We start from the raw sequence: 100,247 nt of genomic DNA on the forward strand, positions 1-100,247 counted from the left end.
CTGAGCGCCGAAATCATCCTGGCAAGCCCTGACCTTCGCCACCGGCTCCAGTTCGACCCGCAGTCCCGCACCTCGGCGTGGTGGCGGCTACGAGCCGAGCCCACCGGCACCCAGCCCGGCTGGTACGCCGAGTTCGGCGAACTCGTGCCCGCGGAGGTCCTCACCGCCCTCACCGACGCCCTCATCGCCCTGCCGCCACAGCAGCAGGACCCGTGGCAGCAGGTGGCCTCGGCAGGATGGCACCACAAGCCAGACGGCGTGCGTTCGCCGGACTCCATGTGCCACATCGAACTGCGGCCGCTGAGCGAATCCCACGACCGGTCGTCCTGGCACGTCGAGACCCGCGAGCCCTGCCACGGAGGATTTTCCGGCCCGCGCATCTGGCACGCCTACCTCGACGAGCACACCCCCGCTCACCTGGTCAGCGCGTTCCTCACCGCGCTGACCGACCACAGCCCGCTCCAGCGAGGCATGTACGACCGCACCGGCCACTACAGCGCCGTGCAGGAGCCCAGCCCGCTGCGCCCGCAGCAGGTGGTCGACGCCCACACCGCGCGCATCAAGCACCTGCGCGCCCAGGCACGCTCAGCCCGCCGCCAGCAGACGAAACCCGCGACGACCCCGGCGCGCGCCACTACCGCGCACCCGGCCGCTCTCCGCTGACCTGACAGGACCCCTCCCCATCTCCCGAGACCACCACGCACACCGCGACTTTCTGCGCCACCTCGACCACTACGTGCGCGACAGCCAGAAGATCCTCGACGCCTGGGACGCCTACTCCGACGAATACACCGACCTCGACGGCTGGCCCTACGACGACCACGCCTACGGCATGCGCAAGAGCCAGCGCGACGCCGACACCGCCGAGGCGTTCGAACCGCTCCGCTACGGCGCCCGCCACCTGCTGGCGACGGCCGAGATGCAGCTGGTCCAACTGCCGGAGAACACGGTGCAGGGCCGCTGGGTCTACCAACTGGGCGTCCTGCACACAGCCCTGGACCGGCTCGACGAACTGCACGAGCAATGGCTGCTCACCCGCGACGCCCTCCCCGCCACAGCCAAGCCCGGCACGCCGGACTTCGACGACGCCCTCGCCGAACATCACGCCGAATCGTGGAGCTACCTCGACGACTGGGCCACCCACGGCAAGGCGCTCCGGGAAATCAACACCGCAGCCCGCAAGGCCCCTTCACCCTTGGCTCCCACACCGGCCCTCGCACCCGCCCGGCGAACCGCGGCACGGACGTGACCATACCCCCGGCTCCCGAGACCGTCGAGGTCGACTTCATCACCCCGCGCCACCTCGCCGGCGGGGGCGACCCCGCATGGATCACCGTCCCCCTCCACCGCGCCAGCAGCTGGAGCCACGGCGACGACCCCCTCATGCCGCGCGTCCTGCTCTCCAGCCCCGACCAGCAAGCCCTCCTGCGCCTGGAGCCCGACCCCGACGACCAGTGGTGGACCCTGCACCACGCCGCAGAGCCGAACCGACCTGCCTGGTACGCGAGCTTCGGTGCCCGTACCCCCGTCGAACTGATCGCCGCCTTCACCGACGCCCTCACCGACCCGGCTCCGGCCGCTGACGCGCCGTGCGACCCGTACGGAGCGCTCCATCAGGCTGGCTGGTCACCGTACGGCGACAACGGCCTCGCCTCCCCCGACAAGACGGCGTACGTCGAGCGGCTGGGAACACCAGCTGATCCGGGAGCCTGGTTCGTCACCGTCACCCTCGGCACGCACCAGAAGGTCTGGCAGGCCCGCTTCGGCGCCCACACCCCGCCACCCCTCGTCGCCGCGTTCACCACCGCGCTCACCGACCCGAAGCCCGTGCACCGCACCGACAGCGGGCGCAGCCTACCGACCCTCGACCCGGACGTCGTCACCCGCAAGACCACCGACGTGCTCGCGGTGTACGTCGCCGGCGCCCTGGAAGACCGCGTCCGCTCCCTCGCTGCCCGGCACACCACCACGCCACCGGTCCCGATCCCCTCACGGCAGGCGCCGCCCAGGCACAGTCGCAGCCGCTGACCCTCACCTCCCCGCCCGGAAGCACGTAGCCCTTGCCCCCTTCCTCCTCCAACAGCAACACCGACGGATACGACCTCGTCCTGCGCCTGATGATCGGTGTGCTCGCCATCGTCGTCCCCCTTTCCCACCTGGCCTGGCTGTCCGGCAACATCACCGCCTACCTCACCGGCACCAGCTGGGCCCCGTACCAGCCGACCAAGGCCCTGCTCCATCCCGAGCAGGTCTGGCCCGCCGCAGGCGCAACCTCCCTGCTGATCGGCGCCCGCATCGTCCCCGTTCTCCTGTTCCTCGCCCTCGGGGCAGGGGCGGGCGTCGTGTGGGCCCGGCACAAGAGCCGAAGCGGCGGCCGGAAGAAGATCACCGACATGGCCAAGGCCCGGGACATCGAGCCGCTGATGGTTAAGGCGATCACCGACAAAGCCCGCTCCCTGCGCCCCGGTCTGAAGGACACCAAGCACATCGCCGCGAAAGACACCGGCATCCTTCTCGGCAACCTTCAGGGCAGCCGCCACGAGGTACGCATGGGGTTCGAGGACGTCGCCGTCGCGATCATGGCGCCCCGGTCCGGCAAGACCACCTCACTCGCCATCCCCTCCATGCTCGGCGCACCCGGCCCGGTCCTGCTGACGTCGAACAAGGCCGCCGGCGACGCCTTCACCACCGCCTACGAGGCAAGGGCCCGGGCGGGGACGGTGTGGACCATGGACCCGCAGCAGATCGCGCACGCCGCCCGCGAGATGTGGTGGAACCCCCTCGCCAGCGCGAAAACCCTGGACGGGGCGAACCGGCTCGCCGGACACTTCCTCGCCGCCTCCGTGGACGCGTCCCAGCAGGGCGACTTCTGGTCGAAGGCTGGCAGCAACATCCTGTCTCAACTGCTGCTGGCCGCAGCGCTCGACGAGCGCCCGATCACCGACATCATGCAGTGGCTCGCCTTCCCCGCCGACCGCACACCGCTCGACATCCTGCGCGACCACAACTTCGCCGCCGTCGCCGCTCAGCTCAAAGGCACGGTGGAGGGACCGCCCGAGACCCGAGACGGCATCTACGAGACCGCCCGCCAGTACGCCTCCGCCCTCCTGAGCGCGGAGATCGCCGCATGGGTGACCCCACAGAAGGACGTCCGCGAATTCCGGCCGGAGCAGTTCGTCACGTCCACCGACACGCTGTTCCTGCTCAGCAAGGACGGCGGAGGCGGCGCCTCGGCGCTGATCGCCGCGTGCGCGGACTCGGTGATGCGGGCCGCGACCTCCCAGGCCGAACGCGCCGGCGGGCGCCTGGATCCGCCCATGCTGGCGATCCTCGACGAGGCAGCCAACGTGTGCAAGATCTCCGATCTCCCCGACCTTTACAGCCACTTGGGTTCACGCGGGATCATCCCGATCACGATCCTGCAGTCCTACCGGCAGGGACAGAAGGTGTGGTCGGACGCGGGCATGGACGCCCTGTGGTCCGCCTCCACCGTCAAGGTGATCGGCAGCGGCATCGACGACCCCGACTTCGCCGACAAACTCTCCCGCCTCATCGGCGACCACGACGTGGAGACCACGTCCACCTCGCACTCGGAGTCCGGCAAGAGCACGTCGGTGTCGATGCGACAGGAGCGGATCCTGCCCGCCGACGCGATCCGCGCCCTGCCCAAGGGCACCGCCCTCTGCTTCGCCACCGGCATGCGCGCTGCCATGCTCGATCTTCGGCCGTGGTACCGGGAGCCCGGCGCGGAGGAACTGTCGGCGGCGTCCGCCCGCGCGTCGCAGGCGATCACCGCCCGCGCCGTCGCGAAGCACACGCCAACGCAGTCCGACTTCGGGAAGGCCGTGTGAGCGACACCCCGCTGCACCTAGTGCCGGTCCGCTCACGCCAGGCGAAGGAGTTCGTGCAGACCTGGCACCGACACCACCCTCCGCCCGCGGGGCAGATCTTCGCAGTCGGCGCCGCCGACGACACCGGCATCCTGCGCGCGGTCGCGATCGTTGGCCGGCCCGTGGCCCGCCACCTCGACGACGGTGCCACCCTCGAAGTCACCCGGACCGCCAGCGACGGCACGCGCAACGCCAACTCCCTGCTCTACGGGGCATCGTGGCGCGCGGCTAAGGCCCTCGGATACCGGCGCCTCATCACGTTCACCCAGGAGGACGAGAGCGGTGCCTCCCTGCGCGGCGCGGGCTGGCACCTGATCGCCAGCCGCCCGCCCCGGGCCGGATGGCACACCCCCTCCCGGCCCCGGACCGGCCACGGAAACGACCACGTCGCCCGCTTCCTGTGGCAAGCCCCTGAGCAGATGTCGGCAGACAACCTGCCCAGCAACCGACAGCCCCCTTCACCGTGCTCGTAGCGCGACCGACCGGACCGGAGTAGCCCTGCACATGGTCGACTTGACCGAACACACTCGCCTGCTCGGCGAGGTTTCCCCCGCCCTGAAGGAGTTGTCTGCCGAGGCCAGACGCATCCAAAAGGGCGAGATCGCCAAGCCTGTCCGCGAGATTGCGCCCCTCAGCCTGCGGGTGCACGAGCTGGCCGTGCAGTGCACGCGCCAGGTCCACGACCTGTCGGTCAGCCAGTATCCCGCGATGGAGGGCGGCGCCGAATCCCTGGCGCACCTCGCCGGCGCCTGCGCACAGATCTCGCTCGCCGCCACACTGTGCAACCTCGCCATCCATCACCGCACCGAGATCTACCTGTTCGAGGACGCCGATCCCACTCCCGCGACCAGCGCCGATCGACTTCGCCGCGCCGGCGACGAGATGCAACGCGCCGCCACAACCTATCTGGCCGTGGCACAGCAGTTGTCCCGCCGCCTCGCTTCCTTTACGACGCGTCCTGAGGGCCCGCGACGCAGCTCACCCCAGACCCATGCGAAGCCGCCGGCTCCTGCTGCCCGACGCCGCGCCTGACAGCACCCCGAGCCGACCGGCCCGATACCACCACCCCGCCCGGGGCAAAGCGCCACGTTCCTTCCGCAGCGGAGTCGAGTCCCAGCTGGAGCAAGACGGTCTTGCCCCTCGGCAGACAAGCAGACGGCTCGTCCTACCGCCCGCGGGACGGGCTGAACGAGCGCGGAACCCCACGCCAGGAGAAGACCTGCACACCTACGAACCTCGCGACCTCGAAGACATGCCCGCACTCGATGCCGTGGACGCCGTGACCGCGGACATTCACGACCACCGCATCACCGTGGACGACACCGGCCTGTTCAACGCCATGCGGCACATCGACCTGCTGTGCCACCTCACCACGCGCGTGGCAGCCGACGCCGAGTACCAGCTCGCGCCGAACATCGCCGACCTCCCGCCCGCCAAGACCCTCGGTGTGAGTGCCGGCCATCTCGGACAGGCAGTCGCCCACTACACCCAGGCGCTCGCCCCGCTCGCCACCCTCACCACCACAGCGCAGGACACGCTCCAGCACAAGCTCGACGCACTCGGCCACCACAGCAGCCTGCGGATCCACCTCGACGACGCCGTCCGGGCCCTGGCCGCCGCCCGCACCGCACTGGAAGTGCAGCAGCCCCTCACTGCCGCGAGCACGCCCGCCCCAGTCCCGCGTCACGCCCCGGCGGTCCGGCGGTCCGGCGGCGAGCATGACGACACCGCCCGGTGAGGGCCTCCTGTTCGACGTAGCCGCCCCGCCGACGCCGGTCGAACGGCTGCTGCTGCACAACGACACGCTCGACCGGATCCTGCGGGCCGAGCCGTCCTCGGAGCCCGACGACCACGCCCCCTCCGCACAGCAACTCGCCGCCGCAACCAACGCCGCCATCAAAGCGGTCACCGACGAACGCCTCTTCCAAAGCCACGAACAGTCGGACGCAGTGGTCCGCCTCCAGCAGCTCGCCTTCCTGAGCAGCGCCTCCGCGGATCACGGACCCCACATGGCCCGCATACTGACCGCCCTGGCACCCGAGGCAACCATGGGGTGCGCCGACACCGTCGCCTACGAGATACGACACCGACGTGGGAGCACCAGCGATGCTCCGGACCACCCACTGACCGCCACGCACCGCACCGCCTTGTGGGAGATCGCCTGCGGGAACGTCGTGGCCACCAGCTCCCTCGGGCGGCAGTACGTCCACTACCGCGACGAGCGCGTGCTCATCGGCACACTGCGGGCACTGGAGGCGAACGGACTCGCGGAGCGCGTCCCGAAATCCGCGCCCTCCGCCTACGTGGGCGGCCCGCTCCAAGACCGAGTCCGTCTCACCGCGGCCGGCACCACCGCCCTGGCCAGCTCCATCAGCAGCCCGCCCGCCCGCAGAGCGCCCGACACGGCCCCCGCACCCGCACCCACCGCTGCGAAGGCGGCCACCCGCAGCCGCTAACTGATCCACCGGAGCCACACCCGCCCATGACCTCGCACAACCCCGCAGATCACGCGGAAATGACCAACCCGACCGCACCAGCCGAACATCTCCTGCTTCTGGCCGCCGACTTCACCCGGCACAACGACGCCCTGACCCGGATCCGGCTGACCGACTCCAGCCCCGCCACCGCCCTCACCCAGCAGATCGGCCTCACCCAGCACCTGGCCGACTCTGCGCTGCACACCGTGGACGTCCTCAACGCGCAGCCGATGTATCACAGTCACGCGATCTACACCGTGTACGCGCGAGTGAAGCAGCTCGCCCAGCTGACGACCGACGCCGCCGACCATCTCCTGAACGCCGTGGACATCCTCGACCACGCCCGCGACGGAATCCCGCTGCAGGACGAAGGCCCGCTCCTGACCCACCAGCAGGCCGTAGGGGAAGCCGCCAGCCGCCTCGCCCTCGCACGGAACCTGACAGCGCTCGGGGCCCACGACGCCGTCGCGACCGCCGAACTGTTCGTCACCGAACGGCGCCGCCGAGGCGTCCACCCCACGCACCAGCAACCGGCGCTTTCTCACACCCAGGACGCCGCCCTGCGCGCCGTCGCACAGGGAGAGGTGACGATCAGCGGCGGCAAACCGGACATCCACAGTGACTCCGTCCGCGTCTCCATCACCACCATCCGCTCCCTGGAATCCCGCGGCCTGGTCACCCGCGAACCATGTCTGCTCCGGCTGCGTGACGAGCGGGTCCACCTCACCACCGACGGGTACCGCGGTCTGGCCGCCGCCTTCGGTCGGCCACGGGCCCCCGCCCTCACCGCTGCCCGACCCACCACCAGCCTGAGCGCCAAGACAGCACGCACAGCAACCCGTTGACCTTCCCCCTCCGCCCGCTGTACTGCACGCCCTGCCGTCCCAGTCAGTCCCCGCGAGCCCACTGCCGTTCCTCTCGGCCTGCAGCCATCCGCCCCCTTGGACCACCATGTCAATTCTGGACGTCCCCGACGTATTCATCGGGTCCACCGACGACGGGCACACCTTCGTCATCCTCAACCGCCGCCTTCGCGACGCCGACCGGCTGCTCACCGAGGCCGGCTTCCTCCCCCGTGAACACCTCGGCCGCATGCTCTACCTGCTGCCACCGGGTACCACGCAGGACGTACACGAGCGCGCTGGCGTCGCGATGTACGGGCTCCTGGCCCACACTCACGACCTCGTCGACCTCTCCTGGACGACCCGATGGAATCCCGACCAGCCGGCAGGAGGACCAGACCTGCAGTTCCAGTTCGGTGACGGCACGGTTGCCGTGACCGCCTCAACCACCACCGCCCGTTCCCTGCTGGAGCAACACGACTTCGTCCCGACAGCAGACGGCGCCTCCTACCGCCCGCGGGACGGGCTGGACGAGCGCGGACTCCTCGGGACCGTCACCGCTGCCGAGGCGCACACATACGCCCACGGTCTCAACACCCGCGTCCGCCTGAGCATCCCCACACCAGCCGACATCCCCGCCAGTGCCCGCCGCCGCCCAACTGCCGCCACCGGTCCGCGGACCACGCCCTCGGCGCGGCGCCGCACCCTCTGACCAACCGCGCAGCATCCTTCACCGCCATCCGAGGTGCTTCCACGTCCTCCGACACCCCCACCGTGCATGATCTCGCCCGTGCTCTCGCCGACCAGCTCCACCCGGGTGCCGCTCCCCGGGACGTAACCGTCAGTTTCAGCGCCCGCCGGCAAGCCCCCGTCGAGTACCGCAGCCGCGGTCGAGGCGGGCCCGTGACGGTCTACGCCCAGGCACTGCACGCCGCCCTCTTCGGACTTCCCGCGTACGACGAGCCCCTGCCCACCGCTCTGGACGCGCTTCTGCAGGCCACAGACACCGTGGCCGCCCCGGACCATAAGACCGCGGTCCTGCGGCAGGTTGCCGAGCAGCTGCGCAACGCCGCCGAGATCATCCAGCGCTGCCAGTACCGAGCCCAGTGGGACCGGCTCCCCGCCGATGTCGCCGAACAGCTCGCTGACGCTCACGACCGCGCCCAGCACATCGCCCAGGCCCTCGACCGCGTGGCCCCTGCCTTCAGCCACCGGCCCACCACGGACACCACGCCCAGTGCCCAGGCCGCCCAAGGCCGGAGCGTCACCGCTCCCGTAGCCGCCCCGCCATCACCGGCCACACGCCACCGCTGACCTGCGGCGACAGTCTACCCGCCGAGAAGGACACCCCCTGGCCACCACCGACCCCCTCCGCACCCTCCTCGCCCAACCCCGATGCGCGCTCGGCGTGTTCGTTCCCGCCGGACTACATTCGCCCCGCGCCCAGCGCCGTCAACTCGACCAGATCGCACAGGCAGGTGCCGGCCTGTTCGAGATCGGCCTCGCCCACCATGACGCCCACCTCGACGGACCTGTCATCCAAGCGGCCTACCGCCGCGCCCTGAGTCGCGGAACCGTCCTCGCCCGCGCCCTCCGCGCGGTCGAACACGCCGCCAGCCTGCGGCCGACCGTCGTCATGACCTACTGGGCCCCCGTCAGCCGACACGGCCCCGAACACCTGGCCCGTCTGTTCGCTGACGCGGGTGCCGTCGGCGCGATGGTCGTCGACCTGCCCGACCACCAGGCAGAGCGCTGGCAAGCCGCAGCGAAAAACGCGAATCTTCACACCCCACGCCTCGTCCCGCGCCACATCGCTGACACCGACCTCGCCACCGTGGCCGCCAGCGCGTCGGGATGGCTCTACGCACCCGCCAGAACCGCCCCCACCGGCTACCGCGGCCCGCTCGACGTCCCGGCGCTCGCCGACTTCACAACACGCCTTCGCGCCGCAAGCCCCCTACCCGTCGTGTCAGGCGTAGGCATCTCCACCCCGGCCCTCGCGGCACGCGTCGCACCACTGGTGGACGCCGTCGTCATCGGCACCCCCGTCGTCCGCACCCTGATGACCGCCCCCGAGCAAGCCCCCGCTTCGACCGCCGCGTTCGCCCAAGCCCTGAACCCGCACGCCACCACGGAGACCCGTGCCTGACCCCACCAACCCGACCCCGGTCCTCGCCCAAATCGCGTCAGACGCGTCATCCCTGCACCAAACCCTGCGCGTCCGCCCCGCCGGCCGCAGCACGTCCACACTGACCACGCGGATCACCGACGCCCAGCAACTCGCCGACACCGCCCTGCGGCTATTCCTCGCCGTCAGACCGCAGACGTCGCGGCCCTCACCTCCGGACCTGCTACTCCTTCACCAAATCGCGCAGATCGCCAAGGCCGCCCAGGACGCCCAGGACGCCGCCGCCGAACTGACCGCTGCCCTTGCCCGCGGCGTGGAGAACCAGCGCCGCCAGGCCGACGCCACATCAGGACGGGTCGTCCTGATCGGGCCAACACCGCAGCAGCTCATCGCGTCGGCCGCCGACCTCCTCGACCACATCCCCGCCCTGTGCCACGCCCTAACCCGCGACCGGCCGGAATCCCCCTGCCACTGACGCGACAGCCGCGATACGGGCACAGGCCCCCCGTTTCCCTACTCCCAGGACAGCCCATTTCAGATCAGCCCCGATTCCGCGCCCTATCTCTCGGCGCGGGAGTTCAATCCAGCACCCTCCTCGCCCTGTCAGCCGAGGGCATTCTCCCCAGGGTCGACTACGCGATTTTCGCCAACACCGGATGGGAACCCAAAGCGGTCTATGCGCACCTTGATCGCCTGGAAAATGAGATAGCCGAACCCGCCGGGATACCCGTACTGCGCGTGTCGGCCGGAAACATCCGCAACGACGCCTTGAATCCCGGTCACCGGTTCGCATCCATGCCGCTCCACATCCTCAATCAGGACGGGCGGCCTGGAATGACCCGGCGGCAGTGCACCGGCGAATATAAGGTAAAGCCGATAAAGCAGAAGGTTCGCGAACTACTCGGATACCCCTACCCCGCCCGTATCCCGAAGACCGTCTTCGTCGAACAGTGGGTAGGAATCTCGACCGATGAATTCCATCGCGCGAAGGACGCAGACGTCAAGTACATGCGCAACCGGCATCCCCTCCTGGACATGTCCTGGAGCAGGGCCGACTGCGTGCGATACCTGACCTCACTCGGTCTCGCCGATACGCCGAAGTCGAGTTGCCTGGGATGCCCGTTCCACGGAAATGCGCAGTGGAGGCATATCAGGGACACCTCGCCGTCCGAGTGGGCGGACGTCGTCGAATTCGACGCGGCCATACGGCAGGGCAATGCCCGTGCCAATGCGTCGGGCAGCCGACTGCTCGGCGAGGCGTTCCTGCACCGCTCCCGCGTCCCGCTGAGCCAGGCGCCGATCGACCACGTCACCGCAGCCGAGCGAGCCGCCCTGCGGATCAGCGTGGACGAGGCCGACGTGCTGGAGAACGGTGTCGAGGACGGCTGCTCGCCCTGGGCGTGCCGCGGCGAAGCCGACGCGCTGACGCAGGACGACTTCGGGCTGGCCACGTGATACTCGACCTCTTCGCGGGGCCGGGCGGCTGGAGCAGGGCACTGTACGTCCTGGGCGTGCGCGACGTCGGGCTGGAATGGGACCAGTGGGCGTGCAAGACCCGTGCCGCAGCTGGGCAGTTGACCGTCCGGACCGACGTGGCGATGTATCCGACCTGGCCGTTCGTCGGCCGCACGCGCGGTGTGATCGCCTCTCCGCCGTGTCAGGCGTGGAGCATGGCCGGCAAGCGGCTCGGCCTGCTCGACCAGCCTCTGGTGCACGCGGCAGTCGAGGACCTGGCCGCCGGTCGGGACACCCGCGAACGCCTCCTCGCCGCGTGCCGCGACGAGCGCTCCCTGCTCGCCGCCGAGCCGATGCGCTATCTGTACGCGCTGAACACGGCCGGCGAACCCGACTGGGTCGCCATGGAGGAAGTACCCGACGTCCTACCCTTGTGGAAGCAGTACGCGGCCGTCCTGCGCGGGTGGGGCTTTTCGGTCTGGTACGGGATCCTCAACGCTGCGGATTTCGGCGTCCCGCAGACCAGGAAGCGGGCGATCCTCCTGGCCTCCCGCGTCCGTACGGCGCAGCCGCCCACGCCCACGCACGCCCAACTCGCCGAGCCCGACTCGCTGTTCGGCCCGGGCCGCGCCCGCTGGGTCAGCATGGCCGAAGCCCTGGGATGGGGAGCGACCGACCGGCCCGTCCCCACCGTCTGCGCGGGCGGCGGGCCCGGCGGCGGGCCCGAGCCGTTCCCGTCGGGCTCCCGCAAGACGCTGTCCGACGCCCGGGAGCGCGGCACCTGGATGCCCCGGCACGACGGGATGGTCCTCAAGTCCCGTAGTGAAGGCGCGGGATGGGCGGCACGGCACAGCACCCGCGAGAACCGTGCCGCCGACGCTCTCGCGCCGGCGTGCACCGCCGAGGCCCACCGCTGGTCCTGGTCCCTGCGCAGCAACAACCAGGCCAACGCCACCGTCCGTCCGCTGTCCGAGCCGGCCGGCACCCTGTTCTTCGGGCACCGCGCGAACGAGTGCACCTGGGTCGCCGAGCCTGCCTCACCGCCGGCCGAAGCATCCGACACGACGGCCGTTCCCGAGCCGATCCGGATCACCGCCCGCGAGGCCGGCCTCCTGCAGACCTTCCCGGCCAACTACCCCTGGGCCGGCAACAAGGGCCAGCAGTTCTCCCAGATCGGCAACGCCGTACCTCCACTGCTCGCCGGCCACCTCCTCGCCCCGCACCTCGGCGTCGCCCTCGACCCCGACGACTTCACTCTCGCCGCCTGATGCCCCACGCCCCCGAACCCGGCGAAGACGACCTCTACGCCAGCGCACCGCCGCAGCCGGTGTTCCACGTCGAGCAGGCCCTCCTCGGTGCCCTCCTCCTCGACCCGCACCGTCTGGACGACGTGAGCGGCATCGCCGCCGACTCGTTCTCCACCGCCGCGCACGCCGCCCTGTACGCCGCGATCACCACCCTGCCGCGGCCCGACCCGGCCGAGCACGCGAAGAACACCACGTGGCTCGACCGCGTCCTCGCCACTGGCCGGGAGCAGGCGCGCGGGCTGACCGCCTCCTACCTGCACACCCTCGTCCAGGTCTGCCCCTGGCCCAGCCACGCCCCCGCCTATGCCCGGATGGTCGAGGCCGAACACGCCTGCCGCCGCCTGCAGACGGCCGCCGAACGCCTCGTCCACACCGTCCACGACGCCACCCTCCCTCACCCCGTCCAGACGGTGCTCACCGAGGCCGACGCGCTCGCCGCGGTCGTGGACGACATCGCCAACCGCTTCCCGCCCCGCGCAGGCGTGCTGCCCCGCACCACGGCACCGCCGCCACCCACCGCACCCAACCCCGCAGAGGCCGTCGAGGAGGAGCAGATCCTCCTCGCCACCGCCACGGCGTACCCCTCCGACATCGACGCCGTCCGGTGGCTGCTCCCCGACGACCTCACCCTGCCGCTGCACGCCAGCCTGTGGCAGTGCCTGACCGCCCTGGCCCGCCGCCACGAGCCCGTCGACCCCGTCACGGTCCTGTGGGAAGCCCAGCAGCGCGGCCTGCTGGACGACGGCAGTGAACCGCGCGAGGTCCTCCGCATGCTGGCCGAACCCGCCGGATCCGTCGAGCACTGGGGCGAGCGCGCCCTGCAGCGCTCCCTCCTGGTCACGGCCGAGCACACCGGGCGGCGCATCGAGGCGTACGCCGCCGACCCGGCGAACACCCCGTTCCAGCTCGTCGTCGGCGCCCGCCGCGCCCTCGCCGACATCGGCGCCGTCCGCACCCGCTGGCAGCACGCCACCGCAGCCACCCCGCCACAGCGGCAACGGCCCGCTCCCACCACCCGCGCCGGCCCGCCGACCACCACAGTCGCGCACGCCGCCCGGTCCACACGAGCAACCCGATAGCCCCCGAGAACGCCGGTGGCCGGACCCGAAGACCCGGCCACCGGCAGAACAGACGAGACCCCCCACGTGACTCCCGCCATCGACGCCCACGTCCGCCTCGACACCCACCCCATTCACCCGAGCGCCGTGCAGGCCGTCCTGAGCGGCACGCAGGCCCACGTCGCCCTCATGGCTCTGGAGGCTGCCGACTGGAGCGTCGCCGCCACCAACGTCCTGATCCTGGCCCGCATCGATCACGAGGAGCCCTACTGGGCCGACGAGGCAGCAAAGCACCTGATCGCCGAAGGCATCACCGTCGAGATCACCCGCGGCTCCAGAAAGCCATCAACGAGGAATGGACCTGGGCGAACTATCCGATGCCATGGTGCACCCGCAGCGAAATCCGCGAGGTCTCCAATCAGGCCCAGAAGATCCACGACGACGTCCGCCACGGCCAGCTCCTCATCCACGCCCACGCCCACGACGGCCACCCCACCGTCGCCGTCGGCACCTACCTCCACCGAGGCGGCAAGTCCGTCTATCTGCATGGCGAGGACCACCTGCGCCAGGTCGCCGACACCTTCGACTCACCCGCGGAGGCACTGATGGCCTTCGAGAAGTTCCACGCGGCCGAGATGCGCCCCGGCCCGGCACCCCTGACCGACACCGAACGCGCCGCCATCGCAGCGCGCTCCGTCTTCGACGTCACCACGGCCAAGTCCGAACCTTCCCGCCCGGAGCGGGAGATCGTCCCCGTCTACCTGGCCGATGCCGGTGACCACGACGCGCTCCTCGACACCTTCCTCGACGCGCACGGCGAGTTCGAGAAGTGGCGCACCATCCCTATTGAATCGGCGTGTTGAAGCCGATCTGACAGGGTGGCGGGATGAGCAAGTGGCGTGTCTTCTGGGTTCCCAAGCCGGTGCCGATCGCCCCACCGCGGGCCCCTGTTCTCGCGGGGTGGACGGACCTTGCGGCGCGTGAAGCGTCAACCGGCATCCGGCCCGGCGACCCGATTCTGCTGGCGCCGGACTACCGCATCGATGAACTCCTCAGCCTGTACACGCGCAGTCACCCGTTCCGGGGACACACAAAGGAGACGAAGCGGAACTACATCACGGATCTCTGCCTGTTCCTCAACTTCTTATGGCAGCGCGGAAGGGTGTGGACGCAGGCGGTCGAGGCGGATATCGACGACTTCCAGTTCTGGCGGCAGACGTCGCCCGAGAACCCGGTACGGGTGGGCGGGAACAAGTGGAATCGTGACCTGGCTGCGCTGATGAACTTGTACAGGTGGGCGACGAAGCCGGGGAACGAGTTCCTACCGCGCAATCCGGTGCCGGTGCATCGCGTGATTGGCCGGCATGGTCAGATCGTGCAGGTGCCGGACGGGAAGGCGAAGGACGCCCGGGGCAGCAATGTTCACTGGCTGACGCCTCGGGCATTCCGGCTCTGGGTGGACATCGGGCTGCGCGGGTACGGCACTGATGGTCTTCCCACGCAGGGCTGGGTGGGCCGCCTGGAGGACCGCAACGTGGCGTTCGTGCGCTTGCTGACCTCGTCGGGGGTGCGGAGGCTGGAGGGCGCCTCGCTGCTGACGTTCGAGGTGCCGTCACTGCGTCTGGAGGGCGGCCGGTACTACACGGGGCGTCTCGCGGCAGCGGTCACGCGTTCCAAGAGGGCCCGTACCTACTACGTCGAGGCTCATGTGGTGGGCGATATCGAGAACTATGTCGACTCCTCGCGCGCCGCGGCCATTCGCACGGCGCAGGCTCGAGGCCGGTACGACGGCGTGCTGGGGATGCGGTTGGTCACCCGGGTGAGCCGGGGACCGAAGCCGACAGTGCACTGGTGCGACCGCCAGGGCGTCACGGGCCGCGTCGCGCTGACGGAGGCGACCGCGGAGGAACGGATGACGTGGTACACCGAAGGCCCGGAGGGACCGGAGCCGTTGTGGTTGTGGCTGAATGAGATGGGTCTGCCGTTCCAGCCGCATTCGTGGAACAACGTCTTCACGGCGGCGAACCGGCGGTGCCGGGCGGTGCTGGATCCGGAGCCGGAGCGTCGACTGGACCCGTATCGCAGCCGGGCGCCGTATGCGACGCCGCATTCCTGCCGGCACAGCTTCGCCCTCTACATGCTGGTGATCTTGCACCACTTGATGGACCGGCGGTTCGGTCTGAGCCCGGAGGAGCGGCGGGACTACCGGCTGCTTTACGGGGATCCGTGGCGGATGGTGCAGGACCTGTTGGGTCATACGTTCCTTGAGACGACCCGCGAGCGATATCTGGCCCCGGTCGCCGACCTTCAGTTGCGGTCGCTGCTGACCACCGCGCCCCCGTTCGGAGAAGGGGAGCAGCCGGTGCAGGGGATGGATGAGGTGTTCGCACGTCTGGCGCGGGAGGCCGAGGGCATCCAGGACATCGACGGCAAGCTACAGGTCACCCCGCGGGCCGCGGGATGAGCCGGCGCGGGCGTCCGGCGCCTTTACCGACAGCGCCGGTGCGCAGGCCACCGTTGCTGACGGGCGACGACCTCGTCGTCGAACACCGCGACCGAACGGGAGCCGTCGCGGTCTACGACTTCCGCACTCTGCCGGTCGAGGACGCTCTGCGCCGGTCACTGGCCCGCCTGTTCGCCGCGCGGTGCGTGCCCAGCCGGTGGACCTCGCATCACAGCAGCAGGTACTTCTGGCTCCCTTTGCAGGCGTTCACCGCGTACCTGGCCTCGTTGGACGCACCGGTTGCCGACCTCGACCAGCTGACCGCGGGGGTGTGGCAGCAGTGGAGGCTCAGCCGACAGAACACTCGGTTCGGCTACCGCCAGATCACCACGGTGCGAGGGCTGCTGCTGGACGATCCGCGGCTGTCCGCTGGGACGCGGGAGGCGCTCGCTCGCCGCGTCCTGCAGCCCGCGGTCAAGGAAGTGTCCTTCCATGAGGCCGAGTTCGACGCGATCGTCACCACGGCGCGGCGCATGTTCCGTGCCGCGCATCTGCGGATTACGGACAACGCCCGCCACCTCGCCGAATGGCGGTCGGGGGTGTTCTCTCACGGCAGCGAGGCAAGGCTGCTGGGTGAGGCGCTGGACTGTCTGGCCCGGACCGGTGAGGCGCCCCACGACACCCGGGTGCGTCATCAGCGTGGCCGAGTGCTCGCCCGCTATGCGCGGGTGCTGGGCGGGGAGCGGCCCGAGGACACGTGGCAGCGACTGTTCTTGACCCGGATGGAGACGGTCGCGCTGGGTGTGCTGCTGCTGGCCGAGCACGGCTGGAATTTGTCGGTGATCAACCGGTTGAAGGTGCCGCAAGCGTCCCCGGACGCCGGCAGCGACGGCCCGCGGATCTACCGAGTCGAGCTGGAGAAGCACAAGCGGGGCGCCGGACGGTACTTCGAGACCCGCAACCTCACCGACGACGGTGCCGCCTCCCCCGGACGGCTCATCACACAGGCGCTGGAGGCCACCGTGTTCGCCCGCGCGGCCGTGCACAGGCTGAGCCCCGGTACGGACCGCTTCTTGATCTGGCGCTCCGCCAGAGCCCCGCTGGAGCACCCGCACGACGAGAGCGGCAGGAAGTCGGGCATCGGGGTGTTCGGGTTCGGCATCTCCGGCCGTACGGCCAAGCAGTGGGCGACCCAACAGGGCTTCTCCTCGTCACCGTTCCGCCGGGGGCGACGGACGGTGAACACCCTGCACCGGCGCGCACCCGGACAGAACAGCCAGTCCACCCACGACCGCGTCTACACCCTGACCGATCCCCAGGTCCGCGAGAGAGCAATCCCGGTCATCGCCGAGGCAGTCGAAGCCGTCGTGACCCAAGCCCACGCGACCGTGCTCGCCGCCGAACTGCGCGAGAAAGCCGATTCGGCCGACCAGCCGACAGCCACCGCCGACTGCCATGACTACGACAACAGCCCCTATCCCGGACCCGGTGGCGGCTGCGGGGCCTCGTTCCTGATGTGCCTGGCCTGCCCCAACGCCCGGATCCACCCCGCCCACCACAGCCGCTTGGCCCACCTGCACCACGCACTCGACAACCTGCGCACCGCCCTGGACCCGGGCCAGTGGCACCGTCAGTGGGAGGACGGACACGCCCGCCTGGAACACCTCAAGGCCCAGCTCGGCACCGCGGTGTGGACCCGCGCCCTGGTCGACGTGACCGACACCGACCGCGACCTCATCGCCCTGCTGCTCAACGGAGACCTCGACCCGTGACGGCCACCCCAGCCCCTGTCCGTGTCCTTCCCGGACCCGACACCCCCGTCATCCCCGCCCACCGGATCGCCGGCAACTACACCGGCCCCATCGCGCACTACGCGGCGCCGGCCTGGCCGCTGCTCCCCATCAACGCCAACCCGGGCGTCACGCACAGCACCATCCACTGGCCGACGTTCCCCGCCCCGTTTCGGGAGGAGTTGCGGCTGGCCGCCTGGACCTTGATCAACGGTGAACTGCCCGCGGTGTTCCTGCGTGAGCGCCATCCCACCTGGCGCTCACGCCAGGCACCCAAGGCGCTCTGCCAGACGATCGGGACCTGGTGCCGGCTCGCCGTGTGGCTCACCGACCGGGGCATCACCACGCTGCGCGACTGCAACACCCAGGTACTGGATGAGTACGGCCGTCACCTGCGCGACAGTGGGGCGGCTCGCATCACGCTGCACAGCGTGCTGTCGTCGCTGACCCGGCTGTGGGTGTTCGACCAGCTCAGTGGCCGTCCCAGCGGCATCGGCCGCCCGCCGTGGGAGACCGAGGGGGTGGACGACTACCTGCCCGCGGCGACGCCGGGCGGCGAGAACGCCGCCGAGGCGATCGCCGAGCAGACCATGGGCCCCCTGCTCGTGTGGGCGATCCGCACGGTCGAGGAGTTCAGCGACGACATCCTGGCCGCCTGGACCGAACGCAACCTGCTGCATGCGCAGGCTGCCGCCAACAGCGCCACGCCCGCTTCACGAGCCGCTCTTCGGGCCTTCATGGACTGCACCGACGCCGATCAACTACCGATTCCGACCACACAGTGGCTGGGCAGAACCACGATCGCCGGCGCCTACATCGCCGCGCTCACCGGCGCCTCCCTGAGCCAGGTCTACAGCGCTACCCGTGATCACGGCTGGCGGCAGGCCGCCCGGGCCCGGCCCGGCCCCTGCCCGCTCCGTGTCCCGGTCACCGGCACACTCGGTGGCACCCCCTGGAGAGAGGCCGTCGACTACACCGAAGCAGGCTTCCTGATGCGCCAGTTGGGCACAGCGTGCTTCATCGTCATCGCCTACCTGACCGGGATGCGTCCCGGCGAGGCGGCCGGACTGCGCAGCGGCTGCTGCCCCGACCCGGAGCCGGACAACGCGGGGCGCACAGGGCGGCACTTGATCACGAGCACCGTGTATAAGACCGCCCGGGACGAAGACGGCAATCACTGCTCCGAGGGCGAAGTCCGCGATGCCCCCTGGGTGGCCATCGCCCCCGTCGTCAACGCCATCCGCGTCCTGGAAGCCATGGTTCCCCCAGGGCAGCTGCTGTTCGACCACCACGCCCACGACCTGCGCGGCACCCGGGCAGGCACCGGCTCCCTCACCGTGCACACCCTGGGCACCCGGGTGGAGGACTTTATCACCTGGGCCAACCACGAGGCCGCCGCCCGCGGGCTGGCCCACGAGGCCATCCCGCCGGATCCGCACGGCCTGATCGGTACCGAGCGGTTCCGCAGGAGCCTGGCCTGGCACATCGCCCGCCGCCCCGGGGGCCTGGTCGCGCTCGCGATTCAGTACGGCCATCTGCGGACTTCCGTAGCGGCCGGATATGCCGCGCGCAGCCGGGACGGCATCCACGACCTCCTTGACGTCGAGACGGCCCGCGCCACCATCGACACCGTCGCCGACCTCAACGCGGCCCTGGAGGACGGCCCCGGCATCTCCGGGCCCGCCGCCCGCCGCGCCATCAAGGCCGCCGCCACCGCGCCCCAGTACACCGGCACCGTCATCACCGCCCGCCAAGCCCGACAGATCCTCGCCAACCCCCACCTGGCCGTCTACGACAATCCCCGCGCGCTGCTGATGTGCGTCTACAAGCGCGACAAGGCCCTGTGCCACCGGGGCCTCAAGGACACCCCCAGTCTCGACCAGTGCGTCCCCGCCTGCGCGAACATCGCCCGCACCGACCAGCACGCCACCGGTCTCCGCCTCCGCGCCACCGCGCTTGACCGGCAGGCAAGTCACGCCCCCGGCCCGCTGGGCGAGCGTCTGCGCGACAACGCCGCCCGGCTGCGCGACCTCGCCGACGCCCACCACCGCACCCGCATCAGCCTCCAGGACGGCACCGCATGAGCCCCGCACCCGACGAACGCGACCGTATCCGCGCGGCCATGGACCGCATCCTGCGGGGAACCGCGCAGCACTCCAACGGCGCGCTGACGATCGTCGCCCTGGCCCAGGAAGCCGGCGTACCGCGCAACGCACTCACCCAGCGTCACCCGGACCTCAAGAACGACTTCTACACGCAGGTAAGGGCACGCGGACAGACACCGGACTCCGAGATCCGCCTGCGCCAGCAGATCGTCAAACTCAAGGAGCTCCGAGCCAAGGACACAGCGGAGCTCGCCCAATTGCGGACCGACGTCGCTCAGCTGGTCCGCGCTGTTAACCAACTGACCGTGGAGAACCGACAACTGCGCGGTGCCCTGTCGCAGCCCACCTCACCCGTTCGAGTGGTACCAGCCCAACCGCACCCGAACCGGACCCACTGAGAGGTCCCCGAGCGGGAGCGTTCAGCGTTCACCTGGCGGTCGTGTCCGGGCCAGGGGGCCGCGGCGGACGCTCGCTCCGTGGCAGACCGTCGATGACCAGGTCGTAGGAGTGCTCGACCGCCTCGCTGATCAGCTGCTTCGTGATGCCCCGCCCGGGCCCCAGCGAGATCCAGTGGCGTTTGTCGAGGTAGCGGCCCCGGTTCCTCACTCATCGAGTACGACCCCGCAGGGCTGCCGCCACGCTGGTGCCACAGCGAGGCGGTCGCCGCGGCACCTCTCGATGCTCTGTCGACATCCGGCGAATCGCTCAGTCGGCTGCGGACATCTGGTTGTCAATGGGGGACACCCGGTGAAGCCCCGCGATCGCTGGTTTCACCGGGCCCTCATCATCGGTGCAGAGCGTCGTCGTGGATGGGGCCGACCGGCTGTGGATCCTCGACACCGGAAGCCCGCTGTTCGCCGGGTCCACCTATGGCGGCCCGAAGCTCGTGGCGGTCGACCTGCGCACCGACCGGATCGTGCGGAAGATCCTCTTCCCGCCCGAGGTGGCGCCGCCGAACAGCTACATCAACGACGTGCGCTTCGACCTGCGGCGCGGCGCCGAGGGCATGGCGTTCATCACCGACGCGGACGGCCCCAAAGGCATCATCGTGGTCGACCTCGCCACGGGCCGCTCCTGGCGGCGGCTGGCCGGCCATCCCTCGGTGCTCGCGGACAAGCAGTTCCTTCCGGTCATCGAGGGCGAGCCGTTCATGTTCCGCCCCGCGGACGGCGAGCCCACGTACTACGCGGTCGGCTCCGACGGCATCACTCTCAGCGCCGACGGCACGCGCCTCTACTACGACCCGCTGTGCAGCCGCCGACTGCACAGCGTGTCCACCGACGCCCTCGCCGACCCGGACGCCACGGACGCCGAGGTGGCGGCGACGGTCGAGGACCACGGGTTCAAGCCCATGGCCGACGGCCTGGAGTGCGACGACAAGGGACGGCTCTACGGCGGCGACCTGGAACACAATTCCATCTGGCGCAGAAGCCCGAAGGGAACCTACCGCACCCTCGCCCAGGGCACCGACCTGATGTGGGTCGACACCCTGTCCGTCGCCTCGGACCGGCACCTGTACGCCATCGCCAACCAGGCCAACCGGCAGCCACCCTTCCACAAGGGCGAGGACCTGCGCAGCCAGCCCTATCTCCTGGTCCGCCTGCCGATCGACGCCGGGCCGGTCAGGCTCGCGTGACCTCTCCGGCCCGCGTCGGGCGGCCGCCCGGCCCCAGTCCGCCTCCTGGACCGGGCGGCCTCCCCGATTGGTCCGCAATCCAGGAGCTGTCCGCGTGCCCGGCGGATCCCACCCTCAGACCCGGTCGGTCGTTGACCGGCCGCGGCGGAACAGGGGCATAACGCGCGGCGGGGGCGTGCCCGGCATGGGCTCCGTGTCCAGGTAGAACCACTGAGCCGGGTTCGTTCCCCGGCCGGGGGTGGCGGCTCTGGCCGTCTCGCGTGTCGCCCCAGGTGACCTGGCATTACCCGAGGTTCGGGGTGACTCCATGACCAGCGCGTGACCAACGTCTCCAGAGACTCGGCCGATCTTCCCGACCTCAACCCGGCAGCAGCGCCACGAGCGGCACCTCGTGCCACGCCTCCAGGCAGCTCTCGCGCGTGACGATGCACCACGAGTCCGTCATCCTCCGTCCTTCTCCCCTGCTGTCGGCGGACATCGGCCTGAACCTGCGGACACCCGCTCAGGAGCAGGACCGAGTCCGGTCCTGCTCCTGAGCGTTCCGGGGTCCCGCCGGCAATGGTCCAGGATTGAACTCTAAGGAATGATCTTGACCCTCGCTGGTGGTGGAGGGCTGTCGGTCGCCTGCGACGCCGAAGGGGCGGTGGTCTGTTCGTCGTGTTCGCGCAGCATCCGCATCACAGTCGCCGGTGACGGATGCTGGCCCTTCTTCTTGCCGGTGGTGATGACGAGCCGCTTGGCGATGTCGCGCAGGCTCATCTCCTGGTCGCGCAGGTGGAGGGCCATGGAGAGCATGTGGTCGTCGGTGACGCCCGCGCCGCCGATGGTCTTGCCGCGCTTGCGGGCGGATTCGTGGCCTTCGAGGGTGCGGTCGCGGATGTACTCGCGTTCCACCCTTCAGTTCCCCGGTGAGGAACTCCAGGCCGACGTCGCTGGCCTTCAGTTCCTCGGCGAGCATGGCGAGTTCGATGCCACGGCCGAGCCGCTTGTGTTCGTGGACGACGAGGGTGACGCGCACGCCGGTGGAACGGACCTCTCCGGCGAGCCTGACGACGGCCTCCAACTCGGGGCGCTGGGTGGCGCGGTGGCGCCGCCCTCGCGTTGTGGACCGTGATCCGGTGTATCAGTTCGTGTCGGAGAGGGGGTCGATGATGGTGTCGGCGACCCGGCGTGCGGCCTCGGCCGGGTAGGGCCCGTCGAGTCCGAGGACGATGTGGCTGAACCCGCCGTCGAGCGCCGCGCGGACGACGTGGCGGGTGTCCTGGGGCCGGTCGTAGGAGGCGGGCAGGACGATGGATCGGGTGATCTCAGCCGGGTTGCGGCCGATCTCGGCGCACAGCCGGTCCAGCGTGGCGCTGCGGGCGATCGCCTGCTCGATGCTGCCCCCGGGCATGTTCCAGCGGTCGGCGTGCTCGGCCACCACGCGCAGCGTCGGGGTGGCCTGGCCGCCGATCAGGATCGGCGGGTGGGGTCGCTGGATGGGTTTGGGGCTGCAGAACGCGCCCGTCAGTTGGTGGTGGTCGCCCTGGAAGTCGAACGGTGCGGTTTCGGTCCATAGTCTGCGGATGATCGTGCACGCCTCGGCGAGGCTTCCGACCGCGTGGGCGGCATCGTGGAAGGGAAGGCCGTGAGCTGCGTACTCACGCCGGGCCAGTGGCACGTCGGGCCGAGAGCCCGCGCCGATGCCGAACTCCAGCCGGCCGCCGGAGATGACATCGACAGTGGCGGCGATCTTGGCCAGCATGGCCGGTGGGCGGAACCTGTTGCTGGTGACCATCACCCCGACCCGCAACCGCTCGGTTCGGGCTGCGAGAGCGGACAGCAGTGTCCAGCCCTCGAAGGTGGGCCCGTTCGGGTCGCCGCTGAGCGGCATGAGGTGGTCGAACAGCCAGGCGTGCTCGATCTGCGGGATGCCGTCCGCCTCACGCCAGACCCGCAGGACATCGTCGTAGGCGACCTGAGATGGGGCGGTCATGATCCCGAAACTGGGCCTGCGGGCCGGCGCGAAGGGGGTGGTCACTTCGAGTCGATCCTCCCCAGCGCGTCGACGGCCGCGGCCAGGGACCGGCGGGCGGTAGGCCACGCGTCGTTGTCGAGGCCCAGCGCGGTACGCAGATACGCCAGGGTGACGTGCTGGACGACCGCGACACGCTCGGGGCTTTCGTCGGTGGTCCGCGTGTCGTTGGAACCCAGGATGCCGCCGAGTACGTGTTCCGCGCCGAACAGGGTCAGCAGATCGGTGGCGCCCGAGCTGAGGCGATAGCCGTCGGTGAACCAGTCCGGACCGCGCACCGTCAGCGGGGACTGGTCATGGTCGCCGGCGACGATCAGGCTCGGCGTCTTCAGCTCGGCGAAATCAGGGCTCATGAACGGGAAGTACTGGACGGCGAGCGGGCTCAGGTCGGCGCCGCCGGTACCGGGCAGGCACAGCAGTACCGCCGCCTTCACGCGCGAGTCGCTCATGCTCCCACCGGGAGTGCCGTCGGCGTCGACGACCCGTGCGCCCGCGAGGGTGCTGGCGGTCTGTGCGCCCCACGAGTGTCCGGCGACCGCGATGCGGTCGTGGTCGATGCGGCCGGCCAGTCCGGGCACGCCGGCTTCGATGGTGCCGAGCTGGTCGAGGATCCCGGTCAGGTCGTCGGTCCGGATACGCCAGATGAGCGGGGTGCGCGGGTCGTCGGGGAGCAGGCCCAGCGAGTCGAGATGGGTGGGCTGGACGACGACGAACCCGCGGGCGGCCCAGAAGCCGACCAGCGGTGCGTAATCGTCCATGGTCGCGGCCATGCCGCCCGAGAAGACGACGACGGGCAGGTTGTGGCCGGTCGTCGGCGCTGTGACCCGTACCTGCAGGTCCTGGCCGCGGTCCGGGGCGGCCAGTGCGATCGGCCTGACAGAGATGACCGGGGTGGTGGAGTCGTTGCCGCCGTCGGCGGACGTGGTGTCGCTCATGAGGTGAATGTCTTTCTCGGAGGGGCCCAGTGGCCCGTGCTGCGAGGCGTCTGGCATGATTGGAATACGGAGCGCCGCTCCGCATTACGATACGGAACGTTGCTCCGCTTTGCAAGTGGGAGGTGCTCACGATGTCCACGCCCAACACGCCGCCACCCCCTGCCGGCCGCAAGCGATCCGACGTCCGCCGAAACGAGCAGATACTGCTGGACGCCGCGGCGGCCGTGTTCGTCCGTGCGGGAGTCGACGCTCCCGTGCGGGAGATCGCCGCCGAATCGGGCCTCGGCATGGGCACCATCTACCGCCACTTCCCCACCCGGGCGGAACTGGTGGTCGCCGTCTTCAGGCACCAGGTCGACGCGCTCTCCACCGCCGCGCACACGGCGCCCGCTGCCGATACGCCGTACGAGGTCCTGCGGCTGTGGGTACACCAATTCGCCGACTTCCTGGTCACCAAGCACGGCCTCGCCGAGGCACTGCACTCGGACCAAGCCGGATTCGAGAGCCTGCACAACGAGTTCGTCGAACGCCTGCTGCCCGTGCTCGACCAGCTGCTGAAAGCGTCCGCCGCCGCCGGCTCCACACACGCGGACATCCGCGCCTACGACTTCATGCTCGCCATCGGCAACCTGTGCATCGGAGTCGAAACCTTCCCCGACTACCAGGCCCGCCGCATGATCGACCTGCTGCTCGCCGGCCTGGCACAGACCGCCCCAGCACCGACAGACAGCGAACCGAAATAGCGCCAGCGCTCACGCACGCCCGTGCGAGAACCCTCTAAGCTTGACTCTGACGCGTAAATATCACCAGGTCAGGGTGGGTGTGAACATGACTGTGTGCCCGGTGGCCGCGGAGGACCGCCGGGTGTTCGGGCTGCCGGTTAGGCTGTGTCTTCCCTCGGGTTGAGGGTGACGGTGAAGCCGAGCTGGTTGAGCTGGTTGATCGCCCGGCGGGTGGCGCGTTCGGGGTCACGGCGGGTGAAGTAGTCGCCGCCGAGCTCGTGGTAGGGCACGTTGTCGTTGAGCATGTGCCAGACCGCGGTGATGATCGAGTGCTCGACGGCGACCAGTGCCTTGATCGGGCCGCGGCGGGCGGTCTGCCGCTTGTAGCGTGCCTGCAAAAACGAGTCCTTGGTCCGTGCCGCTCCGAACGCGGCCATCCCCAGTGCTCCTTTCAGGTAGGGGTTGCCGGGCCGGACCCGGGTACTGCGGATCCGGCCGGCCGATTCGTGGTGTCCCGGACACAGCCCGGCCCAGGAGGCCAGGTGCTTGTCCGAGGGGAACCGGTCCATGTCACCCCCGGTCTCGGCCACGATCACTTCCGCCATCGCCCGGTTCACTCCCGGGATCGTGTCCAGCAGGTCCAGCGCCGGACAGAAAGGGGTCATCGCCTCCTCGATGCGGGCCGTCAGCTGCCGGACGGCACCGGACAGGTGGTCGTACTGGTCGAGATAGACGCGGGTCAGGAAGGCGTGGTGTTCGCGGAAACGGCCGGTCAGCGCCTGGCTCAGCTCGGGAATCTTGCTGCGCATGCGGCGCTTGGCCAGGTCGGCGAGGACGCGCGAATCGCGCTGGCCGTCGATCAGGGCCTGGAGCATGGCGCGGCCGGAGACTCCCATGAGGTCGGAGACGACGGCGGAGAGTTTGATGCCGGCGTCCTCCAGCAGTTTCTCCAGGCGCTGTGCGACCTGGGCGCGTTCGCGGGTGAGCTGGCTTCGGGTCCGGGTGAGGTCCCTCAGCTCGCGTACGGGCTGTGGCGGCACGAAGGAGGCCCGCACCAGGCCGTGGGAGCCGAGTTGGGCCAGCCAGGCGGCGTCGGAGACGTCGGTCTTGCGGCCGGGCAGGTTCTTCACCTGACGGGCGTTGACCAGGATGACGTTCAGTTCCTCGGTCAGCAGGTAGTAGAAGGGCTTCCAGTAGTCGCCGGTCGCCTCCATCACCACCAGGGTGACGTCCGCGTCGAGGAGGTGTTCACGCAGGTCGACAATGGCGTTGGTGGTGGCGCCGAAGGTCGTGGTCTGCTGGGTGAACGTCCCTTTGCGTTTGGGGCTGGGGGTGCGTACGCACACCTTGGCGTCCCGCTTGCTGATGTCGATCCCGGCGCAGCGTTCGTGAAGGACATCCATGGCCAGGGCTCCGCTTCTGTTCGGTCCTCGCTTCGCGGTGCCGTTCCGGGAGGGCCAAGGCAGTTCGCAGAATCTGACGCGCGTGCTCATGGCAACACTCCACGGTTCCCGTGGACGGCCCTCAGTACCATGCTGTCGTGCGAGCTCGGAGGCATCACAGAGTCATCGGTCTCGTCCGGAACGGACAGTTCCACTGTCACGACGCAACTGGCCCTGGAACAGGGCGGTCAGGACCGCGCGCGGCGCACGCCGACCCATTTACTGTGCCCCCGGCGCACGGCGAAGCCGCGCTGAGTTGCTGTCGGGGATCTTGGGGATCAGGCTTAGAGCTCGCGCAGATAGGCGTGTGCTCATGGGCGATTCGGGCGATTGTCCCAGCGGGGGTCGTCCAGGCCCGGCGGATCAGGCTACGGATGGTGATGATCGTGTCCGCGAGGTCGAAGAAGGCGTCGATGATCGTGGCTCGGCGTTCGTAGCAGCGGGCGAGCCGATGGAAGGCGTTCTGCCAGGCGTGGGTGCGCTCGACGTGCCACCGCTGGCTGGCCTGTATCGGAGCCTTCTCGCCCCTGTGCGCGATGCGGCCGTGCAGGCGGCGGGCGGCGAGTTCGGTTCGGGTCCTGTCCGAGTCGTAGCCGGCGTCCAGGTGCACGGTGATGTCGTCGGGCAGTGGCCCCAGGTCCTCCAGGCGGTCCAGGGTCGGAGCGAGCAGCGGGGAGTCGTGGCGGTTGGCTCCGGCCAGGGCCCTGCCGAGCGGCATGCCGTAGCCATCCGTCATGCCCGAACGTTTCATGCCTTGTTTGCCGCGATCGACAGGTGAGCACCCGGCGACTTCCCCGCCGCCGGGGGCTTTGGTGATGGAGCCGTCGACGGCGATCTGGTTAAGCAGCAGCCCGACGATCCGGTCGTAGGACTCCAACGCGATCTGTTTCAGGCGGGCGAAGGCGCCAAGCTGGATCCACTCGTCGCGGCGGTTGCGGATGGTGGTGGCCGAGCAGGTGGTGTCGGCGATCGCCTGGTAGGAGCAGCCAAAGCGGAGGAGCTGGAGCAGCTTGTCGAAGATGATCCGGTCGCTGATGCGGCGGCGGTGGCAGCCCAGTGGATGGGTCGGATCGACCATCGGACGCTCGGGCAGCAGTGCCGCGAATTGGTCCCAGAGAGGGTCGGTCAGCCATGATGGCAGGACGGGCACAAATTTCCCCAGTGATCACGAAGCGTCTCAATTCCATGATCACCGAGACCTGTGCCCGGCCTTACTGTGAAAGCTCCCCACGCCGCCTATCTGTGCCGGCTGTTAGTCCCAGGGCTCGACCAGGTTGTTGCGATAGGCGTAGCCGACGGCCTGGGCACGGTCGGCTGCGCCGATCTTGGTGAAGATGCGGTTGATGTGCGTCTTCACCGTGGCCGGGCTGACGACGAGCCGGGCACAGATCTCCGCGTTGGACAGGCCCCGGGCGATGAGGGTGAGTACCTGGGTCTCGCGCGGGGTCAGAACGTCGGAAGGTGCGGGAGTCTGCGGCGTGTGGGCCTGTTCTCGCTGCGCGGCGGGCGGTGCGACCTCCCTGGTCTGCACGGCCGCGACCAGGCGGGCCTGTACCTCGGGATCGAGCCAGATACGGCCGTCGTGGACGCTGCGGATGGCGTCCTCGATCGCGTCGTCGTCGGCGTCCTTGGTGAGATAGCCCCGCGCTCCCGCCTGCAGTGCCGGGAAGACGGAGTCGTCGTCGGCGTAGGTGGTCAGCACGAGTACCTTGCAGCCGGGTACCTGCTCACGCAGTGCCGCAGTGGCCGCGACACCGTTGAGGACCGGCATGTTCAGGTCCATCAGTACTACGTCCGGGGCCAGTTGTCCGGCGAGCAGCACCGCTTCCGCACCGTCACGGGCTGCGCCGACCACCTCGATGCCGTCCAGCATGTCGATCAGCAGGACCAGGCCCTTGCGTACGATCTGCTGATCGTCCGCGACCAGTACTTTGATCTTCTCGCCGTCAGATGCCGTCTCGCCGGGCTCCGTCACGCGGGTATCTCCATCCGTACTTCCCATCCATGCGCTGTCGGCCCCGCGTGCAGGGTGCCGCCGACCCCGGTCACGCGTTCGCGCATGCCGGTCAGCCCCAGGCCGGAGCCTTCGGCCAGTGCCGCCCGGACCGGTCCCGGCCCGGTGCGGCGGTCTTCGACGGTCAGGATCGTGGCCCTGGGCTCATAGACGAGCGCCACCGTGGCCTGCGCGTCGCGTGCGTAGCGGACCGTATTGGTCAACGCCTCCTGCACACCGCGGTACAGGGCTTCACCGACGTCGGGCCGCAGCTCCCGGTGCGGCCCGATCACGGACAGCGTCACGTCGAGCTCCAGGTCCACCCGATAGCGTTCGACCAGTTCGGGCAGCCGCTCGAGAGAGGGCACCCGCTCGCCGCGCAGCGCCCGCACAGCCCGGCGCGCATCGGCCACCCCCTCCTTGACCAGCTCACCGGCCCGGTCCAGCAGCCCCCGCAGATCCCCGCTCGCCTGGTCGCGCCGGGCCATCCGCCGGGCGGCCTGTATCTGCACGGCCAGTCCGGACAGGGTATGGGCGAGCACGTCGTGCAGATCCTGGGCGATACGGGTGCGTTCGGCCAGCGCCGCCGCCTCGGTCTCCGCCTCCCGGGCGTCCTCGAGCTGGGCCAGCAGCACGGTGACGGCCACCTCGTTGATGATCGACTGCCGCACCACGATGCCCACCACGGCCAGGAGGACGCCGAACAGGACCTGGTGCAGGAAGTTGTCGGTACCGCCGTCCAACCCGGCGGCAGCCGCGCCGGTCAGAGCGCCCATGACGACGACCGCGAGCACGGTGGCCGCCCGTCGCTCCAGGATGAGGAAGGCCGTCAGGACCACGACGGACGGTGGCAGGGTGGACATCGAGCCGGGCTGCAGGATGCCCAGAGCAAACCCGAAGCCGGCCACCAGCACGCAGAACACCAGGCAGCGGGCAGGACGACCGGTGAGGGGCCACAGGTTCGACGCGGCCGCGGCCATGGGCAGCAGACAGCCGACGAGCACCAGGGTGACTGCCAGGTGCCTGCCTCTGACGCCGGGGGCGGGGGAGGCGTGCAGGGACTGGACGGCGATGGCGGCCATGACCCCCCACAACACGGGCTGCATACGCCGGCCCCTGCCTTCGCGTCGCTCCCGGGCACTGGCGAGAGCCACCGCCAGCCGTGGACTGACCGGGCCCGTCGGCTGAAGTATGTCCGTCACTTCTGAAGAATAGATCCACGCTGCACCGCTGATCGCAAAGCCCGGCCCGGGCCCGCGAACGCGGAACCGGGCCAGGGCGGAGTGTGTTGCCAGCGGTGATCCGCCGGGTGCCACGCTTCAGGCCACGGCGGGGGCGACAAGGGGGGAGGTAAGCCGGTAGGCCCGGACGCGCACCACCACCAGGCGGCACACCACCTGAGTGACGGACATCAGCAGCAGCGCGGCGGTCCAGGCGGCGGCGCCGGTGATCAGGTTGTCGCGGCTGAACTGCGCAATGGTGTGAGCGCCGCTGTGCTCGGCCCAGTACACGAAGGTCGAGCGCGCACCCATGCCCAGCACCCACAGAAGGGCGGCCAGCCACCCGGCTTTGGAGTACGCGGCGCCGTCCTCGGTCAGGCTGACGCGGGTGGCCAGTCCACTGGCCAGTCCGAGCACTATGCCCATCGTGACGCCGAAGAGGTCCAGCTGGACGTCGTGGCCCTCGGTCGGGAAGGAATGAAGATAGTGCGCGGCCGCGGCGCTGACGGACACCAGCGGCAGCAGGAGCGTGCGGGGCGTCAGACGGCCGCCGCGCATCTGCGGAATCACCAGGAGGATCAGGGCGGCGGAGATGAGGTAGTCAGTCGTCGTCATGGGGAAGAGCTTGCCGCCCTCGGCGCCGCACGGCCTCGGCCCGCGGGTTGACTCCTGGTTTGATACCTGGCGTCAACCCACGGGTTGACGCACCAGACCGCCCGGGTTACGTCAGCCCGTGGCCGAGCAAGTTGAGCCCGCGGGCCGGGCCGTCCGCCCGTGGCACCGGCACCGGGAGCCGTCCCCGTGGCCGTACCGTCCCCGCGATCACCCGTCCGGAGTCGCGCAGTTCGGCCTCTGGACCCTACGCGGAGTGGCGCGACAAGCTCGCCGCCGTCGCCAGTTACGGCACCCGCGGCGGCAACCGGGCCGTCGCCCAGCTGCGCGGTGTGCTCCAAGGGCTGCACATGCGCATCATCGACCAGAACCTCGAGCTGGTCGTCACCGACGCCGACGTCGACGAGGACGAGCAACTCACGGACGTCGCCGCCACCTTGCAGCCGTTCACCGGGCAGGTACGACCGGTGGACGCCCAGCTGACCGAGCTCCTCACCGACGACCAGCAGTAATCGGCGATCAGCAGCCGCCTGGCGCCAGTCGGGCAGAGCCCGGATGCGTCGGCCTCGATCCGGGCTCAGGGTGGCCGGTCCGATGCCGTCCATCAGGAGGTTCAGCAGGCGGCCGGCCTGAGCTTCGCGCTCGGGTCGGGGGGCCACGGTGAAGAAAGAACAGCCGAAGCGTAGTAACTGCAGCATCTTGTCGAAGATGATCCGGTCGCCAATGCGCGGCGGTGGCAGCCGAGCGGATGGTGCGGGTGGAACTCGGGCCGCTCGGGCAGCAGCGCCTGGAATTGGTCCCAGAGTGGTTCGGTCAGCCATGAGGGCAGCGTGGGCACGGGTCTCCCAGTGATCACAGAGCGCCGCCACTCCATGATCACCAGATCTTTAAGTCACGACTTGTGGGTGGATCAGTGGTCGGCTGGAGGGGTGGGCCGGTGGCGCCGGGCCATCGGGGCAGTGGCGGCTGAGGCCGTCCCACTCGATCCGAACGGGCACGGCGTACGGAAGAGGAGTCCCCAGACCAGGGCGCACGGCCACCGCGCGGCGGGAGGCCATGGGCCGGGCCGCGCACGTGACGGGGGAGTTCATCCTCTACCGCGGCCACTCAGGGCCCTTCAGCGGGCTCGTATCCAGTGCAGTCGGCCCGTGCGGGGTGTCGTCGAGGTAGCCGCCCAGATGGTCCGGCCACGACTTGGCACAGGTATCGCGTGCTGCGGGCGGCGGGGAACCGACGTGCTGGTGAAGACAGCCGTGGCGAGGCAGTTTCCGGGCGCCGGGCCGGGGCGTCATTTCAGTTCCATGAGGGTGTCGGCGCGGGCGTAATAGTCGGCCACCGGGAGACAGTTGCGGGTGATCCTGACAAACCCGGCTTCCTCGTAGAGGTGGATGGCGGGAGCCAGCTTGCTGTTCGTGCCGAGGAACAGCCGGGTCCCACCGAGTGCCTGGGCGCGGTCGATCGCTGCGGCTACGAGTTGGCGGCCGATGCCGCGTCCCTGCGCGGCGGGGGCCACGGCCATCTTCGCCAGTTCGAACACGGCGTCCGGGTAGGCCAGCAGTGCGACGCACCCGACGGCGGTGCCGCTGCCCGGCTCGCGCGCCAGGAGCACGTCGCCGCCTGGGCCCACGATGCGGCCGAACGGATCTCCGAGAACCGCCCGGTCCTCTTCCTGCAGCGTGAACAGGCGCGAGATCCACTCCTCATTCAACGCGCGGAACGCGTCGGCATCACACTGTGAGGCGATCGAGGAGACCACGGTCGGGGCAGAGGTGTGCGGCATGAGGCGGGTTTCCTTTCCGGTGCAGCTTCCCGTTAGCAGCCTCCGGTCCCACTCACTCATATGTCCAATACAAGCGATAGCCTCTATCGATAAGTTTGAACTATGGATCAGCGAATCGAGCTCCGCCATCTGCGGTACTTTCTGGCTGTGGCTGAGGAACTCCACTTCGGCCGTGCCGCCCAGCGGCTGAACATTGCCCAGCCAGCCCTGTCCCAGCAGATCAGGCAGCTCGAGAAGATTGTCGGTGTTGAGCTGTTCCGGCGTACCTCCCGAAGCGTCCGCCTCACAGAGGCAGGAGCGACGTTCCAGCCACGGGCGAGGGACCTTCTGGGCCGTCTGGCGGCAGACCTCGACGAGGCCGGCCGTGTCGGGCGCGGCGAGGCCGGCCGCCTGGATGTCGCCTTCATCACCTCCGCCACCGCGATCGTCAGCGAACAGCTCCGTGAATTCTCCCGCCGCCGCCCAGACGTCCAGATCAAGCTGCACGACGGCTTCACCTTCGACGTCCTGGCGGCCCTGGAGCGGGGCACAGCCGACATCGGGATCGTGCGGGATGCTGAGGAACGAGACGACATCGCCCTTTCCCTGCTGACGACGGAACGGTTTGTCGCCGTCATCCCCACAGAACACCCCGCCGCAAGCAGCGACCATGCGGAAGCAACGGCGCTGGCCACTGACCCGCTGATCCTGTTCCCACGTACAGCAGGAGCTCAAGCGTTCGACGTGAACACACAGCCATTGCGGGACGCCGGCATCGACGTCCAGGTCGCGCAAGAGTGCTCGAACTGGCACACCATCATCATGTTCGTCGCCGCCGGCCTTGGCGTCACCATCGCCCCATACAGCGTCACGACGCTGCTCCCCGCAGGCGCCCAACGTCTCGAACTCGACGGGCCTCCCACAGCGAGCCGGATCTTCATGGCCACCCGCCGAGGAGACAACCGTCCCCTCGTGCAAGCCTTCATCGCAGCATCTGAGTCCGTGACAGGTCGTGGCCACGACCGGACCACGAGAACACGTTGACCTGCTGAGCGAGCACCTCCAAGTGCAGGGCCATTGAAGGCGAACCGTGCGTAGCCTTATCCGCCGCACCTGGAGCACCCATGCTGGGATAACAGCCCAAGCCGACCACCGTGAACCGCCCCCATCCGCGCAACTTCTAAGCCGGTCGGGGGCAGGGCCGTCGGCACCGGAGTGGGAGCTGTTCGACGGACCGTGCGCGGCGACGGGCCCCGTAGGCACTGAAAACCGAACTACTCGGTGGTCCCGGCGGAGCCCTTCGGCAAGTCGGGCGGTCAGGCGGCCTGACCGAGGCCGGCAACCGGCCCGGACGCGGGGGTTGATACTGGTGGGCTCGCGACACCGAGCCGGGGCAGCCTCTCACCCAGCCGGGGCCGCGCCGACGGACGCCATGTCGTCCCCCGTGGGATGGCGCCGGGGCCGACGGTGCGGGATGCAGCCTGCGGTTGGCAGGTCGCGCGGAGCGCGTGCCGCCTGGCGGTGAGCGGAGCGAGCCGGTCGACCAATTCGTCGGTTCCCGCGCTGTGCGGCCCGGCTGCAGGAACCGGATCTCAGGCGGCGTCTGCGTACGGCGTCACCCGATCTCGAGTCCGGCACGGGCTGTCAGGGCTGGCGCTGGAGGTCGATAACGACCTTGCCGCGGACGTGTCGGGCTGCCTGGAGCTCGACGGCCGTGCGGATGTCCTCGACAGGGTAGGTCGCTGCAAGGGGTACACGCAGGCGGCCTGCCGCGACAAGGCGCGCGATGTTCTCAAGAGCGTCGGGCGCAACGTTGGCGCCGTTGGCAGCAGGAACGCCGTCGACCTGGCCCGCGATGGTGCAGATGCGGTCATCTGGGACTCCCAGCTCGCGCGCGACGTGCACCGTGTCCGTGCCGTGCAGGTCCAGGGCTGCGGTGACGGCGCCCGCACCGAGGTCGCGGACCCTGTCGGCCAGGCCCTCGCCGTACGCGATCGGTTCGGCCCCGAGACTTCGCAAGTACTCCGCTGACGACGGCGAGCCGGTCCCGATGACGCGCGCACCCGCGATCCGCGCCAGCTGGACTGCGAACACGCCGACCCCGCCGCCCGCGCCGCCGACCAGCACCGTGTCGCCTGGACCGAGGCCAAGGACGTCGAGTGCGGCGGACGCGGTGCTGCCCGCGATCGCAAGCGCGGCGGCGGTACGGTCGTCGACGCCGTCCGGGGTGTGGTGGGCGATGCCGCTGGCGATGTTCCCGTCCGCGTCGAGGACGACATGGTCGGCGACCGCCCGGGACAGGGCCGCCCCGAACACGCGGTCACCGATCACGTAGCCGCTCACGCCGGCACCGACCTGGTCCACGGCTCCGGCGTAGTCGGTCCCGAACCCGCAGGGCAGGCTCAGGCCGAACCGTGCCGCGGTCTCCGCGTCGGCGGTCATGAACCAGTCCATCGGGTTCAACCCGGCCGCCGTCACCCGCACGCGGATCTGTCCATCGCCCGCCTGGGGTTCAGGCACGTCCTTGAGGGCCAGGACCTCCGGGCCGCCGAACGAGTCGAGCAGAACGGCCCTGCTCGCGCCGTCTCGAAGGGCGTCGCCATATTGCTGCATGTCCTACTCGTTTCCTTGTGTTCGTGGAGCCACCCCAAACGGACTATGCTCCGCTTATGGAATCCAGCATAACCGGAGCGTGATCCGTTTGACGAGTTCGAAGCCGCGGGCGACGAGGGCCGACGCCGCCCGCAACCGCGATCAGCTGCTTGAGGTCGCGACACGCGTGCTCGCCTCGCCCGACGGCGAGACATCCCTGCGAGCTATCGCCCGCGAGGCCGGTGTGGGTATCGGAACGCTCTACCGCCACTTCCCTACGCGCGAGTCCCTTGTGGAGGCCGTCTACCGCGACCAAGTCGGCCGCCTCACGAACGGCGCTCGGGGCTTGCTCGCCAGCGAGGCTCCGGCCGTTGCGATGCGACGCTGGATGGACCTCTTCGGTGACTGGGTCGCGACGAAGAACGGCATGCTCGACACCCTGCCGGCCCTGATCGAGTCGGGCGCTGTCGGCCACGCCCAAACCAGGGACGAGCTCCTGAATGCGATATCGGCGATCCTCGACGCGGGCCGCGCAGCCGGAGACCTGCGGCCCGACGTCACTGCCGAAGAGATCGCAGCCGGCCTGATCGGGATCTTCACCGTCGCGCACCAGTCTGGCCACGTGGTCACAGCCGATCGCCTCCTGGACATCCTGCTGGATGGCCTTCGACCGCAGAGGCACCCGTGAGGACCAGCCGAACGACGGCGGCTGCCAGGGCTGAGCCATACGGGCTCTGTCTCTTGCCAGGCCCCTGTCCTGTCGGCACACCCCTCGACCACTTGGGTATTCCGCAAGTCTCAACAGCCGCACTTGCCAGTACACCTGACCAGCGAAGACCTGGAGAACGTCCTCCAGCACGTCTGGGTCACCGGCCCCGGCACCGCCCAACCCGGCGAACTCCTTGCCGGCGACACCACCCCGCTCACCCGCGAGCAGCAGGACTCGTCACGGGCGCCGGAAGCGGCATCGGCCGGGCGACGGCGATCGAACTGGCCCGGCAGGGCGCCGCCGTCACGGTCACGGACATCGACGAGGCCACCGCCGCCGAGACCACCGAATTGATCAGGAAGGACGGCGGACAGGCCCAGGCCCTCCCCGTCGACATCGCCGACGAGGACGCGGTACGCACAGCCGTCGAGCGTACGGTCGAGACATACGGCGGCCTCGACTTCGCCGTGAACAACGCCGGCCTGGACTCGCACCACCGCAGGCTCGACCAGATGACCGCGGAGTGCCGCTGCGGCGCCTACAACGGCATCGTCTCGGCGATCAAGGAGGTCGCGAAGTGAAAGTCGTTCTCCTACCTCAGCGCTCCCGACACGGCCACGGTGCTGCGCACGATCGCGGACAGGTCGGCGTGAAGGTACTGTCCGGCGCTCGTGCCGGTTGTGGACGACTGCCCGGGGTGTAGACCGTCTGTCAGCGTGCGACATCGAGGTGAGCGAAGACGAGCCGGGCCCGCAGGAGCGACCTGGCGTGCCGTGCGTGCGGGCGGAGCATGATGAGGATCCGCCACAACACACGCCACACTTCGCCGACTGCAGAACGGGCCTTCGATGTCTCCTGTGGTCCTGCGCAACCCTCGACGGGAGGACAAGGAACAGGGCATTGGGCCAGTGGCGCAGACCAACGGCACTTCAACACGCAGAACTTGACAGGGAACGCACCTGGTCCGACCACACCACCCACGCCATCCACGAGGACCAGACCCTTCGGATCGAGCGGGTGCACGAAGCCGGCCCCCGCGACACCGCCTGGACCGTGGCCGCCTACGAGACACCCGTCTCCGAGCGCATGTGGCAACTCACCGCGACCGGAACCACACCCGAACCCGTACTCCAGACCCTGCTCACCCATCTCGCCGACGGCGACGCCTCGGACACCGCCCTCGGCAGCCCCATCACCGACAAGACCGTCACCGCCGCCACCAAACCCCTCACGGACGCCGGCTGGACGCACACCGTCGACGGACGCTGGATCCGGTGGACGAATCCCTCCGAGGACGCCGGAGTACAGTTCGACGCCTTCGCCGCCCAGAACCCCAACAGCCCCCTCGACACCTGGACCATCTGGGCCGGCACCGACGTCAACAACACCACCTGGGCCATCCGGGCCTCCGTCTACACCCCGGCCGCTCTCCTCGCTGACCTCACCGAGGAACTCGCCCACGGAACCGGCACACGCCAGGTCCAGCCAGGCCGCGAGCCCAGGACCCGTCTCGCCACCAGTGCGCCGGCGACTCCGGCGGTCACGACCGGCCATCCCGCCAGCCGATCACGCTGATCATCGGCTCGCACGAGCGGGGCAACATAGCGCTGGATCGCCGGTTGGCCAAACCGGCGATCCCGCGGACCATAGATAGTCCACCGCCATCACCTGCCCGGACGTCGAAAGGCACCGCCCACGACCGACCCGACTCGAAGCGCAATCCACCAGGTGCCGTGCAGCGGCAGCCGTTCACGCCGCCGCGTAGCTCGCCCGGAACAGATCCTGGGCCCGCTCCACGTCCCTCGGCGTACGGAGCTGGACCTCCAGGTCGCCCGTCCCGTGGTGACCGAGACCGGACACGTCCCGGGTGAAACCCGGAACGAGGTCGACGTCCTTCGGGTCGACCTTCAGGTAGACCAGCAGCTTGCTCCGCTGCGGCGGGCACAGGCAGGCAAAATTCCGCAGCCGCTGATACGCCCGGTACTGCTTGCGCTCCACCCAGTTCACACCGTCCCCGAGCCCGAGCAGCACCTCGTCGACCGCACCCGCCAACTCCATCATCGCCGCGCCCTGGACACCGGCCGCTGCCTGGGCAACAGACCGGCGCCGCGCCCGGCGAGCCACCTGTATGCCGCCGCTCACGCAGGCCACGGTCTCAAGGCCGAGCAGGTCGCTGCCGAAGAGCCGGTAGCGGACCAGGTCGATCGAGCGCCGGTGCTCACGCACGGCGTGCACGTCGTAGCGGGTGAAGTCGCCGGCTATGCAGATCAGGCGCGGACCGCTCCACAGGACCTGGGACGCGGCCGTCACCCCGAGCCGGTCGCGGACCAGGTGCTCGAACTCAGCACAGTGGTCCATCAGCCAGGCCAGGTAGAACAGGCCCTGATTGATCACGCCGGCATCCGTGCCGCGCTTGTACTCGACGATGACCGGCGAGCCGTTCTCGTCCAGCCCGAGCGAGTCGATCCGGCCCCCGTGTACCGGCCCGGTGCCGTACTCGCTCGCCAGGAAGCGGACCCCCAGCAGCGTCTCCATGTGTGCTTCGACGAGACCCTGCACATCGGCCTCAATCTCAGCAAGACGCGGCATGACCTCGGTCATGCCTCTGCTCGTCGTGTCCGTGCGGAACAATTTCAGGCCCGACACCTTCCCCTCCTCGGCTCGGAGTTCATCAACGCCGAGGAGGTGCGGGATTGTTTCCGCACGTGGCTTCGGGGGAGTGAAGATAGTGTGAGCCTCCGTACGGCCCGACCGGAGAGCGCTCGCATCCCCCGATCACCAGGAGTCTGCGATTCCCCCATGCGTCCCCCGGGACCCGGGGGACAGCGCCCGGAAGCTGCGCTTACGCAGGTCAGCCCCCGTAGCTCAGTGGATAGAGCACGTGCCTTCTAAGCGCCTGCTCTGAATTCTTGCACCCGTAGCCCCGACTTCGACACCGCCCACATCGCCGAGTCCGGCACGCAGGACAAGGTTGCCCAAGCTAAGGGCGGGATCGCCGAAGCCCTACCCGCCAAGGGGCTCACCGTCCTCAACGCCCCCCATTTCACGGCCGTGACCAAACGCGCCGACGCCCGCGTCATCGCCTACGGCTTGGACGCACCGTCGGCATCCGTGTCACCGAGATCGCCCTCAAGGGCCAGGGCTGGCCCTTCCTACGCGGGCGTCTCCGAGGAAGCGGTCTCTTCCTGATCGCCGTCATCTGGTGAGGTGGCAGCCTTTACAACCGCCCCCAGGAGGTCGGTGATGGTGTTTCGATATGCCTCCGCAAGTTCGGCAAGCATTTCGATAACAGCGGCCGTGTCGGGTTCGTCGACATCGACATCGGCGTCCGCCGAGATCTCCATCTCGTCTCTCCGCTGGAGGGCTGCTGCTCTATTTGGCGAGTGGGCCGCATACCGCAAGATAGCCGACTCCTGCTCGGTGAGATCGCGGCCGAATCTGTTCAGCCACTCTGCCTCGTCTTCCGGTCCTTCGTCGGTCGTCAGGTCGACCAGGATGGCCAAGACGTTGTGGTGAATCTCGTGCAGCCGCGCTGGCACGGTAGGCGGCGACCAACTGTCGTTTCCCGGTTCAGGTAGCGCATCGAGGGTCGCAGCCAGTTTCGCCGCGTATGGGGGCGGCCATCCGGAGGGCCACGAGGACCGGGCCTGCCAGATTCGCAGGATCGCGTCCCGTGCCTCAGAAGCGCGGGCTGCGGCGTCCGGCGCGTTCCGCTCACGCGCCTGATCTGCTTCCGTCACGAGGCGAGCTGTGTGGTGTGCGAGCCACCGGACCAGAGTGCTGTTGGTGTGCTCGTCGCCGAACTCGGCCAGGATGCGTTCGCCCAGCTCAGCGACGGAGTCCACTGGCAGCGAGGTTTCCGGTGGCGTCGAGGACATAGATGCGGCTGACGGGGATCCGGTACCCGTCTCGTCGTTGTCCAGTTCGGCGCCGTGCAATCTGAACCTCCGTGATCAGGCTTTTTCCTGTGGCAGCGAGATACTGCAGCAATGTGTCCCGCCTGACGTGGACACGGTAGCCAGATGAGACGAGCGTAGATTCTGGGTCACGTCCCGGGTCAGGGTCAGCCCATTGCTGAGCCTGCGCCACGGTGCCTCCGGCGTGCGCTGTCAGCGTTAGATGGGCGGCGTCGACTACCGTGCGGCTCTGAATCCTGAATGCATTCCCTGGCAGGGGAATTTCACGACGCAGCTCGTAGGCATATACATCGTGCCGGTCAAGGTATTCCGCGGGCTCGTAAGGACGCAGGATCCATCCGCTGAGGTGAAAGACACCTTCGTCGACTTCGAATTCTTCCTCTTCTTCGTCGGGCAGCTTCCAGTCTGTCGGATTGGAGGCCGAGGCGAGGGCGCGCTGCAGGTCGGCGGAATGGTGAGGATCCACAAGGGCCGAAGCCACGCTCACCGTCTCGAGGGTGCCGGAATCCTGGAGTCGTACACTCGCCGCCACACGGATCATGTCCGATACACCTCCTACCCCGTCGTCGATGGTTAGCCCGAGGGCACGATCGAAGTCAGCGAGCGATGCAGTATCCCAGGTGACGGACCGCGCCCGGGGCAGAAGAAACTCCGGATCGGCCGGGACCGGTGTCCCGAGGTCTGCGAGCCAGCCGGTCGGGGCCGGGAGGTGTGGCAGCAGCCAGTCCTCCCAGGAGTCATCTTGTTCATGTGCCAGGGTTCCGGCACGGACCGGACGGCCTTCGTCAGCTAGGTGCCCGCCTGTGGCCATCATGGCGTGATACTCGATGTAGAGTTGGAGACTCTCCTCGCGAGGAATGCTTCCGTGCCTGTGACCGGTGCGTTCGTAGGAGCGCTCGTCGCGCAGCTCTCGGACATCGGTCCACCAATCGTCCGTGCTCAAACCCCATCGGTCGATGATGAATTCCTCGGCGGTCTCGGCGATGGCGTCCACCTCGACGTCGAAGACCTCGGCCAGTGGCCCGTACCAATAGGGGATGGTGTCCATGGAATCGAAGTCGTAGCGACCGTTGCGGGAGGTTCTGTCGCGTCGCGCGTAACTGCGTCCGTAGTCCACGAACCAACTGGAGGGCTGGTTGGCCAGGCGAAGCATCTCGACCTGCGTGGGATCGGCGTCGGCTGCTGCCGCAACCGCCAGGCCAATGCGACGCGCCAGTTCACGGATCTGTGCATGAGGGAACACTCGATCAGTAGCGACGCGCATGAACTCACGGAAGTACGCCGCAAGAATATTGGGACGTTCCACTGCCACCCGCTCAAGTGCCGCAAGAAGTGCGACGATCGCCGAGAAGCTGTAGAACTGCAGGCTCGCGTCCCGGAAGGTTCCCGGCTCATTGTCGTCCAAGCGTCGCATGAGGTCCGCTACAAGCGACTCGGCGTCAGCAGCGGAGGAGACGCCCAGTAGTTCGCGAGTGGAATGCGCCGCACGCCAGCGTAGTTCCCGCTGAGGGTGTCCGAAGGTGCTCCAGAGCAGCAGGGAAACGGCCGTCGCCGCGCTCTTCCGTTCGGCGGCTACGGTGTCGGGCGGAACACGGTCGTCGAGGAGCCCTAGAAGGGCCGATCCGGCATCGACGGTGGGGCACAGATGTCCAAGGAGGGCTGCGACGCTCCGCCATCCGTAGGCCCGCAGCCCCTGCCGTGCCTCCGGCAGGGCGGCCAGAGCGGCGTGCCGGATGGCCAAGTCGTCTCCGAAGACCCTTAGTTGTTCGATCGTGCTCTGAGTGTCATGCCCCCAGAGCACCTCGGTGAAGAGTCGACTAATTAGGTCGGGAAGCCTTGCAGCCGCCCATGTCGCTACCGCTGGTGTAGAACTCCAGCGGCGGACGTGGTCGGACAGGACCGCTAGCGCGTCGTTCGTGTCCAGGTTCGGCAGCGACGCGACAACTGTCAGAGCGTCCAGGCGCTGTCTGTAGGGGGTGTACTGGAGAACCGCCGTAATGAATCCACGCAGTTCTTCGCCGTAGACACGAGCGTCGGTCAGTGTTCGCACGTCCTCTGCCATCGACACCCAACTGCGAGACGTGGCCCCGGACAGCAAGGCTTGAACCTCGGGAGCGTGACGCTCACTACCGCCCCAGTCTCTGCTGGAAGCCTGGCCAATGACCGAACCTTCCTGTACATCTCCGAGCCGAATTACAGCTTCGAGCGCCTGCCGGATGCTGCTCCCGTGCCCCATCTGCTCGGCAGCGTCGACAAGGTGCCGCGCCCTTGCCGGCTGATCGCGTGCGGGAACACGACGCCGCACCCATTCCGCCGCTCTCAACAGGACACGGCGGCACTCCTGCCTTTCCGTAGCACCGCTCGCCGCCAGCCTTTTGGCGACGTTGATCTGCAGAAGCCAACGACCTCCGTCGTCGGCGATCAAGTGGTCCAGGAAGAGAAGCTGCTGCGAGGGGATCTCTCCGTTGTGAACTGCACCGGTCAGTGCGGCAGGCAAGGTGGACGAGAGCCCGATGCGGTCCTGGTCATCCCATCTGCTGGCAGCCGCAAGGCCGGTGAAGGGGTCCAGGCGAGCCGCCGCGCCGGCGATCTTCGCATAGGGAATCTCGGCGGCTTCACTCACGTGCGGGGCCATCAGTTCCGCGGCTCGAACGAGACGCGCGGCGGTATGAGTCGGATCAAGACCGGAGTTGTCGGCGCGGTGGGCGAGGTCTACGTGGACCTCCAGGAGACGGGCCGCGTCGTCGTTAACTCCGGTCGCTGCTTCCACAGCCTGGTCGAAGAGATGTCTTCCCAGATCTACATCCACTTTCGCTCCCAGCTCCGCCAAACGAGCAAGGAGGTCAAGGCGTTCCTGTGCTGGATAGTCGTTGCTGTTGACGTAGTCGGCCGCCCTCGTGCACAGGTCGGCTGCCATGCCCTTGAGATGCGAGTGTGGCAGGAGTAGGGCCGCCAGTTCCATCCAGAGTTCAGGCGCACCGTCACGACGGATGGCCTCGGCGGCCCCGGCCAGACGATCGACGGCCTCCTGTGCCACTTGGGTGTCCAGGGCGGCGGAGGCCACTAGGCTTGCCCAGGCCGGATAGGACCTGTCGTACGTGAACCACCGGCGCGTGGCGCGCTCCATACGTGCGGCGATTCCTCGATCACAAAACGTGAGGACCTCTTCGGCGTCCGCTTGCCCCAAGGACGCGCGTGCAGCCAGCACGGCGGCTGCGGCGATGGCCTTCACGAGTTGGAGCCATTCATCGCGTTCGCGCGCCCGGGGGTCGGTGGTGCGACCCGTTTCATCGGTGCGTGACTGCAGTGTGGCGGGAACGAGCGCGGCGACGTCCATGTCGTTGCCGCTGAGCACTGCGTCTGCGGCATGGCAGCGCAGAAGCACAGTGCCTGGCTCCGTGGATCCCGCGTAGTTCGAAATACCGCTGGGCAGCGCCGTGGACCAGCGTTTGGCCAGGTCGGCAGTCAGCTGACGGTCGCCGTGCCGGAGCGCCTCGTCGAGCACTCGTGACTGCACTGGCAGAGGCTCGGCAGGCAGGTCCAACAGCAACGCGGCAAGTACTTCGTCGACCCACTCCGCGTCCGGCTCATCGGAAGGCGATACGACAACGGTGAAGACGCGTGCCTGCGCCTCCGCCGGAACCCGGTACCTTTTCAACAACCGTCGTACGACGGCAGGATCGACATCATCCGCGAGGCGTTCTGCCAGTGCCACTGCGGCCTCCAGCACGAGGTCACCGGGGCGCCATCGCCGCAGTTCTCTCAGCGCGGCCCTGACTCCGTCAAGTCGGTAGCACGCCTCCGCTGCCGCGGCAACGTCGTCCGGCGTGACATCCCAGTGCTTGCCCTCCCCGTTCCGCTGAGCCATCCAGCGACGCAGCCAGCCCCCGGCGCTCTCAAGGTCAGCCCGGGCCACGTCGTGCCGTTCGGGAGTACGGGACAGCACCGCAGCCGTTTGGAGGAACACCGGGGCGAGCCAAGATCCGCTCGGTGTGCGCAGTACGTGGGCTCGCAGGAGGTCCGGGTCCGTATAGCGGGCGACCAGCTCCAGATGTGACTCGGTCAGGCGCGACAGCGTGTCGAAACGGGACGCCGTATCGCAGCCTCGAACGGCCAGTCGTACGGCGGCTGCCGCGTCGGCCGTTTGTGCTGCGGCTCGCACAGCCAGGTCCAGACGTCGGCCCTGGACCTCCTCTCGGCGAAAACCGTCCGTAATGCCGACAGGAGTGGCTTCTTCCAGGACAAGTTGCAGCAGTTCCTCCAGGCGGCCCGACGCTGCCAGATGGTCGGCCACGTGCGCTGCAGCGTCCACGTCGGTCGCCCGCGCAGCGAGACACAGATCCGCCAGTCGGCTGTGTGCCGCGATCACTTCGGAGGGATCCACGCAGTCCCTGACGTGCGTTTCGAAGTCTTCGTCCCGGAACTGGATTGAGTCGTCGACGACCTGGACTCCGGGGGTGAGTCCCGCTGCGAAGTTCCTGACGGCCGGCAGGTCGACGTCGAGAGCGGTGGCAAGTGTCTGAAGCGGCACTGGGCGGGAAAGCGCCAGCATCAACGCGAGCCACCGTAGACCACCGGCGTCCGCTCCGCCCACATGCAGAGCCGAGTCGATGAGATCGTCGAATACCGCCTTGGGGGTCCGCTCCGATTTCGCCAGTAGCGTGGACATGTCCCAGGCATGCTCGGCGGCTTGCTGAAGGACGTAGAACTGGGCTCTGGGATTCCCTTGAGTCCTGTCGTGGAAAGCGTGGGCGTCCTCCTCGGAGGCGTCCGGCCGGTGCCGACGCAAGTGCGCCGCAGACGTGGGAGCGTCGAACGCTGCGAGCGGAACCTCCTCGGCCGCCGTCGTCGCCCCCAGCGAACCGACACGATGGCTGCGGGCGGTGAGCACCACGGCGACTCGCTGGGGCAGTGCCAGGCGGACCAGCTCCGACAGAAAGGAGCGATTTCCGCATTCCCGAGCCGCTGTCGCGGCGTTGTCAGCAGCGTCGACGGCCAAGACCACCACGGCGTTCCGCGGGAGGCCGGCGACAGCTCCGTCAAGCGTGCGGCGGAGCCGCCGCCAAAGGTCCTCCTGCCGCTGCGAGACCGGAATAAGCAGCGGAGTTCCGCACAACTGCGCCAGTTCGTTAACCACTTGGGTGACGAACCGCTCCGGCGTGTGCCGCTCTTCACCTGCACTCAAATAGTCTCCGCCGCCGTAGCAGTCGAAGTGGACGACCTGGGATCCCACCGGCAGGTGGTCATTCATCTGACGGATCGCCGTGGTCTTCCCAGCCCCGGCATCTCCGTGAGCCACCACGAGTCGTCCCGGATGCCTCATGACGGCCTCTGCGATGGAACGGGCACCGGGCGCGGGGAGTGGATCGGCAACTTCCGTGAACCGAGCAGGTGCCGGGTACAGATCCAGCAGTTCGGGTGCCCCTAGTTCCGCAAGGACGTCGCTTGCCGCCACTCCCTTGCGGTTGCTGTCTGGCAGAGCCTGCGCACGGACGAGATGGAACAGCTTCAGGGCCGAGTCGTGGCCCTTGCCCGGTGTCAGCTCAGCCGCTCCGGACTGAACCGCGCGGGCCAGTGCGGCCCTGTCCATGGCGCCCGTCTGCGACAGATCAAGAGCGCCCATGAACGCGCAGAACTGCTGGCTGCTCAGCCGAGCACCTACCGCCTCAGACAGTGACCGGAGAGTCGCAGCCTGCTCGGCAGGGAGCGCAGCGAGAAGAGCCCGGGTCTGGACCGCCTGCCCTTGGTCTGCAACCCACGCCGCCGCAGCCACTACAGAGGAGACCACCTCGGGCGCGGCCGACTGGTTGCTGACCAACGCGATACGGGCTCTGGACGCGACATCAACCCCATGGTCGTCCACAAGCCGTCGATAGGCAGCCGCCAGATCCGCGATGACGGATCGTGCTGGCGTCGTAGTGCCGTTGGCGCGATACCGCACGCTCTTCTTGCAGAGCCTTGCCGTTGTCCATTCGGTGTCCGGGTGACGCGAGCTGTACTTCAGCTGCGACAGGACAAGGACGTCTGCCGAAGCGGCATCGTCGCCCCCCAGATACTCGGCAACGTCCACCGTCTCGTACTCGTCGTCTGGATCATCGACGTGGGCAAGACCTTCGAGTGTGACACGCCGGAGAATGGTGCCCGGCTCAACCAGTTTCAGCGCCCGGCTCGCCGCCCACCAGAAGTGGAAATCGTCTCCGGCATTCGACTCCGGCGCACCCACCCTGCCTCCCCCTTAGCGCTGCGCCAGTCGAGACGACCGACGCTGGGGACACAGAATATCCCCGAGATCCCGGGCCGATCCCCAACTGTTGAAGCACCGTTGCACGGTTCGACCGACTGGGGCGCTCCCAGCGCCTGTTCGGGCCGATGCGCGTGCCGCGCCTACGGAGAGATCATCGCGAGCCGAATGCCGGACGCCGAAGAGCATGATCGCTTGTACCACCTCGCGGGAGGCGATCCATCTACATGTAGAAGGCGTACCGGGCTTCAGGTTCGTAGGTATCCGGAAGATCTCGGAGGATGGTGCCGACTTCGCCAGCGAACCGAACCGTGACTGGTAGACGCTCGGCGAAGCGAGCGGAATTCCAGTTCATCTTCGTCAGCAGCAGGACCTCGCGGAGCAGGTCCCGCGCACTGGAGTCCCCTACGTGGTCAGTGATCTGGACGGGCGCCGGCACATGACCGTGCGGGTACCGGCCGAGCGATGGCACGTAGCCCGTGGTGTAAAGGTAGCGACGGTCACCGAGGCTGACGCACGTGCCGCGAGGCGGAGGATATTCGCCGTGGCGCATCATCCGTACGCCGGTGGAAGGCGCCAGGGCCACCAAGTCGTACTCGTAGCCGCTGAGTGCGTCCTCAAAGCCCGCGCGTTCCGCAGGGAAAAACCGCGACTGCTTGTGGATGACGATGCGCCGCGGAGTACGTCCCATGGTCTGTTTGTAGCGACCGATGACTTCGGAGATCAACCGCGACGCCTCATCCGCAGGCAGGTGGGGCCACTTACCCTTCCACTCAAACGGGCTGCCCCGCAGCACGAACGCCTCTCCGTTCTCAGCAAACGCTTGGGCAACGCTCGTACGCATCGTGGATCTCTCGCCATGAGGGCGATAGAACGTGACTCCCAGATGGCACGTCCCCTCGGCCAGGCCCACCGGGGTCCAGGGGAAACCGCCAGCCTTGAAGTAGATCGCAGTGAACAGGTTCCACGCGAGGTCGGCTGGGTGTTCGAGGTCGGAGGTATGCGCGTTCAGATCCGACTCGATCGTCTCCTGCTGGAGCAACTGCGTGCGTAGGCCCCGTTGCATCGCCCGGGCCTTGATTCCGGCACGCAGATTCCACACCGTCTCCACCCCACGGTTTCGCTGGTGTACCGCCCAGTACCGCCTGGTGATCTCGGACGGCAGCGTGATGAACACGACCGCGGGAGGGGCATCGAGGCCGGCAAGCTTGCCCAGCCGGTCGTCGATGATATCCAGGAGCTGGTTGAAACCTTCGAGCTTTCTGAGCCGGTCCGCGGTCACGGCGCGGATCTCAGCAGCGGTGATCTTTGCTTCCGGGCCGTCGGTACGCAGCCGAGAGGCGAACGGACCATCCGGTTGGAAGCCGCAGAAGGGGTGATGCTCGTTGTCGCCGTCGATCCCCTCGGCCGCCCGCGACAACCACGTCCGGGCCTTGGCGATGGATTCGGCGGTGCCGATGAATCCAGCGGTCACCGCAGCGGGATGGTTCGGCTGGTCGCGTGACCAAGGGCCTGCCGCGGGGATGCCGACCTTGGGGTCGATGTGTGTCAATCCGTCGGCGAAGGCGAGTGCCGGCTCGCCGATCCATTCAACGCCCAGATTGAGCGGCTTGAGCGCGAGGCTCATCGGTCGTCCTCCTTGTGCTCGGCACCCCAGTCCCACTCCGCGTCGTCGACTTCCCACGCACTGGCGAGAGCGTCGATGACGTCGTCTTCGTCCCCACTGTCGAGCATGGTGACGGGGTTGAAGCGGTTGTCGTCGATCAGCGGCCACTTGGCATCGATCTGTGGGAAGTCGCCGTCGATCGCGATCCGTTGACGGCCGACTTCGAAGACGACCCTCGCGCGGCCATCAAGCAGGAAGTAGCGGAAGAAGTGGACGGCGTCGAAGTAACCTTCGTTGTACATACGGGATTTACGCTTCGTAACCTTGCGGCCCACCCTGCGCGGGTCCAGCGGCTCTTTCCCGTCCTTTGTGAGATGGAACTCGGGCCGGATGGTCAGGCCCCACATTCCCGTGGCGAACTCCTCGAAGCGAAGCTGCGCCGCGAGATGCCACCACACATCGCGCGGGTTTCCGGCACGCTCGCCTTCCTGGCGTACGACCTTCTTGGCGGACTGGTTCCTGCCTGTCTTGGTCTTGGCCTCCACTCTCCGGGTGACCGTCTCATGGTCCGCCAGGAAGTAGTAGCGTCCGTGATCGCGGTCGTACTGTATGCCCCGCTTCCGCAGGGCCATACGAAGCGCCGAGTTCAGCAGCCACACGTAGAGGTTCCGGTCCTGCGACCCCAGCAGCTCCGCCGCATCCAGGCATTGAGCACTTTCGGGCTTAACGACCTGTTTGAACGGCCCACGTACATCAGCAAGGTCGTGAAACCCCCATACCTGACCATTGGCCAGAACGAACGGAAGAACCTGACCGCGTATTGGCCGGGGCAGCCGTTCGATGACTTCCATGGAAGTCCTGAACCGTGATTCTGCCCTCCAGACCGAGCCCGGAAGTTCCGAGACGGGCAGCAATGACACATCCACCGAGTCCGTCTCGAACGGTGCGGGCGGTACACGGAGATCCTTCGCCGCCATCCTCGCCTCGTGGTCCGCCTTGTACTTGGCGAGCACCTCGACCGAGTAGACCCTCGGGTTGCCGTCCACGATCGCATGGTGGTTCCCACAGAAGAGGGTGAGGTTCTCCACCGCATCCGGGTCCTCCGAGAGGGGCGCCTCCCTTGAGCGCGGCCCCTGCCTTCCGACACCGACGAGATGCGCACGCTGAGCCAGCGTTACAGGTCTCTCACCGGAAGCCTCCTGATACGTCACGGGGCTCGAACACCCCGGGAACGCACACTGGTTCCCGGACAGTGCGAACAGGCGGTTGGTAACCGGCGCCGGAATCTCCTTGCGGCTGCTTGATGCCATGGACCGACTCTATGCCGGGGCACTGACAGCGCCGGTTCCGAACCTGTGGCGGACAGCTCCCACCCCCGTTACCGCTCAGCTCGTCGCAACGGCCCAGAAGGGGTTCACCCGTTCAGATGCGGCTTGAGCTCCTCCGGCGTCGGCTCACGCGTATCCGGCATCCTCGCCAGCCGGGTCAAAGGGTCCGTCGTCCGCACATAACCGCGCGCCCACGTCAACCAGCGTCGGGCGGAGTCCAGAGCCGATTCGTCCGCGCCACCGCCCAGTTCGCCAAGGCGACGTTCCATGGCGTCGCAGTACTGGCTCAGCGCAGCGGCCGCCCGCCATCGTCCTGCTTCCTCCCGAAGCACCTCGGCCAGTTGATCCTGTACTGCTTGCTTCCTGGCCTCCTCCATGGCTGCCTGCCAACGGATCTGACGTTCCGCCTTTGCTCGCTCCTCACCTGCCCGACGCTGGGCGTCGTGCGCAGCCCGCACCTTGATCTCCCCGAGGATCACGCCCGGGGAGTCCTCCAACGTCCCGCTCTTCCGATCGCGCCAGCGGCCGGCACGACTGGTGCGGCCGTGATCAAGCTCTACGACGAGGCGTGCGGCACGCTCCGGGTTGGTGGACTGCGGGAACTCCTGCTTGACGCTGACTCTGCCGGCGAAGCCGTCGACGACCACGCTCCCACCGTCCTCCCTCGGCGAGTAGTAGGCCCGGCATTCCTGTACGCCGTACCCTCGCCGCACCGCCTCGGCTGCCAGCGCCTGCAGAAGCAGAAGCAGAAGTGCACGGCGCCGAAGCGCAGGAGGCATCACGAGCCGCTCCTCCGCGTCTCTGAGCTCGGCCACGACCGGCTGAGGAGAAGTCAGCCGCGTGGGAACCGGAACCACCGAGGTGTCGCCCGCCGGCTTCCGGCTCTGTGAGTTGGAATGTGGTCCCTCTGCGAGGTACAGCTCCCACCCACCCGCCCCGAGGCGAACCTTCTCGATCCGTTTGCCGGGAGGTTCCAGTCCGTGCCGCTTCGCATAGTCGATGACCTTCCGCCACTCGGCGAACAGGTCTTCATCCGCGACGCGGACACGCCCCTCAGTGAGCAGCCGCTCGACCAACTCCGTGGCCTGGGCTCGTCGCGCACGAGCGACGAGCCGTTCGGCGTAGGACACGGAGCTACGCCGACGCCCAGCAGGTCCGGCGGATGCCGCCTGGTCGCCCCCTTCAACCGACGTCGGCTCATCAGGACGATGACCGCGGCGAAGGTAGTAGCGACCATCCTCGGTGACCTCCACGAGCGCTTCCCCACCGCCCCGACTGATCTTTAACAACCCTCGATCACGCAATGCGTAAGCCGACCGCCAATCTCCCGGCGCCCAGGTTGCGGGATGCTCATCACCGGCCGCGAGCCGTTCGAGCAGTGAGCGTTGCCGTTCATTTGGGTCAGACCGTCGATCCACGATCACCAATCCACAGCGCACCCGCATGCCCTGTACAGAGCCGAAAGAGTGGCTCCTGCTCGTGGGAGTTCCCTGGGACTTTTCTGGGACTTCCGGCTGCATCAGCCAGCACGAGCGTGAAACAACCGAAAGGGCATTCATGCAGGTCAACGACCTACGAAGGCAAGACCCCGCAGGTCACCGCCTTCACTGATCTCTTCCGCGACATCTGATCGGCAAGACCCGCCGACTCCGCATTGAGCGTCACCAGCCCTCGGCGTCGCATCGCCACTCGCAGCCTGGACGCCACCTGACCTGACCAACACATGCCTGACACCCCATCAGAACGAGAGTCAAATGAGCGTCGAGATAGTCCTTCTCAAGCGGTTCAAGGACCGCCACGCACTCCACATGATGCGTCACCGGAACCAGGCCCGCCGAATCACCGAGGTATCAGCGCCCTCAGCACCAGCCGGAGAAATCCGTCGACCGGTACGTCCATGGCGAGGATCATGGCGGGATGGCTGCGTACTTGTATGACCGGCCGGTGACGGAACACGAGTACCGCCAGCGCATCCGGCGGCACCGTCCCAGCTCACTGCTGCCACTGATCGCCGCGGCGGCGGCCCGCTACAGCACGCCCGAGCGACCGCAGCCCTGGCTGGAAAGCCCCTCCCTGAAGTACACGCCCTGGGCACTGGCGGACGCGGCCCGCGTCTGCCTGGCCTACGGCACCGAGTACCACCGGTCGGACGCCACCGAGCGTGACCTGCTGGAGATCCTTGCGGCGTACTCCAGCCTGAAAGAGCCCACCCTGCACGGCACGGACGAACCCACCGTCCGTCTGCGGGACTTCATGATGCGCCTGGGCGGCGAACAGATGGCCTGGCAGGCCCCGGAGTTCGTCAGTCTCGCTCGTACCGCGGCGCTGTACCTGCACACCCCGTTCCCGGCCCATCGGCAGCCCCGCTGCATAGTCCCGGGCTGGGACACCGAGGTATTCGGCTGCCCGCTGCCCGACTACGTCGGCACCGCGCAACTACTTTGGGGCTGTGCGCTGTTCAACGCCGGACGGTTCGATCCTGAGATCTTCGACAGCCCGGACGGAGAGAAGTTCGACCGGGTGGTCAGCCGGGAGACGGTCCTGCGCGTCGTCCGACGGCACTTCGCCACCGACGTGGCTACCGTCAAAGCGACCGAGAACCTGACTGTGGAAAGCCTGGCGAGGGTGGCCGGCGGGAAAGCGGCCCAGCTGCGGCGCTTCACCTACAACCCGCTGCTCGGCCGACCTGCGGTCACCGGCTTCGGTCCCGGCCTGCTGTGCCCCTCGCCCCAACTGGTCTGGCGCAAGGCGACCCCGGCAGGCATCTACCACACGGGACGAGAGCACTTCGGAACCGGCTTCCTGCGGGAGACCGGCTACCTCTTCGAGGAGTACGTCGGCCGCCAGCTCCGCCTGATACCGGATGCCGAGGTCATCGGCGAGATCATCTACCGGGTCAAGCGCAACGAGCTGCTCAGCGTCGACTGGATCGTCATCCTCGACGACCTTGTGCTGCTCGTGGAGGTCAAGTCCATGATGCCGACCGAGAACGCCCGGCTCGGCCTGGAAGGCGGAGTGGCGGAGACCGACGCCAAACTGACCCGCGCGTACCGCCAGGTCAACACCACCTCCGCCCAGATCGACCAGCGCAATCCGGCATTCGCCGGCATTCCGGCAGACCGGCCGCGCCAAGCCCTGATCGTCACCCTCGAACCGTTCCCCATCGCCAACGCCAACCTGCCCCACGTGGACCTGCCCGCCCCCGATATCCCGACCACGGTCGTCGGCGCCCAAGAGATCGAACGCTTGGTGACCCTCACCGACATCACGCCCAGCTCGCTTCTCCTGGAACGGGCGGCCGACCCCCAACGCTCCACCTGGGCTCTCAACGAATGCCTCACCGGGCACGAAGGCGGCCGCAACCCGATCCTTGACCAGGGATGGGCGTCCTACCCATGGGCCAGCGGCCGACTGGAACAGGGGCCAGGGACCGCCCTCTGAGAGAGTCCGCCCCGCCCTGGACCGGCACTGGGGATCACTTGAGCTGCGATTGGCGGTGAGAAGGATCTTGGCTGTAGCTCTCGCAAATGCCCAGCCCGACGGCCGGCGGCTCTGCCCCTGCCGTGGGCCAGCGTCATCGGTAGATCACGGAGAGGCCGACACACAGGGGACTGCTTCAGTCTCAGCCCTCAGCAGCAACCGCCTGTGAGCACCGAACCCGCCGAACCGGCTTCTCCAACACGCCCAACCGACCGCGCCCGTGGCCGTTCCCCTGGGGAGAATCTGGGGAGTATGAACGGCACTGGGGAGCGCGTGGGGAGAATCGACCGCGTAACCGGGCACGAGCGCGAAAGGCCCAGAAAGACGGATCAGCCCAGGCCAGAGGCGCTCCCAGCAATATCACCGCAGGTCAGCGCCACCAGGTAGACGACTTCAAGAAGGTCCCTTCGTCCTCCCGGCTTCGAGCATCACACCCCGTCTTCGAGCGAGGCACTCTCCGGCTCCGGCTTCGCCCAGTTCACGGCCAAGATCCGGACCATACGCGGGCCAGAGCCCGCCGTCCCCGCTTCAAAGCTCGCATTCGTGCTGGTCAGATCCATGCACGGCGTGTATTACCAGCAGACGAAGAACCTGCAGGCAGGTCTCACGCGCAATGGATTGGACGCCGCAGGCGAGGGGCGAGGCTTGGATTGGCGACTGGGGTCAAACGCCATGCCTCACGCACGAGACGATCGACCGGTCCCCCGTCACCAGCCTTCCGGAGCCGATGCCCGTCATTCCGTGAAGCATAGAGCCTGCAGGCCGTTGACGCCTTCAGCGCCGCGGAATATAGCACCCCTTCGCCGGTTGGCCAAACCGGCGATCCACCGGATCATTGAACCCTCACAGCCCGGCGTCCAAAGAGAATCTCTGTGGCAACAATCCTGAGGGGACATGGCCATCCAATTCATGACCGCACAAGAAACGGCCACTTATCTAAATGTATCCATTTCATGGATATACAAGAAGGCGGCCCAAGCAGGACTCACTCCTTACAAGTTCGGAGCCGGCCGCAACGCCAAGATTCGATTCAAAATCTCAGAGGTGGAGGCGTGGACCAGGCAACAACGCATCCCATAGACAAGACCATAATTTCGAATGATTTCCCCCTCATGAATTACGCACCACGCGATCGGATATCCTCCATTTGCATCGTTCATTGATTCGCGGGATGGGATCCTTCTTTAAGAAGTGTGAGCACCCCCAGGCACAGTGGTCCAAGTGTCCTCACCTTTACACCATCCGGTACAGGTCTGCAGCCGGAAGCCAGACGGAAGAGTCTGGTTTCGCAACCCAAGGGAAAGCGGTCCTTCGCCTGACGGAGATCTATAACGTGAAGCAGGAAGCACATCGCTCTCAGCCGAAGTTCGAGCGTATCCAGAAGTACGGGATGATGCGCTTCGAGGAGTACGCTACCGAGTGGAAGGCCACTCAGCGAGACCTGGGCCCGGCTTCCGTACGTCACCTGGACTCCCTACTCCAGCATCACCTCTTTCCTTTGCTTGGCAGCCGGCGCATGAATTCCTTTGACCACAAAGTAGTTGAGGGTTTCATCCAGGAAATGGAGCGCAACGGTGTCGGCCTGGCCACCCAGTCCAACGCTTTCGATAAACTTCGCGCAATCCTCCTCGACGCTCACCGACTGGGTCTGTTCAGCGAAAGCCCCTTCAGCGGGGTCAAAGCTCCGCAGTACGACCCGACGCGGGCCGTCATCCCGTCGCCCCAGCAACTCCGAGGCATACGCTCTGCCGGCGATGAGACGTTCACGTTGTTCGTCGACCTGATGAGCGGCTGCGGTCTGCGGAACGGCGAGGCGGCCGCCGTCAACCTCGACAACATCGTGGCCAACGACGTCTACCGAATCAGGGAGCAAGTCAACCAGACCACCGCGGAGTATGGCCCCCTCAAGCACCGTCGCCCCAACGACTACCGCGACGTCCCCCTGCCAGCGAGAGTCAAGCAGACCATCGAGCGGTACGCCACCAAACACGGAACCGTCGACGGTTACCTACTACGCCATCCCAAGGACCCCGCTCGGGCGTTCCCCTACTACGGTCTCAGCAACCAATGGCGGCGTATCAAGGAGAGAAAACAGGACGATGTCCCCCAGGGGATGGTGCTTTACGGACTCCGTCACTTCTTTGCCTCGAACTGCCTCACACACGGAATCCCCATCACGGACGTGGCGGAGTGGATGGGTCACAAGAACATCGATGTCACCTTCAAGATCTATCGGCACCTGATGCCCGGCTCGATAAGTAAAGCCGCCAGGATCCTCGATCTCGACCTCGCCGCCTAAAAGTTGTTGGAGGGGCGCCGGTGGGGCGAACCAGGCAACGATATCTTTGGGGACACAGTTTCAGGCAGCAGCGCGAAGCAGACTGAAAGGTCGTTGACTTCAAGCCGTCGGCGAGCTAAAAGACCCACAGGCATTTCATCGCATCCTGCGCGTTTGCTGCGCACAGTCCAACGCCTCTACCCCAGGCCTAGTTGGCCGTCTCGATGGAGTAAAAGCTCAGCCCTTGCCGCTCAAGGGTCGGATCAGGCGTTGGTGATTCCCGCTACTGCGGGTGCATCTTCAGCGACACCGCGAATCAAATCTGAGTTCTACAGCACGACCGGACACAGCCTGATGCACCCATCCATTCACGCGACGAGGCCGACGTTAAGGATCTGGGCAGCGGAGCTGATCGAACCGGGCATGAGGTGCCGGTAGATCTTGAATGTGACGTCGATGCTCCTGTGCCCCATCCACTCAGCAACGTCTGTGATGGGAATGCCGTTGCTCAGGCAGTTCGACGCGAAGAAGTGGCGGTTCCCGTAGAGGACCATCCCCTCAGGGATGTCCACCGTGCCCGATGCCCTGATCCGGCGCCACTGGTTGTCCATCGCGTAGTGCGGGTACGGCCGACTGCGGTCAGTAGCCTGACGCAGCAAGTAACCGTCGACCGTTCCGTACGTCTCGGCGTACCACTCGATCGCCTTCTTGACCCGCGCCGGGAGGGGAACATCGCGGTACTCCCCCGGCTTCCGGTGCTTGAGCGGCCCATACTGCCGGGTGGACATGACGACTTGCTCACTGACCCGGTACACGTCATCCGCCACGATGTTCCTGAGGTTCACGGCGGCCGCCTCGCCGTTCCGCAGGCCGCAGCCGCTCATCAAGTCGACGATCAGCATGAATGCGTCGTCGCCGGCAGTACGTATGCCACGCAGTTGGCCCGGGGACGGGATCACCGCCTTCGCGGGGTCGTACTGCGGCGCCTTGACCCCAGCAACGGGGTTGTCCGGAAAGAGGCCCAGTCGGTGGGCGTCGAGAAGGATCGCCCGCACCTTGTCGAAGGCATTGGACTGAGTGGCCAAGCCGGCGCCGTTGCGTTCCATGGTGCGGATGAAACCGTCAACGACCTTGTGGTCGAAGGAGTTCATCCGTCGGCTACCGAGGGCCGGGTAGATGTGGTGCTCCAGGAGCGAGTCGAGGTGGCGCACCGACGGGACAGCCAGGTGCCGCTGCCCGGCCTTCCACTCCTCGGTGTAATCCGCGAAGCGCATCGACCCATACTTGCGGATGCGCTCCGCCTTGGTGTCAGACCGCCGTGCCGCCTTCTTCTCTTTGTAGACCTCTGTCAAACGCTCGATGGCGTCGTCCTGGCTCGCGAACCCGGACTCCTCTGTCTGACTCCCGGTCGCCGACTGGTACCGGATCTTGTATGGATGAGGGCACTTCGCCCACCGAGACTGCGGATGCCCGCACTCCTTGAAGAACGACCCCATGCCCCTGGGCAAGGAACTCTGCGCCATGCCGAACGACTCCCCACGACCGATGCTGACCTTTTGCTGACCAGCAGGGAGCTCGATCCCCGCTGACCAGCAGGAACAGCGATGGGGCTCGATATGTGGTGGAACTTCGTCGGACGCACCCAGGAGGACATCAAGCAGGCCCGCGAGGACTGGATGAGCGGGACGAGGTTTGGTGAAGTGAAGGGTTACGACGGAGCACCCCTGCCTGCCCCCGAGCTGCCGCCGGTGCCGCTGAAACCACGGGGTCGAGCGCGCTGAGCCGGCGATTTCCAAAGCGGTACCCGTGTTGCCGGGCGCGGTAAAACACACCCCGCCCGGTTCACTCAGACCGCGAGAGCAAACCGTCCTCACACCTCTCGTTCCACTCCGTCCTAAGTGCAGGTTTCACCAGCCTCAGTCAGCTTTGCTCAGACTGATGCTGACCCAATGCTGACTTCACTGACGAGTAGTCATGTCCCCGAGGCGACTCCACTCGCGCTTCCTGCTCCGGTCTCACCTCCGCGTTCTCGAAGTGACGCCGCAAGTCACCGGCGAATAGCCCACCCCCTCGGCGAGCGCGGATCCACCCCTTCGCCGGAACCATGCTGACCGCAGGCCCGGTCATGGGGTGTCTACAAACGCAGCGCTTCGGGACCATCCCCGCGGGCGCGGGGATCCGGCGGGTGCAGGCTCGTGCCGAAACCGCGCACGAACGGCGCCCGCTGCCGGTCCCTACGGGGTGGTGCCGGCGGTCATCTGCCTCACGTGCCGGGAGAAGCGTCAAAATCGGCCTCGCGGGCGGCCTGCTTCGCCCGGCGCTGAGCTCGCGTGCCCGTGCCTGGCTTGTCCAGTGCCTCCCAGTCAGGTTCCGGCCCGGGATCCTTCGTGGGAATCTTGGTCACCTCCAGGCCGGCTGCCCGTCCACGGGTGTGCTGACCGGTATCGCAGGTCAAAAGCCGTACATCGCGTGCGGCAAGCGACTGGATGGCCACGGCCCGGTCGATGATCTCGTCATCCTCGATCGGAAGGCGTACATGGCCGGGCGGATCCAGGGCGATCTCCATGTTCACCTCACCGCGTACCTCGCCCTCCCGTGAGGCGAGCTCCTGGCGGTGCAGGATCCCAAACGTGGAGCCGGAGAGGGTGCGGTCGAGGAGGCCGAGCGTGTAGGAGGCGCGCCAGCGAGCCTGTTGCTTGCCAGCCTCTTTGAGGGCATCGAGTTCGTCGACCACGACCATCGGGAACAGCAACCGAATGTGCTCGCCGCTGGGAAGCCCGAGCACCTTGTGCAGGTCGACGTCCACCAGCTTGTCGGGGTGATGGATGTAGAAGCTGGAGTCCGCGACGACGAACCACTCCCGGCCGTTCCAGCGGCCGATCTGCGCGTCGAGGACCTCCTGAGCATCCTCGAACGCCTGGACGCGTTCGGTGATGTCAAGGTCCACCAGGCCGTCGACGAGTCGTTCCTGGGCCGTACCGGCGAGTGTCCCGCAGCTGGCGAGAAGGACCTGGTAGCGGCTGGTGAAGACAAGGGTGTCGATGTCCTTGTCACTGACCTGGGAGCGCAGGACACGCGCCGTGTCCGTGGCCCAGTCGAGGTACCGAAGGAGGCGCTTGTAGGCGTTCGCCTCTGGAAGCCGGAGGTTGAGCGTGGCGGAGTGGACCTCAGTCTGAGGAGTCGTCGGCACGGTGCCGGGCCTCGCCCAGCAGGGTGAGGAACGGCAGCCAGGTGCAGGTCGCGCACCGTTGCAGGACCTGTCCGCGGCGACGGCCCGCCGACCGACGGGTTCAGCCAGGCGCGTGAGCCAGCCGAGGGCCGGATGCCTGAGCCGGCCGGGCGGGTGCCGGCGAGCACCTCGCGGAGCCCTGGCATCGCGTCCGAGGGCTGATGGCGGGAACCGGGTTGAGGTCACAGCAATCGGTCGACCAGCCCGTCGATGTAGTCCGGGGTGAGCTCCATGCCGAACAGGACGCGGATATACATCGGGGCCAGGATGTGGTCCAGCACGCCGAGCGCGTCGGGTGCGTGCTCGCCGCGTTCGCGGGCGCGATCGAGCATGGACTGCAGTTGCCGGGTGCGTTCGGCGCGGAGTTCGTCACGCGCCCGCAGACCTTGCTCACCGTTGCTGGACAGGGCGACAGCCAGGCGCACCAACAACAGGCCGTCGGGTCCGGTGATCTCGCGGGCGACTTGGGCCGCGTAAGTGTGCAGGTCGCCGGCCAGGCTCCCGGTGTCGGGCATCGGCGACTGCGCGTTGAGGCGGGTGAGCGCCACGTCGGTGAGCAGGGTTTCCAGGCCGCCCCACCGGCGGTAGATGCTGCTGTCGGCCACGCCCGCGCGGGCTGCTACCTCGCCGACGGTGAAGTTGCCGTAACCGCGCTCGTTGATCAGCTCGGTGACGGCCCGGTGCACCTCCGCGCCGACGCGGGCGCTGCGCCCGCCGGGCCGCCGGGTTCGCTGTCGCTCGTTCATGCTTCCACCTTAACGCAGTTGATACTTGCGTTTGCCAGGCGACCCTCTCTATAGTCGCCTAACACAGTCACTGACTGCTTTAGGGCGCTCGGGTGTATCGCCACCCGTGTCGACCGCGACCGGGCGCAATTGACGTTCGAGGGGGATCCCATGGCTGCATCGCATGAGGCCGTAGGCAGTCGATCAAACCGGGCCGTGCTGCTCACGGTGACCTGCCTGGGCCAATTCATGGTCCTGCTCGACAACACGATCGTTGGAGCGGCGCTGCCCGATATGCAGCACCGGCTGCACACTCAGCTGACCGGTCTGCAATGGATCGTCGACGCGTACGTACTGCTGGTCGCCATGCTGCTGCTGTCCGGCGGTGTCTTCGCCGACCGGTTCGGCCGCAAGCGGGTGTACCTGACCGGCGTGGCGGTGTTCACCGCCGCGTCGCTGCTGTGCAGCCTCGCGCCCTCGCTCGGCTGGCTGGTCGCCGGCCGGGTGCTGCAGGGCATCGGGGCCGCGGCGCTGAGCCCTGCCTCGCTCGCCCTGCTCGCCGCTGCCCATCCCGTGCCGCAGGAACGAATCAAGGCGATCGGGCTGTGGGCCGGACTCAGCGGAATCGGTCTGGCCGCAGGCCCCGTGGCCGGCGGCGTGCTGACGGATCTCTTCGGCTGGCCCGCCATCTTCCTGGTCAATCTGCCCATCGGCGTGGTCCTGCTGCTGGTCGGCCTGCGCCACCTCGGCGAGTCCCGCAACCCGAGCGCCCCCGCGATCGACATCCCGGGCACGGTGCTGTCCGTTCTGGCGGTGGGGGTACTGACCTACGGGCTGATCGAGGGGGGTGCCCGCGGCTGGACCTCACCGGTCATCCTGGGCAGCTTCGCCGCCGCGGTGATCCTCCTCGCCGCCTTCGTCGCCGTCGAAGCGCGCCGCTCCGCTCCGATGCTGCCGCTGCGGCTGTTTGGGCAGCGCCTGTTCACCGTGTCCAACACCGCCATGGTCGTGGTGGGGTTCGCGCTCATGGGTTCGTCGTTCTTCTTCTCCCAGTTCTTCGTGTACGTCCAGGGCAGCTCGATCCTGCGCGCCGGCCTGCAGACCCTGCCGGTGTCCCTCGCCATGGTGATCGTCAGCCCGTACGCGGGCCGGCTCGCCGCCCGGTACGGCTTCCGCATCGTGGTCACCACCGGCCTGGCCCTGGCCGGCCTGGGACTGCTGGCGCTCGGCATGGTGCACGCCGACACCGGCTACGCGAACGTGTGGTGGCGGCTGGGACTCGCCGGCATCGGCTTCGCCCTGGCCATGTCCCCACTGACAGGCGCCGCCATCCAGGCAGTCAGCCCACAGGAAGGCGGCCTCGCCTCAGGCATCAGCAGCACCACCCGGCAGATCGGCGCGGTGCTCGGCGTGGCGGTACTCGGAGCCATCGTCCGCACCCGGCAATCCGGCGGCGCCTCCTTCGAGACCGGCCTCAACAGCGCCTTCCTCGCTGCCGGCACCGTCACTTTGGCCACCGCCGTGTTCACCGGCCTCTGGCTGGCGAGGTCCAAGCCCGCGGAAGGCTCCGCGGGGCCGCAACGTTCCACCGATCCAGGTGCGGTCACCACCTCGAACGAGGCATCCGTGAACAGCCGTTGACAACAACAACCGCCTTGGCCGGGGAGAGGAGCGGCTGCACGCCGAATGCGTCGACATCACCATGCCGCTGCCGAGGCCCCCTGGGCGAACGCCACTTCCACGTCATGGGTCCCCGTTTGGGAGCGTGGCCGCTGCCGCGGGATCGCCGGCAGTGGGCGGTGGACGAACTCGGTGGCCGCGGTGAGGGCTTGTCGAGCCTCGTCCGTCGTCGTTGCGGGCTGATTGCGTTCCCGAGCCAGCTTGTGGATCTCTCGTACGAAGCTCTCCAGCAGATCCGTCAGGTTGGCCTTCTCCAGGTCGGTGATGCGGTTGTCGACGACTTCGGCGATGTCGTCGAGCCACCACTCCGCCATGCCGTCGACCACGAGACCGTCCCTGTTCTCAAGGAACTGGCGGCACAACCGATGCGTGATCGGGAAGCGTGGCAGGTTCCTGGCGACCCTGCCCAGCCGCTCTGCCGGTGCGCTCGCCCGGTTCGATCAGGATCGGTGGGCTGAAGTACGTCCAGTTGATGACGCTCGCGCGTAGGGCGGCGATCGGCGAGCGTGGCGAAGACCTGGAAGGCGAGCCGACCGCCGAGGTCGTGGTGTCCAGGTTCTCGTGCTGCGCGATGAAGCCGATGCCACGTGCTGGACAGACGATTTCGGGAGACCGAGCTAAACCCCCTTGCCTAATGGTCAAGAATCATTGACCATTACTCGCATGCCTACCGGTGATCTTCCCGAGACGTTTCACGTCACCACGGACGAGCAGCTGCGCGCCGTCTCCAATCTCACGCGCCACCGGATCATGGCCGTGCTCCGCTTCGAGCCGGCGACGATTACGCAGATCGCCGAGCGGGTGGGCCTTGCGAAGGGGAGTTCCAGCTATCACGTGCGGCTGCTGGAACGAGCTGGCCTGGTGAAGGTGGTACGGACGCGGAAGGTGCGGGGTGTCACCGAGCGGTACTACGCGATGGCCGCACGGTCGATCGAGCTGCCGGACCCCGGGGTGGGGCAGCCCGACATGCTGATGCGGCATGCGGTGGCGGACCTGGAGGCGTCGCCGGTGGATGCCGAGCGCCACGTGCGGATGGCGCATCTGCGGCTCACCGATGAGCAGTTCGCGGAGCTGGGGGCACGGCTTGAGGCACTGGCGGACGAGTACCGGGAGCTGTCCGATCCGTCGCTGCCGGACGCGTCACTCGTCTTCGCACTGTTCCACCCGGCATCGCGCGAACAGGCCGAAGGAAACGCCAAGTGACCTCAGACGTTCGAAAGCTGCCGACCGGGTTCGGACGGCTGTGGACCGCGCAGACGGTGTCCTCGCTCGGTGACGGGGTGACGCATGCCGCGCTGCCGCTGCTCGCGTTGACGTTGACGCGGGATCCGATGGCGCTCGCCGTCGTCACGGCCGCCGGAACGCTGCCATGGCTGCTCCTCGGGGTGCTCGGCGGTGCGCTGGTGGACCGCTGGGACCGTCGGCGCACGATGTGGGTCACGGACGCGGCGCGTGCGGTGCTGCTCGCGATACCGGCGGCAGCGGCCGCGCTCGACGTGCTGAGCATTCCAGTGCTCGCGGCCGTCGCCTTCCTCCTCGGCCTCGGCGGACTCTTCTTCGACACGGCCGCCACGGCCTACCTGCCGGATCTGCTCGGCCGCGACCCCGTGCTCCTGGAGCGCGCCAACTCCCGCCTGCGCGGCACCCAGACCGCCGCGTCCGGCTTCGCCGGGCCGCCCGCGGGCAGCGCCCTGCTCGCGCTCGGGCGGGCGGCTCCCCTGCTCGCCGACGCGGTCTCGTTCGCGCTCTCCGCACTGCTCGTACGGTCGCTGCCCGCCGCACCCCGGCCCGTACCGCAGGCCCGTGAGTCGCTGCTGCAGCAGGCGCGGGCCGGCGCCTCGTACGTATTCCGGGACCGGTTGCTGCTCGGGCTCGCGCTGCGTCCGGCGGTCGGGAACATCGCCTTCCTCGCCGTGGAGACCGTACTCGCCCTCTTCGCGCACGATCGTCTCGGCATCGACACCTTCGGCTTCGGCCTGCTCCTCACGGCGGAGGCCACCGGCGGTCTGCTCGGCGCGGGCATCGCCTCCTTCCTCGGCCGACGACTCGGCACCGGCACCGCGCTGACCTGCACGGCCGCAGTCGAGGGACTCGCCATCCTGGGCCTTGCCGCCGCCCCGAACCCGTACGTCGCCGGCCTCGCGCTCGCCGTCTGCGGCGCGGGCATGGGCGCCACGACGGTGCTCGGCCCCTCCCTCCGACAGGCGATCGTCCCCGCCCATCTGATGGGCCGGGTCGCCTCCACCTCCCGCATGCTCGCCATGTGCGCCGCCCCGTTCGGCGCCTTCCTCGGCGGCTGGCTGGCCACCGCCTACGACGTACGCACCCCGCTCTACACCGCCGCCGGCCTCCTCCTCACCATGACCACCATCACCGCGACCATGACCAGCAACCGCCGGGTCCAGGCGGCACTGCATGCCGCCGCACCGACCGATGACCCAGAACACCCGGCACCCTTGGATCCCGCTCAGGAAGGTGCCATTTAGGGGCTCCACGAGGCCGTTGAGCCAGTGCCAAGTGATCGGATCCGGATTGCGCCGACGGCGATGGGCGGTGCCGCTGCACTTGGAAGTCGCGATACCCCGGTCGCACGGCCGGCCCGGCTCCGACGTCCGCGGTCGCCCGATCCGCCACTGCCCGGGATCACCAGCGCCGCGGACCCCACAGCGACCCTCTCCGACCGTCACGTTGCCGAGAACACCTTACTGAGGTGAGCCCATGGCGATGCTCCACAGCATCGACCTCAGGAGCGCCTGCGAGGCCAGCCTCCTGGCACACCGGGTCGAAGACGTCACCGAGCGCGGCTGCAGCACGGTGCGTCAGCCAGGGGAGATCCGCGGTCGAGCGGTCATCAGTGAGCGCGCACGCCTCATCCGGCACTGTCCGCCGATCGGTGGGGGCCACGCATCACCATCCTGGATTCCCTGGGTTGTCCATCCCTGTGCCGACGAGATGGCGCGCGGGCCTCGCGGCGTCGACTTCATCACGATTGACGGGAGCGCGTCCGAACACCCCAACCGCTCCAAGGCATTGGCCCAGACAGGGCCAGGCCGCCGGGAATTGCCGTCCGTTGCGGTGACCGCCATCTGGCGTTCATACCTGTCTCACCGCTCCGGTCGACCGCGCTTCCTAGCGTCCGTGAGTGCGCGCACCGCTGACCTACCGCAGCCCGCTGTCGGGTTCGGAGCGCTGCTGTCCGGTCGGTGTGCGACTGCACCCGACGACGCGAAAGGCCCCTGGAATGTCCGAAGAACCCAAGCAAACCAGAATCTCTCGTCGCAACGCGCTCGGCGTGTTCGGCGCGACAGTGTCCGGCGCCGCCGCCGGGCCACTGGTCCTCGGCGCCGGAACCGCCGAGGCGATGCCGGCGAAGTCGGAGGTCACCGGTCTCACCACCGGCTCGGCCACCACCCCCGTCCAGGGCCTGCACCTGACCTTCGGCGCCGACCCGCGCAGCCAGATGGTCGTCTCGTGGGTCACCGACGCGGCCGTCAAGAACCCCCGGGTCGTTTACGGCACGCTGAGTGGCGGCTTCGGCTCCACAGTGCATGCGACGACGAAGACCTACGTGGACGGCACCTCCGGGCGGACCGTCTGGGTCCATCACGCGCTGATCAGCAAGCTCAAGGCCGACACCGACTACCTGTACGCGGCCCAGCACGACGGCGCCACCCCCGACGCCGGCACCTTCCACACGGCGCCGTCCGGCCGAGCTCCGTTCACCTTCACCAGCTTCGGCGACCAGGGTGCGCCCAGTGTGACGTGGAAGACCGGAGCGAACCCGGCCGACGCCTCGGGCCGGGACTTCGAGCCCAACGCCACGCCCGCCGCTGCCGACATCGTCACCGGCATCGAGAAGGTCGGCCCGCTGTTCCACCTCCTCAACGGTGACCTCTGCTACGCCAACACCGGGCCCGACCGCATCCGCGTCTGGCACGACTTCCTCGCCAACAACAGCCGCTCGGCGCGATTCCGTCCGTGGATGCCGGCCGCGGGCAACCATGAGATCGAGCTGGGCAACGGCAAGCTCGGTCTCGACGCGTACCAGACCTACTTCGAGCTGCCCTCGACCGAGACCCAGCCCGAGCTCGACAACCTCTGGTACTCCTTCACGGTCGGCTCGGTGAAGGTGATCTCCCTGCAGAACGACGACATCGCCCTGCAGGAGGGCGGCGACATCTACATCAACGGCTACTCCGGCGGTCGGCAGCTCGCCTGGCTGGAGCAGGAGCTCAAGTCGGCACGGGCTTCAAAGGCCATCGACTGGATCGTGGTCTGCATGCACCAGGTGATGATCAGCTCGGCGACCGCCGCGAACGGCCCCGATGTCGCGCTGCGCGCGGCGTACGGCCCGCTGTTCGACAAGTACGGAGTCGACCTGGTGGTCTGTGGCCACGAGCACGACTACGAGCGCTCGTTGGCGGTGCGTGGCGTCGTCCCCGGCAGCGTCACCCTCACCCCCAACCCGAGCCAGACCGCACTCGACGTGATCGAGAGTGAGCATGGCACGACGCACATGGTCCTCGGCGGTGGCGGCGTGTCCGGCATCACCAACAACAGCTTCACCACCGACGACGCCGACGGTCACGGGCACCACTCGGCATACGTCCAGATGGAGCACGTCGGCAAGTTCAACTCGGTCAAGGAGAAGGAGACGGCGGTCTGGATCGGCGTCCGCGACGCGGAGCATCCTTACGGCTTCGCCGAGTTCTCCGTCGACCCGGGCCGACACCCCGGTGACATGACCCGCATCCACGTCACGTACTACAACATCATCACGCCCACAGGTGAGCTGTCGGTCTTCGAGAAGTTCACGCTCCAACGCCGTCGTAGTGACGGCGGCCACGGCCAGCACTGACCCACCGCGACTAGTAGTGCTTCGTTAGGTTCTGGTTCTGCGGGTGGGTAGGGGGCGTCCGCAGGTGGTGCAGGTGCCGGTCCAGCACCTCAGCAGGTCCTGAAGGACGTCGAGGACCTGGTAGAGGGCCAGGCCGGCATCTGGGCTTTGGGGTCGAGCCGCCGCAGGGTGAGGAAGGCCTGGGCGGCGGTGACCAGGGTGACGTAGTGGTGCCAGCCGCGCCAGGTACGGCACTCGATGTGGTCCAGGCCCAGGCCATGCTTGAGCTCGCGGTAGTCGTGCTCGATGCGCCAGCGCATCTTGGCCCACCGCACCAGGTCAGGGGCCGGTGTGGTGGCGGGCAGGTTCATCGCGCCTTTGCTGCCCTGCCTCCGGGTCACCTCGCTGAACCGCTCCGCACCCGCCTGCGCTGCGAGGACGCAGACGGCTCGCGGTGGCGTGCGGTAGCGGGGAAGGGCAGGCGGTCCGAGCCCGCCATAAGCAGGCTGGTGCGGCTCGGCATCCTCCGGGTGGGCGACTTCCTTCCCGTTCAGGGCCAGGACATAGGACAGCCCTCACTCCTGGAGACCGAGCCGGAAGGGGGTGCCGACGCCGTAGCCGGCATCGGCGACCACGACCGGCGCCTTCAACTGCCACTCGGCGAGCGTGTCCAGGAGGCCGAGCGCCAGACGCCACTTCTCCCGGTGCACCACGTCGTCGGGGACTCCTGCCCTGCGGCATCCGTCCGGCTCGTCCGTCCACTCACGCGGCAGGTACAACTGCCACTCCAACGGGCACGAGGCGGCGTCGGTAGCGGCATGGACACTGACCGCGACCTGGCAGTTCGCCCGTTTGCCGACCGCTCCGCAGTACCGGCGGGCCACCCGGCCGACGCCGTGCCGCACTTGGGGAACGACACGTCATCGATCACCCACACCTCGGGCCCGACCACTGCGGACAGCCGCTCGGCGATCCGCTGCCTGACCGGCAGCGGATCCCACGGCGACTGGTTCACGAACTGCTGCAGGGCCTGCATGTTCCCCTCCGGCAGACGCTCGGCCATCGGCTGGACCGACTTCCGACGGCCGTCCAGCATCAGACCCCGCAGATAACACTCGCCCCACCGCCGCTGATCCCGCCGCGGAAACGACCCGAACACATCGGCGACGAACTCCGGCAACTCACCCCGGAGCCGTTCCACTTCCCCCAACCTCACCCCGGGAAGCTGCCCACCACCAGGGAGCCGTTGTCGGTCAGGATGCGCTGGACGGTGATCCCGGCCTGGCTGAAGAATTCCTGCGCCCGGGACCGGAACGCGGCGGCTGTCTCCTTCTTCTCATCAGTGAGGATCTCGCTGCAGGCCAGGCGAGAATGATCATCAACGGCGTTGTGGAGGTAGCTGTAGCCTCCGCCGCCGATACGGTTCTTGCACCCGGCCGCGGTGCTGGCTGAGCTGAGCTGAGCTGAGCTTTAGACGGTGAGCACCAGCTTGCCGGTGCTGCCACCGGCCTCGGCCAGCGCGTGGGCCTGCGCAGCCTCGGCCAGCGGGAAGGTGGCGGCCACGTGCGGGCGCAGCTGCCCGGCCTCGGCGAGCGCGGCGAGGCCGATGATGGCGGTTCGGTCGTGCTCGACGACCAGGTTGGTGGCCCGTACCCCCAACTCGGCCGCGCGCTCGGTCACTTCGTCGAAGTCGACAGGCAGGCTGGAAACCAGGATGCCGCCGGGCCCGAGGGTCTGCAACGAACGCAGCCGGTCCTTGCCGCCGACCAGGTCGAGGACCACGTCGATGTCGTGGGCCTGTGTGGCGACGTCGGCGGTGCGGTAGTCGATGACCTCGTCCGCTCCCAGGTCGCGGACGAGGTCGCACTTGTCGCCGGAGGCCGTGCCGATCACGTACGCGCCGCGCGCCTTGGCGACCTGGACCGCGACATGTCCGATGCCGCCGGCCGCTCCGAGTACCAGCACCCGCTGCCCCGGTCGCACGTCGGCGGTGTCGACCAGCGCCTGCCAGGCCACCAGGCCCACCATCGGCAGCGCGGCGGCCTCGGTGTGGCTGAACGCGGCGGGCTTGGGAGCGAAGGCGCGGACCGGCCCGGTGACGTACTCGGCGTAGGCGCCGGCCCCGTCCGGGTAGGGCAGCATGCCGAACACCTCGTCGCCCACCTCGAAGAGCGAGACGCCCAGGCCGACCGCCTCGACGACACCGGACACGTCCCAGCCGAGCGTGAAGGGCGGCTCGCCCAGGAACAGGCCGAGCCTGCGGTGCTGGGCATCGGTGGGATTGACCCCGGCGGCATGGATGGCGACGAGGACCTGGCCGACGCCGGGCTCCGGGCGCTCGCGCTCGACCAGGTGAAGGACGTCCGGGGCTCCGAGGGCGTCCTGGCTGATGGCCTGCATGGTGTTCGCGTTCATGGTTCCAGGCTGCGGCAGGGGCTCTGACCTCGCCAATGGCAAGATGGTCATAAACCCATAGAATCGTGCCATGGCTGCGCCCAAACCCTCCACCACCCCCAGCACCCCGCCGCACCGGGTCGTCGTCCTCGCTCTCGACGGCGTGTACCTCTTTGACCTGGGCATCCCCGAACGGGTCTTCGGCGGGGTCCGCTACGCCGGCATTCCCGGGGCGTACGAGGTGGTGACCTGCGCGGCGACCGAGGACCGCACCGTCACGACCAGCACCGGCATCACCCTCACCCTCGACCACGGACCCGAGGCACTGGAGAGCGCCGACACGGTCGTCCTCCCGCCGTACGATCTGAACCGCTTCACGGCCGAGCTGCCCGAGCCGGTCCGTGTGGCGCTCGCCCGCATCCGCCCCCACGCCCGCGTCGTCTCCCTGTGCACCGGCGCGTTCACCCTGGCCGCCGCCGGGCTGCTCGACGGGCGGCCCGCGACCACACACTGGGCGCTCGCTGACGAGTTCTGCCGAATGTTCCCCCACGTTGCCCTGGATCCCGCCGTGTTGTTCGTCGACGACGGCGACGTGCTCACCTCGGCCGGTGTCGCCTCGGGGATCGACGCGTGCCTCCACCTGGTACGCCGCGACCACGGCAGCACCGTCGCCAACCAGGTCGCCCGGCAGTGCGTGGTCCCGCCCTGGCGCGAGGGCGGCCAAGCCCAGTTCATCGTCCAGCTCATACCTGCGGAGGGGACCGCCGGAACCGGCGCCACCCGAACCTGGGCCCTGGAACACCTCGACCAGCCGCTCGTCCTACGGGACCTTGCCGCGCACGCCCGCATGAGCCCACGCACCTTCTCCCGCCGCTTCCAGGAGGAGACCGGCACCAGCCCCGGCCGCTGGCTGACCCAGCAGCGGGTGAACCACGCCCGCCACCTCCTGGAGACCACCGACCTCACCGTCGACCGGATCGCGGCGGAGGTCGGCTTCGCCACCGGCAACTCGCTGCGGCAGCACCTGCACACGGCAATCGGGGTCTCACCCCAGGCATACCGAGCCACGTTCCGAGTCCGCAGCGAGCTGCCTGCCGAGGAGTGAGTACCTCACCCCATGAACGACGGCAGCGGTGCAGGCAAGGCCGGCGAACGACATGGCCAGCAGTCGGTCCCACCTACGAGCCGCGCCCTGTCACCAACCTCTGTGGGCAGAACAACTAGGCAGTCCGCGGCCGGCGCCCCGGCGTCTTCTTCGCCGCGGCCCTCTTCTCCCCGCTCGACTTCTTGGCTGGCGCGGCCTTCTTCTTCGGTGGCTCGTGCACGTCGGCGTCCTCGCTGCGGGCCGCCTTGGCCTGATCGACGGACGCGTTGAGCGCCGCCATCAGATCCCAGCACCTTCGCTGGCTGCTCCGGTTCCTCGACCTCCGGGAGCGGCTCCTCCTCTCGCTTCGCCTCGATGATCTGCAAGGCCTCGGTGTAGGTGTCCCGGAGGTCATCGCCGGTGAGGTCGTCGTGGGTCATACGGTCGATGAGGGCCGGCGCTCCGTCGATCTCCTCGTAGGTCAATTCCGCAGTCGGCGGGTCGACGGCGGAAGGATCGCGGATCTCGTCCGGCCACCGCATCGCGTGCAGGTTATGGACAGGCTTTGAGGCTGTCCGTTGTCCACGGCTGAACCGCGCGCAGAGCCCTGCTCGTCGCGCGGATCTGCCAGCGGGAGGATCGACCGCAGCCCGCGCAGCAGGAAGCCGGCACCCGCATCGCCGCCGGCTTCCGTCACATCGTGCAGACCCCCGCCCTGCGCCAGTTCACCGTCGCCACGGTGCTCGCCGTCGTTGCCTTCGGATTCTCCGAGTCAGTGCTCTTCGCCGTAGCCGACGCAGACCTGCACCGCCCGCTGGCCTTCGTCTGCGTCGTCAGTTCCTTGCAAGGGGCAGGTGCCATAGCAGCCGCCGCGGGCTTCCTCCTCAGCACTGCCCCATCTCTGCTCGCCGTCGCGCCCGGAACCATGCTCGTCGGCGCCAGCCTGCCCTGGATCGTTGCGGGCGTCATGACCCTTTTCCAACGGCGCATGCCCGCCGTCCTGATGGGACGAACCGACGCCGCGTTGAACGTACTGATAGGAGTACCGCAGACCACGGCCATCGCCGCCGGAGCCGTCTTGATCACGCTGGTCGACTACCGCGTCATGCCCCTGGTACCGCTCAGCTTGAAACGCTGCCAGAGCCCTCCCGTTGACTGATCCAGAGTCCGACACTCCGCAGGCGAGTACCCCTCCGGTTGCAGCGCGCCACTCAGAGCTTCTTTACTAATAGGTACAAATCCATCTAAACCATGCGGTCCGTGAGCTAGGACGTGGAGGACTCCGCCGTCGGTTGGGGCGTAGTTGCCGCGTGCCGGCGCGCTGGGCCCTCAGTCGGTCTCTGGTCGAGTTACCGCAAGGGAGATGTGGACATCATGGGACAGCTTGATGGCAAGATCAGCCTGGTGACTGGCGGCTCGACCGGGATCGGTCTGGCCATAGCCCGTCGGTTCGTCGCCGAGGGCGCCACCGTGTACCTCACAGGGCGACGCAAGACCGCGCTTGACGCCGCTGTGGAAACCCTCGGGGGACGGGCCATCGGCATACAGAGTGATGTATCGGATCTCGACGCTCTGGATGAGCTGTTCGCGATCATCCAGGGCGGCAGCGGACGCCTGGATGCCGTCGTCGCCAACGCCGGCGGCGGCGAGCTGGCGCGACTAGGGGAGATCACCGAGGAGCAGTACCGTTCGACCTTCGACATCAACGTCAAGGGGACGATCTTCACGGTCCAGAAGGCGCTCCCGTTGCTGCCGGACGGGGCCTCGGTCATCCTGCTCTCGTCCACCAACGCGTCGATGGGCGTCCAGGCCATGACGGTCTACAGCGCCACCAAGGCAGCCATCCGCAACCTGGCCCGCACCTGGGCCGCCGAACTCGCGGGGCGCGGCATCAGGGTCAATGCCCTCAGCCCGGGACCGATAGAGACCCCCGGCATCCGCGGTCTGGGCAGCCCGGCAAAGGGCGAACAGCAGCTGGCGGACCGTCTCGCCGACGAGATTCCCCTCGGCAGGATAGGACGCCCCGACGAAGTCGCCGCCACGGCCGTCTTTCTTGCCTCTGACCAGAGCTCCTTCACCACCGGGGCTGAACTCTTCGTCGACGGCGGCCTTGTCCAGGTCTGAATACGGCCGCCCTATGCCGGCATAGCCGCGAAGAGAGGCCGGAAGACGGATTGGCCCGGCTGCCAGCGGAGACTGGGGAACTGCGCCCCCCGTCCTTGAAGGGCTAATTCTTGCCGCAGGCATCGAAGAGCTCGGAGCGAGAAGGGCCAACCCGTGCCGACCAGTGGCTGCGAATGGCCAAGACCGCGCTCAAGAGCCTCCCGCCGTAGCCTGATCCCCGTCGTGCCGAGGCCGTGCCCGGCCTACGCGCGGTGCACGCCGGGGCGGGCGGCCCCCATTGGACGACTGGCGCGTCAGTACAGTGTGGGGCCGGCTGCTGGTGTAGTGCCTCGATCCAGGGGAGCAGATCATGCCCTCGCGACAACCAGGCCGCCGAATCTGGGGCGACAGAGCCTATCCTCACCTTGCGGGAGACCAGTTGGCCCGACTTTTCGAGTTCGGAGTTCCGCAGAACATCTCCGCAGGGCAGTTTGTATTCCGTCTGGGAGATGACAAGTATGACCTGGTGGTAATCGAAGAAGGCCAGCTTGAAATCATCAGAGAGGCAGGGCCCGGTTATTCCGAGGAGGTGATTGTCACCTTCGGGCCGGGAGAATTTATCGGTGAACTCAGCATTCTCACGGGACAGTTCGTTTATCTCCCAGCGCGCGCTGCCACGGATGGCCGCATCTATCGAATTCCACCCGACCGGTTTCGCTTGCTGATGGAAACCGAGACCGCACTATCCGACATCCTGCTCACCGCTTTCAGGGCTCGACGTGAAATTTTGATGGAGTCCGCCTCGCACACCATTGAGGTCATCGGAAGCGCTTCATCTGCCGAGTGCCTGGCGCTGCGCTCGTACCTTGAACACATGGCACTTCCGTATCGCTGGATGGACGATGCAACGCCAGACGGGTTGCTGCTCATGGGGCTCGCTTCGCTCACCACAGGTGATTTGCCTGCTGTTCTCCTTCCGGGGCGCTCGCTGCGCAACGCCACGCCCGGAAGCCTCGCGATGAATCTGGGACTGTCACATGAAGGAATCAAGGATGAAGAGATAGACCTAGCTGTCATCGGGGGTGGCCCGGCCGGGCTGGGTGCCGCGGTGTATGGATCATCAGAAGGACTCGGAACAGTCCTGCTTGATGCCGTGGGCCCTGGAGGTCAGGCAGCAGCAAGTTCCCGCATCGAGAACTACTTGGGATTCCCTAACGGAATCAGTGGCGCCGAACTGACCCACCTCGCCGCCATACAGGCGCTGAAATTTGGATGTCGTCTCTACTCGCCTTCGCGGGCCATAAGCCTCCAGCCCCTTGCCGACCGGATTCAGATTTCCCTGTCCGACGGCACGGATATTCGTGCGCGCGCCGTTATTATCGCTACCGGCGCCCGCTACCAGTCCCTTCCGATCGCCCGCTGGAAACACTTCGAAGGGGCGGGAATCTATTACGCAGCCACTGAGCTGGAAGTCCGTTCGTGCGCAGGCAGACCGGTGTCCGTACTGGGAGGGGCGAACTCCGCAGGGCAAGCAGCTCTGTTCCTGGCCGGTAAATCAATCGCAGTCAACATCATCCTGCGCCGCGACAACATCAGGGCCCGCATGTCCTCTTATCTTGTTCGCCGCATCCTCGCGGATCCGCGCGTTACCGTGCATACGTCAAGCGAAGTGACAGCACTCGAAGGGGAAGACTCCCTGGAGGCCATCAGGATCAGAAATTCCGCTACTGGCGTCGAATCTCTGCTCGGATGCCGCGGGCTTTTCTGCTTCATAGGTGCAACACCGGCAACCGATTGGCTAAATGCGGCCTGTGCGGCCGACAAAGATGGATTCATATATACCGATGTGCACATTGCTGAAAAAAATCTGGGGTCGCCCTGGCAGGAACTGCAACGTTCCCCGCTTCCCTTCGAAACGAGTATTCCCCGTGTCTTTGCCGCCGGCGATGTACGACATGGGTCAATCAAGCGTGTCGCCGCCGCAGTCGGCGAAGGGGCTTCCGCCGTTTCTTCCGTTCATCGGGTCATAGGGGTTCCCGAGGTGCCCTTCTGAGGGCGAGCGGGGCGGGCAGTACAAGCTTGGCCGTTCCGGCGAGCCGGTGTCACAAGCCTCGAAACAGGCTCGTGCTGCCCTGCCTTCCCCCCGTAATACCCCGTACGCGGCGTACAGTTTTCTCATGTCCCGGCCTCGGCAGTTTGACGACGAGGAGGTCGTTCGGGCTGCTCGCGACCAGTTCTGGTCCCACGGTTACGACCGAACCTCCATCGACGATCTGAGCGCCGTCACGGGCTTGGGACGCGGAAGCCTTTACGGGGCCTTCGGAGACAAACACGCCCTGTTCCTGCAGGCTCTGGACAGCTACAACGCTGACGCGATCGAAGCCTGGCGTTCGGCGCTGCGCGGCCCGGGACCGGCCCTCCCGCAGCTGGAACGCTTTGTGTGCGACATCTCCGAAGCGATCAGCAGGGACGTGGAGCGGCGCGGCTGCATGATGGCCAGGAGCGCCACGGAACTCGCCGCAGTCGACAAGACCGTCGCCGAGCGGACTGCTGCCACTGTCCGCGGAATGCACAGCGAGCTGTCGGACTGCCTTGCCCGGGCCCAGGAGGAGGGCTCGCTGGATGCCGAAGCGGACACGGACGGGCTCGCAAGCCTTCTCCTTGCTGTGCTGCGGGGACTGGAGGCCCTGGGCAGGGCAGGAGCCGCAGCGGAGGTTGTCATCAGGGCTGCCGAGCAGGCCCTGGCCCTTCTTCCCCGCCTGTCCACGAACGAGCCGGCGCCGGATCGGCTGGAGGACCGTTCCGCGCCGTGACCCGGTCCCATTCCGGACGGCCCTTGGGTTTTCAGTGCCATGCGCCGCGCGCCGTGGAGGTCTTGCCCCGCCAGGCGTCAGCACCGCCTGACCATTGCGCGCAAGCCGCCTCGAACAGGACGATCAGCAGCACAGGGGCGCTTAACAGGGGGATGAGGACGGTGTCGACCTTGCCGGGCCGTTGCGTGTGTTGCACGGCCTCCGCCAGGTTGCCGAGACCGTAGGTGGCGGCTAGGCAAACTGGTCCTTGGCCAGCATCGCGATCATCTTCGCGGCGGTGACGTCGGGTGTCTGCCTGTCGAGGGAGGTGTCTGACATCCAGTGGCCGATACTCCTGCCGCGCAGAGTCGGCGATTTGTGCACCTGGACGCCCCGGGGCTCATGGTGCGACCAGGTCGTGGCTGTCCTCTATCAGCTCCCGAATCAGTTCGTCCGGGACATCGCCGACCAACGAAACGTTGACCCAGTATCGTTTGTTGAGCTTGTACGCCGGGTGCACTGCCTCGAAGCGGTGCTGCAACTCGGTGACCCGCTCCGGATCGGCCTTGACTGTCACCTGGTCGTCCGGGAACTCATGGCCGCTGAGGATGGCGAACACCTTGTTGTTCGCCGCTGTCTTGAACACCACGCGGTCCGGGGCGAACGGACGTGACTCGCTGACTCCGGCGAAAGAGAGCGCCAGCTCCCGGACGTCGTCCACGTTCATGGCAATCTCGCTTCCCTAACTGAAGTTGCAGGACTCCGCTCCTGGTAGCAGCGGCTGCTAAAGGCGGATGAGGACGGTGCCGACCTTGCCGGGCTGCACCGCGTGCTTCACGGCGGTGGCCAGCTCGCCGACGTCGTACGTGGCGGCCACGTCGAACTGGTCCTGGAACGCCAGCGCGATCAGTGTCGCGGCGACCGCGTCCGATGCCCGCCTCTCGGCGGATGCCTCCAACAGCCACCGGCCGAGGGTCGCGCCCCGCACCGTCAGTGCTTGATGCAGCAGCGTCGACGCATGCACCGAGATCGGCTCGTCGGCGAGTTCGCCGTAGATGACCAGTCTGCCGCCCGGCGCCAACAGGTCCAGAAGGCTTTCCGTCAGCTTTCCGCCGACAGGGTCGAAGGCCACACTGAGCGGGCGGCCGCCGGCTGCCTTGCGGACCTCGTCGGCCCAGCCCGGATTCTCTGTCGCCACGACCGGGACGTCCGGGAACCGCTTGCGCAGTTCGGCGGCACCGCGGTCACTGCGGACGACGTTGACCAGGCCCACGTTGTGGTACTGCATCACGCCGGTTACCAGCCGCCCGACCGACGAACCGGCGGCGGCCTGCACCAGATAGCCGTCGTATCCCAAGGCCAGGTGCTGCTCCGCTTCACGGCGCAGCATCACCGCGGTGAGCGGGTTCGTCAGCATCTGCGCGGCGACCTCGTCCGACAGTTCCTCGGGTACGGGGACGACGGTCTCGGCGTCCGCCAGGATCCACTGTGACCATCCCCCGGGCAGGGGGAAGACTGTTACGCGGCCGCCGGCCTCGACGCCCGGAGCCACGCGCGTATCCGGGCCGATGGCCTCCACCAAGCCGGTCCCTTCCACGCCGACCGGTACCGGCTCTGCAGCTGTCGTGGGGAAGGCATCGAGTCCCAGGAGATCACCAGGGTGGACCGGGAAGGCCGTGGCGCGGATGAGGATCTGACCGTGCACGGGTGCTTCCGGCTCGGGCTCCTCGATGACGGTCAGGACGTCGGCGGGCGTCCCGCTACGGGTCCAGACGACACGACGGTTCATGATCGTCCTCCTGTGCGCTGGTGTGGATGGGGCTTGGCCGGGGCGTCAGCCGACGTCCTGGAGCAGCAGGTGCTTCGCGCTGAGTGCTCCGTCCAGCTGCATCAGCCGGCCTCCCTCGCGTAGACCGCCGAGGTCCAGGGCGGCGAACCCGAACTGGTCGAGCAAGGCGGCCACGGCCGTCTTCGCGTCGGCGTCGTCGCCCGCGTAGAAGACCACCTGGCGGCCTTCCTCGTGCCGGGGGTCCGCGGCGATGAACGCGGCGAACAGGCTGTTGAACGCCTTCACCATCCGCGCGCCGGGCAGGCGTTGGGCGACCCATTCGCTGCCCGTGAGGTTGCCGACGTCGTAGCGGCCCCGCCAGGGGTTGGCCGCCGCGAACTGATTCGTCGTGTCGACGACGATCTTCCCGGACCAGTCGGTAAGGCTGGTCAGGTCGGGCACTGCGGAGAACGGCACCGCGAGGAAAACGAGGTCCGCCTGTGCCGCCCCTTCCGCTGTCACGGCGTGGACCTTCGGCCCCAACTGCTCCACGACTGCCTTGAGTGTCTCCGGGCCCCGGCTGTTGCCGATGAGTACCTCATGTCCGTGGCGGACGGCCTTGTCGGCGATGGCCCGGCCGATCTCCCCCGCGCCGAGAATGCCGATGGTGCTCTGTGCGGCCATGCTGCCCCTCCTTGATCGTGCGTCGGGGTCGTACCGGCGCCCCGGCAGCGGCTGTGTGATCGGCTCCGGCCGCCTCCTGCCGGGATGGTCCCGGCCTCGGCGGCAGGTACGTCGGCGCCTACGCGCGATGCGGGTTGAAGTCCAGGAGGACCTTGCCCTTCTCCCGGAAATACGCGAGCGCTCCGGGAAAATCCGCTGCCTGGTAGACGGGCGCGGAGGGCAGGACGAGTCTTCCCTCGGAGACCAGCCGCGCGGACTCCGCGTTCAGAGCCGGAAGCCGGGGAAGATACTCGTCCTGGTACATCCAGAATTCCGTCGTGGTGATGTTCTTCGTCCTCAGCACGTCAGGATCGGGCGTGAACGGCCGGCCGCTCAGATACCCGTAGATCGCCAGCAGCGCGCCGTCGGTCAGTACGTCCAGCAACAGTGCAGTCGCCGCACCGCTGACACCGTCAAGGCCGAGGAGCACCGGATCGGATCCGACGGCTTCCCGCACACGCGCGCCGGCGTCCGCCGAGTCGACAACCACGATGTCGGCGCCGAGATCACGGAGTTCGCTCACGAGTTCCGCGCGGCGCACGATGTTGATCGTGCGCAGCCCTCGTTCCTTGGCGAACACGATGACAGACCGGCCCACCCCGCTGTTGGCCGCGTTCTGCACCACCCAGGAACCGGCCGGGAGGTCCCGCAGGCCGACCAGGAGCCCCGCGCTGACGGGATTGATGGTGAGCATCGCTGCCTGTTCAAGACTGATGGACTCGTCCACAACGGTCAGGTCCGCCGCCTCGGCAACCACCCGCTCCGACCAGGAGAAGACGCCGAAGGGAAGCAGGACCCTCTCGCCCGGGCTGACCTCCAGGACGCCGGGCCCTACGGACACGACGGTCCCGACGCCCTCGTTTCCGATGGCCGTCGGCAGTTCAGGGCGTACGGGGTAGACACCTTGCGCCAGGAGAAGGTCGTGGTGGTCGAGCGGGGCGTACTCGACCTGGACCAGCGCCTGTCCGGCAGTGGGAGCCGGGGGCTCGGGCACGTCCACCACCGTCAGGCTCTTCTCCGGCTCCCCGAACCGAGTGAGGTGAATGGCGAGCATGGGACACGACTCCTAGCTTCGTCACTCGACGAAATTCGAGACATCGCTTTGGATGCCGACGGCCCGGTCCCGAGGGTTTCCACGGCGGTATCCAGCTCGGTTCTGTTCCGGCCCGTGAGATGCACGGTGGAGCCCTCGGCGGCGAACCGACGGGCTATGGCCAGACCGATCCCGGTCGAGCAGCCACCAAACTGACCTTGCCATCAAGCTGTCCCAGGATGTCCACTTCACCCGGAGACCTGCAGAGAGCACAGCCCGCCGACATGCGGCGCCCCATGCCCGTCCACCTTGTGACGCCCTCGCCGACGGAGGATGCTCCGCCGCGCCACCTCACGGACCGCATGGTTTAGATGGATTTGTACCTACTAGTAAAGAACCCGAACCGGGGCACTGCAACTGGAGAGTCACTCGCCCTCCCCGGTCTCGCAGCTGGCTGGACAGATCCTTTGGCCCGGTACTCCCTCTGCCGCGTCACACCCCGCCGATTCCATGGCAGGGCCTGATGCTGGACGGCCGCCGCAAGTCGGTGCAGGCCATGGCCTCGCGGCTGCCGGACGGCGACGAACAGAACCTTCAGCCGTTCGTGAACCAGTCCACCTGGGATCCGGTGCCGGTGCAGCGGCGGATCTGCGAACGGATACTGCCGCTCATCTCCCCGATGGCCTGGGTGGTCGACGACGTGTCGGTGCCCAAGGACGGAAGAAGGTCGGTCGCGGTGGCCCCGAAGTACTGCCGGGCCCTGGGCAAGCGCGCCAACTGCCAGGTCGCGGTCAGCGTCCACGCCGCCACCGACACCGCCTCCTGCCCTCTGCAATGGCGGCTGTTCCTGCCCAAGGAGTGGGCGTCGGACACCGGCCGCAGGACCGTCACTCGCGTTCCGTCCGAGGTCACGCACCGCGAGAAGCGGCGGCTGGCTCCGGACGTGCTCGACACGCTGGCCGGCTGGGGCATGAGGCCGCCGGTGGTCGTGGCCGACGCGGCCTACAGCACCAACGCACACCTGCGGGCCGGCCTGGCCGAGCGCGGCATCGACTACGTGCTCGCCGTCCGCGCGGACGTGACAGCCCACGCCTTCCAGGAACAGCCCGTCGCCCCGGCCCGCAACGGGCCCATCGGGTGCTGGCCACAGCCTCGCCATCGCCATCCCGCACCGTCGGTGGCGGCCCTGGCCGCCGGTCTCGGCCTGGACGCGCTCACCACCGTCGCCTGGCGGACCGGCTCGCGAGGAGAGTTACGGTCCCGGTTCGCCGCGGTGCGCATCCGCCCTGCGGGCAAGGCCGACGAGCGTCCGATCCGAGCCGCCGCCTCGGCCGGGCAGGGCTGGTGGGACGGGGTCCTGCCGGACTGCTGGCTGCTGGTCGAGTGGCCCGAGGAGGCCGAGGCTCCCACCGACTACTGGCTGTCCAACCTGCCGGCCGACATGACGATCGCCGACCTGGTCCGCCTGGCCAAGGTCCGCTGGCGCATCGAGCACGACTACCGCGAACTCAAACACGGCCCGGGCCTGGACCACTTCGAAGGCCGATCCTGGCCCGGCTGGCACCACCACGTCACCCTCGTGACCGCCGCCCACGCCTTCCTCACCGAACAGCGCCTGGCCCCAAAAGCACCCGGATCGGCCTCACCTTCTACCAGATCCTCGATGCGCTCCAGGACATCTTGAGGTGCTGGAGCGGCGTCTGCACCACCTGCCAACAGCCCCTGCCCAGCAGGCCACACACAACACCGAGATCAAGAACGACCTAACGGAGTCCTGCTAGGGCGTGTATCGGAAGTGGGTCTTGGGGCGGCTCGGTATCTGGGCAGACAAGCCCATCTCGCAAGATCGGCAGCGGTCGACGGGCAGGTACTGGTAGTAGTCGGCCGTGGCAGGAGACGCGTGGACCCCAGTGATTTCGATGGTCGGTGTGGCTGTAGGTGGTGCGTTGACGTATCTGACCCAGCGCACGACGCAGCGGACAGCTGACCGGGCTGAAGAACAGAGGCGGGCTGCGGTACGGGCGGAAGAGCGGCGTGCCGAGCAGATCAGGACCGTGCTGGAGTTCATTCGGTGCGCGCTGGAGGCTGAGGGCGTGGCGCATGCGCGGCCGCATCAATGGGCGGTCGGTGATGACTGGTATGTGACGGCGAGGCCGGCGATGGACGGTCTTCGAATAGCCGAGAAGAGCATCGAGTTGCTGTGTGCCCCTGGCCTTCACTCACCGACGACCGCCTACGCCCGCGCCCTTAATCAAGCGGTCTGGCAGGAGCGTGACGAGGGGAGCCTGGCCGAGCGCCTAGAGCCGTTCAAGGCGGAGTTTCTCGCCGTGGCACGCCACAGCCTGACCTGACATCGCAGGTCACAGCCACTCGTTGATGGCTGCTACGAGGACGGTGGCCTCGTAGCGGACCGCGAGCTTGTCGTACCTCGTGGCCACGGCCCGGTGCCTCTTGAGGCGATTGATACCGCACTCGACCGCGTGCCGAGCTTTGTAGTCCTCCGGGTCGAACTTCGGCGGACGGCCGCCGTGGGATCCGCGCTTCTTACGGTTGCGGGCTTGGTCGGCCTTGTCCGGAATGGTGCAGCGGATGCCACGTCTGCGCAGGTAGGCGCGGTTCTTGCGGGAGGCGTATGCCTTGTCGGCGCGCACCCGACTGGGACGGGTGCGCGGTCTGCCCGGCCCCAGCCGCGGCACCCGGATGCGGCTCAGGACGACCTCGAACTGCGGGGAGTCACCGCGCTGCCCGGCGGTGATCACGATGGACATGGGTTTTTGGCCCTGCTCGACGGCCAGGTGCAGCCTGGTGGTCAGTCCGCCGCGCGAGCGCCCAAGGCCGTGGTCGTAGGGCTCGGTGATGACGCCGCCGGGCGGTTCCTTCTGCAGTTCCCCCTTTTCCTCGCCCCGGCGGCGTGCTGGTGGGCCCGACAGACGGTGGAGTCGACGTTGAGGTCCCAGGTGATCAGGTCCTGCGCATCGGCCCGAGTCTGGAGCTGGGTGAAGATGCGCTGCCAGGCGCCGTTGCGCTGCCAGCGGCGAAACAGGTCGTACGCCCGGCCCCACGGCCCGTACTCCGTGGGCATGTCCCGCTACGGGACGCCGGCACGGACCCGGAAGCGTATGCCGTCGATCAGCTGCCGCCGGGTCCATATCGGTGGGCCGCCGGGCTTCGTGCCCTTCGGCAACAGCGGGTCCAGCACGGCCCATTGCTCGTCCGTCAGATTTCCACGCACCACAAGCCAAGATCATCTCACGGCCAAGATCCACTTTCGATACACGCCCTAGGGCCTGCACCAACGGTTTGTATGGCTTCGCCGCCACCTTGCCGTCGGCCTGGAGGTAGTAGCTCTGGACCGGGTCGATGTCCTTCAACGGCACGAACGCTTCGATCTCGATGGCGCGGGCCGTCGGCAATGGTAGGTCCCGCAGCTCCGCGTCGGTGATCGGCACAACTTGATCCTTGGCGTACTCGAGCCCTTGCCGATCTCGGAGTTCGGCACCTCGCGGTCCTCGACCTCACAGAACTTCTTCACCCGCACCCTACCCATGTCCTCCACGTGGTACTGGTGGAAGCGCACCGAGTGGTCCTCGGTGGCGGACTGGACGTTGATCGGAACGGTTATCTAGATCCCGCACGTATCTGCCCAGGTCAGATGAGTGTGACTGGCTAAGGGACGTGAAGGTCAGTCTCGTCAACGTGGGTCGACAACCTAGAGCTGGCCGCCGGAGCGTTGAAGCGGGCTTCCCAGACAGCAGCCGCCCGCCAAGCAGCACGACGCGGGCCCCGACGGTCAGCAGCCCGCCGGCATGGGTGTGCGGGTCCTAGACCGTGTCCTACGTGGTGAGGCGGACGTTGACTCGGTATGGGGCGGGAACGTGGAGTTGGATCGTGCCGGACGGACTGTGGGAGATCGCCGAGCCGCTGATTCCCGAGCAACGGGCACCTCCGCAGGGCGGCGGGACGGCCAGCGTGCCTGATGAGACGCTGTTCGCGGCCATCATCTACGTGCTGGTCAGCGGCTGTGCCTGGCGGGCACCGCCGCCCTGCTTCGGGATATCGAAGTCCACCGCCCATCGCCGGTTCCTGATCTGGTCCAGAGCCGGCGTCTGGGGCCGTCTGCACGAAGCCGTGCTGCACCGCCTGGACGACGCCGGCCTCATCGACGTCACCCGTATCGTCCTCGACACCGCCCACGTCAGGGCGAGAAAAGGGGCGAACACACAGGTCCGAGCCCCGTGGACCGAGGCAAACCGGGTTCCAAGACGCACATCCTGTCGGACGCGAACGGACTGCCCCTCCTCGTCGGCGTCTCCGCCGGCAACACCCACGACAGCGAAGGGCTGAAGCCCATGGTCGAGGGTCACCAAACGAGACACGACCCTCACAACGGGCGGCACTTCAAGCCCCAACGCCTGCACGCCGACAAAGCCTACGACCGCGCCGACCTGCGCAGATGGCTTCGCTGGAAACGAATCGGCGTGCGCATCGCCCGCAGAGGCATCGAGTCCAGCGAACGATTAGGGCGACGCCGATGGGTCATCGAACGCACCATGTCGTGGTTGTCCGGCTACCGCCGACTCAGCCCACGCTACGAACGCCACCCCCGAAACTACCTGGCCTTTCTCGGACTTGCCGCCGCCCTGTGCTGCTACAAGCGCCTCGTCCGCCTCACCAGGTAGGACACGGTCTTAACACCCTCTCAGATGTCAAACAGCATGTGATGCGGTGAGCGGGGCGTCGTGTCGGGGATCCGGTGCCATGCCGTCGTCGGTGACGAGGCCGGCGGCGTCGGCGTCGGCTGTGACCCGGACCGTGGTGGGGAGTGGGTGGGTGCTGTGGGCCTGGAGGGTATGGGGTCCGGCCTGGAGGGTGTGGAGGTAGTGGTCGCCCAGGAACGTGGTGTGGGTGATGTGCGCGTGCCATCCCGTCGTGGCGGCGTCGGCCGCGGTCAGGGTGAGGGCTTCAGGGCGGATCGCCACCGTGACCGCTCCGGGGGCGGGCGGGGTGTCGGTGCGGAACGGGATGCCGCCGGTCAGACCGGGAGCTTCCAGCAGCCCAGTGCCGGGGCCGGTCGAACGGGCCTTACCGGTAAGGAAGTTGCAGTGGCCCAGGAACTCGGCGACGAAACGGCTGCCGGGGCGGCGGTACACGTCCTCGGGGGTGCCGGCGCGCACGATGCGGCCCTTGTCCATGACCAGGATCCGGTCACTCATCGCGAGGGCCTCGGTCTGGTCGTGGGTGACGAAGACCGTGGTGATGCCGAGGTCGCGCTGGAGGTCCCCGAGCCATTCGCGGGCCCGTTCGCGCAGTTTCGCGTCGAGGTTGGAGAAGGGCTCGTCGAGCAGCAGGGCGCTGGGGCCGTGGGCGAGCGCCCTGGCCAGGGCCACACGTTGCTGCTGGCCGCCGGAGAGCTGGTGCGGGTAGGCGTCCGCACGGGGGCCGAGTTCGACCAGGTCCAGGACCTCACCGACCCGTCGCATGATCTCGGTGCGGCCAGTGCGGCGGACTTTGAGGGGAAAGGCGACGTTCTGCCCGACGGTGAGGTGCGGCCACAGTGCGTACGACTGGAAGACCACGCCCAACTCCCGTTGCTCGGCAGGAATGTTGTGGCCCTGTGCGGCGTCGAACAGCATACGGTCGCCATGGGCGATGCTGCCCTGGTCTGGGGTGTGGAACCCGGCGATCGACATCAGGGTGGTCGTCTTTCCGCAGCCGCTGGGTCCGAGCAGGGTGACGAACTCGCCGTCGAGGACGGTGAAGTCGACGGAGTCCAGGACGCGGGTGGACCCGAACGTCCGGGTCAACCGGTGTACGGAGATCTCAGGCATGGCGGCCTTTCTTTCGCAGGGTCCAGCCGAGGCCCGCAGCCAACGCGACCGCCACCAGGAGGACTTGGACCAGTGCCATGGCGGCGACCGGCCCGGGAAGTCCCTTGGACCAGGTCTGGAGCATGGTGGTGCCGAGGAGTTCGGTGCCGGGCTTGGCCAGGAAGACCACGGGGTCGTAGTCGCTGACCAGGGTCACGAACATCAGCACCAGGGCGCTGAGCAGGGCGGGGCGCAGCAGCGGCAGGGTGACGCGGCGGGTGGTGGTCCACCAGCTCGCACCGGAGGCGGCCGCCGCCTTGGCCAGTTCGGGGCTGATCCGGGCCAGGGCAGGAGCCAGGACGATGTAGGCCAGGGTCATGTTGCGCACACTCAGGGCGAGGAGTTCGCCCCACAGACTGTTGCGCAGCAGCGCACCGGGCCAGTCGACGATCAGGAACAGCCAGAAGAAGCCGACTCCGAAGACGATGCCGGGGGTGGCCCTGGGGTAGACGAGCAGCGCGGGCAGGGTGCGGCGCAGCCGGAAGCCCGAGTGGTGGGCGATGACGGTGGCGAGGGCGACCAGGGCGACGGTGGCCGCGCTGCCGACGGCGGCGACGGTCAGGCTGTCGGTGATCGAGCGGTGCAGCGTGGGGTCGGTCCAGATCTGGTCCCAGTTGGCGGCGGTCCACAGGTGCCAGGGGGCGACCAGGGTGGTCAGATCGGTGACCGACGACATGAGGACGAGACCCAGCAGCGGTATCAGACAGGTGAGGCCGACGAAGCCGGCCATGCCCACGACGGCCGGAATGCGCCAGCGCCCCAGGTCCAGCGGACGCGCGGGCGGAGTGGCCCGGGTGCCGGACGTGTAGCGCGCGGAGTGCCGCAGCAGCCGGCCGCGTACGACGAGAAGGGCCGAGGCCACCACGAGCAGCAGGATCGCTCCGGCGGAGACGACGGGCGGGTCGGGGAGGCTGCTGCCGGACCAGGTGTCGTAGAGGTAGCTGGCGATGAACTGGATGTTCGCCGGTCGGCCCAGGAACAGCGGGATGCCGAGGACCTCCAGGCAGAGCGTGAAGATGAGCAGCCCGCTGTCGAGCAGCGCGGTGCGCAGCATCGGCACGGTCGCGGTGGTGAGGACGCGCAGTGTGCCGCCGCCACAGGCCCGTACGGCGTCCTCCAGTGTGCCGTCCGCGCTGTCCAGGACTGCCTTGCAGGTCAGGTAGGCGATGGGGAGTGTCACCACGGCTCCGAGGACGGACATGCCGGGCAGCGAGGTGAGATTCCAGGCGGGCAGGTGCAGGTTCTTGGACCACAGCTGGGTCAGATAGCCGGCCGGTCCGTACAGCGATTCCCACCCGACGATCAGGCCCAGCGGCGGGATGAGGAGCGGGGCCGGCAGGGCATGTCCCAGCGGGCGTCTGCCGGGAAGGTTGGTGCGGGTGATCAGGACGGCGAAGGCGGCGCCGAGCAGCACCGCGAGAGCGGTGGCCGTCACCGCGAAGACGACCGTGTTCCAGGCGGCCCGCCGGAACGCCGCATCGGCGAAGAGCTGCCGGTAGGCGTCGGTGCTGAACACGCCTCCGGGCAGGTAGTAGGGCTTCGACAGGAACGAGGTGATGACCAGGGGCACCAGCGGCGCCAGGGTCAGCATGGCGATCACGGCCCAGACCGCGTACTGCCCCGGAGCGGGGCGGCGGCGCGGGGCGGTCGGGGCCGCGGCGAACCGGGCGGCGGCAGGTGGCGCGGCCGTGGGTGTGTTCCGGGTCATGGAGCTCATCGGCCCAGGGCCTTGTTCCAGCGGTCGGTGATCGACTTCTGCTGGTCGACGACGTCCTGGGAGACCGGGACGAGGTAGGTGGTCCCGGCCGGTACGTGTGTGGCCAGCTCGGTCAGGCTCGCGGTGCAGCCGTTGGCGGGCTTGAAGTGGTTCATCGACGCCTCCATGCCGGCCGCGCACATGACCTGCTGGCCGGCGTCGCTGTAGATGTAGTCCAGGAACAGCTGGGCGGATGCCGGGGAGGCGGCACCGGCGGTCTGGCTGATCACGCGCGGGGTCAGCGGGGTGGCGTCGCTCATGTAGCCGTAGGCGATCAGGCCCTTGTACTGCGGGACGACGGCCTGGGCCAGGCCGCTGGAGAGCCATCCGGCGGAGGCGCCGCCCTGGACCAGGTACTGCAGGCCGTCCAGCCCTTCGTCCAGGGTCTTGGTGTGCGGGCCGTACGTGTCCAGATAGCCGTTGACGGTGTCCGCGCCCAGGATGTGGTTCAGACCGTAGACCGCCTCGTAGCCCAGTGGGTTGTTCGGCGAGTAGCTGACGAGGGGGTGCCGGGAGGGGTCCTTCTTGACGTCCGCGGCGAGTCCCGCATAGCTGATGGGGGCCTGGTTCCTGGACAGCAACTTGGTGTTCCAGGTGACCAGCACCGGGTCGGGCGACATCACGTATACGCCGTGCCCCTGGTTGGTGTAGGCGGGGAAGTCCGTCAGTCCCTGCGGGGTGACGTTGGCGAAGAGGCCGTTCTGCTCGCCCTGCACCACCTGCTGGATCGAGTCGGATATCAGCAGGTCCGCGGTGTGGGCGCCCTGGGCGTGCTCGGACTGGTACTTGCTGTAGACCTGGTTGTCCGAGAGTTGCGAGTACGCGGGCTTGATCCAGGGATAGGCCTTGGTGAAGGCCTTGAGCAGCGGCTGGATGACACCGGCGGGCGTATTGCCGTAGATGATCAACCCGGTTTCGCCGTGCGCCTTGGACACCAGGTCGGCCACCGCCGCCGGGGCTGCCGGGCTCGCGGAGCCGGTGGCCGACGTGTGGCCGGTGCCGGCGGACGAGCAGGCGGCGAGCACCGCGCCGAGCACCACGGCGGCGAGCCCCGTACGGGTGGCTGAGCGGGAGGAACGAGCGCGCATGACGACCTCTTTCCGGGCAGGCTATTTGCTATAGCGGACGCGGCGGCGACGTTCCCGAGCGGCCTGCCAGTAGGTGTTTGTTGGGTCAGCACCGGTGCTTCCAGGGGGTCAGCGCTGCCGAAACCCACCGGTGATCTGTCCCCAACCTGCCCGAAACAAGGGCGTGGCGCGAGGGTCGTCGGTTAAGCGAATCGAAAGGTTGGCGCTCCTAGCTTCGGCAGGCGTCGCCGGTCTGTCCGTGGATCCGGCCTGTTCCCGGAGGTGGATCTCGTGGAACGCTTCGCCGCGTTCGTCATGCGGCATCGGATAGGGCTGACCCTGGCCTGGGTCGTCGTGACCGTGGTCGGGGTGCTGATGGCGCCCCATGTGGCCGACCGCCTCAAGAGCGGCACGACGGTAGACACGGCCAGCTACCACGCCAACGCCACACTGCAGAAGGAATACGGCGGGGTGAGCGCCAACCCGAGCGTGCTGGTCGTCGACCTACCGCACGGCACCACCGCCGACAGCCCCGCGGTCAAGGCGGGCCTGGCCGCCGCCGACAAGGTCGCCGCGTCCGTGCCCGGCGTCCACGACCTGTCGTACGCCGGCACCGGCGACCGCGCCCTGGTCGGCACCGGCGGAACCTCGACCCTGGTGATGGTCTACCCGCCGCAGCAGGGCACCGAGGTGGCTCCGCCCGTGCTGGACTCGATGAGTTCCGCGATCACCCACGCGGTGCCCGGCACCGTCGTGCACCAGACCGGCATCGAGCAGCTCAGTGCGGGCGGTGCCGGCTCCGGGTCGAGCGTGCTGACCGAGATGCTCGTCGGCGTCGGGCTCGCCCTGCTGGTCCTGGCCTGGGTCTTCGGCTCCGCGCTCGCCCTGCTCCCGCTGCTGTCCGCCATCGTCTCCGTGCTGACCATGCAGCTGGCCATCTGGGGGCTGACGTATGCCACCACCATCGCCATCAACCCCTCGGTGCAGTTCATCGTCGCCCTGCTGGGACTGGGACTCTCGGTCGACTACGCGCTGCTGCTGGTCAACCGCTGGCGCGAGGAACGCGATCAGGGCGCCGACAACAGGCAGGCAGTCCTGCGTTCACTGCACCGCGCCGGGCACTCGGTCGCCTTCAGCGCGCTGATCGCTTCCCTCGGCCTGTTCGCGCTGGTCGTCGTGCCCGTCTCCTTCCTCCAAGGGGTCGGCCTCTCCGGCCTGTTCATCCCCTCCATCGCGGCGCTGGTGGCGCTGACCACCATCCCCCTGCTGCTGTCCACGATCGGGCCGCGCCTGGACAGGATCCGTCTCCGCCGTCGTAAGGGCACCGGGCCCGGAACGATGTGGACGCGCACCGCACGCGCCATCGTGGCCAGGCCCAGGACCGCGGCCCTGCTGGGAACCGCGATCCTGGGCACCCTGTGCACCTTCGGGCTGACCATCAACAGCGCCGCCCCCGCCTCCACCTCGCTGGCCGCGAGCGGCCCGGCGGAGCAGGGACTCAAGGCCCTGCAGCACGACGGGTTCCCCACCGGCGCACTGACCTCGATCCCGATCAGGCTCCCGGCGGGAACCGACCCGTCGGCCACCGCCGCGACCCTGCGCGGCCTGCCCGACATGCACGGTGTCCTGGTCGCCGACAACCCGGCCTGGCACCACACCACCAGCTCGGTCATCATGGCCCTGCCCAAGACCGAGATCGGCACCGCACACCCCGGAACCGCCCTGGCCGACCTGCGCGCGGCGGCCCCGCACAACTCGATGATCGGCGGCAACCTGGTCCAGTCCACGGACGTCGCGCACATCATGTCCAGCTGGTTCCCGCTGCTGTTCGCCGTCGTCGCCCTCGTGACGTTCGTGCTGCTGGCCCGGGGCATGCGCTCACTGCTTCTGCCGGCCAAGGCCGTCACGCTCAACCTGCTGTCCGTCGGCGCGGCCTACGGCGTGCTGGTCCTCGTCTGGCAGCGCGGCTGGGGCTCCGAAACCCTGTGGGGGATTCCCGCCACCGGGTCGATCAGCCCGTTCGTGCCGATGCTGCTGTTCGGGTTCCTGTTCGGGGTCTCGATGGACTACGAGGTGTTCATCCTGGCCCGTATCCGCGAGTCGTACGACCGCACCGGGCGTACGAACGACGCCGTGGTCGAAGGAGTCAGCCGCACCGGGCGGCTGGTCACCAGCGCCGCCCTGATCCTGTTCCTCGCCCTGCTCTCGCTGTCCTCGACCCCGGACGTGACCATCAAGATGATGGCCACCGGCATGGCGGCGGGCATCCTGATCGACGCCCTGGTCGTCCGCACCCTGCTCACGCCGGCTCTGGTGGTTCTCTTCGGCCGGGCCAACTGGTTCCTGCCCGCCTGGGCCGCCCGTCTGCTGTGGGTGAGGCCCGCCGCCGGCGGCGAAGAGGAGGAACACGACGACGGAGACGACCACGGTACGCCCAGCCCGGCAGGCCCCCATGCCTCCGTGCATGCTTGAGTCATGCGCTCCCGCGTGATCGAGAACCGCGTGGCCGTCGGCGCAGCCGAGGGCCACGCCCCCTCCTCCAGGCACCCTCGGCATCGACAGGAACCCACGCCCCCGTGAGAATCCGCCGCACGCCCCTCATCCTCGCCTTCGGCCTGTGCACGCTGATCGTGGCCGCGGCTGCCGTCGACCTCACGGCCGGCGGCACCGCCCAGCGGCGCGTCGCCCGGGCCGTGGCCTGCCGCCTGACGCCCACCGGACCGGTCACCGCGCAACTCACCGACTCCCTCGCGGGCCTGCGAGTCCTCACGGGGCATCTCGGCACGGTCCGCGTCACCGCCGACGGCGTCCACCGCGGTGGCACCGACATGAATGTGGAAGCCGTTCTGCGCAACGTCACCGCCCACGGCGCCACCGACGGCGGGTCGGCCACCGCCACCATCACCTACCGCACACTCGGCAAGCGCATGGGCGGCGCGGCCGCCGGAATGAGCGTGGGCGCCGAGGGAACCGGCCTCGCCCTCAGCGGCACGCCGGCAGGCACCGGCCTGCCCGTCACCGTCCACACCGCCATCGCCACCACCTCGGACAGCCTCACCATCACCCCGACCCGCGTCTCCATGTTCGGCAGGGCCGTACCGGTCAGCACCCTGTCCTCGGTCCCCAGCGCCTCCGGCCTCGCCCAGAGTCTCGAACCCCGCACGATCACCCTGCCCGACCTGCCGGCACGGGCACGGCTGGACGCCGCGCGTCCCGACAGCACCGGACTTGTCCTCAGGTTCTCCATCCCGCACACCGCCGGCCTGTCCAAGGCCACTGCCGCACCGGCCGGCACCCGCTGCTCCCACCCCAAGGCATAACCCCATGCGCATCCTGGTGATCGAAGACGACGAAGCCCTCGGCGCGTCCCTGACCTGGGGACTGCGGGCCGAGGGATACGCCGTCGACCTGGCCGCCGACGGCACCGAGGGACTGTGGCAGGCCACCGAACACGACTTCGACCTGATCATCCTCGACGTCATGCTCCCCGGCCTGGACGGCTACCAGATCTGCACACGGCTGCGGGAGGCCGGGAACTGGACGCCGCTCCTCATGCTCACCGCGATGGACGCGGCCCTCGATCAGGCGGAGGGCCTGGACCTGGGCGCTGACGACTACCTCACCAAGCCGTTCGAGTACCCCGTCCTGCTCGCCCACATCCGCTCCCTGCTGCGGCGCGGAGCGCCCCCGCGCCCCGCACTGCTGCAGGCCGGCGATCTGACGATGGATCCGGCGACCCGGACCGTGCGCCGCGGCGACCGGGCCATCACCCTCACACCCGGCGAACTGGCGGTCCTGGAGTACCTGTTGAGGGCGGAAGGCCGCGTGGTCTCCAAGAACGAGCTGCTGGAGCACTGCTGGGACGCGGCCTCCCGGGCCGACCCGGCCGTCGTCGAGGTCCGCATCCATCACTTGCGCCGGAAGATCGACCAGCCGTTCGCCACCCGCACCATCGAAACGGTCCGAGGATCGGGGTACCGCCTTGACCCGCAACGCACCTAGCCGCGGCTCGCTGCGCCTGCGGCTCACCCTGCTGGCCACCCTCGCCATCACCGTGACCGTCGCGATCGTCACGGCCGTTCTCGCGTTCACCCTGGTCACCTCCGTACGGTCGAACGTGACGACCACACTCAACGCCTACGCGGACTCCGTCGGGCAGTCCGCCACCGCCGGACGCCTGCCCACCCGCCTGCCTCCCGCCCCGGGCGATGCGACCGTGTGGGCCCAGGTCGTGGACGCCTCCGGCACGGTGATCGCCTCGACCGCCAACGTCGCGGGCCAGCCCGCCCTCTACACACTCCCCGCCGGCCGCACCACACCCCAGCGAGCGCCGGGGTCGTCGTCCGGCCGCGGGGACGAACAGGTCATCGCGCAGCGCTACGTCGCCGGTACCGCACCCGTCGTCGTCTACGTCGGCGGCTCCACCCAACTGCTCGCATACCTGGACCACGACCTCCAAGGGCACCTTCTCTACCTTCTGCCTGTGGTCCTGCTGGGTGCCGTCGGCGTCTCCTGGCTGCTGATCGGCCGCACCCTGCGCCCGGTCGAACACATCCGCGCCGAGGCCGCCGAGATCACCGGCAGCGATCTGCACCGGCGCATCCCCGAACCCGGCAGCGACGACGAGATCGGGCGCCTCACCCGCACCCTGAACGGCATGCTCGACCGACTTGAGTCGTCCGCCGACCGCCAACGGCGCTTCGTCGCCGACGCCTCCCACGAACTGCGCACGCCCCTCGCCGCCGTACGCACCTCCATGGAGGTCGGGCTCGCCCACCCCGACCAGGCCCCCTGGCCCGAACTGGCCACCCGCGCCGTGGCCGAGACCACCCGGCTGCAACGCCTGGTCGAAGCACTCCTGCTGCTCGCCCGCTCCGACGACGACACCCTGCTGCGCCGGCGCGAGCTCGTCGACCTGGCCACGCTCACCCGGGCCGCCGTCGACACCGCACCGGCCCGCGTCCCCGTCGCGCTGGACGCCGCGGAGAACGTCCACGTCACCGGCGATCCGGACCAGCTCACCCGCCTGATCCGCAATCTGCTCGACAACGCCGACCGGTACGCCGAGCGCACCATCGAGGTGACCCTGACCACCGACGGCCCGGCGACCGCGGTCATCCGGGTCGCCGACGACGGCCCCGGCATCCCGACCGCCGACCGCGAGCGCGTCTTCGACCGCTTCGTGCGCCTGGAGGCGGCCCGCACCCGGCACGCCGGCGAAAGCACCGGAACGGGCCTGGGACTGTCCATCGCCCGCGACATCGTCACCGCTCACGGCGGAACCATCTCGGTCACCTCAACGATGCGGCAACGCGACGGGCAAGAACGCGGAGCCGCCTTCACGGTCCGCCTGCCCGTCCACGGCCCGCCATCGGAAACCACGTGATCGGCGCAGCCGAAACCGTCAAGGAATCGTCAGGTCGAGCGGGACGGAACCGTCAAGCAGCAGAGCTTTGCTGGGGCTTCGTTGACACCTCTTGACGGAATTGGACTGTGATCATGGCTGTGCTGCTTCATCGATGGGGGGTGTTCGCGGTACGCCGCCGCCGTACGGTCCTGACCGTATGGATGCTCGTCATCGCCGCGACCGCCGCGCTCGGGGTCACCTTCGCCGGAAGCTTCGACACCAAGTCGGACATCCCGGGGTCGGCCGCACAGAGCGCCCTCGAAAGGATGGACCGCCACTTCGGGTCCTCGGACCGGCAGAGCGCCGAGATCGTCTTCGAGGCACCCAAGAAGACCTCGTTCAAGGACCCGGCGAATGCCGCCGCGCTGAAGCGGACGCTGACCGCCGCCGCCACCGTGCCCGGCGTCACCTCGGTCAGTGACCCCCTGCGCAGCCGGACGGTGACCTCGGACGCGAAGACCGCCGTCGCGCAGGTCGAGTTCTCGGTGCCCAAGGACCAGGACGTCAGCGCCGACGACCTCGACGCGCTCAAGGACACCGCGGCCAGCAGCCGCGCCGCGGGCATCGAGGTGCTCTTCGGCGGTGACGCCTACAAGGAGTCCAAGCCCCCGGTGGGGCCTGATCGCTTTGCGGATCCCCACGACCGGCCTGACCATCGTCACCTCGCACCAGGTGGTGCATGCCTCCGCCGTCATCCTCACCATGCGCACCGACATCGACCGCGTCACCGTCGCCGACTTCGTCTCCGGCCAGGCGACCAGCGTCGGCATCACCCTCGTTCTCGCCTTCGCCGTGGCACTGGTCATCCTCAGGATCGGTCTGCGCCCGCTCGGGCGCATGGCGGACACGGCCGACGCCGTCGCCTCCGGCGCCCGCGGCCAACGGCTCCCCGTCCACGGAGAACACACGGAAGCCGACCGCCTTGCCGTCGCCGTCAACAACGCGTTCGACGCCCAGGCCCGGGCCGAGAACCAGATCCGCGACTTCGCCGCCGACGCCTCCCACGAACTGCGCACCCCGCTGGCCACGATCTCCGGCTGGCTCGACCTCTACAACCAGGGCGGTCTCACCGGCCCCGAGGACCTCGGCAGAGCCCTGGAACGAGTCGACGGAGAGGTGGGCAGAATGCGTCTGCTGGTCGAGGAACTCTCCTTGCTCGCCCGCCTCGACGCCGGACGGCCTCTCGACTCGCAACGGGTGGACCTGCAACGCCTGGCCACCGCCGTCGTCCAGGACGCCCAGGTCGTGGCACCCGAACGCGTCATCGACCTGGACGCCCCCCACCCCGCGTACGTGAGTGGCGACCAGCCCCGCCTCCAGCAGGTCCTGAACAACCTCGTCGGCAACGCGATCCAGCACACCCCGCCCGGCACCGCGATCGACGTCACGGTGCAGGCGGCCGCATCAACCGTGCGGATTCAGGTGGCCGACCACGGCCCCGGCATCCCGGCCGAAGATCTCTCGCGCGTCTTCGACCGGTTCTGGCGCGCCGACGCCAGTCGCAGCCGCGCCCACGGCGGTTCCGGACTGGGCCTCGCCATCGTCCAGGCCATCGTCCACGCTCACCACGGAACCGTGCGGGTGGCTTCCACCCCCGGATCAGGAACCACCGTCACCGTCGTCCTCCCCTGCTACGACCGGACGGTCACGCCGGCACGGCCCGACGGCTCCTGACACGCAGGAGGCGAGCGTTGCGATGAGCGCGTCGTCGAGCAACGCCCACCCCGTCGGGTGGAAATCCGTCTCACGGGCCTCTGGTGCGGTGCTGGAATCCGCGCTCCCCGGCAGAGGCGTCGACCGGCGGCTCAGCACAGTTCGGGCAGTTTCATCGCCATCAGCGGTGCGTACTGCTGTCCGGCGTAGCAGTCGCTGTCGCGGAGGTCGCCCTGGACGGTGGGGCGCGGCAGGGAGACCTTCACCGCGAGGGCGTGAGGGTGGTTGACGACGAGGACCTGCTCCGCGTCCGCGCCGAAGAGGCCCGCGAACAGTTCTCGGTTGAGGAAGCCGGTCCCGACGAGGGCCTGATAGGTGTGCTCGTCCCGGCACATGAAATCGAAGGTGAGGGTGAAGGGCCCGGCGTTCTTGGAGCGGACCAGGGAGCAGTAGTCGAGCAGGGTGGCCATGGGTTACAGCTCCTCGGTGGTGGTGCGGAAGAGTTCGACGGGCGTGACGCCGGTGACGACGTGGTTGAGGGTGAAGCGGTAGAGCGGGCCGCGGTCCATCTCCGGCGGCGAGTACGGGTAAGCCAGGGTGGAGACCAGCCCGTCGTACTCGGGCATGGGCAGATGGCTGCTGACGTGGGCCACGAAGGTGGAGATGGCGTGCGCTGTGGCCTGGTCCGGGGCGGTGACCGTGATGAGCACGCCGATCTCGGCGGGGTCGAGTTCGTCGGGTTCGTGGTCGGAGAGGACGGCTCCCGCCCCGTAGAGGCGGTAGTCGATGTCGACGGTGCCGGGGTCGACCTGGCCGTCGAAGACGTCGAGGATCTTCTCCTCGAAGTACTTCTCGGCGAACGGCAGAAGGTCGGGCAGGCGCTGGATGACGACCTGGTCGCGGACGCCGCCGATGATGACGGTCTGGTAGCCGACGAGCTCGGCGCCTTCGAGCTTGTTGGTGTAGCCGTCCGCCGGCACGTACCGGGCGCCGCGGACGCGGACGGTCTGCTCGTCGACGGCCTCGTAGGTGGCGTGCGTGGTGTCCAACGCTCCGGACGGCTCCAGGATGTGGAACGGGTCCGCGTTCTCGTACAGCGTGTGGGCGGCGACCGAGCGCGGGGTGAGTCGGCTGCCTTCGGCGAGCGTGGTCACGTCGAAGTGGTCGTCGCGCAGATGCACGAGCAGGCCGTTGGCGGAGGGCGGGATCGCGCAGGCGGCGCCGCATTCGACGGTCTTGGCCATGTGCCAGGTCAGGCCCGGCTCCGCACCCCGCATGTGCGGCAGCGCGGCGAACAGCGCGGTGTCGCTGGCCCGTCCGGCGAGTATGACGTCGCACCCGTCGGTCAGGGCCTGCTGGATGGGCTCCACGCCCATCATGGCGACGGTGTGGCTGCGCGCGAAGAGTTCGCGGTCGATCTCCGGGGCGTTGGCCAGCGGCCGGATGCGGTCCTCGTCGTACAGCTTCTGGAGGCGCTCCGCCGACTGGTCGCAGTAGATCAGGCCGAGCCTGAAGTGGAGGTTCTCCTCGGCCGCGATGGCGCGCGTGAGTCCCGCGACCAAGTCGACGCCCTCGTCCCGGCCGCTGGTGCCGCAGGAGCCGATGATCAGCGGCACTCGGAGCGTGTCACGGGCCTTGAGCAGCAGCCGCAGGTCCCGCGTGACGGCCTGGGCGGAGAGTTTCGGGGTGGCGGAGCCGAGGGCCGCGGGGCCGCTGTCGGTGGATCCGGCGTCGCAGGCGATGACATGCGGGCGGGCTTCGACGCCCCGCTGGAAGGCGTCGGCGTCGAAGCCGGCACCGAGGGCGCCGGTGGGAGCGAGGATGCGGAATTCCATGGGTGCTGTCTTTCTGTGCGTGCGGAAGCGGCACTCCGTGTGCCCGGCTCTCAGACCGTCCGCGCGGCGGGTGCTGTGCGGCGGGTGAGGCTGGTGAAGACGACGAAGGTGATCGCGGCGAACACCGCTGCGTTCAGCAGCATGAAGCGCCAGCCGGTCAGGTCCACGGTGATGCCGAGCAGTGCCGGGCCGAGCGAGATCCCCGATGCGGAGGCGATGGTGTACAGGCCCGTGTACGTGCCGAGGACCCGGTCGTTGGGAGCCAGGTTCCACAGGGCGACCAGCGCGTTGACGGCGAAAACGGCGTAGCCGACGGAGGAGATCGCCATGGCCGCCGCGGTCATCGGCGCGTTGGGCGCGGCGAAGCCGGTCAGCAGGCCGACGACGAAGAGTGCCACGCCGTAGCGGATGGCGCGGATCTGGCCGACGCGGCCGGACAGGTAGGCGATGGGGACGACCGTGGCGAGGAAGGCGACGGCACCGGGCAGGGCGATGGCTCCGGCCTGCCCCCGGGACATCCCCAGTACCTCGATGCCGTACGGGGTGGTCATGGCGCGCAGTGCCGACCACATGCCGGCGAAGCAGAAGATACCCACCATCAGCAGCAGCCGGGAGCGGCTGGGGTCGCGGACGACGTCCCTGACGACCGCCCAGGGCGAGGCCGATTCGTCCAGCCCGTGAGGGACGGCACCGGGATCCGCCTCCTCCTGGGAAGGCAGACGGCGGCGGGCGTGGTCGCGGCCCATGAACCAGCTGGACAGGCCTATCGCGATGAGCATCAGCAGCGGGGGGATGGCGAAAGCGGCCTTCAGGCTGTGATCGACGACCAGCAGGCTGATGAGCGAGGAGACGACAATGGTGAGACTGACACCGGCTTTGATGAACCCCTGCGCCTTGCTGCGGTTGCCGGCGGCGACGTAGTCGGACACCAACGTCTCGGTGACACCCTTGAACGCGTTGGCCGTCAGGCCGAAGCACACGATGCACATCATCAGGGCGGGCAGACTCGTGGCCCACGGAATCAGGGCGAAAGGTATCGCGGCCAGACACGCACCGACGACGATGATCGGCCACCGGCCGAAACGGTGCCGGGCACGGAGGTCGGAGACGTGCCCCATGACGGGCTGGACGAAAACCCCGAAGGCGGTGTCCATGCCCATGATCAATCCGATCAGCGTCGCGGACGACAGGTACTCGCGCAGCTGCGCCGGCACCTGGGCCTCGTAGAAGTTCCACACCGATTCCTGCGCGAAGATCGCGATCGCCACCCAGGCGACGGCGCCGGCACTCATCCGGGTGGGGGTGATGGCCACCTTGTTCAGGGCGGTCGACGGTCCTCCGGGGGAGGGTGGGCGCGTGTCGTGCAACATGGCGACTCCTTGCCATATGCTATAGCAACAATGCTGCCGGTCGACTGCCTTCACCCCGCCCGCGGGGCTGACGAACAGACCGACCTGGGGACGATCAGATGCTGGAGAGCTGGATCAGCGCCTCGCGATGGTGATGCATCGCGAGCTGCTCGGCTCGCTCCTCGTCCCGGTCCAGGAGGGCGTCGAGCAGGCCGCGGTGTTCGCGGTAGCGGCGGCGGAATGCTTCGGCCCGCTCCGGGGCGAGCTTCATGGTCAGGTCCAGGCGTTCCTCGTCGCTGAAGGCGCGGGCCTGGTGCAACAGCCCCTCCAGGACGGGATTGCCGACGGCGGCTTCCACCTGATGGTGGAACTGTCGCAGCATCCGGAAGAGAGCGGTGAGCGGGTCGGGCACCGCGGCGTCCGCCCCCTGCTCGGCCAGCTCCCGCTCCACCTCGGCGACCAAGCCGTCGGCCCGGTCGAGCAACTCGGTGAGCGCGGCGAGCTGGGCGTCGGTGGCGTTGCGGGCGGCGAGGCGGGCCATGAGGGCGGAGAGGCGCACTTCGGCCTCCACGACCTCCGAGCGTGCGGCCGCGGGATGGTCCGCGATCCGCAGAGCCCGGCTACCGACCCGCTCCACGACCTTCTCGTGCACCAGCTGGCGCAGCGCCTCGCGCACCGGGGTGGGGCTGACGCCGAGGCGGGCGGCGAGATCACGTTCGGTGATCTTTTCCCCCGGCCGCAAGGCGCCCTCGCGCACCGCGTCGCGTAGCCGCTGGTAGGCCTGGTCGGCCAGTGACGTGGTCTCCACGGGACCGAGGGGGTTGCTCATGGCCATAAGCGTGGCTCCTGCTATAGCAAACAGTCAATAGGTCTGTTGCCGAGAGTTTCCCGGGGCATTGCAGGAGGCCCTCCCCGCCGCCGGGGTGAAAGGCTCGCCGGCCCGACCCGACCGACTGATCCGAACGAGACTGGCCTCGCACTCGACAGGGCGATCACCCCCGCGGTGATCACCAGCCAGAAGGCAAGGACCACACGGCGGTGCGCATGCCATGTGGCTGGAGCGCATCGACCGCAAGGCCGCCGACCTGCGGCAGCGGCAGGCCGAAGAGGACCGCGGCCGGGCGTGCCGCCCGCCGGCGCCGGGCTGGATCCTCGAACTCAACCGCGCCACGGGGCACCCCCTAGCCGTGTACTTCGGCGACTTCGGCATGGCCGGTCCCCGAACACAGCCGGTCAGCCAGGACGACGCCCGCCGCCTCCTCACCACCAACGGGGTGCCGGCCTGCCCGATCTGCCGCCCCGACACCTCACTACACATCGTCGACTTATGGATGCTGCACCCCAGGGCCGGCAGCGGCGCTACAACCAGTCCTGACCCGAAGTCATGACTGCCGTCCTCATCTGTGCAGGGAGAAACGGCGCACCGCCGGGAAGCCAGCCCGGCTGGAGGGGCGGAGAACCGCCCCTCGGCAGTCAGGTCCCGACGACGACGTCGACCTGGTCGGCGTAGAAGGCGACGTGGCCGGCGATGTCCGCGACGGCGTCGTACGGCGCGGGGTAGAACCACACGGCGTCGGTCCGCGCGCCGTCGGCGAGGGCGAGGCCGTAGTAGGACGCGTCACCCTTGTACGGGCAGTACGTCTGGGTGGTGCTGAGGGTGAGCAGCGACTGGTCGACGTTGTCGAGCGGGATGTACTGGACGGGCGGGTAGCCGGCCTCGCGCAGGGTCAGGGCCCGGGTGGTGTCGGCGACGATCTGTCCGCCGATACGGGCCACGACGCGGGCGCCGGTGGGCTCGACGGTGATCGGGTGGTCGGGGCCGGGGATCTTGGGCTGCCTTGTCGTCGTCATGGTCTTCTCCTCGATTCCTGGTGGCGGGTGCTCTAGCCGGCGATGAGGTCGAACTCGTTGCCCTCGACGTCGGCGAACGTGGTCCACCGGGCGCCCTCGCGCACGACTTCGTGAAGCTTGGTCGCCCCGAGTGCGAGCAGACGTCCTCTCTCGCCCTCGTAGTCACTGGTGATCAGGTCCGGGTGGAACCGGTTCTTGGTGGTCTTGACCTCGGGGACCTGGTGGAAGGCCAGTCGTGGCCCGCTGCCGGGATCGCCGGCCTCCACCACGGCGTCGTGCTCGTCGGCCCCGTCGGCGACCCGGCGGCCAAGGACGGCGGCCCAGAACGCCGCGGCACGTGCGGCGTCGGTGGCGTCGAACGAGGCGCCGAAGAAGGTGGTGCTCATGCGCTGTCTCCTGTCGCGACCTGCTATCCAGACCAGTCTGTCTAATCTGTTCTTCAACCGTAGATTCCACGCCTAGCGCTGTCAAACACCAGGTAGAACACCTGATGTCTCCCATCGTTTGACGAGACCAGGTCGTAGTGTTTAGCTGGATAGCAAGACCAGACAGACCAGTCTGGTCAATCGGAAGGAGGCGTGCCATGTCCGAGGTACGCACAGCCTTGGTGACAGGCGCGACGTCCGGTATCGGCCGGGCGACTGCGGAGAAGCTCGCCCGGGACGGGTTCAAGGTCCTGGTGCACGGCCGCGATGCCGGCCGCGGAGCCGCAGTGGTCAAGGGGATCGAGGGCCTCGGCGGCCGGGCCGAATTCATTGCCGCCGACCTCACCGATGTCACCGCCGTCAAGCAACTGGCAGAGGCGGCCAAGGACGTCGACGTCCTGGTCAACAACGCCGGGTTCTCCTGGTTCGGCCCCACCGCCGACCTGGAGCCCGACACATTCGACGCGCTGTTCGACGCCAACGTGCGCAGCGCCTACTACCTCACGGCCGTCATCGCGCCGGCGATGGCCGAGCGCGGCGAGGGCGTCGTCATCAACCTGGGCAGCATGGCCGGGCAGATCGGTCTTGCGGGCGGCGCCGCCTACAGCGCCACCAAGGCCGCGCTCACCTCGCTGACCCGGTCCTGGGCCGCCGAGTACAGCCCGCGGGGCGTGCGGGTCAACACCATCGCCCCCGGACCGGTCTACACCGGCGGCTCCTCCAGGGAGCGCCTCACGGCCCTGGGCAAGACCACGCTCCTGGCCCGCACGGCGGAGACCGAGGAGATCGCCGACGTCGTCGCGTTCCTCGCCTCGCGCGCCGCCCGGTACATCACCGGCGCCGTCATCCCCGCCGACGGCGGACGTACCGCCGTCTGACCGCCACCACCCCTACAGAAACCGAGCAGAGCAATGGATACCCCCGTCGTACTGATCACCGGTGCGCTGACCGGCATCGGCCGTGCCGCCGCCGTCGCCTTCGCCAAGCAGGGCGCGAACGTGGTCGTCACCGGGCGGCGTGACGAGGCCGGCAAGGCCCTGGTCGAGGAACTGCGTGAACTCGGCTCGTGGGCCGAGTTCATCAACGCCGACGTCCGTAACGAGGACGAGGTGCGTGCCATGGTCGACGAGACCGTCACCCGCTTCGGCCGTCTCGATGTCGCGGTGAACAACGCAGGCACCGAGGGGCGCCCCAGTCCGATCACCGACCAGAGTGCGCAGACCTACAACGCGACGTTCGACACGAACGTCCTCGGTGTGCTCCTGAGCATGAAGCACCAGGTCCGCGTCATGCAGGAACAGGGCAGCGGCAGCATCGTCAACATCTCCTCGACCTACGGCCACGAGGGCGCCGCCGGAGCCTCCGTCTACGTCGGCAGCAAGCACGCCGTCGAAGGCATCACCAAGTCGGTGGCCCTGGAGGTCGCCGCCTCGGGAATCCGCGTGAACGGCGTGGCCCCCGGCCCCACGGACACCGGCATGCTGACCCGCTTCACCGGCACACCGGAGAACAAGGCGGCCCTGGTGACCGAGGTCCCGCTGGCCCGCCTCGGCCTCTCGGAGGAAGTCGCCGACGCGATCGTGTTCATCGCATCGGACCAGGCGTCGTTCATCACCGGCCACATCCTCAACGCCGACGGCGGCCACAGCGCCAACTGACCTGCACCGGGCGCGCAGCTCCCCGTGCGCCCGGACGGCCCACGTGCGGCTGCCCCACCACCTCAAGACGCTGATTCAAGGAGAAGCGCCACCGTGACCGACCACACCCACGACACCGCCCCGACCCGGTTCATCGAGGCTGACGGCATCCGTTTCGCCTACCGGCGCTTCGGCAACGCGGCCGCAGGCCGCAGGCCGGTCGTGTTCTTCCAGCACTTCATCGGCAACCTCGACGACCACGACCCGGCGATCAGCGACGGGCTCGCCGCCGACCGCGAGGTCATCCTGTTCAACAACACCGGAGTGGCCTCCACCAGCGGCGTCGTCCCGGACACCATCGAGCAGATGGCCACCGACGCAGGCAGCTTCATCGACGCTCTCGGGCTGACGAACGTGGACCTGATCGGCCACTCCATGGGCGGCCTCGTCGCACAGCAGGTCGCCATCCAGCGCCCCGACCTGGCCCGCAAACTGGTCCTGGTGGGCACCGGCCCGCGCGGCGGCGTGGGCATCGGGGAGACTCCGCCGCAGACCGCCGCACTGTTCACCGTCAAGCTGCCCCGGCAGGAAGACATGTGGCTGCCGGTCCTGTTCGCCCCGACCGAGACCAGCCAGCAGGCGGGCCGCGCATACGTCGAGCGGATCGTGGCCCGCAAGGACCGCGACGCCTCCGCGTTCGGCGAGCAGGTCTACGCCGGTCAGGGCACCGCCATCCACGCCTACGGCGCCACGAAGGACCCCGCGTACTCGGTCCTGAAGAACATCACGATCCCGGTCCTGGTGGTCAACGGCACCGACGACATCATCATCCCCACGATCAACTCCTACATCCTCCAGCAGTTCCTCCCCGACGCCGAGCTGATCCTCTACCCGGACGCCAACCACGGCGCCCACTTCCAGTACCCCGAGCGGTTCGTCACCCACACCACGTTCTTCCTCGACCGCTGAACCACGAGCGGCCGACCCAGCCCGGCAGCCGACGCACAGCACCCGGAGGCGGGGGGCGCCGCCCGGGGGGCGGCCCCCCGCCGC

General features: G+C 68.4%; 87 protein-coding genes and 10 pseudogenes (1 of these 97 only partly in view). 55 read left to right on the forward strand and 42 right to left on the reverse strand.

From position 1 onward, the window contains the following. The 21 genes from ABT137_RS33440 to ABT137_RS33540 all read left to right on the forward strand — a co-directional run. Positions 1-663: the 3' portion of an SPDY domain-containing protein gene (locus ABT137_RS33440; protein ID WP_351714866.1), read on the forward strand. The gene continues 156 nt to the left of window position 1, outside the view; the window shows 663 of its 819 coding nt (coding positions 157-819); its start codon lies off the left edge, out of view; the stop codon is at positions 661-663. A 73-nt stretch (positions 664-736) separates the two neighbouring features. Continuing rightward, the gene (locus tag ABT137_RS33445) at positions 737-1,249 is read left to right on the forward strand and encodes a hypothetical protein (RefSeq protein ID WP_351714867.1); all 513 of its coding nucleotides are present in this window, start codon (positions 737-739) and stop codon (positions 1,247-1,249) included. A gap of 2 nt (positions 1,250-1,251) precedes the next feature. After that, positions 1,252-2,028 (forward strand): SPDY domain-containing protein, encoded by a 777-nt coding sequence (locus ABT137_RS33450; RefSeq protein WP_351714946.1) that lies wholly within the window; start codon positions 1,252-1,254, stop codon positions 2,026-2,028. Positions 2,029-2,060: 32 nt separating this feature from the next. Next, positions 2,061-3,851: a type IV secretory system conjugative DNA transfer family protein gene (locus ABT137_RS33455; RefSeq protein WP_351714868.1), complete on the forward strand. Its 1,791-nt coding sequence runs from the start codon at positions 2,061-2,063 to the stop codon at positions 3,849-3,851. Further along, positions 3,848-4,363, forward strand: coding sequence for an XF1762 family protein (locus tag ABT137_RS33460; RefSeq protein ID WP_351714869.1), 516 nt, complete (start codon positions 3,848-3,850; stop codon positions 4,361-4,363). The genes ABT137_RS33455 and ABT137_RS33460 overlap by 4 nt, the downstream gene beginning before the upstream one ends. A 31-nt stretch (positions 4,364-4,394) precedes the next feature. Beyond that, complete coding sequence (locus ABT137_RS33465) at positions 4,395-4,922, forward strand: hypothetical protein (protein WP_351714870.1); 528 nt, start codon at positions 4,395-4,397, stop codon at positions 4,920-4,922. 220 nt (positions 4,923-5,142) lie between these two features. Then, positions 5,143-5,628: a hypothetical protein gene (locus tag ABT137_RS33470; RefSeq protein ID WP_351714871.1), complete on the forward strand. Its 486-nt coding sequence runs from the start codon at positions 5,143-5,145 to the stop codon at positions 5,626-5,628. Then, on the forward strand, positions 5,609-6,346 hold the full coding sequence (locus ABT137_RS33475) for a hypothetical protein (protein ID WP_351714872.1): 738 nt from the start codon (positions 5,609-5,611) through the stop codon (positions 6,344-6,346). The genes ABT137_RS33470 and ABT137_RS33475 overlap by 20 nt, the downstream gene beginning before the upstream one ends. A 59-nt stretch (positions 6,347-6,405) precedes the next feature. Beyond that, positions 6,406-7,212, forward strand: a complete 807-nt coding sequence (locus ABT137_RS33480) for a hypothetical protein (RefSeq protein WP_351714873.1) — start codon at positions 6,406-6,408, stop codon at positions 7,210-7,212. 106 nt (positions 7,213-7,318) lie between these two features. Then, on the forward strand, positions 7,319-7,921 hold the full coding sequence (locus ABT137_RS33485) for a hypothetical protein (protein ID WP_351714874.1): 603 nt from the start codon (positions 7,319-7,321) through the stop codon (positions 7,919-7,921). Positions 7,922-8,112: 191 nt separating this feature from the next. Continuing rightward, on the forward strand, positions 8,113-8,523 hold the full coding sequence (locus ABT137_RS33490; protein ID WP_351714875.1) for a hypothetical protein: 411 nt from the start codon (positions 8,113-8,115) through the stop codon (positions 8,521-8,523). Between the two features lie 94 nt (positions 8,524-8,617). Further along, a complete protein-coding gene (gene trpA, locus ABT137_RS33495) occupies positions 8,618-9,358 on the forward strand; it encodes a tryptophan synthase subunit alpha (protein WP_502984611.1) in 741 nt (246 codons plus the stop codon). Beyond that, entirely contained in the window at positions 9,351-9,812 is a 462-nt protein-coding gene (locus ABT137_RS33500) for a hypothetical protein (RefSeq protein WP_351714876.1), read from the forward strand. The genes trpA and ABT137_RS33500 overlap by 8 nt, the downstream gene beginning before the upstream one ends. A 56-nt stretch (positions 9,813-9,868) precedes the next feature. Continuing rightward, positions 9,869-10,792, forward strand: a complete 924-nt coding sequence (locus ABT137_RS33505) for an adenine nucleotide alpha hydrolase family protein (protein ID WP_351714948.1) — start codon at positions 9,869-9,871, stop codon at positions 10,790-10,792. Beyond that, positions 10,789-12,060: a DNA cytosine methyltransferase gene (locus tag ABT137_RS33510; protein WP_351714877.1), complete on the forward strand. Its 1,272-nt coding sequence runs from the start codon at positions 10,789-10,791 to the stop codon at positions 12,058-12,060. Before ABT137_RS33505 ends, ABT137_RS33510 begins: the two co-directional genes overlap by 4 nt. Next, a complete protein-coding gene (locus tag ABT137_RS33515; RefSeq protein WP_351714878.1) occupies positions 12,060-13,178 on the forward strand; it encodes a DnaB-like helicase N-terminal domain-containing protein in 1,119 nt (372 codons plus the stop codon). The genes ABT137_RS33510 and ABT137_RS33515 overlap by 1 nt, the downstream gene beginning before the upstream one ends. Before the next feature lie 356 nt (positions 13,179-13,534). Continuing rightward, on the forward strand, positions 13,535-14,020 hold the full coding sequence (locus ABT137_RS33520) for a hypothetical protein (protein ID WP_351714879.1): 486 nt from the start codon (positions 13,535-13,537) through the stop codon (positions 14,018-14,020). A gap of 23 nt (positions 14,021-14,043) precedes the next feature. Beyond that, positions 14,044-15,621: a site-specific integrase gene (locus ABT137_RS33525; RefSeq protein WP_351714880.1), complete on the forward strand. Its 1,578-nt coding sequence runs from the start codon at positions 14,044-14,046 to the stop codon at positions 15,619-15,621. 38 nt (positions 15,622-15,659) lie between these two features. Continuing rightward, on the forward strand, positions 15,660-17,372 hold the full coding sequence (locus tag ABT137_RS33530) for a hypothetical protein (protein ID WP_351714881.1): 1,713 nt from the start codon (positions 15,660-15,662) through the stop codon (positions 17,370-17,372). Then, positions 17,369-19,474, forward strand: a complete 2,106-nt coding sequence (locus ABT137_RS33535) for an integrase (protein ID WP_351714882.1) — start codon at positions 17,369-17,371, stop codon at positions 19,472-19,474. The genes ABT137_RS33530 and ABT137_RS33535 overlap by 4 nt, the downstream gene beginning before the upstream one ends. Then, entirely contained in the window at positions 19,471-19,893 is a 423-nt protein-coding gene (locus tag ABT137_RS33540; RefSeq protein WP_351714883.1) for a hypothetical protein, read from the forward strand. The genes ABT137_RS33535 and ABT137_RS33540 overlap by 4 nt, the downstream gene beginning before the upstream one ends. Before the next feature lie 28 nt (positions 19,894-19,921). Here ABT137_RS33540 and ABT137_RS33545 read toward each other — a convergent pair whose 3' ends face one another. After that, complete coding sequence (locus ABT137_RS33545) at positions 19,922-20,101, reverse strand: MmcQ/YjbR family DNA-binding protein (protein WP_351714884.1); 180 nt, start codon at positions 20,099-20,101, stop codon at positions 19,922-19,924. A gap of 199 nt (positions 20,102-20,300) precedes the next feature. On the opposite strand from ABT137_RS33545, the gene ABT137_RS33550 reads away from it, so the two are divergent. Then, a complete protein-coding gene (locus tag ABT137_RS33550) occupies positions 20,301-21,131 on the forward strand; it encodes an L-dopachrome tautomerase-related protein (RefSeq protein ID WP_502984612.1) in 831 nt (276 codons plus the stop codon). 576 nt (positions 21,132-21,707) lie between these two features. On the opposite strand, the gene ABT137_RS33555 is transcribed toward ABT137_RS33550, so the two are convergent. Beyond that, entirely contained in the window at positions 21,708-22,025 is a 318-nt protein-coding gene (locus tag ABT137_RS33555) for a hypothetical protein (protein ID WP_351714886.1), read from the reverse strand. Here ABT137_RS33555 and ABT137_RS33560 point away from each other — a divergent pair. Continuing rightward, positions 22,009-22,245, forward strand: coding sequence for a hypothetical protein (locus tag ABT137_RS33560; protein WP_351714887.1), 237 nt, complete (start codon positions 22,009-22,011; stop codon positions 22,243-22,245). The genes ABT137_RS33555 and ABT137_RS33560 overlap by 17 nt on opposite strands. Positions 22,246-22,254: 9 nt before the next feature. Here ABT137_RS33560 and ABT137_RS33565 read toward each other — a convergent pair whose 3' ends face one another. Both ABT137_RS33565 and ABT137_RS33570 read right to left on the reverse strand, forming a co-directional pair. Continuing rightward, positions 22,255-23,106, reverse strand: a complete 852-nt coding sequence (locus ABT137_RS33565; RefSeq protein ID WP_351714888.1) for an LLM class flavin-dependent oxidoreductase — start codon at positions 23,104-23,106, stop codon at positions 22,255-22,257. A 41-nt stretch (positions 23,107-23,147) separates the two neighbouring features. Beyond that, the gene (locus ABT137_RS33570) at positions 23,148-24,080 is read right to left on the reverse strand and encodes an alpha/beta hydrolase family protein (RefSeq protein WP_351714889.1); all 933 of its coding nucleotides are present in this window, start codon (positions 24,078-24,080) and stop codon (positions 23,148-23,150) included. Between the two features lie 131 nt (positions 24,081-24,211). Here ABT137_RS33570 and ABT137_RS33575 point away from each other — a divergent pair, with 131 nt between their 5' ends. After that, complete coding sequence (locus ABT137_RS33575) at positions 24,212-24,823, forward strand: TetR/AcrR family transcriptional regulator (protein ID WP_351714890.1); 612 nt, start codon at positions 24,212-24,214, stop codon at positions 24,821-24,823. Positions 24,824-24,960: 137 nt separating this feature from the next. On the opposite strand, the gene ABT137_RS33580 is transcribed toward ABT137_RS33575, so the two are convergent. From ABT137_RS33580 to ABT137_RS33600, 5 genes and pseudogenes are all read right to left on the reverse strand, one after another. Further along, positions 24,961-26,205 carry an IS110 family RNA-guided transposase gene (locus tag ABT137_RS33580; RefSeq protein ID WP_351714891.1) on the reverse strand — a complete coding sequence of 415 codons (1,245 nt, stop codon included), beginning with the start codon at positions 26,203-26,205 and terminating at the stop codon, positions 24,961-24,963. 350 nt (positions 26,206-26,555) lie between these two features. Continuing rightward, positions 26,556-27,394: pseudogene (locus ABT137_RS33585) on the reverse strand (IS5 family transposase). A 102-nt stretch (positions 27,395-27,496) separates the two neighbouring features. Continuing rightward, positions 27,497-28,219, reverse strand: coding sequence for a response regulator transcription factor (locus ABT137_RS33590; RefSeq protein ID WP_351714892.1), 723 nt, complete (start codon positions 28,217-28,219; stop codon positions 27,497-27,499). After that, positions 28,216-29,343, reverse strand: a complete 1,128-nt coding sequence (locus tag ABT137_RS33595) for a sensor histidine kinase (RefSeq protein WP_351714893.1) — start codon at positions 29,341-29,343, stop codon at positions 28,216-28,218. Before ABT137_RS33595 ends, ABT137_RS33590 begins: the two co-directional genes overlap by 4 nt. 213 nt (positions 29,344-29,556) lie before the next feature. Then, on the reverse strand, positions 29,557-30,072 hold the full coding sequence (locus ABT137_RS33600) for a hypothetical protein (RefSeq protein ID WP_351714894.1): 516 nt from the start codon (positions 30,070-30,072) through the stop codon (positions 29,557-29,559). Between the two features lie 206 nt (positions 30,073-30,278). Here ABT137_RS33600 and ABT137_RS33605 point away from each other — a divergent pair, with 206 nt between their 5' ends. Next, a complete protein-coding gene (locus ABT137_RS33605) occupies positions 30,279-30,581 on the forward strand; it encodes an NADPH-dependent FMN reductase (protein WP_351714949.1) in 303 nt (100 codons plus the stop codon). A 141-nt stretch (positions 30,582-30,722) separates the two neighbouring features. Here ABT137_RS33605 and ABT137_RS33610 read toward each other — a convergent pair. Both ABT137_RS33610 and ABT137_RS33615 read right to left on the reverse strand, forming a co-directional pair. Further along, positions 30,723-30,907 (reverse strand): annotated as a pseudogene (locus tag ABT137_RS33610) (IS5/IS1182 family transposase); the annotation flags it as partial. A gap of 450 nt (positions 30,908-31,357) precedes the next feature. Further along, a complete protein-coding gene (locus tag ABT137_RS33615; protein ID WP_351714895.1) occupies positions 31,358-31,849 on the reverse strand; it encodes a GNAT family N-acetyltransferase in 492 nt (163 codons plus the stop codon). Positions 31,850-31,951: 102 nt separating this feature from the next. Here ABT137_RS33615 and ABT137_RS33620 point away from each other — a divergent pair, with 102 nt between their 5' ends. Beyond that, positions 31,952-32,872, forward strand: coding sequence for a LysR family transcriptional regulator (locus tag ABT137_RS33620; RefSeq protein ID WP_351714896.1), 921 nt, complete (start codon positions 31,952-31,954; stop codon positions 32,870-32,872). A gap of 600 nt (positions 32,873-33,472) precedes the next feature. Here ABT137_RS33620 and ABT137_RS33625 read toward each other — a convergent pair. Continuing rightward, a complete protein-coding gene (locus ABT137_RS33625; RefSeq protein WP_351714897.1) occupies positions 33,473-34,441 on the reverse strand; it encodes an NADP-dependent oxidoreductase in 969 nt (322 codons plus the stop codon). A 79-nt stretch (positions 34,442-34,520) separates the two neighbouring features. On the opposite strand from ABT137_RS33625, the gene ABT137_RS33630 reads away from it, so the two are divergent. The 3 genes and pseudogenes from ABT137_RS33630 (at position 34,521) to ABT137_RS33640 (ending at position 36,704) form a co-directional block, all read left to right on the forward strand. Beyond that, positions 34,521-35,108 carry a TetR/AcrR family transcriptional regulator gene (locus ABT137_RS33630; RefSeq protein ID WP_351714898.1) on the forward strand — a complete coding sequence of 196 codons (588 nt, stop codon included), beginning with the start codon at positions 34,521-34,523 and terminating at the stop codon, positions 35,106-35,108. A 278-nt stretch (positions 35,109-35,386) separates the two neighbouring features. Further along, positions 35,387-35,650, forward strand: a pseudogene (locus ABT137_RS33635) (SDR family NAD(P)-dependent oxidoreductase); the annotation flags it as partial. A 256-nt stretch (positions 35,651-35,906) separates the two neighbouring features. Then, entirely contained in the window at positions 35,907-36,704 is a 798-nt protein-coding gene (locus ABT137_RS33640; protein ID WP_351714899.1) for an SPDY domain-containing protein, read from the forward strand. Between the two features lie 174 nt (positions 36,705-36,878). Here the strand turns inward: ABT137_RS33640 and ABT137_RS33645 are convergent, their stop codons facing one another. The 6 genes from ABT137_RS33645 to ABT137_RS33670 all read right to left on the reverse strand — a co-directional run bounded on the left by ABT137_RS33645 (position 36,879) and on the right by ABT137_RS33670 (position 49,351). Beyond that, positions 36,879-37,775, reverse strand: a complete 897-nt coding sequence (locus ABT137_RS33645) for a DUF5655 domain-containing protein (RefSeq protein WP_351714900.1) — start codon at positions 37,773-37,775, stop codon at positions 36,879-36,881. Between the two features lie 506 nt (positions 37,776-38,281). Then, positions 38,282-38,974, reverse strand: a complete 693-nt coding sequence (locus ABT137_RS33650; protein ID WP_351714901.1) for a hypothetical protein — start codon at positions 38,972-38,974, stop codon at positions 38,282-38,284. Further along, positions 38,958-45,269 (reverse strand): AAA family ATPase, encoded by a 6,312-nt coding sequence (locus ABT137_RS33655; protein WP_351714902.1) that lies wholly within the window; start codon positions 45,267-45,269, stop codon positions 38,958-38,960. The genes ABT137_RS33650 and ABT137_RS33655 overlap by 17 nt, the downstream gene beginning before the upstream one ends. 241 nt (positions 45,270-45,510) lie before the next feature. Beyond that, entirely contained in the window at positions 45,511-46,914 is a 1,404-nt protein-coding gene (locus tag ABT137_RS33660; RefSeq protein ID WP_351714903.1) for an argonaute/piwi family protein, read from the reverse strand. Further along, positions 46,911-48,203, reverse strand: a complete 1,293-nt coding sequence (locus ABT137_RS33665) for a hypothetical protein (RefSeq protein WP_351714904.1) — start codon at positions 48,201-48,203, stop codon at positions 46,911-46,913. The genes ABT137_RS33660 and ABT137_RS33665 overlap by 4 nt, the downstream gene beginning before the upstream one ends. Before the next feature lie 104 nt (positions 48,204-48,307). Next, on the reverse strand, positions 48,308-49,351 hold the full coding sequence (locus ABT137_RS33670; RefSeq protein ID WP_351714905.1) for a hypothetical protein: 1,044 nt from the start codon (positions 49,349-49,351) through the stop codon (positions 48,308-48,310). A gap of 787 nt (positions 49,352-50,138) precedes the next feature. Here ABT137_RS33670 and ABT137_RS33675 point away from each other — a divergent pair. The 3 genes from ABT137_RS33675 (at position 50,139) to ABT137_RS33685 (ending at position 54,000) form a co-directional block, all read left to right on the forward strand. Continuing rightward, positions 50,139-51,662 carry a hypothetical protein gene (locus ABT137_RS33675; protein ID WP_351714906.1) on the forward strand — a complete coding sequence of 508 codons (1,524 nt, stop codon included), beginning with the start codon at positions 50,139-50,141 and terminating at the stop codon, positions 51,660-51,662. A 948-nt stretch (positions 51,663-52,610) separates the two neighbouring features. Next, positions 52,611-52,781 carry a helix-turn-helix domain-containing protein gene (locus ABT137_RS33680; RefSeq protein ID WP_351714950.1) on the forward strand — a complete coding sequence of 57 codons (171 nt, stop codon included), beginning with the start codon at positions 52,611-52,613 and terminating at the stop codon, positions 52,779-52,781. A 253-nt stretch (positions 52,782-53,034) separates the two neighbouring features. Further along, on the forward strand, positions 53,035-54,000 hold the full coding sequence (locus ABT137_RS33685; RefSeq protein WP_351714907.1) for a tyrosine-type recombinase/integrase: 966 nt from the start codon (positions 53,035-53,037) through the stop codon (positions 53,998-54,000). A 347-nt stretch (positions 54,001-54,347) separates the two neighbouring features. Here ABT137_RS33685 and ABT137_RS33690 read toward each other — a convergent pair whose 3' ends face one another. Further along, on the reverse strand, positions 54,348-55,475 hold the full coding sequence (locus tag ABT137_RS33690) for a tyrosine-type recombinase/integrase (RefSeq protein ID WP_502984613.1): 1,128 nt from the start codon (positions 55,473-55,475) through the stop codon (positions 54,348-54,350). A 114-nt stretch (positions 55,476-55,589) separates the two neighbouring features. Between ABT137_RS33690 and ABT137_RS33695 the strand changes: the two are divergent. Further along, a pseudogene (locus ABT137_RS33695) lies at positions 55,590-55,760 on the forward strand (pirin family protein); the annotation flags it as partial. A 482-nt stretch (positions 55,761-56,242) separates the two neighbouring features. On the opposite strand, the gene ABT137_RS33700 reads toward ABT137_RS33695, so the two are convergent. Next, the gene (locus ABT137_RS33700) at positions 56,243-56,926 is read right to left on the reverse strand and encodes a PIN domain-containing protein (protein ID WP_351714909.1); all 684 of its coding nucleotides are present in this window, start codon (positions 56,924-56,926) and stop codon (positions 56,243-56,245) included. 464 nt (positions 56,927-57,390) lie between these two features. After that, a complete protein-coding gene (locus tag ABT137_RS33705; RefSeq protein ID WP_351714910.1) occupies positions 57,391-57,954 on the reverse strand; it encodes a TetR/AcrR family transcriptional regulator in 564 nt (187 codons plus the stop codon). A gap of 150 nt (positions 57,955-58,104) precedes the next feature. Here ABT137_RS33705 and ABT137_RS33710 point away from each other — a divergent pair, with 150 nt between their 5' ends. Further along, positions 58,105-59,574: an MFS transporter gene (locus ABT137_RS33710; protein WP_351714911.1), complete on the forward strand. Its 1,470-nt coding sequence runs from the start codon at positions 58,105-58,107 to the stop codon at positions 59,572-59,574. A gap of 56 nt (positions 59,575-59,630) precedes the next feature. Here ABT137_RS33710 and ABT137_RS33715 read toward each other — a convergent pair whose 3' ends face one another. Beyond that, complete coding sequence (locus ABT137_RS33715; protein ID WP_351714912.1) at positions 59,631-59,939, reverse strand: hypothetical protein; 309 nt, start codon at positions 59,937-59,939, stop codon at positions 59,631-59,633. A gap of 337 nt (positions 59,940-60,276) precedes the next feature. Between ABT137_RS33715 and ABT137_RS33720 the strand changes: the two genes are divergently transcribed. From ABT137_RS33720 to ABT137_RS33730, 3 genes are all read left to right on the forward strand, one after another. Continuing rightward, a complete protein-coding gene (locus ABT137_RS33720) occupies positions 60,277-60,816 on the forward strand; it encodes an ArsR/SmtB family transcription factor (protein ID WP_351714913.1) in 540 nt (179 codons plus the stop codon). Continuing rightward, complete coding sequence (locus ABT137_RS33725) at positions 60,813-62,099, forward strand: MFS transporter (RefSeq protein ID WP_351714914.1); 1,287 nt, start codon at positions 60,813-60,815, stop codon at positions 62,097-62,099. Before ABT137_RS33720 ends, ABT137_RS33725 begins: the two co-directional genes overlap by 4 nt. Before the next feature lie 806 nt (positions 62,100-62,905). Then, a complete protein-coding gene (locus ABT137_RS33730) occupies positions 62,906-64,471 on the forward strand; it encodes a purple acid phosphatase family protein (RefSeq protein WP_351714915.1) in 1,566 nt (521 codons plus the stop codon). A gap of 89 nt (positions 64,472-64,560) precedes the next feature. Here the strand turns inward: ABT137_RS33730 and ABT137_RS33735 are convergent. From ABT137_RS33735 to ABT137_RS33745, 3 genes and pseudogenes are all read right to left on the reverse strand, one after another. Beyond that, positions 64,561-65,666: pseudogene (locus ABT137_RS33735) on the reverse strand (IS701 family transposase). Positions 65,667-65,689: 23 nt separating this feature from the next. Continuing rightward, positions 65,690-65,890: pseudogene (locus tag ABT137_RS33740) on the reverse strand (DDE-type integrase/transposase/recombinase); the annotation flags it as partial. 30 nt (positions 65,891-65,920) lie between these two features. After that, on the reverse strand, positions 65,921-66,865 hold the full coding sequence (locus ABT137_RS33745; protein WP_351714916.1) for an NADP-dependent oxidoreductase: 945 nt from the start codon (positions 66,863-66,865) through the stop codon (positions 65,921-65,923). A 70-nt stretch (positions 66,866-66,935) separates the two neighbouring features. Between ABT137_RS33745 and ABT137_RS33750 the strand changes: the two genes are divergently transcribed. Beyond that, positions 66,936-67,949 (forward strand): GlxA family transcriptional regulator, encoded by a 1,014-nt coding sequence (locus tag ABT137_RS33750; RefSeq protein ID WP_351714917.1) that lies wholly within the window; start codon positions 66,936-66,938, stop codon positions 67,947-67,949. Between the two features lie 5 nt (positions 67,950-67,954). Here ABT137_RS33750 and ABT137_RS33755 read toward each other — a convergent pair whose 3' ends face one another. Beyond that, positions 67,955-68,470 carry a hypothetical protein gene (locus ABT137_RS33755; RefSeq protein ID WP_351714918.1) on the reverse strand — a complete coding sequence of 172 codons (516 nt, stop codon included), beginning with the start codon at positions 68,468-68,470 and terminating at the stop codon, positions 67,955-67,957. A 158-nt stretch (positions 68,471-68,628) separates the two neighbouring features. Between ABT137_RS33755 and ABT137_RS33760 the strand changes: the two genes are divergently transcribed. The 4 genes from ABT137_RS33760 to ABT137_RS33775 all read left to right on the forward strand — a co-directional run bounded on the left by ABT137_RS33760 (position 68,629) and on the right by ABT137_RS33775 (position 72,844). Continuing rightward, positions 68,629-69,087, forward strand: coding sequence for a hypothetical protein (locus tag ABT137_RS33760; RefSeq protein WP_351714919.1), 459 nt, complete (start codon positions 68,629-68,631; stop codon positions 69,085-69,087). Positions 69,088-69,302: 215 nt separating this feature from the next. Next, positions 69,303-70,052 (forward strand): SDR family oxidoreductase, encoded by a 750-nt coding sequence (locus ABT137_RS33765; protein ID WP_351714920.1) that lies wholly within the window; start codon positions 69,303-69,305, stop codon positions 70,050-70,052. A 418-nt stretch (positions 70,053-70,470) separates the two neighbouring features. Beyond that, a complete protein-coding gene (locus ABT137_RS33770) occupies positions 70,471-72,084 on the forward strand; it encodes an FAD-dependent oxidoreductase (protein WP_351714921.1) in 1,614 nt (537 codons plus the stop codon). 124 nt (positions 72,085-72,208) lie between these two features. Further along, positions 72,209-72,844, forward strand: a complete 636-nt coding sequence (locus tag ABT137_RS33775; protein WP_351714922.1) for a TetR/AcrR family transcriptional regulator — start codon at positions 72,209-72,211, stop codon at positions 72,842-72,844. Positions 72,845-73,223: 379 nt separating this feature from the next. On the opposite strand, the gene ABT137_RS33780 is transcribed toward ABT137_RS33775, so the two are convergent. The 5 genes from ABT137_RS33780 to ABT137_RS33800 are packed head-to-tail and all read right to left on the reverse strand — an operon-like array spanning position 73,224 to position 76,538. Next, entirely contained in the window at positions 73,224-73,550 is a 327-nt protein-coding gene (locus ABT137_RS33780; protein ID WP_351714923.1) for an MmcQ/YjbR family DNA-binding protein, read from the reverse strand. Positions 73,551-73,607: 57 nt separating this feature from the next. After that, on the reverse strand, positions 73,608-74,612 hold the full coding sequence (locus ABT137_RS33785; protein WP_351714924.1) for a zinc-binding dehydrogenase: 1,005 nt from the start codon (positions 74,610-74,612) through the stop codon (positions 73,608-73,610). A gap of 45 nt (positions 74,613-74,657) precedes the next feature. Next, positions 74,658-75,467 (reverse strand): NADPH-dependent F420 reductase, encoded by an 810-nt coding sequence (locus tag ABT137_RS33790; protein WP_502984614.1) that lies wholly within the window; start codon positions 75,465-75,467, stop codon positions 74,658-74,660. Beyond that, a complete protein-coding gene (locus ABT137_RS33795; protein WP_351714925.1) occupies positions 75,394-76,368 on the reverse strand; it encodes a zinc-dependent alcohol dehydrogenase family protein in 975 nt (324 codons plus the stop codon). The genes ABT137_RS33790 and ABT137_RS33795 overlap by 74 nt, the downstream gene beginning before the upstream one ends. Continuing rightward, complete coding sequence (locus ABT137_RS33800) at positions 76,320-76,538, reverse strand: hypothetical protein (RefSeq protein WP_351714952.1); 219 nt, start codon at positions 76,536-76,538, stop codon at positions 76,320-76,322. Before ABT137_RS33800 ends, ABT137_RS33795 begins: the two co-directional genes overlap by 49 nt. A 323-nt stretch (positions 76,539-76,861) precedes the next feature. Here ABT137_RS33800 and ABT137_RS33805 point away from each other — a divergent pair. Together ABT137_RS33805 and ABT137_RS33810 are read left to right on the forward strand one after the other, a co-directional pair. Then, positions 76,862-78,031, forward strand: a pseudogene (locus ABT137_RS33805) (IS701 family transposase); the annotation flags it as partial. Between the two features lie 226 nt (positions 78,032-78,257). Further along, positions 78,258-78,698: a hypothetical protein gene (locus tag ABT137_RS33810; RefSeq protein ID WP_351714926.1), complete on the forward strand. Its 441-nt coding sequence runs from the start codon at positions 78,258-78,260 to the stop codon at positions 78,696-78,698. A gap of 9 nt (positions 78,699-78,707) precedes the next feature. On the opposite strand, the pseudogene ABT137_RS33815 reads toward ABT137_RS33810, so the two are convergent. Further along, positions 78,708-79,582, reverse strand: a pseudogene (locus tag ABT137_RS33815) (IS5 family transposase). 28 nt (positions 79,583-79,610) lie between these two features. After that, positions 79,611-79,969, reverse strand: a pseudogene (locus ABT137_RS33820) (Ku protein); the annotation flags it as partial. A gap of 230 nt (positions 79,970-80,199) precedes the next feature. On the opposite strand from ABT137_RS33820, the gene ABT137_RS33825 reads away from it, so the two are divergent. Then, a protein-coding gene (locus ABT137_RS33825; protein ID WP_351714953.1) for an IS5 family transposase occupies positions 80,200-81,026 on the forward strand; the annotation gives its coding sequence in 2 pieces (ribosomal slippage) (positions 80,200-80,557 and positions 80,557-81,026; 828 coding nt in all). 27 nt (positions 81,027-81,053) lie between these two features. On the opposite strand, the gene ABT137_RS33830 is transcribed toward ABT137_RS33825, so the two are convergent. Genes ABT137_RS33830 through ABT137_RS33840 form a run of 3 tightly spaced genes read right to left on the reverse strand, consistent with a single transcriptional unit; the run spans position 81,054 to position 85,058 of the window. Then, complete coding sequence (locus ABT137_RS33830) at positions 81,054-82,175, reverse strand: ABC transporter ATP-binding protein (RefSeq protein WP_351714927.1); 1,122 nt, start codon at positions 82,173-82,175, stop codon at positions 81,054-81,056. Continuing rightward, entirely contained in the window at positions 82,168-83,922 is a 1,755-nt protein-coding gene (locus ABT137_RS33835) for an ABC transporter permease (protein WP_351714928.1), read from the reverse strand. The genes ABT137_RS33830 and ABT137_RS33835 overlap by 8 nt, the downstream gene beginning before the upstream one ends. 5 nt (positions 83,923-83,927) lie before the next feature. Next, positions 83,928-85,058 carry an ABC transporter substrate-binding protein gene (locus ABT137_RS33840; protein WP_351714929.1) on the reverse strand — a complete coding sequence of 377 codons (1,131 nt, stop codon included), beginning with the start codon at positions 85,056-85,058 and terminating at the stop codon, positions 83,928-83,930. Positions 85,059-85,328: 270 nt separating this feature from the next. Here ABT137_RS33840 and ABT137_RS33845 point away from each other — a divergent pair, with 270 nt between their 5' ends. The 6 genes and pseudogenes from ABT137_RS33845 to ABT137_RS33870 all read left to right on the forward strand — a co-directional run bounded on the left by ABT137_RS33845 (position 85,329) and on the right by ABT137_RS33870 (position 92,118). Then, complete coding sequence (locus ABT137_RS33845) at positions 85,329-87,509, forward strand: MMPL family transporter (RefSeq protein WP_351714930.1); 2,181 nt, start codon at positions 85,329-85,331, stop codon at positions 87,507-87,509. A gap of 104 nt (positions 87,510-87,613) precedes the next feature. Further along, complete coding sequence (locus tag ABT137_RS33850; protein WP_351714931.1) at positions 87,614-88,357, forward strand: LmeA family phospholipid-binding protein; 744 nt, start codon at positions 87,614-87,616, stop codon at positions 88,355-88,357. A 4-nt stretch (positions 88,358-88,361) separates the two neighbouring features. Then, on the forward strand, positions 88,362-89,039 hold the full coding sequence (locus ABT137_RS33855) for a response regulator transcription factor (RefSeq protein WP_351714932.1): 678 nt from the start codon (positions 88,362-88,364) through the stop codon (positions 89,037-89,039). Beyond that, entirely contained in the window at positions 89,020-90,423 is a 1,404-nt protein-coding gene (locus tag ABT137_RS33860) for a sensor histidine kinase (RefSeq protein WP_351714933.1), read from the forward strand. Before ABT137_RS33855 ends, ABT137_RS33860 begins: the two co-directional genes overlap by 20 nt. A gap of 287 nt (positions 90,424-90,710) precedes the next feature. Then, positions 90,711-90,974, forward strand: a pseudogene (locus ABT137_RS33865) (MMPL family transporter); the annotation flags it as partial. Between the two features lie 97 nt (positions 90,975-91,071). After that, positions 91,072-92,118: a sensor histidine kinase gene (locus tag ABT137_RS33870; protein ID WP_351714934.1), complete on the forward strand. Its 1,047-nt coding sequence runs from the start codon at positions 91,072-91,074 to the stop codon at positions 92,116-92,118. A 131-nt stretch (positions 92,119-92,249) separates the two neighbouring features. Here the strand turns inward: ABT137_RS33870 and ABT137_RS33875 are convergent, their stop codons facing one another. The 4 genes from ABT137_RS33875 to ABT137_RS33890 all read right to left on the reverse strand — a co-directional run bounded on the left by ABT137_RS33875 (position 92,250) and on the right by ABT137_RS33890 (position 96,110). Further along, positions 92,250-92,567, reverse strand: a complete 318-nt coding sequence (locus ABT137_RS33875) for a DUF4387 domain-containing protein (RefSeq protein WP_351714935.1) — start codon at positions 92,565-92,567, stop codon at positions 92,250-92,252. A gap of 3 nt (positions 92,568-92,570) precedes the next feature. Further along, the gene (locus tag ABT137_RS33880) at positions 92,571-93,932 is read right to left on the reverse strand and encodes an acyclic terpene utilization AtuA family protein (protein WP_351714936.1); all 1,362 of its coding nucleotides are present in this window, start codon (positions 93,930-93,932) and stop codon (positions 92,571-92,573) included. 50 nt (positions 93,933-93,982) lie between these two features. Beyond that, positions 93,983-95,302, reverse strand: coding sequence for an MFS transporter (locus ABT137_RS33885; RefSeq protein WP_351714937.1), 1,320 nt, complete (start codon positions 95,300-95,302; stop codon positions 93,983-93,985). A gap of 94 nt (positions 95,303-95,396) precedes the next feature. Further along, positions 95,397-96,110 (reverse strand): GntR family transcriptional regulator, encoded by a 714-nt coding sequence (locus ABT137_RS33890; protein ID WP_351714938.1) that lies wholly within the window; start codon positions 96,108-96,110, stop codon positions 95,397-95,399. 220 nt (positions 96,111-96,330) lie between these two features. Here ABT137_RS33890 and ABT137_RS33895 point away from each other — a divergent pair, with 220 nt between their 5' ends. Beyond that, positions 96,331-96,669, forward strand: coding sequence for a DUF6233 domain-containing protein (locus ABT137_RS33895; RefSeq protein WP_351714939.1), 339 nt, complete (start codon positions 96,331-96,333; stop codon positions 96,667-96,669). 85 nt (positions 96,670-96,754) lie between these two features. On the opposite strand, the gene ABT137_RS33900 is transcribed toward ABT137_RS33895, so the two are convergent. After that, a complete protein-coding gene (locus ABT137_RS33900; protein ID WP_351714940.1) occupies positions 96,755-97,132 on the reverse strand; it encodes a DUF427 domain-containing protein in 378 nt (125 codons plus the stop codon). 32 nt (positions 97,133-97,164) lie between these two features. Beyond that, on the reverse strand, positions 97,165-97,518 hold the full coding sequence (locus ABT137_RS33905; RefSeq protein ID WP_351714941.1) for a VOC family protein: 354 nt from the start codon (positions 97,516-97,518) through the stop codon (positions 97,165-97,167). Positions 97,519-97,715: 197 nt separating this feature from the next. Here ABT137_RS33905 and ABT137_RS33910 point away from each other — a divergent pair, with 197 nt between their 5' ends. The 3 genes from ABT137_RS33910 (at position 97,716) to ABT137_RS33920 (ending at position 100,163) form a co-directional block, all read left to right on the forward strand. After that, entirely contained in the window at positions 97,716-98,435 is a 720-nt protein-coding gene (locus tag ABT137_RS33910) for an SDR family NAD(P)-dependent oxidoreductase (RefSeq protein WP_351714942.1), read from the forward strand. A gap of 33 nt (positions 98,436-98,468) precedes the next feature. Continuing rightward, the gene (locus ABT137_RS33915; RefSeq protein WP_351714943.1) at positions 98,469-99,215 is read left to right on the forward strand and encodes an SDR family NAD(P)-dependent oxidoreductase; all 747 of its coding nucleotides are present in this window, start codon (positions 98,469-98,471) and stop codon (positions 99,213-99,215) included. Between the two features lie 93 nt (positions 99,216-99,308). Then, positions 99,309-100,163, forward strand: coding sequence for an alpha/beta fold hydrolase (locus ABT137_RS33920; protein ID WP_351714944.1), 855 nt, complete (start codon positions 99,309-99,311; stop codon positions 100,161-100,163). Positions 100,164-100,247 lie beyond the last annotated feature (84 nt).

It is taken from the genome of Streptomyces sp. NPDC001980 (assembly GCF_040296885.1).
In the GTDB taxonomy this organism is placed as follows: Bacteria; Actinomycetota; Actinomycetes; order Streptomycetales; family Streptomycetaceae; genus Streptomyces.

Excerpts from the sequence above, each read along its gene's own strand:
- ABT137_RS33465 (WP_351714870.1), top strand. The coding sequence starts at position 4,395 with ATGGTCGACTTGACCGAACACACTCGCCTGCTCGGCGAGGTTTCCCCC.
- ABT137_RS33470 (WP_351714871.1), top strand. The coding sequence starts at position 5,143 with ATGCCCGCACTCGATGCCGTGGACGCCGTGACCGCGGACATTCACGAC.
- ABT137_RS33475 (WP_351714872.1), top strand. The coding sequence starts at position 5,609 with ATGACGACACCGCCCGGTGAGGGCCTCCTGTTCGACGTAGCCGCCCCG.
- ABT137_RS33480 (WP_351714873.1), top strand. The coding sequence starts at position 6,406 with ATGACCAACCCGACCGCACCAGCCGAACATCTCCTGCTTCTGGCCGCC.
- ABT137_RS33485 (WP_351714874.1), top strand. The coding sequence starts at position 7,319 with ATGTCAATTCTGGACGTCCCCGACGTATTCATCGGGTCCACCGACGAC.
- ABT137_RS33515 (WP_351714878.1), top strand. The coding sequence starts at position 12,060 with ATGCCCCACGCCCCCGAACCCGGCGAAGACGACCTCTACGCCAGCGCA.
- ABT137_RS33520 (WP_351714879.1), top strand. The coding sequence starts at position 13,535 with ATGCCATGGTGCACCCGCAGCGAAATCCGCGAGGTCTCCAATCAGGCC.
- ABT137_RS33525 (WP_351714880.1), top strand. The coding sequence starts at position 14,044 with ATGAGCAAGTGGCGTGTCTTCTGGGTTCCCAAGCCGGTGCCGATCGCC.
- ABT137_RS33540 (WP_351714883.1), top strand. The coding sequence starts at position 19,471 with ATGAGCCCCGCACCCGACGAACGCGACCGTATCCGCGCGGCCATGGAC.
- ABT137_RS33560 (WP_351714887.1), top strand. The coding sequence starts at position 22,009 with ATGTACTCGCGTTCCACCCTTCAGTTCCCCGGTGAGGAACTCCAGGCC.
- ABT137_RS33565 (WP_351714888.1), bottom strand. The coding sequence starts at position 23,106 with ATGACCGCCCCATCTCAGGTCGCCTACGACGATGTCCTGCGGGTCTGG.
- ABT137_RS33570 (WP_351714889.1), bottom strand. The coding sequence starts at position 24,080 with ATGAGCGACACCACGTCCGCCGACGGCGGCAACGACTCCACCACCCCG.
- ABT137_RS33575 (WP_351714890.1), top strand. The coding sequence starts at position 24,212 with ATGTCCACGCCCAACACGCCGCCACCCCCTGCCGGCCGCAAGCGATCC.
- ABT137_RS33580 (WP_351714891.1), bottom strand. The coding sequence starts at position 26,205 with ATGGATGTCCTTCACGAACGCTGCGCCGGGATCGACATCAGCAAGCGG.
- ABT137_RS33595 (WP_351714893.1), bottom strand. The coding sequence starts at position 29,343 with ATGCAGCCCGTGTTGTGGGGGGTCATGGCCGCCATCGCCGTCCAGTCC.
- ABT137_RS33600 (WP_351714894.1), bottom strand. The coding sequence starts at position 30,072 with ATGACGACGACTGACTACCTCATCTCCGCCGCCCTGATCCTCCTGGTG.
- ABT137_RS33615 (WP_351714895.1), bottom strand. The coding sequence starts at position 31,849 with ATGCCGCACACCTCTGCCCCGACCGTGGTCTCCTCGATCGCCTCACAG.
- ABT137_RS33620 (WP_351714896.1), top strand. The coding sequence starts at position 31,952 with ATGGATCAGCGAATCGAGCTCCGCCATCTGCGGTACTTTCTGGCTGTG.
- ABT137_RS33625 (WP_351714897.1), bottom strand. The coding sequence starts at position 34,441 with ATGCAGCAATATGGCGACGCCCTTCGAGACGGCGCGAGCAGGGCCGTT.
- ABT137_RS33660 (WP_351714903.1), bottom strand. The coding sequence starts at position 46,914 with ATGAGCCTCGCGCTCAAGCCGCTCAATCTGGGCGTTGAATGGATCGGC.
- ABT137_RS33665 (WP_351714904.1), bottom strand. The coding sequence starts at position 48,203 with ATGGCATCAAGCAGCCGCAAGGAGATTCCGGCGCCGGTTACCAACCGC.
- ABT137_RS33675 (WP_351714906.1), top strand. The coding sequence starts at position 50,139 with ATGGCTGCGTACTTGTATGACCGGCCGGTGACGGAACACGAGTACCGC.
- ABT137_RS33680 (WP_351714950.1), top strand. The coding sequence starts at position 52,611 with ATGACCGCACAAGAAACGGCCACTTATCTAAATGTATCCATTTCATGG.
- ABT137_RS33690 (WP_502984613.1), bottom strand. The coding sequence starts at position 55,475 with ATGGGGTCGTTCTTCAAGGAGTGCGGGCATCCGCAGTCTCGGTGGGCG.
- ABT137_RS33705 (WP_351714910.1), bottom strand. The coding sequence starts at position 57,954 with ATGAACGAGCGACAGCGAACCCGGCGGCCCGGCGGGCGCAGCGCCCGC.
- ABT137_RS33710 (WP_351714911.1), top strand. The coding sequence starts at position 58,105 with ATGGCTGCATCGCATGAGGCCGTAGGCAGTCGATCAAACCGGGCCGTG.
- ABT137_RS33720 (WP_351714913.1), top strand. The coding sequence starts at position 60,277 with ATGCCTACCGGTGATCTTCCCGAGACGTTTCACGTCACCACGGACGAG.
- ABT137_RS33745 (WP_351714916.1), bottom strand. The coding sequence starts at position 66,865 with ATGAACGCGAACACCATGCAGGCCATCAGCCAGGACGCCCTCGGAGCC.
- ABT137_RS33750 (WP_351714917.1), top strand. The coding sequence starts at position 66,936 with ATGGCTGCGCCCAAACCCTCCACCACCCCCAGCACCCCGCCGCACCGG.
- ABT137_RS33755 (WP_351714918.1), bottom strand. The coding sequence starts at position 68,470 with ATGCGGTGGCCGGACGAGATCCGCGATCCTTCCGCCGTCGACCCGCCG.
- ABT137_RS33765 (WP_351714920.1), top strand. The coding sequence starts at position 69,303 with ATGGGACAGCTTGATGGCAAGATCAGCCTGGTGACTGGCGGCTCGACC.
- ABT137_RS33775 (WP_351714922.1), top strand. The coding sequence starts at position 72,209 with ATGTCCCGGCCTCGGCAGTTTGACGACGAGGAGGTCGTTCGGGCTGCT.
- ABT137_RS33780 (WP_351714923.1), bottom strand. The coding sequence starts at position 73,550 with ATGAACGTGGACGACGTCCGGGAGCTGGCGCTCTCTTTCGCCGGAGTC.
- ABT137_RS33785 (WP_351714924.1), bottom strand. The coding sequence starts at position 74,612 with ATGAACCGTCGTGTCGTCTGGACCCGTAGCGGGACGCCCGCCGACGTC.
- ABT137_RS33795 (WP_351714925.1), bottom strand. The coding sequence starts at position 76,368 with ATGCTCGCCATTCACCTCACTCGGTTCGGGGAGCCGGAGAAGAGCCTG.
- ABT137_RS33830 (WP_351714927.1), bottom strand. The coding sequence starts at position 82,175 with ATGCCTGAGATCTCCGTACACCGGTTGACCCGGACGTTCGGGTCCACC.
- ABT137_RS33835 (WP_351714928.1), bottom strand. The coding sequence starts at position 83,922 with ATGACCCGGAACACACCCACGGCCGCGCCACCTGCCGCCGCCCGGTTC.
- ABT137_RS33840 (WP_351714929.1), bottom strand. The coding sequence starts at position 85,058 with ATGCGCGCTCGTTCCTCCCGCTCAGCCACCCGTACGGGGCTCGCCGCC.
- ABT137_RS33855 (WP_351714932.1), top strand. The coding sequence starts at position 88,362 with ATGCGCATCCTGGTGATCGAAGACGACGAAGCCCTCGGCGCGTCCCTG.
- ABT137_RS33875 (WP_351714935.1), bottom strand. The coding sequence starts at position 92,567 with ATGGCCACCCTGCTCGACTACTGCTCCCTGGTCCGCTCCAAGAACGCC.
- ABT137_RS33880 (WP_351714936.1), bottom strand. The coding sequence starts at position 93,932 with ATGGAATTCCGCATCCTCGCTCCCACCGGCGCCCTCGGTGCCGGCTTC.
- ABT137_RS33885 (WP_351714937.1), bottom strand. The coding sequence starts at position 95,302 with ATGTTGCACGACACGCGCCCACCCTCCCCCGGAGGACCGTCGACCGCC.
- ABT137_RS33890 (WP_351714938.1), bottom strand. The coding sequence starts at position 96,110 with ATGAGCAACCCCCTCGGTCCCGTGGAGACCACGTCACTGGCCGACCAG.
- ABT137_RS33895 (WP_351714939.1), top strand. The coding sequence starts at position 96,331 with ATGTGGCTGGAGCGCATCGACCGCAAGGCCGCCGACCTGCGGCAGCGG.
- ABT137_RS33900 (WP_351714940.1), bottom strand. The coding sequence starts at position 97,132 with ATGACGACGACAAGGCAGCCCAAGATCCCCGGCCCCGACCACCCGATC.
- ABT137_RS33905 (WP_351714941.1), bottom strand. The coding sequence starts at position 97,518 with ATGAGCACCACCTTCTTCGGCGCCTCGTTCGACGCCACCGACGCCGCA.
- ABT137_RS33910 (WP_351714942.1), top strand. The coding sequence starts at position 97,716 with ATGTCCGAGGTACGCACAGCCTTGGTGACAGGCGCGACGTCCGGTATC.
- ABT137_RS33915 (WP_351714943.1), top strand. The coding sequence starts at position 98,469 with ATGGATACCCCCGTCGTACTGATCACCGGTGCGCTGACCGGCATCGGC.